The 115,343-nt window shown below is 41.5% G+C and carries 103 protein-coding genes, 1 tRNA gene and 1 pseudogene (1 of these 105 running past the window's edge); 53 read left to right on the plus strand and 52 right to left on the minus strand.

Going from position 1 to position 115,343, the window contains the following annotated elements; genetic code table 11:
* Nucleotides 1–3,628 (minus strand): annotated as a pseudogene (locus tag G4D82_RS07190) (hypothetical protein); the annotation flags it as partial.
* A gap of 155 nt (nt 3,629–3,783) precedes the next feature.
* Here G4D82_RS07190 and folE point away from each other — a divergent pair.
* The 6 genes from folE (at nt 3,784) to G4D82_RS07220 (ending at nt 9,363) form a co-directional block, all read left to right on the plus strand.
* Nucleotides 3,784–4,455, plus strand: coding sequence for a GTP cyclohydrolase I FolE (folE, locus tag G4D82_RS07195; RefSeq protein ID WP_166336080.1), 672 nt, complete (start codon nt 3,784–3,786; stop codon nt 4,453–4,455).
* Nucleotides 4,456–4,598: 143 nt separating this feature from the next.
* Nucleotides 4,599–6,077 carry a cysteine--tRNA ligase gene (cysS, locus tag G4D82_RS07200; RefSeq protein ID WP_166336082.1) on the plus strand — a complete coding sequence of 493 codons (1,479 nt, stop codon included), beginning with the start codon at nt 4,599–4,601 and terminating at the stop codon, nt 6,075–6,077.
* Nucleotides 6,078–6,420: 343 nt separating this feature from the next.
* Nucleotides 6,421–6,669 carry a membrane protein insertion efficiency factor YidD gene (gene yidD / locus G4D82_RS07205; protein ID WP_166336084.1) on the plus strand — a complete coding sequence of 83 codons (249 nt, stop codon included), beginning with the start codon at nt 6,421–6,423 and terminating at the stop codon, nt 6,667–6,669.
* Nucleotides 6,670–6,734: 65 nt separating this feature from the next.
* Nucleotides 6,735–7,664: a prolipoprotein diacylglyceryl transferase gene (lgt, locus tag G4D82_RS07210; RefSeq protein WP_166336086.1), complete on the plus strand. Its 930-nt coding sequence runs from the start codon at nt 6,735–6,737 to the stop codon at nt 7,662–7,664.
* 60 nt (nt 7,665–7,724) lie between these two features.
* Nucleotides 7,725–8,606, plus strand: coding sequence for an acyltransferase family protein (locus tag G4D82_RS07215; RefSeq protein ID WP_166336088.1), 882 nt, complete (start codon nt 7,725–7,727; stop codon nt 8,604–8,606).
* Between the two features lie 19 nt (nt 8,607–8,625).
* Nucleotides 8,626–9,363 (plus strand): class I SAM-dependent methyltransferase, encoded by a 738-nt coding sequence (locus G4D82_RS07220; protein ID WP_166336090.1) that lies wholly within the window; start codon nt 8,626–8,628, stop codon nt 9,361–9,363.
* Nucleotides 9,364–9,836: 473 nt separating this feature from the next.
* Here the strand turns inward: G4D82_RS07220 and secDF are convergent, their stop codons facing one another.
* From secDF to G4D82_RS07260, 8 genes are all read right to left on the minus strand, one after another.
* Nucleotides 9,837–12,824, minus strand: coding sequence for a protein translocase subunit SecDF (gene secDF / locus G4D82_RS07225; protein ID WP_166336092.1), 2,988 nt, complete (start codon nt 12,822–12,824; stop codon nt 9,837–9,839).
* 224 nt (nt 12,825–13,048) lie between these two features.
* Nucleotides 13,049–13,984: a malate dehydrogenase gene (locus tag G4D82_RS07230; protein WP_166336094.1), complete on the minus strand. Its 936-nt coding sequence runs from the start codon at nt 13,982–13,984 to the stop codon at nt 13,049–13,051.
* 308 nt (nt 13,985–14,292) lie between these two features.
* A complete protein-coding gene (gene gyrB, locus G4D82_RS07235; RefSeq protein ID WP_166336096.1) occupies nt 14,293–16,233 on the minus strand; it encodes a DNA topoisomerase (ATP-hydrolyzing) subunit B in 1,941 nt (646 codons plus the stop codon).
* Nucleotides 16,234–16,349: 116 nt separating this feature from the next.
* Nucleotides 16,350–17,372: a dipeptide epimerase gene (locus tag G4D82_RS07240; protein WP_166336098.1), complete on the minus strand. Its 1,023-nt coding sequence runs from the start codon at nt 17,370–17,372 to the stop codon at nt 16,350–16,352.
* A gap of 163 nt (nt 17,373–17,535) precedes the next feature.
* On the minus strand, nt 17,536–19,209 hold the full coding sequence (gene asnB / locus G4D82_RS07245) for an asparagine synthase B (protein ID WP_166336100.1): 1,674 nt from the start codon (nt 19,207–19,209) through the stop codon (nt 17,536–17,538).
* A gap of 218 nt (nt 19,210–19,427) precedes the next feature.
* Nucleotides 19,428–19,877: a hypothetical protein gene (locus tag G4D82_RS07250; protein WP_166336102.1), complete on the minus strand. Its 450-nt coding sequence runs from the start codon at nt 19,875–19,877 to the stop codon at nt 19,428–19,430.
* 139 nt (nt 19,878–20,016) lie between these two features.
* Nucleotides 20,017–21,765: a TonB-dependent receptor gene (locus G4D82_RS07255; RefSeq protein ID WP_166336104.1), complete on the minus strand. Its 1,749-nt coding sequence runs from the start codon at nt 21,763–21,765 to the stop codon at nt 20,017–20,019.
* Between the two features lie 69 nt (nt 21,766–21,834).
* Nucleotides 21,835–24,852: a tetratricopeptide repeat protein gene (locus tag G4D82_RS07260; protein ID WP_235924319.1), complete on the minus strand. Its 3,018-nt coding sequence runs from the start codon at nt 24,850–24,852 to the stop codon at nt 21,835–21,837.
* Nucleotides 24,853–25,029: 177 nt separating this feature from the next.
* Between G4D82_RS07260 and G4D82_RS07265 the strand changes: the two genes are divergently transcribed.
* From G4D82_RS07265 to G4D82_RS07275, 3 genes are read left to right on the plus strand one after another with little or no spacing between them, the layout of a single operon-like run.
* Entirely contained in the window at nt 25,030–25,713 is a 684-nt protein-coding gene (locus tag G4D82_RS07265) for a cell division ATP-binding protein FtsE (RefSeq protein WP_166336106.1), read from the plus strand.
* Nucleotides 25,713–26,609 carry a glycosyltransferase family 2 protein gene (locus G4D82_RS07270; RefSeq protein WP_166336108.1) on the plus strand — a complete coding sequence of 299 codons (897 nt, stop codon included), beginning with the start codon at nt 25,713–25,715 and terminating at the stop codon, nt 26,607–26,609. Before G4D82_RS07265 ends, G4D82_RS07270 begins: the two co-directional genes overlap by 1 nt.
* Nucleotides 26,610–27,536, plus strand: coding sequence for a glycosyltransferase family 2 protein (locus G4D82_RS07275; protein ID WP_166336110.1), 927 nt, complete (start codon nt 26,610–26,612; stop codon nt 27,534–27,536). It begins immediately after the preceding gene.
* Here the strand turns inward: G4D82_RS07275 and G4D82_RS07280 are convergent, their stop codons facing one another.
* Complete coding sequence (locus G4D82_RS07280) at nt 27,537–28,619, minus strand: glycosyltransferase (protein WP_166336112.1); 1,083 nt, start codon at nt 28,617–28,619, stop codon at nt 27,537–27,539.
* 40 nt (nt 28,620–28,659) lie between these two features.
* Between G4D82_RS07280 and G4D82_RS07285 the strand changes: the two genes are divergently transcribed.
* Together G4D82_RS07285 and G4D82_RS07290 are read left to right on the plus strand one after the other, a co-directional pair.
* Nucleotides 28,660–29,802 (plus strand): glycosyltransferase family protein, encoded by a 1,143-nt coding sequence (locus G4D82_RS07285; RefSeq protein WP_166336114.1) that lies wholly within the window; start codon nt 28,660–28,662, stop codon nt 29,800–29,802.
* A gap of 181 nt (nt 29,803–29,983) precedes the next feature.
* Nucleotides 29,984–30,553, plus strand: a complete 570-nt coding sequence (locus tag G4D82_RS07290; RefSeq protein WP_166336116.1) for a DUF892 family protein — start codon at nt 29,984–29,986, stop codon at nt 30,551–30,553.
* Here G4D82_RS07290 and G4D82_RS07295 read toward each other — a convergent pair whose 3' ends face one another.
* A complete protein-coding gene (locus G4D82_RS07295; protein ID WP_166336118.1) occupies nt 30,554–31,012 on the minus strand; it encodes a DUF1801 domain-containing protein in 459 nt (152 codons plus the stop codon).
* 304 nt (nt 31,013–31,316) lie between these two features.
* On the opposite strand from G4D82_RS07295, the gene G4D82_RS07300 reads away from it, so the two are divergent.
* Together G4D82_RS07300 and G4D82_RS07305 are read left to right on the plus strand one after the other, a co-directional pair.
* Nucleotides 31,317–32,387, plus strand: coding sequence for a DUF3667 domain-containing protein (locus G4D82_RS07300; protein WP_166336120.1), 1,071 nt, complete (start codon nt 31,317–31,319; stop codon nt 32,385–32,387).
* A 6-nt stretch (nt 32,388–32,393) separates the two neighbouring features.
* A complete protein-coding gene (locus tag G4D82_RS07305) occupies nt 32,394–33,407 on the plus strand; it encodes a M28 family metallopeptidase (protein WP_166336122.1) in 1,014 nt (337 codons plus the stop codon).
* Between the two features lie 104 nt (nt 33,408–33,511).
* On the opposite strand, the gene G4D82_RS07310 is transcribed toward G4D82_RS07305, so the two are convergent.
* The 4 genes from G4D82_RS07310 to G4D82_RS07325 form a co-directional block, all read right to left on the minus strand.
* Nucleotides 33,512–33,585 (minus strand) — tRNA-His (locus G4D82_RS07310).
* 61 nt (nt 33,586–33,646) lie between these two features.
* Nucleotides 33,647–34,363, minus strand: a complete 717-nt coding sequence (gene bshB1 / locus G4D82_RS07315) for a bacillithiol biosynthesis deacetylase BshB1 (RefSeq protein ID WP_166336123.1) — start codon at nt 34,361–34,363, stop codon at nt 33,647–33,649.
* A 30-nt stretch (nt 34,364–34,393) separates the two neighbouring features.
* Complete coding sequence (locus G4D82_RS07320) at nt 34,394–35,467, minus strand: chorismate-binding protein (RefSeq protein ID WP_166336125.1); 1,074 nt, start codon at nt 35,465–35,467, stop codon at nt 34,394–34,396.
* Nucleotides 35,464–35,895, minus strand: coding sequence for a PaaI family thioesterase (locus G4D82_RS07325; protein ID WP_166336127.1), 432 nt, complete (start codon nt 35,893–35,895; stop codon nt 35,464–35,466). The genes G4D82_RS07320 and G4D82_RS07325 overlap by 4 nt, the downstream gene beginning before the upstream one ends.
* A gap of 170 nt (nt 35,896–36,065) precedes the next feature.
* Between G4D82_RS07325 and G4D82_RS07330 the strand changes: the two genes are divergently transcribed.
* From G4D82_RS07330 to G4D82_RS07345, 4 genes are all read left to right on the plus strand, one after another.
* Nucleotides 36,066–37,661: a hypothetical protein gene (locus tag G4D82_RS07330; RefSeq protein ID WP_166336129.1), complete on the plus strand. Its 1,596-nt coding sequence runs from the start codon at nt 36,066–36,068 to the stop codon at nt 37,659–37,661.
* A gap of 84 nt (nt 37,662–37,745) precedes the next feature.
* Entirely contained in the window at nt 37,746–41,423 is a 3,678-nt protein-coding gene (gene purL / locus G4D82_RS07335; RefSeq protein WP_166336131.1) for a phosphoribosylformylglycinamidine synthase, read from the plus strand.
* A gap of 40 nt (nt 41,424–41,463) precedes the next feature.
* Nucleotides 41,464–43,842 (plus strand): M14 family zinc carboxypeptidase, encoded by a 2,379-nt coding sequence (locus G4D82_RS07340; RefSeq protein ID WP_166336133.1) that lies wholly within the window; start codon nt 41,464–41,466, stop codon nt 43,840–43,842.
* A 28-nt stretch (nt 43,843–43,870) separates the two neighbouring features.
* Entirely contained in the window at nt 43,871–44,635 is a 765-nt protein-coding gene (locus G4D82_RS07345; RefSeq protein ID WP_166336135.1) for a DUF3667 domain-containing protein, read from the plus strand.
* A gap of 54 nt (nt 44,636–44,689) precedes the next feature.
* Here the strand turns inward: G4D82_RS07345 and G4D82_RS07350 are convergent, their stop codons facing one another.
* Together G4D82_RS07350 and G4D82_RS07355 are read right to left on the minus strand one after the other, a co-directional pair.
* Complete coding sequence (locus tag G4D82_RS07350; RefSeq protein ID WP_166336137.1) at nt 44,690–45,280, minus strand: dual specificity protein phosphatase family protein; 591 nt, start codon at nt 45,278–45,280, stop codon at nt 44,690–44,692.
* Nucleotides 45,281–45,288: 8 nt separating this feature from the next.
* Nucleotides 45,289–47,220, minus strand: a complete 1,932-nt coding sequence (locus G4D82_RS07355) for an LTA synthase family protein (RefSeq protein WP_207788138.1) — start codon at nt 47,218–47,220, stop codon at nt 45,289–45,291.
* Nucleotides 47,221–47,327: 107 nt separating this feature from the next.
* Between G4D82_RS07355 and G4D82_RS07360 the strand changes: the two genes are divergently transcribed.
* The 11 genes from G4D82_RS07360 to G4D82_RS07410 all read left to right on the plus strand — a co-directional run bounded on the left by G4D82_RS07360 (nt 47,328) and on the right by G4D82_RS07410 (nt 59,251).
* Nucleotides 47,328–49,109: an AMP-dependent synthetase/ligase gene (locus G4D82_RS07360; protein WP_166336139.1), complete on the plus strand. Its 1,782-nt coding sequence runs from the start codon at nt 47,328–47,330 to the stop codon at nt 49,107–49,109.
* A gap of 110 nt (nt 49,110–49,219) precedes the next feature.
* Nucleotides 49,220–49,615, plus strand: coding sequence for a hypothetical protein (locus G4D82_RS07365; protein ID WP_166336141.1), 396 nt, complete (start codon nt 49,220–49,222; stop codon nt 49,613–49,615).
* A gap of 140 nt (nt 49,616–49,755) precedes the next feature.
* A complete protein-coding gene (locus G4D82_RS07370) occupies nt 49,756–50,199 on the plus strand; it encodes a MarR family winged helix-turn-helix transcriptional regulator (RefSeq protein ID WP_166336143.1) in 444 nt (147 codons plus the stop codon).
* Nucleotide 50,200: 1 nt separating this feature from the next.
* Nucleotides 50,201–52,591, plus strand: coding sequence for a 3-hydroxyacyl-CoA dehydrogenase/enoyl-CoA hydratase family protein (locus G4D82_RS07375; RefSeq protein WP_166336145.1), 2,391 nt, complete (start codon nt 50,201–50,203; stop codon nt 52,589–52,591).
* Nucleotides 52,592–52,593: 2 nt separating this feature from the next.
* Nucleotides 52,594–53,775, plus strand: coding sequence for an acetyl-CoA C-acyltransferase (locus G4D82_RS07380; RefSeq protein WP_166336147.1), 1,182 nt, complete (start codon nt 52,594–52,596; stop codon nt 53,773–53,775).
* 24 nt (nt 53,776–53,799) lie between these two features.
* The gene (locus G4D82_RS07385) at nt 53,800–55,587 is read left to right on the plus strand and encodes an acyl-CoA dehydrogenase family protein (RefSeq protein WP_166336149.1); all 1,788 of its coding nucleotides are present in this window, start codon (nt 53,800–53,802) and stop codon (nt 55,585–55,587) included.
* 170 nt (nt 55,588–55,757) lie between these two features.
* A complete protein-coding gene (locus tag G4D82_RS07390; RefSeq protein ID WP_166336151.1) occupies nt 55,758–56,282 on the plus strand; it encodes a hypothetical protein in 525 nt (174 codons plus the stop codon).
* 169 nt (nt 56,283–56,451) lie between these two features.
* The gene (locus G4D82_RS07395; protein ID WP_166336153.1) at nt 56,452–56,979 is read left to right on the plus strand and encodes a superoxide dismutase family protein; all 528 of its coding nucleotides are present in this window, start codon (nt 56,452–56,454) and stop codon (nt 56,977–56,979) included.
* An 11-nt stretch (nt 56,980–56,990) separates the two neighbouring features.
* Nucleotides 56,991–57,557: a YdeI/OmpD-associated family protein gene (locus tag G4D82_RS07400; RefSeq protein WP_207788139.1), complete on the plus strand. Its 567-nt coding sequence runs from the start codon at nt 56,991–56,993 to the stop codon at nt 57,555–57,557.
* Nucleotides 57,558–57,570: 13 nt separating this feature from the next.
* Nucleotides 57,571–57,969, plus strand: a complete 399-nt coding sequence (locus tag G4D82_RS07405) for a hypothetical protein (protein ID WP_166336155.1) — start codon at nt 57,571–57,573, stop codon at nt 57,967–57,969.
* A gap of 82 nt (nt 57,970–58,051) precedes the next feature.
* Entirely contained in the window at nt 58,052–59,251 is a 1,200-nt protein-coding gene (locus tag G4D82_RS07410; RefSeq protein ID WP_166336157.1) for an LETM1-related biofilm-associated protein, read from the plus strand.
* Between the two features lie 27 nt (nt 59,252–59,278).
* Here the strand turns inward: G4D82_RS07410 and can are convergent, their stop codons facing one another.
* From can to G4D82_RS07430, 4 genes are all read right to left on the minus strand, one after another.
* Nucleotides 59,279–59,917, minus strand: a complete 639-nt coding sequence (can, locus tag G4D82_RS07415) for a carbonate dehydratase (protein ID WP_166336159.1) — start codon at nt 59,915–59,917, stop codon at nt 59,279–59,281.
* A 34-nt stretch (nt 59,918–59,951) separates the two neighbouring features.
* A complete protein-coding gene (locus tag G4D82_RS07420; protein WP_166336161.1) occupies nt 59,952–61,625 on the minus strand; it encodes a SulP family inorganic anion transporter in 1,674 nt (557 codons plus the stop codon).
* A 78-nt stretch (nt 61,626–61,703) separates the two neighbouring features.
* Nucleotides 61,704–61,985 (minus strand): hypothetical protein, encoded by a 282-nt coding sequence (locus tag G4D82_RS07425; protein WP_166336163.1) that lies wholly within the window; start codon nt 61,983–61,985, stop codon nt 61,704–61,706.
* Between the two features lie 128 nt (nt 61,986–62,113).
* Nucleotides 62,114–62,587: a Dps family protein gene (locus G4D82_RS07430; protein ID WP_166336165.1), complete on the minus strand. Its 474-nt coding sequence runs from the start codon at nt 62,585–62,587 to the stop codon at nt 62,114–62,116.
* Nucleotides 62,588–62,682: 95 nt separating this feature from the next.
* Here G4D82_RS07430 and G4D82_RS07435 point away from each other — a divergent pair, with 95 nt between their 5' ends.
* Nucleotides 62,683–63,624 (plus strand): LysR substrate-binding domain-containing protein, encoded by a 942-nt coding sequence (locus tag G4D82_RS07435; protein ID WP_166336167.1) that lies wholly within the window; start codon nt 62,683–62,685, stop codon nt 63,622–63,624.
* A 44-nt stretch (nt 63,625–63,668) separates the two neighbouring features.
* Here the strand turns inward: G4D82_RS07435 and G4D82_RS07440 are convergent, their stop codons facing one another.
* The 5 genes from G4D82_RS07440 to G4D82_RS07460 all read right to left on the minus strand — a co-directional run bounded on the left by G4D82_RS07440 (nt 63,669) and on the right by G4D82_RS07460 (nt 65,995).
* Nucleotides 63,669–63,872: a hypothetical protein gene (locus G4D82_RS07440; protein WP_166336169.1), complete on the minus strand. Its 204-nt coding sequence runs from the start codon at nt 63,870–63,872 to the stop codon at nt 63,669–63,671.
* Between the two features lie 220 nt (nt 63,873–64,092).
* Nucleotides 64,093–64,290, minus strand: a complete 198-nt coding sequence (locus tag G4D82_RS07445) for a hypothetical protein (protein ID WP_166336171.1) — start codon at nt 64,288–64,290, stop codon at nt 64,093–64,095.
* Between the two features lie 117 nt (nt 64,291–64,407).
* On the minus strand, nt 64,408–65,073 hold the full coding sequence (gene mnmD, locus G4D82_RS07450; protein ID WP_166336173.1) for a tRNA (5-methylaminomethyl-2-thiouridine)(34)-methyltransferase MnmD: 666 nt from the start codon (nt 65,071–65,073) through the stop codon (nt 64,408–64,410).
* A 2-nt stretch (nt 65,074–65,075) separates the two neighbouring features.
* Nucleotides 65,076–65,522: a hypothetical protein gene (locus G4D82_RS07455; RefSeq protein WP_166336175.1), complete on the minus strand. Its 447-nt coding sequence runs from the start codon at nt 65,520–65,522 to the stop codon at nt 65,076–65,078.
* A complete protein-coding gene (locus G4D82_RS07460; protein WP_166336177.1) occupies nt 65,522–65,995 on the minus strand; it encodes a DUF4920 domain-containing protein in 474 nt (157 codons plus the stop codon). Before G4D82_RS07460 ends, G4D82_RS07455 begins: the two co-directional genes overlap by 1 nt.
* A 178-nt stretch (nt 65,996–66,173) precedes the next feature.
* Here G4D82_RS07460 and G4D82_RS07465 point away from each other — a divergent pair, with 178 nt between their 5' ends.
* Nucleotides 66,174–67,241 (plus strand): branched-chain amino acid aminotransferase, encoded by a 1,068-nt coding sequence (locus G4D82_RS07465; protein WP_166336179.1) that lies wholly within the window; start codon nt 66,174–66,176, stop codon nt 67,239–67,241.
* A gap of 59 nt (nt 67,242–67,300) precedes the next feature.
* Here G4D82_RS07465 and G4D82_RS07470 read toward each other — a convergent pair whose 3' ends face one another.
* Nucleotides 67,301–67,681: a pyrophosphohydrolase domain-containing protein gene (locus tag G4D82_RS07470; protein WP_166336181.1), complete on the minus strand. Its 381-nt coding sequence runs from the start codon at nt 67,679–67,681 to the stop codon at nt 67,301–67,303.
* Between the two features lie 78 nt (nt 67,682–67,759).
* Here G4D82_RS07470 and G4D82_RS07475 point away from each other — a divergent pair, with 78 nt between their 5' ends.
* A complete protein-coding gene (locus G4D82_RS07475) occupies nt 67,760–67,948 on the plus strand; it encodes a hypothetical protein (protein WP_166336183.1) in 189 nt (62 codons plus the stop codon).
* A 57-nt stretch (nt 67,949–68,005) separates the two neighbouring features.
* Here G4D82_RS07475 and G4D82_RS07480 read toward each other — a convergent pair whose 3' ends face one another.
* Nucleotides 68,006–70,024, minus strand: a complete 2,019-nt coding sequence (locus tag G4D82_RS07480) for a dipeptidyl-peptidase 3 family protein (RefSeq protein WP_166336185.1) — start codon at nt 70,022–70,024, stop codon at nt 68,006–68,008.
* A 151-nt stretch (nt 70,025–70,175) separates the two neighbouring features.
* Between G4D82_RS07480 and G4D82_RS07485 the strand changes: the two genes are divergently transcribed.
* The 9 genes from G4D82_RS07485 (at nt 70,176) to G4D82_RS07525 (ending at nt 79,911) form a co-directional block, all read left to right on the plus strand.
* A complete protein-coding gene (locus G4D82_RS07485; RefSeq protein ID WP_166336188.1) occupies nt 70,176–71,288 on the plus strand; it encodes an SRPBCC family protein in 1,113 nt (370 codons plus the stop codon).
* 57 nt (nt 71,289–71,345) lie between these two features.
* A complete protein-coding gene (locus G4D82_RS07490; protein WP_166336190.1) occupies nt 71,346–71,885 on the plus strand; it encodes an RNA polymerase sigma factor in 540 nt (179 codons plus the stop codon).
* Between the two features lie 30 nt (nt 71,886–71,915).
* Nucleotides 71,916–72,329, plus strand: a complete 414-nt coding sequence (locus G4D82_RS07495) for a hypothetical protein (protein ID WP_166336192.1) — start codon at nt 71,916–71,918, stop codon at nt 72,327–72,329.
* Between the two features lie 12 nt (nt 72,330–72,341).
* A complete protein-coding gene (locus G4D82_RS07500) occupies nt 72,342–72,794 on the plus strand; it encodes a sensor of ECF-type sigma factor (RefSeq protein WP_166336194.1) in 453 nt (150 codons plus the stop codon).
* Between the two features lie 185 nt (nt 72,795–72,979).
* Nucleotides 72,980–74,257 carry a hypothetical protein gene (locus G4D82_RS07505; RefSeq protein ID WP_207788140.1) on the plus strand — a complete coding sequence of 426 codons (1,278 nt, stop codon included), beginning with the start codon at nt 72,980–72,982 and terminating at the stop codon, nt 74,255–74,257.
* Between the two features lie 157 nt (nt 74,258–74,414).
* On the plus strand, nt 74,415–76,376 hold the full coding sequence (locus tag G4D82_RS07510; RefSeq protein ID WP_166336196.1) for a KUP/HAK/KT family potassium transporter: 1,962 nt from the start codon (nt 74,415–74,417) through the stop codon (nt 76,374–76,376).
* Between the two features lie 31 nt (nt 76,377–76,407).
* Nucleotides 76,408–77,625 (plus strand): RsmB/NOP family class I SAM-dependent RNA methyltransferase, encoded by a 1,218-nt coding sequence (locus tag G4D82_RS07515; RefSeq protein WP_166336198.1) that lies wholly within the window; start codon nt 76,408–76,410, stop codon nt 77,623–77,625.
* Between the two features lie 12 nt (nt 77,626–77,637).
* Nucleotides 77,638–78,717 carry an endonuclease gene (locus G4D82_RS07520; protein ID WP_166336200.1) on the plus strand — a complete coding sequence of 360 codons (1,080 nt, stop codon included), beginning with the start codon at nt 77,638–77,640 and terminating at the stop codon, nt 78,715–78,717.
* A gap of 108 nt (nt 78,718–78,825) precedes the next feature.
* Complete coding sequence (locus tag G4D82_RS07525; RefSeq protein ID WP_166336202.1) at nt 78,826–79,911, plus strand: endonuclease; 1,086 nt, start codon at nt 78,826–78,828, stop codon at nt 79,909–79,911.
* 67 nt (nt 79,912–79,978) lie between these two features.
* On the opposite strand, the gene rho is transcribed toward G4D82_RS07525, so the two are convergent.
* On the minus strand, nt 79,979–81,709 hold the full coding sequence (gene rho / locus G4D82_RS07530; protein ID WP_166336204.1) for a transcription termination factor Rho: 1,731 nt from the start codon (nt 81,707–81,709) through the stop codon (nt 79,979–79,981).
* A gap of 181 nt (nt 81,710–81,890) precedes the next feature.
* Here rho and G4D82_RS07535 point away from each other — a divergent pair, with 181 nt between their 5' ends.
* Nucleotides 81,891–82,304 carry a DUF4293 domain-containing protein gene (locus G4D82_RS07535; RefSeq protein ID WP_166336206.1) on the plus strand — a complete coding sequence of 138 codons (414 nt, stop codon included), beginning with the start codon at nt 81,891–81,893 and terminating at the stop codon, nt 82,302–82,304.
* A gap of 330 nt (nt 82,305–82,634) precedes the next feature.
* Here the strand turns inward: G4D82_RS07535 and G4D82_RS07540 are convergent, their stop codons facing one another.
* Nucleotides 82,635–83,129, minus strand: a complete 495-nt coding sequence (locus G4D82_RS07540; protein WP_166336208.1) for a metallophosphoesterase family protein — start codon at nt 83,127–83,129, stop codon at nt 82,635–82,637.
* Nucleotides 83,130–83,180: 51 nt separating this feature from the next.
* A complete protein-coding gene (locus G4D82_RS07545) occupies nt 83,181–84,476 on the minus strand; it encodes a TIGR00341 family protein (protein WP_166336210.1) in 1,296 nt (431 codons plus the stop codon).
* 173 nt (nt 84,477–84,649) lie between these two features.
* On the opposite strand from G4D82_RS07545, the gene G4D82_RS07550 reads away from it, so the two are divergent.
* Nucleotides 84,650–85,339, plus strand: coding sequence for a TMEM175 family protein (locus G4D82_RS07550; protein ID WP_166336212.1), 690 nt, complete (start codon nt 84,650–84,652; stop codon nt 85,337–85,339).
* Here the strand turns inward: G4D82_RS07550 and G4D82_RS07555 are convergent.
* Genes G4D82_RS07555 through G4D82_RS07565 form a run of 4 tightly spaced genes read right to left on the minus strand, consistent with a single transcriptional unit; the run spans nt 85,336 to nt 86,697 of the window.
* Nucleotides 85,336–85,749: an arsenate reductase ArsC gene (locus G4D82_RS07555; protein ID WP_166336214.1), complete on the minus strand. Its 414-nt coding sequence runs from the start codon at nt 85,747–85,749 to the stop codon at nt 85,336–85,338. The genes G4D82_RS07550 and G4D82_RS07555 overlap by 4 nt on opposite strands.
* A 10-nt stretch (nt 85,750–85,759) precedes the next feature.
* Entirely contained in the window at nt 85,760–85,885 is a 126-nt protein-coding gene (locus tag G4D82_RS14450; RefSeq protein ID WP_262886690.1) for a hypothetical protein, read from the minus strand.
* Nucleotides 85,886–85,888: 3 nt separating this feature from the next.
* Nucleotides 85,889–86,350, minus strand: coding sequence for a DUF6428 family protein (locus tag G4D82_RS07560; RefSeq protein WP_166336216.1), 462 nt, complete (start codon nt 86,348–86,350; stop codon nt 85,889–85,891).
* 17 nt (nt 86,351–86,367) lie between these two features.
* Complete coding sequence (locus G4D82_RS07565; protein ID WP_166336218.1) at nt 86,368–86,697, minus strand: ArsR/SmtB family transcription factor; 330 nt, start codon at nt 86,695–86,697, stop codon at nt 86,368–86,370.
* A gap of 144 nt (nt 86,698–86,841) precedes the next feature.
* On the opposite strand from G4D82_RS07565, the gene truA reads away from it, so the two are divergent.
* From truA to G4D82_RS07595, 6 genes are all read left to right on the plus strand, one after another.
* Nucleotides 86,842–87,597: a tRNA pseudouridine(38-40) synthase TruA gene (truA, locus tag G4D82_RS07570; RefSeq protein ID WP_166336220.1), complete on the plus strand. Its 756-nt coding sequence runs from the start codon at nt 86,842–86,844 to the stop codon at nt 87,595–87,597.
* Between the two features lie 5 nt (nt 87,598–87,602).
* Nucleotides 87,603–88,544, plus strand: coding sequence for an alpha/beta hydrolase (locus tag G4D82_RS07575; RefSeq protein WP_166336222.1), 942 nt, complete (start codon nt 87,603–87,605; stop codon nt 88,542–88,544).
* 406 nt (nt 88,545–88,950) lie between these two features.
* Nucleotides 88,951–90,723 carry an ABC transporter ATP-binding protein gene (locus G4D82_RS07580; RefSeq protein WP_166336224.1) on the plus strand — a complete coding sequence of 591 codons (1,773 nt, stop codon included), beginning with the start codon at nt 88,951–88,953 and terminating at the stop codon, nt 90,721–90,723.
* Between the two features lie 155 nt (nt 90,724–90,878).
* Nucleotides 90,879–92,267: a dihydrolipoyl dehydrogenase gene (lpdA, locus tag G4D82_RS07585; RefSeq protein WP_166336226.1), complete on the plus strand. Its 1,389-nt coding sequence runs from the start codon at nt 90,879–90,881 to the stop codon at nt 92,265–92,267.
* A gap of 94 nt (nt 92,268–92,361) precedes the next feature.
* Nucleotides 92,362–94,431 (plus strand): CotH kinase family protein, encoded by a 2,070-nt coding sequence (locus G4D82_RS07590; RefSeq protein ID WP_166336252.1) that lies wholly within the window; start codon nt 92,362–92,364, stop codon nt 94,429–94,431.
* 102 nt (nt 94,432–94,533) lie between these two features.
* A complete protein-coding gene (locus G4D82_RS07595; protein ID WP_166336263.1) occupies nt 94,534–95,031 on the plus strand; it encodes a YybH family protein in 498 nt (165 codons plus the stop codon).
* Between the two features lie 90 nt (nt 95,032–95,121).
* On the opposite strand, the gene G4D82_RS07600 is transcribed toward G4D82_RS07595, so the two are convergent.
* Complete coding sequence (locus G4D82_RS07600) at nt 95,122–95,982, minus strand: SDR family oxidoreductase (RefSeq protein WP_166336265.1); 861 nt, start codon at nt 95,980–95,982, stop codon at nt 95,122–95,124.
* Nucleotides 95,983–96,132: 150 nt separating this feature from the next.
* Here G4D82_RS07600 and G4D82_RS07605 point away from each other — a divergent pair, with 150 nt between their 5' ends.
* Nucleotides 96,133–96,540 carry a winged helix-turn-helix transcriptional regulator gene (locus G4D82_RS07605; RefSeq protein ID WP_166336267.1) on the plus strand — a complete coding sequence of 136 codons (408 nt, stop codon included), beginning with the start codon at nt 96,133–96,135 and terminating at the stop codon, nt 96,538–96,540.
* A gap of 105 nt (nt 96,541–96,645) precedes the next feature.
* Here G4D82_RS07605 and G4D82_RS07610 read toward each other — a convergent pair whose 3' ends face one another.
* The 3 genes from G4D82_RS07610 to G4D82_RS07620 are packed head-to-tail and all read right to left on the minus strand — an operon-like array spanning nt 96,646 to nt 99,420.
* The gene (locus tag G4D82_RS07610; protein WP_166336269.1) at nt 96,646–97,926 is read right to left on the minus strand and encodes a hypothetical protein; all 1,281 of its coding nucleotides are present in this window, start codon (nt 97,924–97,926) and stop codon (nt 96,646–96,648) included.
* A gap of 26 nt (nt 97,927–97,952) precedes the next feature.
* Entirely contained in the window at nt 97,953–99,077 is a 1,125-nt protein-coding gene (locus G4D82_RS07615; RefSeq protein ID WP_166336078.1) for a GldL-related protein, read from the minus strand.
* A 1-nt stretch (nt 99,078) separates the two neighbouring features.
* Nucleotides 99,079–99,420 (minus strand): PadR family transcriptional regulator, encoded by a 342-nt coding sequence (locus G4D82_RS07620; RefSeq protein WP_207788141.1) that lies wholly within the window; start codon nt 99,418–99,420, stop codon nt 99,079–99,081.
* Between the two features lie 240 nt (nt 99,421–99,660).
* Here G4D82_RS07620 and G4D82_RS07625 point away from each other — a divergent pair, with 240 nt between their 5' ends.
* A complete protein-coding gene (locus G4D82_RS07625; RefSeq protein WP_166336271.1) occupies nt 99,661–101,055 on the plus strand; it encodes an alpha-amylase family glycosyl hydrolase in 1,395 nt (464 codons plus the stop codon).
* On the opposite strand, the gene G4D82_RS07630 is transcribed toward G4D82_RS07625, so the two are convergent.
* Entirely contained in the window at nt 101,056–101,682 is a 627-nt protein-coding gene (locus G4D82_RS07630) for a porin family protein (RefSeq protein ID WP_166336273.1), read from the minus strand.
* Nucleotides 101,683–101,741: 59 nt separating this feature from the next.
* Nucleotides 101,742–102,866 carry a cysteine desulfurase family protein gene (locus G4D82_RS07635; RefSeq protein ID WP_166336275.1) on the minus strand — a complete coding sequence of 375 codons (1,125 nt, stop codon included), beginning with the start codon at nt 102,864–102,866 and terminating at the stop codon, nt 101,742–101,744.
* A gap of 146 nt (nt 102,867–103,012) precedes the next feature.
* On the opposite strand from G4D82_RS07635, the gene G4D82_RS07640 reads away from it, so the two are divergent.
* A complete protein-coding gene (locus tag G4D82_RS07640; protein WP_166336277.1) occupies nt 103,013–103,987 on the plus strand; it encodes a hypothetical protein in 975 nt (324 codons plus the stop codon).
* Between the two features lie 19 nt (nt 103,988–104,006).
* Here G4D82_RS07640 and G4D82_RS07645 read toward each other — a convergent pair whose 3' ends face one another.
* Nucleotides 104,007–104,564 carry a Smr/MutS family protein gene (locus G4D82_RS07645; RefSeq protein WP_166336279.1) on the minus strand — a complete coding sequence of 186 codons (558 nt, stop codon included), beginning with the start codon at nt 104,562–104,564 and terminating at the stop codon, nt 104,007–104,009.
* A complete protein-coding gene (locus tag G4D82_RS07650; protein WP_166336281.1) occupies nt 104,557–104,739 on the minus strand; it encodes a hypothetical protein in 183 nt (60 codons plus the stop codon). The genes G4D82_RS07645 and G4D82_RS07650 overlap by 8 nt, the downstream gene beginning before the upstream one ends.
* A gap of 90 nt (nt 104,740–104,829) precedes the next feature.
* On the opposite strand from G4D82_RS07650, the gene G4D82_RS07655 reads away from it, so the two are divergent.
* Nucleotides 104,830–105,126, plus strand: a complete 297-nt coding sequence (locus G4D82_RS07655; protein WP_166336283.1) for a DUF2752 domain-containing protein — start codon at nt 104,830–104,832, stop codon at nt 105,124–105,126.
* A gap of 10 nt (nt 105,127–105,136) precedes the next feature.
* Nucleotides 105,137–105,475 (plus strand): CCC motif membrane protein, encoded by a 339-nt coding sequence (locus tag G4D82_RS07660; RefSeq protein ID WP_166336285.1) that lies wholly within the window; start codon nt 105,137–105,139, stop codon nt 105,473–105,475.
* A gap of 32 nt (nt 105,476–105,507) precedes the next feature.
* Here the strand turns inward: G4D82_RS07660 and rocD are convergent, their stop codons facing one another.
* From rocD to moaCB, 9 genes are all read right to left on the minus strand, one after another.
* Nucleotides 105,508–106,752, minus strand: a complete 1,245-nt coding sequence (rocD, locus tag G4D82_RS07665) for an ornithine--oxo-acid transaminase (protein ID WP_166336287.1) — start codon at nt 106,750–106,752, stop codon at nt 105,508–105,510.
* Nucleotides 106,753–106,879: 127 nt separating this feature from the next.
* Nucleotides 106,880–107,923: a sensor histidine kinase gene (locus tag G4D82_RS07670; RefSeq protein WP_166336289.1), complete on the minus strand. Its 1,044-nt coding sequence runs from the start codon at nt 107,921–107,923 to the stop codon at nt 106,880–106,882.
* A gap of 174 nt (nt 107,924–108,097) precedes the next feature.
* On the minus strand, nt 108,098–109,432 hold the full coding sequence (locus G4D82_RS07675) for a DUF6986 family protein (protein WP_166336291.1): 1,335 nt from the start codon (nt 109,430–109,432) through the stop codon (nt 108,098–108,100).
* Between the two features lie 137 nt (nt 109,433–109,569).
* Entirely contained in the window at nt 109,570–110,418 is an 849-nt protein-coding gene (gene uraD / locus G4D82_RS14400; RefSeq protein ID WP_207788142.1) for a 2-oxo-4-hydroxy-4-carboxy-5-ureidoimidazoline decarboxylase, read from the minus strand.
* A 2-nt stretch (nt 110,419–110,420) separates the two neighbouring features.
* Nucleotides 110,421–111,836, minus strand: a complete 1,416-nt coding sequence (locus G4D82_RS07685) for a urate hydroxylase PuuD (protein WP_207788143.1) — start codon at nt 111,834–111,836, stop codon at nt 110,421–110,423.
* Nucleotides 111,836–112,852 (minus strand): allantoicase, encoded by a 1,017-nt coding sequence (alc, locus tag G4D82_RS07690; RefSeq protein WP_166336293.1) that lies wholly within the window; start codon nt 112,850–112,852, stop codon nt 111,836–111,838. The genes G4D82_RS07685 and alc overlap by 1 nt, the downstream gene beginning before the upstream one ends.
* Nucleotides 112,834–114,159 carry an allantoinase AllB gene (allB, locus tag G4D82_RS07695; protein ID WP_166336295.1) on the minus strand — a complete coding sequence of 442 codons (1,326 nt, stop codon included), beginning with the start codon at nt 114,157–114,159 and terminating at the stop codon, nt 112,834–112,836. The genes alc and allB overlap by 19 nt, the downstream gene beginning before the upstream one ends.
* Before the next feature lie 100 nt (nt 114,160–114,259).
* Nucleotides 114,260–115,264 carry a GTP 3',8-cyclase MoaA gene (gene moaA / locus G4D82_RS07700; protein ID WP_166336297.1) on the minus strand — a complete coding sequence of 335 codons (1,005 nt, stop codon included), beginning with the start codon at nt 115,262–115,264 and terminating at the stop codon, nt 114,260–114,262.
* Nucleotides 115,254–115,343, minus strand: partial view of a bifunctional molybdenum cofactor biosynthesis protein MoaC/MoaB gene (gene moaCB / locus G4D82_RS07705; RefSeq protein WP_166336299.1) — the end only. Its footprint extends 825 nt past the window's final position; only the last 90 of its 915 coding nucleotides appear in the window; its start codon lies beyond the right edge, outside the window; the stop codon is at nt 115,254–115,256. The genes moaA and moaCB overlap by 11 nt, the downstream gene beginning before the upstream one ends.

Raw genomic sequence — 115,343 nt, forward strand, 5'->3', positions numbered from 1 at the left:
ATGTTAATGGTAAAGTCGTAAAACTAGCTGTTCCTGCTCCGTCCAAAGTAATACTCTGAGCCGAACCGGTATTGTTTATCAAGTAAGTCACTGTAGCATTGGGCGTACCGGTAAAGGTTATCGTAGCGGTGTCTCCCGAGCAAATCGTCGCAGTGCCCGAGATGGCTACCGTAGGAAGGTTGGTAATGTTGATTGTCGAGGAACCCGTGAGTGTCTGGCTGCAGTTGGGCGTACCGTTAGAATCAATGCTGATTAAATTGTAGGTAGTGGCAGCCGTTAAATTCCCAGTGTTAATCGTCCCGTTACCAGCAGCATCCAAAGTCGTGGTCGTATTCGGGCCGCTTCCAACATTATAGGTCACCGTAGCACCAGCAGTGCCCGTAATAGTCAAGGTCGTACTCGTGCCTGAACAAATCGTAGTGCCTGATGATAGAGTTGCTGTGGGGAGTGCACTAACTTCGATAGTAGTAGTAGTTGTACAAGAATCTGTTGGACCTGAGAACATCGTCACTGGAAATGTAAAAACACCTGAAGCTGTTGGTGTTCCTGAAATAGTCAATGTTCCCCCTGAGAAACTAGCAGTTACCCCAGCAGGCAAATCAGTAGGATTGACAGATCCGGAAATCGCAGCTGGAGTTGAAGTGTAAGTAATAGAATTCATCAATGAACCCACACAAACTTTTTCTAAAGACGAAGAGGCAGTAACCGTACAGCTACAGGCAATGATTTCAACTGTGGCCTCTTCATGTAAAGCCGGACATAATGCTGTCGCAGGAATGTCATAACTAACAATATAGTTACCAACAAGGCTTGCTGCCCCATTGATTGCTCCAGTGGTAGGGTTAATTGATAAGTTCGGAGAAGATGCTGAGAAAGTTCCGCCTGAAGTTAAAGAATACAGAGTAGGCGCAATCGGAACCGCATCATTGTTACATAAAGGTGAGCCTGGATAAGCAAAAGTACCCGACGGGCTTGAAACCACATCAATCACAAAAGGCCTCACATTAAAACAACCCGTGGTGACCAAATCTTCGATTCTTACGTAGATTGTTTTGGGCAAAGTGGTCACTTGATAAGTAGATAAATCAGCAACAGAAGTAAAATCGATATTGGTCGGCGCCGCATTCTTAGCATCGTCAAAACGCTCATAATAAGTAATACTGTAGTTTCCTTGGTCGGCCACGGGCACTGTGCTTAACATTGCAGCATTTTGATTGATATCAACAGTGTATGGCGGCAATGCAGAGGAGCAAAAAGTAATATTCTGCGGATCGGCTACAGGCAATGGAGTAGCAACTCCTACAGTTACATCATCTCTAACCTCTACACTAGTTCCGTTGCATTTTTTATAAGTTACAACCGCACTGTAAGTATGGGTAGAGGTTGGGCAAACTGTGATCGGATTCTGATTTAATGAGCCTGGAATTGGGTTGCCATCTTCCTCCCAAGAAAGTTCTGTTGTAATCGCACTTGGTCTTCCTATTGGAGAAAAACGCCAAGCTTCATTGGTGGTGTTCCAAGTACCTGTATTTCTTCCAGGCGCTGGTAATGCAATATTTCCCGCAGCATTTTGAATTCCGATAAGACCACTACCATTATTCCAAGTGGTGCAAGAAGTTCTGCGGCTCACTAACACCTCAATAATGTTAGTAGCTTCATGAATCACAATCTGACTGGTCTGGAAACCCACACTGTTATTGCACTGAAATTGTGGCAATTCATTAAAATTTGCAACAAATACTCGATTGGGTTCAGCATTCACACCTGTATCGAGTATATAATAGTTTACATTTTGAAGTGCGACATTGGTCACGGGCGGCGCGGCAATGTTGGTATCCTGATAAACGCCGTAAATAGCATTTTTGATAGGAAAGCCAGCGTTAGGGATAGTTTGGTTGTACTGCCATGCACAACCTCCAAGTGGAGTCTGCCCAATTAAATCAAAAGTGATGACACCATTGGTTCCTACCAAAACATTATTATAGCAGTTTCCGTAAAAACTAAAATCAAATGGTAAAGTAACAATATTTGACCAACTATCATCTCCGGTTGCGTTGATCACTGTTCCTCCAGTAAAGGGAAAAGTAGGTGCATATGGAATCTGACAAACCGCATAGTCAGCTGTAACGGCATTACCATCATCAGTGCTGGCGATTTTAGTATACTCGGCTAGCAAATCGGTACAGTCACCCAAGTTACAAACTGCCTGAGGAGCCACAATACTTACCTCGGCCAAAGGTAAATCACCGGTACTTGCAATATCACAAATTGAACGAACCGTAATGGTAACACTTCCGGTTAGTGGAGTTACACAAGAACCTACTGTAGCATCAACCAATGAAAAAACTGTTGTAGTATCGATATAAGGAATATTATAATAACCAACACCTGAAGCATTCAAAACTACACTTGCTGGCCCTAACACCGAGGTAAAATTCACCGTAACGCCCGGTGTTCCAAAAAACGTAATCACAGCCGACTCACCAGGAGAAATGGTCGTGTTTCCGAAAATGGTCGAAGTCGGAACACTTAAAACAGCTGATCCTGTGATACTTTGACTACAAGTTGGAGTTCCGCTAGAAACCACAGTCACTAATTCATAAGTCGCGCTTGCAGTAATAGGCCCAGAATTAACGACAGCATTTCCCGCAGCATCCAAAACCACACTTTGTGGCGCACCATTATTGATTGTGTAATTTACAGTGGCATTCGGTGTTCCGGTAAAAGTAACGTTACCTGAAGCTCCGGAACAAACATAAGCACTACCCGAAATACTTGCAGTTGGCAATGGTAAAACTGTGATAGTAGCCGTACCGGTTTGGTTTTGTGTAAATACAGGAGTAGTTCCGTATGCTACGCTAATCAAGTTATAATTAAAAGTGCCTACAGTATTGGTAGGCACAGGTAATGTAATGCTATTTCCTAGAGTTGTTGTAATCGATTGATTCGTTCCTCCATTGACATTGTAGATGAAAGTATATGGAGCTATTCCGTCAGCACCGGTAAAGGTTACGAAGTTCCCAACACTGTTATTACAAACCGAATTGGTTCCGGTAATAGTAGCAGTAGGCAAAGCAGTGAAAACTATATCGTCTATGGCAAAAGCATTTCCTAGAGTACCGACATTGTGCTTAATTTCGACTACTGCAGAAGTGCTGGCCGCCGAACTCCAATTGACTACCACTCGCAACCAATTTCCACAAGCCGTAGTAGCTGGTGCATTACTAACCGTTCCAGCATTTACGCCATTAATCACCACTTGCAATGCCGCTGGACTAGTAGCCTGTAATGATTGCACCCAATAACTAAATTGATAATTTTTACCTGCAGTAACGGCAATGGTCTGCTTCCAAACTGTATTATTTAAATTGGCGCTGTTCAAAACCAACATATTACCAAACGAACCAGTGTGATCACCACAAGTTGGGTAACTGGCATCCCAACTGCTCGGGTTGCTTACCACGCCATACAATGGTGAACCCGGAGTCGTGTTGCTGGCCGCATTCACATAGTCTGAAACAAAGTCCGTGTTGCCACCGCTAAAATCTCCGTTAAGGGCTAGGTTTTGAGAATATATTTTAGTTATACTCATGAAAATGAGTACATAAAAAGGTAAAAACTTTTTCATTTTGGTTGGTTTTTTGGCTGCGAAATTTACAAATTTTTTACAATTATTTCTTTTCAAATTCAAATAAGTTTAAAATTTAACAGCCCTTGAAATTCTTAGTCTTTTATTATTTATCTTTGACGCTTAAAAAATTGCTACCCTAATTCCGTTATTTAATGACAACAAACGACGAATCTTTCGACGCGATCGGAGACGACCATATTGCCACCAACGCAACCAATCCGATCAGAAAAGATGCCTTCGAACTTTCAGACGAACAAAAAATCGAAGCCATCAAAAAAGACGTTCACAACATCCTGCAAACCCTCGGTATGGACCTCACCGACGACAGCCTCAAAGGCACTCCGAACCGCGTGGCTAAAATGTTTGTGAAAGAAATCTTCGGCGGGCTCAACCCCAACAAAAAACCCAACGGCTCTACCTTCGAGAACAATTACAAATACGGCGAAATGCTCGTGGAGAAGAACATCACGCTCTACTCTACCTGCGAGCACCATTTGTTGCCAATCATCGGCCGTGCTCATGTGGCTTACATTTCCAACGGCAAGGTCATCGGGCTTTCCAAAATGAACCGCATCGTTGATTATTATGCCAAGCGTCCTCAAGTACAGGAACGTCTCACCATGCAGATTGTTCAGGAATTGCAACGCGCTTTGGGCACCGAAGACGTGGCCTGCGTGATCGATGCCAAACACCTTTGCGTGAATTCCCGCGGCATCCGAGACATCGAAAGCAGCACTGTAACAGCTGAATACGGAGGCGCTTTCAAAAACGAGCAAAAACGTCGCGAATTTTTACAGTTCATCCAACTAGACACTAATTTTTAATATCTTCGTTTTCAGAAGCTGGTCCCGCTATACGTTGCAATCTTTTGCGCTGAACCCCAGCACAAAAGGATTTTCACTACTATCGGGGCTAGGGCTACTGGGCATTATCCAATAACGCAACCACTAATCACGAATCCAAAAAAATGCAGCTTTACAAAAACCAAACGCTCAAAATTTACAATTCGCTCAGCGGCGAAAAAGAACTGTTCCAACCCATCCATGAAGGCAGCGTCGGAATGTATGTTTGTGGGCCAACCGTATACAGCAATGTGCATTTGGGCAATGTCAGGACTTTCATGTCGTTCGATGTGATTTTCCGGTATTTGTTGCATTTGGGTTACAAAGTGCGTTATGTGCGTAACATTACCGATGTCGGTCATATCGTAGACGACGTGGATGAAGGCGAAGACAAAATCGCCAAAAAAGCACGCTTAGAAAAATTAGAGCCAATGGAAGTCGTGCAACAATATACTGTTGATTTCCACGAAATTCTGAATGCTTTCAACTTCTTGCCGCCGAGCATAGAGCCCACAGCAACCGGACACATTATCGAACAAATCGAGATCGTCAAAAAAATCATCGACACTGGCATAGGCTATGAATCTAACGGCTCGGTTTATTTTGATGTGGTGAAATTCAACCAGACGAATCATTACGGCATTCTCAGCGGCAGAAACATCGACGAAATGCTGGCCAACACCCGCGACACCGACGGCCAATCAGACAAACGCAATTTTCAGGATTTCGCACTCTGGAAAAAAGCCGAACCACAACACATCATGCGTTGGCCATCACCTTGGGGCGACGGTTTTCCGGGCTGGCACCTTGAATGTACCGCTATGAGCACCAAATATCTCGGCAATCATTTTGACATTCACGGCGGCGGCATGGATTTGAAATTCCCACACCACGAATGCGAAATCGCCCAGAACGAAGCTTGCACCGGCAACACACCAGTCAATTACTGGATGCACGCCAATATGCTTACGCTTAACGGGAAAAAAATGGCCAAATCCACGGGCAATAATATTCTACCACGCGAAATCTTAACTGGTGAAAGTCCGTTTTTGAGCAAAGCCTTCTCTCCTAGTGTCGCTAGATTTTTCATGTTGCAAGCGCATTACCGCAGCATACTCGATTTCTCTGACGATGCAATCATTGCCGCTGAAAAAGGCTACAATCGTCTTATGGAAGCCATGTCGCTTTTGAATGGAATCAAAGCTGGAAATTCATCAACTATAGATATTGCAGCCTGGAGACAATCTTGCTACGACGCCATGAACGACGATTTCAACAGCCCGATTCTGATTGCACAATTATTTGAAGGAGTGCGTTTCATCAATATCTTAAACGACCAAACCGCGACTGTCTCCGCATCAGATTTGGAATTATTGACGGCGACCATGAACGCATTCGTTTATGATGTTCTAGGGTTGACTAATGAAAAAGCTTCTGGCGAAAACACCCAAAAACTCGAAGGCGTGATTCAATTGCTAATCAATATGCGCAACCATGCGCGCGCCGATAAAAACTTTGCACTTTCAGACCAAATCCGTGACCAACTCTTGGCTTTGGATATTCAATTGAAAGACGGCAAAGACGGAACGACTTTTAGTTTGTAATATCAAGAATCTGAGTTGTGGTTTTGAGTGGTGAGTTTTGTATTCTGGAATTAACGGCTTATTCAGTTGTAGGTTGTGAGTTGTAGGTTTCGTATTGTGGAATTAACGATCAACAAGTACTTCATTCTAAGAAATTACTTTGAGAAACTTTAGTTCAACTTTCCGTAAACAAAACGTTCAAAAATCAAAAATCGTTAATCTTCAATCGTTAATCAATGGGTTGCCAGTTTTGAGTTCCAGAAATTTGATTTCGTGGAGGATTTTTAAAAAGCATCGAATTAACTGATACACCAACCAAATAAGGATAACGTACAACCGAAAACCGAGAACTGACAACTGAAAAATGCTCAGCAAAATCTTCCAATTACCGTTCATCCTATTAATCCGGTTCTACCAATCGGCAATTTCCCCATTTACGCCATCAAGCTGTCGTTTTAGTCCGACTTGCTCGCAATACGCCATCGAAGCCATTCAAACCCACGGCATTTTCTACGGAAATTACTTGGCTCTCAAACGAATTTTGAGTTGCCATCCTTGGGGAAAAACCGGCTACGATCCGGTGCCGCCCAGAAAAGCAACAACCAAAGATTAGGTTATTTTTAAGTAGTCTTTTATTTTTAATCTTTATTTTTACGGCAAATCAAAAATTCTCAACGCATGAGCGCACCTTTATCGATTATCTGGAACCCGACCGAAGGCATTGACCTTGGCTTTTTCGTGATTCGCTACTACAGTTTGATGTTTGTGATTGCTTTCGGATTGGGTTGGTATATCATGAAGCGCATTTTTGAGCGTGAAGGCGAGCCACTAGAAAAACTGGATTCCCTATTCATCTGGACGGTTTTAGCCACTTTGCTGGGCGCGCGCTTGGGGCATGTTTTCTTTTACGACTGGGAATATTACCGCAACCACCTTTCTGAAATTTTGTTGCCGTTCCGTTTTGACCCGCATTTTGAATTTACCGGTTTTCAAGGCTTGGCCAGCCACGGTGCTGCCATTGCGATTATTATTGCCATGTATTACTTCAGTAAAAAAGTGATGCAAAAACCGTTGCTTTGGGTACTCGACAGAGTAGTAATTCCGGTGGCCAGCGGTGCAATTTTCGTTAGAATAGGAAATTTTTTCAACTCCGAAATTATCGGCACCACGACCGATTCTGCTTTAGGTGTTCGGTTCGTTAAAGACCATTTCAGTGCGCGCGAAGCCATGAACAGAACCGGAATCTCGAACGTAAAAGATGCTTACAACGCCATTGTTACCGATTCTAAATACGCGAATTTATTACAAGAAGTTCCAGCCAAACACCCGGCACAATTGTATGAATCGGCTTGCTATGTATTGGTATTTGCTATCTTGTTTTACATGTATTGGAGAACCGACTTGAGGGAACGCCAAGGATTGCTCTTCGGCACTTTCCTAGTCTTGCTCTGGACCGTGCGCTTTGTAGTAGAATATGTTAAAGAAAGCCAAGGTGGTATAGAAGAATATCTGGGCTTATTTTCTACCGGGCAATGGCTCAGTATCCCGTTTGTGTTGATTGGGTTATACTTCATTTTCACTGCCGACAAACCCATTGACGAACTATAGTATTTGTTTCTATCGCATAACGACCGCACTATTATCGACTCTAAAGCAAGTGTTATTTAAATGAAGTCAAGCATTGAATTAATCCGGCTGATAGCGGTTATTCTAATTGTATTTACACATACGAGAAACGACTTGACTCAGGGCGTTACCTATTTTATCATCGAGAAAATACCTACTTTCGGAACGGCGATTCTTTCTATCGTATCCGGATATCTGTATTACGAAGTCTCGCGGCTGAAACCTAATTTATTTTTTAGCAAGGTCAAAAGTTTGTTGGTTCCTTATTTAATAGCCAATGGCTTGATTCTGTTTATTGTTTTATTTCTGAATTATGTGGTAGGATACAATGCACTGAATCGACTGACTTATGATTACCACTTAATTACTGAAGGTTTTTTTGCCCTACATTCGCCACCTATTAACCCGCCGACTTATTTTGTCAGGGATATTTTTGTGATTTTTTCTATAATTGCTTTGGCCACCCAAAGAGAATGGAAAACACTCTGGATCTTGATTCCTCTGTTGCTATTTGGTACATTAATTTTGAGAACCGATGTAGCTTTATTATTTGTATTGGGCATTTCATACGCCAGTTCAAAAAGCTACATCGACAAGAAATGGCTGACCTCAATAACAGCAATAGCAACGATTGTGATTGGCTTTTTCTTTATAGATTTATTGAAATTTCCCTTAGCCTTTTTGGTGTTTCTACTCTTGATCGATTGGCAGTTTGCGTTCTACAATACCAGCCGCTACAGTTATCTTTTACATTTGTATCATTCTCCAATTATTGTCATTTCGTATCCGATATTAAAAAGAATGATTAGCGATTCACTGGGACTGATTTTGATGCAAATTTTAGTAGCCTTGCTCGGAGCCTATTTGTTGTTTAGACTCTCTGGAAAATACAAATTCTTGAGCATACTTAGCGGCGGCAGATAAAAGTACAAAAGCAGTAATCATGAAAGACAACTTCTCTACCGCTTCAGACCAATACGCTAAATTCAGACCGGGCTATCCTGAGGCTTTATTTGCTTATCTCAAAAGCCAACTGCCGAGCTGTCAAACGGCTTGGGATTGCGGTACCGGAAACGGGCAAGTGGCCGTGAAATTGTCTGAGTTCATTCATAAGGTATATGCTACCGATATTAGTGCGGCGCAAATCGAGCAAGCAGAGAGATTACCCAACATTGAATACTCGGTGCAAGCCGCGGAGCAGACGAATTTTCCCGATGTTTTTTTTGATTTGATTGTAGTCGCTCAAGCCATTCATTGGTTTGATTTTGAGAAGTTCTATCGCGAAGTCAACCGCACCGCCAAGGACAATGCTCTAATGCTAGTGATTGGTTATGGCTTATTGAAAATCACACCGGAAATCGATGCGCTAATTCTGAACTTTTACCGCAACATTATTGGCCCATATTGGGATGCCGAGCGACGTTATATAGATGAGCGCTATCAAACGATTCCGTTTCCTTTCGAGGCAATTCAGGCGACGGATTTCAATAATACTTACCACTGGAATTTTGACCACTTGATGGGCTATCTGAACACCTGGTCGGCGGTGAAGCATTACCAAAAAGCGAATGGGCACAATCCGGTGGATTTGGTTGCCGAAAAACTCAAAACCGCTTACGGAACCCAAGCCCGAAAAGTGAATTTTCCTTTATTGCTCCGGATGGGGAAAGTTAGCAAATGAACTCCACAGCCGTAGCCCTGATGAGGACCGAGCGTCAAAAACCAATCCAGTGGATTGGTTTAGCGAAGGAGCCAGGTGGCGCGGTGGCCCATCATTTAAAGCAAAGTTGAATTATTGCACAAAAGCCTAGCCCTGATGGGAGCGGCATCCTTTTTTGAGAGGAACGAACAAAAAAGATACAGCGGACAGCAGGTTCCCGGCTCCTAAAATTTACACTCCAAAAAAACTTTGCGCCTTTGCGTCTTTGCGAGACAATAAAAAATATCTCACGCAAAGACGCAAAGGCGCAAATAAAAATGAGATTCCTCCTGCGTCAGACCCGAAGGTTTACCCGAAAGGCGCAGCAAGGACTACAGCGGAAAGCAGGTTCCCGGCTCCTAAAAGACCTTAGAACCTTAGTCACTCAGTTCCTCAGCACCTCCAAAAAAAAAGCCCGATATCACTACCGGGCTTTTTTTATATAGTTTGAAGAATTAGTCTCTGTTGTGCTCTTCTTCGATTCTTTTGTGTTCTGCATCTGAAATCGTGTCGCACAATACTGGCGTTGCGATGAACAGCGAAGAGTAAGTACCTACTACGATACCAATCAACATCGCGAAGATGAACCCGCGGATGGATTCACCACCGAAGATGAACATGATCAAGAGTACCAAAATCATCGTAAGTGAAGTGTTGATGGTTCTTGACATGGTTGAGTTAATCGACTGGTTAACGATTTGGTTAAAGTTTCCTTTTGCTCCTCTTCCGCCAAGGAATTCACGCACCCTGTCGAATACGATTACCGTATCGTTCATCGAATAACCGATAACAGTTAGGATAGCTGCGATGAAGTGTTGGTCGATTTCCATACCGAATGGCATGTATTTCCAAAGCAATGAGTAAGCTCCTAATACGAAGATTACGTCGTGTGCTACCGCAGCAAGCGCTCCGAGTGAATATTGCCATTTTCTGAACGAGATGACTAAGTACAAACACACAATAAGCATCGCACCAAGAACCGCCCAGTAAGAGTTGGTTTTGATATCGTCTGAAACCGCTGCTGATACTTTAGAACCTTGAAGGATACCCAATTTCTTGCCTTCGTAAATGTTCACGAATTTCTCGTAAGTCATTTCCGGACCGAAGTGCTTTTTCAAGTTGTCATACAAAACGCGGTTTACTGCGGCATCGGCTTCAGTTCCGGCTTCGTCTACTTTGTATTTGGTAGTAATTTTCAATTGGTTGTCGGCTCCGAATACTTTAGCTTCAGCGCTACCGTCGAACACTTTGAGCAATTCCTCACGAACTTCTTCTGCTGAAACCGGCTTTTCAAAACGCACTTGGAAAGTTCTTCCACCTTTGAAATCGACACCATAGTTCAAACCGTGAGTGTACAATGAAATCACGCTCACCACGCAAACTACCAAAGAGAACGCATAAGTGAATTTCTTAATCTTCAAGAAATCAAAGTGGAAATTAGTGAAGAAGTTTTTAGAGAATCCGGTAGTGAAGGTTAGTTTGTCGCCTTTGCTTAAACTCCAGTCTAATAAAATTCTTGAGATGAAAATAGAAGTGAACAATGAAGTCGCAATACCAATTAATAAGGTAGTAGCAAAACCTTGGATAGGCCCTGTACCGAAAATCAAAAGTACCGCACCTGTAAGTACGTGAGTAACGTTGGCATCGACGATAGAACGCATCGCACCTTTCCAACCGAATGACGCTTTAATGGCTTCGTCAATGGCTTTACCGGCGCGCAGTTCTTCTTTTGCCCTTTCATAGATAATGATGTTCGCGTCGACCGCCGTACCCATAGTAAGTACGATACCTGCGATACCTGGCAAGGTCAATACTGCGCCTAAGCTGGCAAGGATTCCGAATAGGAACAACAAGTTTACTATCAATGCAATGTTAGCGAACCAACCTGATTTTCCGTAGTAAACCAACATCCACAAGGCTACAATCAATAAACCTACAATCGCTGAAGTAGTACCGTTATCAATCGCTTCCTGACCCAATGATGGCCCAACAACTTCTGATTGAACAATCTCTGCGGCCGCTGGCAATTTACCGGCTCTTAAAACGTTGGCTAAATCTTTAGTTTCAGTAACATCAAACACGCCTGAAATTTCCGAACGTCCGCCTGAAATCGGGCCGCTGGTTACACCTGGAGCTGAATAAACTACATCATCAAGTACAATCGCAATGTAGCCTTTAGTGCTGTAGGCTTTTCCTGTAAGTTCTTCCCAAGCTTTGGCTCCGGCACCATTCATTTGCATCGTGACTGAAGGCTTACCTAACTGGTCAAACGAATCTTTAGCGTCAGTTACCACACCACCGCTCATAGCCGCTTGGTTGTCGCGGTTTCCTTTCAAGGCATATAAACCAACCGTAGTGACTGGCTTTTTGGTTTTTTCATCGATATCAACCGATGGTTTGCCCCAAACGAATTTCGCATAACGTTTGTCGGCTGGCAATAAAGCTTTGATGTCTTGTCTTTTCAAATAACCGTTGATTGCTGCGGTATCTTTAGGATCTACAACGGCTAAAATAGCGCCGCCACCTTGGGCCACCATTTTATCAATTAATGGATTTTGTCCTTTTTTAGTAGCAGTTGAATCTTTGGCTTTGTCGTCGGTCAAAAGTTTGTTGATCGAGTCGTTGGTTGCAGTAGCTGTTTCTGCAGCAGGAGCTACTTCTTTCTCGGTAGCTTTGAGCGCATTGTTGGCAGCCATTAAGAAGTTGCCCAACTCATCGATTTTATATGTTTCCCAAAACTCTAACTGAGCGGTACTTTGCAATAATTTCTTGATACGATCTACATCTTTTGCTCCCGGAAGCTCTACCAAGATTCTTCCCGACTGACCTAACTTTTGAATATTGGGTTGGGTTACACCGAATTTATCGATACGTTTTCTAAGTACTTCAAAAGCTGACTCGATTGATTCGTCTACTTTTTTACGAATGACTTTTTTCGCTTGATCATCGGTCATCTTGAAGTTGATTTCGTCACCCAAAGTTTTGTTGGCGAAAATATCAGGAGAAGCTAGTTTGGTTGAACCCGCAGCGGCTTTCTCAAATTCTCTGAAAAATACATCAAGATAGTCTTCGTTACCTTGGCGGTTTTTAGTGGCATTGTCTAATGCTTGGTTGAAGACCGGATTCTTTGAATTGTTTGCCAATCCTTTGATAATGTCCTTCACCGAGATTTGCAACTGTACGTTGATTCCTCCTTCAAGGTCAAGACCTTTATTGATTTTTTTGTCTTTCACTTCATTGTAAGTGAAATCGGTAAATCCTAGATTGAATACTTTTTCTTTCCCGATGGAATCCAGATATTTTACTTCTTTTTCTGAATTGCCTTTCGCAAAAGCCTTGGCATCATTTTCAACGCCTTGTGCAACGAAAGTGAAAGAAAGCTGGTAAATACTTACCAATGCAAATAAAATTGCAAAAAATTTAACGAGTCCTCTATTCTGCATTATTACTAATAATTAATTGATTTTTGTTTGTAATGTTCTTTCAAACCGTTAAAAACACATTGATTTTTAAAGATTTTTTCAAAGTTTTTAAAAACAGGAATTTGCCCAATTTTTAAAACCGAGCAAATATATAATTTAGGATAAGATTAACCAATTTATTTATTGATTTATATCAAAAAAAAGACTGCAAGATTGCAGCCTTCTCCTTAATATATATAAAACTCTTAAGCTAAAACCGTTTTCAAATCTGCGTTCATGCTTCTAACCGCATCGGCGCTCTTAGCAAAAGCGGCTTTTTCAGTATCGTTGAGTTGGATATCGACAATTTGCTCGATTCCGTTTTTGCCAATAATACATGGCACTCCAATACAAATATCGTTTTGTCCGTACTCGCCTTCGAGCATTACCGAACAAGCAATCATTTTACGTTGGTCGTTCAAGATGCTGTCCACCAAATAAGCGACAGAAGCGCCCGGAGCATACCAAGCAGAAGTTCCCAACAATCCGGTTAAGGTTGCACCGCCTACCATCGTGTCAGCTGCTACCTTATCCAACAGCTCCTGAGATAAAAATTCAGAAACCGGAATTCCGTTATATGCCGCCAATCTGGTCAAAGGAATCATTGTCGTATCGCCGTGTCCGCCAATAACCATCGCTGAGATGTCATTAATCGGCTTATCCAAAGCTTTTGACAAGTAGTATTTGAAACGCGAGCTATCCAAAGCACCGCCCATACCAATAATTCTGTTTTTCGGCAATCCGGTCGATTTCAAAGCCAAATAAGTCATTGTATCCATCGGGTTTGATACTACAACCATGATCGCATTTGGAGAATGTTGAAGCAAGTTTTCCGCTACGCCTTTTACGATTCCTGCGTTGATTCCGATCAATTCCTCACGAGTCATGCCCGGCTTTCTCGGAATCCCCGAAGTAATCACCACCACATCGCTGTTGGCTGTTTTGCTATAATCGTTGGTCACGCCGCTCACTCGGGTATTGAAACCGGTGTTGGCCGCACATTGCGAAATATCCATCGCCTTGCCTTCAGCAAAACCTTCTTTGATGTCGAGTACGACTACTTCGCTCGCAATTCCTCTGTAAGCGATCACATCCGCACAGGTCGCTCCTACGTTGCCTGCTCCTACTATGGTAACTTTCATTTTAAAATATTTATTTATGTTGTTTTATTTTTTTTAGAAGCTAATCCCGCTATTCGTTGCAATCTTTTATGGCGAACCCCGCCACAAAAGGATTTTCACTACTATCGGGGCTAGGGCTCTTACTATTGACAGAAGCCCTAAAAATACCTGAAGTCCACTGGACTTTTATTTCGCTATCGCTCCATACGATTCAACCTTTGGTTTCGGGTCTCCTCTTAATATCACCCGAGGCTTCAGCCGAACTGAGCGAAGCTAAATTATCGGGGCTAAGGCAATTATTAATTATTCACTATTAATTATTAATTGACTTAAGCGTCGATATTCGCATACACCGCATTCTTCTCAATAAATTCCCGGCGCGGCGGAACCTCATCACCCATCAGCATCGAGAAAATCCGGTCGGCTTCAGCCAAACTGTCGATATTTACTTGGCGTAAAGTTCTCGCGTTCGGATCCATCGTGGTTTCCCACAATTGCTCGGCGTTCATCTCACCCAAACCTTTGTAGCGTTGGATCGAAGCACTTCCGCCCATTCTTTCGTTGGCCAAATCGCGTTGGTCATCGTTCCAGGCGTACTCTTTTTTGTTTCCTTTTTTCACTAAATACAAAGGTGGTGCTGCAATATACACGTGGCCTTCCTCGATCAGTTCGCGCATGAAGCGGAAGAAAAACGTTAGAATCAAAGTAGCAATGTGACTACCATCGACATCGGCATCACACATGATGATGACTTTATGGTAACGCAATTTCTCTAAGTTGAGCGCCTTACTGTCTTCAGCGGTTCCGACCGTTACGCCTAAAGCGGTAAAAATATTCCTGATTTCTTCGTTCTCGAATACTTTGTGGTGCATGGCTTTCTCCACGTTGAGGATTTTACCACGCAAAGGTAAAATGGCTTGAAAGTTTCGGTCGCGGCCTTGTTTGGCTGTTCCGCCCGCCGAATCTCCCTCAACCAAATAAACCTCGCATCTTGCCGGATCTTGCTCGGAACAATCAGACAATTTTCCTGGCAAACCACCACCGCCTAAAACGGTTTTGCGCTGCACCATTTCACGAGCCTTTTTCGCTGCGTGACGGGCTTGTGCGGCCAAGATGACTTTCTGAACAATAATCTTCGCATCGTTCGGGTTTTCTTCCAGATAGTTTTCGACCATCTCGCTCACCGCCTGGCTTACCGGAGAAACTACCTCGCGGTTACCGAGTTTGGTTTTGGTTTGTCCTTCGAACTGTGGCTCGGCTACTTTTACCGAAACAATCGCGGTCAATCCTTCGCGGAAATCATCGCCCGAAATCTCGAACTTGAGCTTGTCGAGCATACCCGAAGCATCGGCGTATTTCTTTAGCGAGCGCGTAAGCCCAGATCGGAATCCTTGCAAATGCGTTCCACCTTCGTGTGTGTTGATGTTGTTAACGTAAGAAAAAATATTCTCAGAATAGCTGGAGTTGTATATCAAAGCTACCTCTACCGGCACTTCGCCTTTTTCGTTCTCCATCGAGATTACGTGCGAAATAATCGGCTCACGGTTGCCATCGAGATAACGGATATACTCTTTCAAACCTTCCTGAGAATGGAAAGTTTCAGAAATGAAATTGCCGTCTTTATCAACCTCGCGACGGTCTGTGAAGGTAATGGTGATTCCTTTGTTCAAGTATGACAATTCGCGCATACGGGCCGAAAGCGTATCATAAGAAAACTCAGTGGTTTGCTGAAAAATCAAATGGTCCGGATAAAACGTCTGCATCGTACCGCGTTTGGTAGTTTCTCCGATTTGCTTCACCGGATACATCGCCTTTCCGCGTTCGTATTCTTGTTCGTAGATTTTCCCTTCGCGAAACACTGTCGACTTCATTCTTTCCGAAAGTGCGTTCACTACCGAAACCCCAACACCGTGCAGACCACCAGAAACTTTATAGGAATCTTTGTCGAACTTTCCTCCGGCACCGATTTTCGTCATAACGACTTCAAGAGCAGAAACACCTTCTTTTTTGTGCATATCAACCGGAATACCACGGCCGTTGTCTTCTACGGTAACCGATCCGTCTTCATTGATAGTGACATTGATGGTATCGCAATGGCCGCCCATCGCCTCGTCGATTGAGTTATCTACTACTTCATAAACTAAATGGTGTAAACCTCTAACTCCTACATCTCCAATATACATCGAAGGACGCATTCTCACGTGCTCCATTCCTTCTAATGCCTGAATACTATCTGCCGAATAATTGTGCTTCTTGATTTCTTCGCTCATAAAAATTTTATCTAAATAGGTCTGTTTTTCTCGAACACGCAAATATATAAAAACACTCAGGATATCACAGCCCAAACGCCCGATTTAAGCGGGAAGTTATCAACATTTTTGACGATTTATTCACGATATAATTGCACGCCATTTCCAGAGGTTTCAGCATAGCAAATTTTACCATAATCGAAACGCACGCCATCGGCTATATCGCCAGCCAAAAGAAGTGCACCATCGGCATCAAGAAAATCTAAAAGTGATGCAATTTGGCACAAACCGGAAATACCGACAGTCGATTCGGTCATGCAACCAGCCATTAATAACAAGCCTTTTTTTCTTGCGTTTTCAATCATTCGCAACGCTGGTGTGATTCCGCCACATTTCATGAGTTTGATGTTGATGCCGTGAAAGTGTTCGGCACAAACACTAACATCTTCTTCGCGCTGACAGCTTTCATCAGCGATAATAGGCAAAACCGAGTGTTTGCGAACGAGTTTCATGCCTTCGATATCGTTGGCTTTCAAAGGTTGTTCGATGAATTCTACGTTGAGTGCTTTTAAGATTATAGCATTCTCGATAGTTTGCTCTGCCGTCCAAGCGCAATTGGCATCAATCCTGAAAACAGCATCGGTGATTTTGCGCAGGCTTTTGACAATCTCAATATCGTCGGGCATTCCTAATTTGATTTTATAAATCGGCCAAGGCTTTTCGAGAATTTTTTGCTGCATCATCTCAAGCGAATCGATAGCAATCGTGTATGAAGTTAAAGGTGCTGTTGCGTTTTCATCAGAAAAATAGCTGCGTAAATTCTTGTCATCCTTCCGTGCATAAAAATCCCAATAGGCCATATCGACGGCACACAAAGCGAAATAATCGTCGGGAACCACTTGCGCCAATTGCGGCCAAAGTGCTGTCGGATGCATGTCGGAAACTACATCAACAATCGGCTTGAGCTTCATTAAACTGGTCCTCAGACGTTCTTCGGTAGAATGGTAATAAGGATTCACCGTCGCTTCGCCATAACCTGAATAAATACCATCGGAAATACAAACAACAACTGTTTTTTGAACTGTCACGGTGTAACGGGAAATGGTAAAAGGATGCGCTAAGGGTAATTCGTAGAATTGAAAGGAAAGTGTGATTTTCATGGATGCAAGAAATAAAAAATCCAACACTAATTTCACTAATTAGCGCGAATTAAAATGCATAAATCAATTCGTGCAAAGTAGTGCAATCCGTGTTAAGCAAAAAAAAAGCGCCGATTAGCACCGACGCTTTAAAAATACAACAATAATTAACTAACCCTCAATTTTAAACTTTTATATAGGCATCATCATGAACGCTCGCCACTGCCCTGCCCGACGGATCGTTCAGGTTCTTGAAAGCCTCATCCCATTCTAAAGCGATTTTGGTGCTGCAAGCCACACTAGCTTCTTGCGGAACTGATAATGCCGCGGCATCGCTCGGGAAGTGTTCATGGAAAATGCTGCGGTAATAATATTCTTCCTTAGATGTAGGTGTTTGTAATGGGAATTTGAATTTCGCATTGGCCAACTGCTCGTCGGAAACTTCTTTCGCAACGACTTCCTTCAAAGTATCAATCCAACTGTAACCCACACCGTCGCTGAATTGCTCTTTTTGTCTCCAAGCCACACTTTCGGGTAACATATCTTCGAAAGCTTTACGCAAAACCCATTTCTCGATACGGCCGTTGCGAATCATTTTATCTTCGGGGTTGATGCGCATGGCAACATCTATGAATTCTTTATCTAAAAAAGGAACACGGCCTTCAATGCCCCAAGCTGCTAAACTTTTGTTGGCCCGCAAGCAATCGTACATATGAAGTTTACTCAACTTACGAACCGTTTCTTCGTGGAATTCTTTTGCGTTCGGAGCCTTGTGAAAGTATAGATAGCCACCAAAAAGTTCGTCTGAACCTTCACCGGAAAGCACCATTTTAATTCCCATTGATTTGATCACGCGCGCCATCAGATACATTGGTGTGGAAGCTCGGATAGTAGTTACATCATAAGTTTCTATATTGTAAATCACATCGCGAACGGCATCGAGACCTTCTTGAATGGTGAATTTGATTTCGTGGTGAATGGTTCCCAAATGATCGGCGACTTTCTTTGCGGCAGCCAAATCTGGTGAGCCTTCGAGCCCAACAGCAAAAGAGTGCAATTGCGGGTACCAAGCGGCTTGCGTATCGTCCGATTCAATTCTTTTCTGAGCATATTTCTTGGCAATGGCCGAAGTGATTGAAGAATCTAATCCGCCGGAAAGCAGCACACCATACGGCACATCGCTCATGAGTTGTCGGTGCACTGCGGCTTCCAATGCGGTTTTTATTGCTTCTATACTAGTTGTATTATCTTTAACTGCATCGTATTGGGTCCATTCCCTTTTGTACCATTGAACAAATTCGCCGTCTTTACTGGAGAGATAATGTCCTGGAGGAAACAGCTCGATTTTCGTACAATAACCTTCTAGTGCTTTAAGCTCAGAAGCGACGAAAAAAGTTCCGTTTTGGTCCCAACCGATATACAACGGAATAATGCCCATGTGATCGCGGGCGATGAAATACTCGTCACGCTGTACATCGTAAATCGCAAAGGCGAAAATACCGTTCATCTCGTCTAGGAAATGAACTCCTTTTTGTTGGTATAGTGCCAGAATTACTTCGCAATCGCTTTCAGTTTGAAACTGATAGTTGCCTTCAAATTGCTTTCTTAAAATTCTGTGGTTATAGATTTCACCGTTGGCAGCGAGAATGAGTTGTTTGTCGGGGCTGATTAAGGGCTGTTTCCCAGAAGCAGGGTCGACAATCGCCAAACGCTCGTGGGCTAAAATGGCTTTATCGTCTGAATAGATTCCGCTCCAGTCCGGGCCGCGGTGACGAATAATTTTGGCCATTTCCAAAACTTGTGGCCGCAGGGTTTCTGATTTTTGTTTGAGGTCAAAGGCGCATACGATTCCGCACATGTTGCAATGATTTTAAAAATTTGAAGCAAATATCAAAATGACATTACATTACGAAAACACAATTGAATTTATTAGTTATAATATGAAATTAAAAACACAATAATTTATAATTTAATAAAAGTAAAGAAAGAAAATAACTATCGACTTTATACAATTCGTAAGATGACTGCTAAAGACAATTACAACGACTACAGCTCTTGAGTTTTGGTCGTAAATTATTAATAAATAGTTTCAACCCTATAAGTAGATCTGTGAATTTCAAAAACGAAACCCACTTCATTCCCAAGTAACGCATTGCCTAATGGCGATTGTGGAGAAACGGCGATGACGGTTTTTTCATCTACATTAATTTTGGGCAAAGCTGCCGCGATAAAAAGTAACATACCGTTGGCCTGAACCAAACTTCCTAAACAGATTTTAGTGGATTCTGAAAGCGGATTGATTTTCTCTAAAACGGCTTTCTGAGCGAGATATTCCCGTAATTTATGATTGAGCTTTTCTTGCTCGAGATGCATCATTGAAAGCGTCGTTTCATGTTTGTCGCCGGCAGAACCTTTGGCGTCGTTTTTCGAATCTTCAGTCAAGGCCGCAATCATATCTTGAAAGACATCGATTTTGTCTTGAATCAATAACGAATAATGCGCGTGGATTTTTTGCTTGAAAGTCATTGGGAAGTGCCTGAGTGCCTTAGTACCTTAGTGCCTAAGTTAAATATTAATAAATACAATAACCTTATGACAAAATTATTGTTTCAAGTCGAAACCGGCTGAATAACAAGATTAAAAGTTCTAAGGCACTCAAAGAAAATTAAAAATCAAATTTGTAATTCGCGCCCAACATTACCTGAAACGACTGCACCGGGAAATTGAGCCAACGCTCATAATTTTGATTGGCTAAATTGTTCAATCTCAAAAAGGCAGTGAAGCGGTCGGTGTATTTGTAGCCCAGATGGGCATTCGCATCAAAATAGCTTTTTACGGTTTGGATATCGTTTGAAACTACGATTGGTAAAATATCAAGATTGGTTTGGCGGTCTTTGCGTTCACCTACAAAAAACACATTCGCTCCGGCATACCATTTTTCGGTAATCGTGACATCGAGGTTGGCACCGAATTCAATTTGCGGCAGGTTCCAAGCTTCTCTTTCGTTTTCGGTAGTATACTTGCTGAAAGTTCCGTTGATACCTACGGTAACGTTTTTACTAAAATCGGCTTTGAGTTCTCCGAACAATCTTGTCGTGCGCACTAGATCGTAAATTACCCCAAAAGAGTTGCCGTATTTGTATCGGTCTTGTCCCGGAGCTTCGCTGTAGTTGTTGGCTACAAATAAAGGCTTGTTCTTTTCATTGATTAACGAGCCGCGCAGGTTGTAGCTAATTTCATTCGACAATTTTCCTTTCAAACCTGCGTAAAAATCATACTGTTGGTCAGTCGTTGTAATGATTAATGTTGGCGAAACAAAAGGATTTTGATTGCTGAAATCTCGGTAAGAGTTTTGTTGCAAATCGCCATCGATGCCTAAATAAAACTGCATCAAATCGCCGACAACTTTTAAATTTGCCGTAGCGCGCGGATAAAAGAATACTTTATTCTCGTCGTTCTCGTTGTCGGCACCATAAAACAAACCAACTCCAATGTTGAACGACCAATCGTCTTTCTTCATTCCAAAACTCGGATAAACACCCAACTTGGTCACGCCGTAACTCTGGTTTCTGATACCATTATAATTTTTATAAAACGAACCACCAACATAATCGGCAATGATTTCGGTGGTAATTCTTTTCTCAAGAAAATCAAAAGCAAATTTCGGCTTGGCAAAAAATCGGCTTTCCTGAGAACCGAATGCATCCCAAAAGGCATTGTATTTCAAATCCATGTCGCTGAACGCACTCTCGTTGAATTTGAGCTTTCCACCCACATAGAAATTGTGGTAAGTCTGCACTTTGTTGATGTCTTCGATGATGTCTTCGCGAACCGCATTACTGAAACCGGCGCCAAAATCATCGGGCAAACCGTACCAGTAATATTTCTGTACCTGATAACCCATATCGGCATTCCAAGCCAACGATTTTCTACGACTTCCATAAGTCAAATCGAGTGAAGTATTCAGGAATTTGCTATCAACCTCAAGACCTTTGACGTTCGTGAAAGCCGACAGATGTTTCAAGTTGCCCGCCACGTAATCATAGTCGCCAATGTTTTCGGTCACGTAAAGTTCACCCATCAAATCGAGATAACTGCCAATACCGCCGGTCACGTAATTTTTGTAAATGCGCTCTTGGGCCGTCTTGTCTACATTGGCCGCTCTACCTTTAGATGGAGCAAAAGTTGAAGCCACCGGAAACGAATAAATCGAATACTTGATGGGCTCGCGTTTGGTGTTGTCTTCATCTTCTTGGGCCGGAGTTTCCTTTACTTTGAATGCATCGGAAATCGTCGGTGTGTAAGGTTTGACTACATTGACCACTTCGGTACCGATATTTTCGTCTTTCTTTTGGGCCGACAGTTGGGCTGAGACGAATAATGTAATAAGGAAATATTGCAGTTTGATTTTCATAATTTTTCTTTTGAGTGCCTGAGTGCCTGAGTTCCTTAGTGCCTGAGCGAGAAACCTTATTCTCAAGTATTAATTCTGGATAGATGAATTGGTTTGCGATTCTGTAGCTTTGATAGCATCCAGTTCGGTTTGCGCTTCCTCGACGATTTCCGGGAACATTTTGAAATTCTTGATCACGCTGTCTAGAATGTAAGTCGCTTGGAAACTGTCTTTGAGGCCATAAAAATTCTTGGCCATCACGACCAAGCCTTTGGCACCAAAATATTTGTAACCCGAATAGTCTTTTGATAGTTTCTGAACCACCGTGTTAGAAGCTTCGAACTTGCCATCTTTATTTTTGAAATAAGCATCGTAGTATAAAGCCTCGGCAGCCAATTCTCCTTTCGCGATAGTTTGCAATTTGGCATAAGCAGCTCGGGCTTTGGCTTCATCATGGTTCTGAATCGCCGAACGGGCAATAATAATCTGCGCATCCGATTTCACTTTATCATCCATTTTGGGGTTGGCCAAAACTTTTTCCGCATAAATTACAGCGTTCGGATAGTCTTTTTGCTCGTAGTAAGTTTTCATCAAATTCGATTGCGCAAAAGTGATATTCTGCGGGAAATCGGCTTCAGTTTCCAGACGTTTTAAAGTGGCGATGGTTTTTGCAGCCTCGTCTTTCTTGAGATAAATCTCGGCCAAACGCGCCAACGAAGGTTCAGAAAATTCGTTTCTAGGTTTTGAAGCCACATATTCGTAATGCGGAACCGAACTGGCCGATGCGCCATCAGCAAAATAAGATTGCGCCAAATAGAAATTGGCTTTCAGCGCATGAATTCCGTTGGGGAAATTCTTCAGATAACTGCTCAAATTTGAAATGGCTTGCTTGGTGTTGTTTTGCAAATACTGTTTCTCGGCTGCTTCGTAAGAATCATTGTCGAGTTCGGCATCGGTCACGGCAACGAAGTCGAGGGTTTTGACCCAAGTGGCGTATTCATCTACTTTTCCGTTATCGACATAAATCAAACGCGCGGTCGCAACACCTTCAACAGCTTCAGGGCTTTTCGGATATTCGGCGGCCAGCTTCTTGAATTTCGCCAAAGCCAGATTGTCGTTCTCAGCATTGTAATACACCAAACCTTGGCGCAAAATGGCTTTCGAAGCATACGAACCATTCTTAAATTCGTTCAACAATTGATCGTAGGTTTTAATCGCGGCATCGTTTTTCTTTTCGGTGACATAAGTATTTCCGAGTTCGAACAAAGCATCATCTCTGTATTGCGATTTCGGAAAAGCAGTCAGAAATTTGTTCAAATCTTCAATCTTGCGGTCGTTCTTCGACACAAAACCATAACTGATGGCTTTCTGGAATGCGGCATAATCGGCATCGACACTTTTGAGCTCGACTACCTTATTATAAGCATCCATCGCCGGCCAATATTTCGCCATCACAAAACGGCAATCGGCTAGTCTTAAATAAGCATCATTCAGTCGCACTTTGTCGTCTTTTACGGCATCGATGTGCGCTTGAAATGCGTTACCGGCTTGGTCATATTGCTTGAGTTTGAAATAGGCGTAAGCGATATTGTAATTGATGTTCTTCTGCTCCGGAGTCGACTTCGATTCTGGTATGGCCGTAAAAGCTTTGAAACTGTCTAATGCCTCGCTGAAATTATCTAAAACGTAATCCGTTTCTCCTTTCCAGAACGTAGCTCTTGCCGTAAACTTAGCGTCTCGCGGTTCGGCAATCGATTTTTTGAACATCGAATAGGCTTCTTTGTAATTGCCGTCGGTGTACAATTCTAAACCTCGGTAAAACGCTACTTTCTGATAAGCTGCGCGGTTCGAGTTTTTGTTTTTCTCTAGTAAATCTAAAGCGCCTTTGTAATTTTTAGCGGTAATGAACGAATTGATGAGCAGCGTTTCTATCTCTGTTTTGGCAGGCGAATTCGGGTATTTTTCGATAAACGCATTCAGAACATCCGGAACGGGCTGGTAGGAATTTCCGATTTCGTAGCTCAGTTTGGCGTAATTCAGGTTGGCATCTTCTTGGATTTTAAGGTCAAAATTCATCTCCGAAGCATTCTTGAACGCATTGAGCGCTTGCTGCTTTTTATCGGTTTTGAAATAGCTTTCTCCTAAATGATAGTAGGCATTCTGGGCTACAGCGTCGTTTCCATCGATGATTTTGTTGAACTGCGCGATGGCGTTTTCATAATCTTTTTTCTGGTAATAAGCGTAACCGAGTTGGTAAAAATCGGTGTTGTTCCATTTGCCCTTTTTGCCTTTGTATTGCGTAAGGTAAGCAATAGATTCGTCGTATTTTTTGAGATTGAACAAACTCTCGCCAATGATTTTATTGAGTTCGGATTTTTCCTGAGCGTTTGATTTCGGCAAAGCTTTCTGCCCGAGTTCGATAGCTTTCTGGAAATTGCCGTCTTTGAAGGCCATATCGGCTTTGAAATAAGAGAGTTTTTCTTGGTATTTTTCTTCTCCGGAAACTTCCTCAAAATACTTGGTCGCGTTCTTGTAATCATCGCCTTCATAAGCCATGAAACCCATGTAATAATTGGCTTGCGAACCATAAGTCTTCGAGTTAATGACTTTATTGAAGTAAGATGCAGCCTCCTTTTTCTGGCCCGCGCTAAAATAAGCGTAACCTTTCTGGAAATTGAACTTATCCAACTGCTGGTAACTCAAGGCATTTTCATCGACTTTGTTGAACCAATCGAGCGATTGCGGAAACTTTCCCTGCTCAAAATAGTAGTGCCCCACTTCAAGAAAAGCTTGGTTTTGCTTCGGACTGGTCGGGTAATCTTTAACAAAATCTTCCATGAGTTCATCGGCTCCGGGCTGGTTCAGCCGAATCGCACAATTGGCGATATAATAAGCACAATCAGCTTGTTCGTCGATGTTTTTGGTTTCAGACTTGACTCTTTCGAATAAAATCTGGGCCGATTGGTATTGGCTTTCTTTGTAAAGCCCGACGGCACGGTCAAAGTCTTTGGCTTGGTGCGTATAAATGGCCGATTGCTGAGCCGTTAAAACCGAACCCGAACCGATTAAAAGCAAACCGATCCAAAGCCGCATTTGTTGCTGATTCATAGCAGAGTGTTTAGATTCTCAAAAGTATTCCTTTATGCAAGGTATAACGGACTGCTTTTGGCTTTTATTATGAACATCTTTTTTAACACCGCCTTCGAAAAAGCCAATAAACACCGAGAAAATATATTTTGTTTCCGAGCGTTATCTTTCTATTTTTACGGCATCAAACCAAAGCTTATGTCTACACCTGTTGTGTCTTTAAAAAACGCCTCGATTTACCAAGGCAATAAAGTGATTTTCTCTAGTATCGATCTCGAAGTCAATCACGGAGATTTCATTTATATCATCGGGAAAACAGGTTCCGGAAAAAGTAGTTTCATGCGTACACTCTACGCCGATTTACCGCTCACACAAGGCGAAGGCAGCGTCGTAGATTTTGATTTAGCTACACTCAAAGACGATAAAATTCCGTACCTCAGAAGAAAACTGGGCATCGTTTTTCAGGATTTTCAATTGCTTTCAGACCGCACCGTAAGAGAAAATATGCTTTTTGTTTTAAAAGCTACCGGCTGGTCTGTAGAAGCAGAAATGCAACAAAAAATTGAAGAAGTTTTACAAAAAGTAGATTTGTCTACCATAGCCGATAAAATGCCGCACCAACTCTCTGGCGGCGAACAACAACGAGTAGCCATCGCACGGGCTTTATTAAACGACCCTGAACTCATTCTAGCCGATGAACCGACAGGAAACCTCGACCCGCAAACTAGCGTTGAAGTGATGGAAGTTTTGCGTAAAATCAACGCGAACGGCAAAACAGTCATCATGGCCACACATGATTACGCCTTACTGATGAAATATCCTTCGAAAACCCTAAAATGCGAGAACAATAAAGTATTTGAAGTGGTTCAGCGTTCTGTATAATGCTTTCAATTTTAATCCCAACATATCACTACAACGCTTTTCCGCTAGTAGAAATGCTGCAAAAACAAGCCACTGCACTTGGGATTATTTACGAAATCATTGTTTCAGACGACGCTTCGACCGACAATGAAATTCTTGAGCGAAACAAACTAATCGCTTCACTCGAATATTGTCAATTCTACCATCAAAAAAACAATTTAGGACGCGGGGAAAATCGCAACCGTTTGTGTCAAATGGCGCAATATGACTGGTTGTTGTTTTTAGATTGCGATACGATTCCTGTTCGGGAAAACTTCTTGAAAAACTACGTCAATTCTATCGAGAAAAATCAATTTCAAGCTGTTTTTGGAGGCATTGCCTATCAAGAGAACCCACCTGAAAAGCAAGCCATGCTCCGATGGATTTACGGCAGAAACCGAGAAGCCGTTCCACTAGAGAAAAGAAAAAGAAAACCTTATGAATCTTCTTTGGTGTCGAACCTCTTGATTCGCAAAAATTTGTTGCTTTCGTATCCGTTTCATCCGAAGATTTACGATTATGGCTTTGAGGATTTTGTTTTCATCGCCGATCTCAAGAAAAATAAAATCCAGATTGAACAGATGGACAATGCGGTGTATCATTTGAACCTTGAAAGTTCGAGTGTCTTTTTAGAGAAACATTTACGCGCACTAAGCAACCTAAACCAACTCATCAACCAAGGAATCATTCCTGCCGATGCAACTACTATCGGAAAAACTAGAGCCATTTTAAAACGATTTTGGTTAGACCGCTTAATGGTCAAGTTATTTCATCGATTGGAGCCTAGCCTTAAGAAAAACTTACTTTCAGATGTGCCTTCGTTACAACAATTCTATTTGTATAAATTGGGTTACTTTTGTGCTTTAAAATCGTTGTAAATGCCGCAATTTTCTGTTATCATTCCGGTTTACAATAAGGAACGTTTTATCGAAAACACGATTCATAGTGTCTTGCAGCAAAGCTTCACCGATTTCGAGCTCATCTTAATCAACGATGGTTCTACCGATCAAAGTGAAGCCAAAATCAAAACTTTTACCGATAGCCGAATTCGTTACTTTTCGACTCCAAATCAAGGCGTTTCCTTGGCTCGAAATCTCGGCGTGGAAAAATCGACAGCTTCTTATATAACCTTTCTCGATGCCGATGATTATTGGTTTACAGACTTTCTTCAAGAAATGAAACTGATGATCAGCCAACATCCGGACGAGAAAATCTTTGCTGCAGCGATTGAGGTGGAAACGCCAGAAGGTGTTGTTGCGGCGCCATATTCGATTTCAAAAAACGACGGGTATCATGTTTTGAACTATTTTCAAGCGAGCATGAAAACCACAATTATTTGTACTTCTTGCGCGGTTTTCGATAAAGATTTTTTCAATCAAACCGGTGGCTTCGATGCTAAAATCAGAAGTGGGCAAGATACGGATCTCTGGATTCGTATGGGTTTGCGCCAAAAAGTAGTTTTTATACAAAAGATTCTAGCGCGTTATGTTTACGACCAGAACAGCCTTTCGAAAAAGAAAGAATTTCACGCCCAAAGAATGGATTTTCAGAAGTTTGCCGAAGCTGAAAAGACCAACCTAGCGCTCCGGAAATTCCTCGATTTGAATCGTTATGCGCTAGCGATTCGGTCTAGACTATACGGTGATGAGATAAATTTCAATCAGCTCAAAAAAGACCTTGCCCTTGAGAATCTCACTTTTCGTAAAAGGATTCTATTATCACTTCCGGGTTTTGCCTTGCGCTTTTTACTGAGTGTGAATCAGGTTTTAAGAAAATTGGGCTGGAGCCAATCGGTGTTTAAATAACTATTCTCGAAGTATTTTTTCCCAAGATTTAGCAATTTCACCAGGATGCAAATGCGCCACACTTTGCGCTGCATTGTCCCGACAAGTTTGGTATAAAGTTGCGTCGGTAACCATTCGGTTCAGGGCTTCGGCCAGCGCTTTTACATTGTGGTTCTCAATGAGTAAGCCGTTTTTTTCGTTGATAACAATCTCATTCGGACCCGATTGACAATCTACAGCAACTACCGGAACACCCAGCGATAAGGATTCAATAATCGACATAGGAAAGCCCTCATAGCGGCTAGTGAGCAGTGTAAACTTGGCCTTGCGCACAACGGAAAACGGATTTTTCAAAAACGGAAGGAGCTTCACATGAAGGCCTAAATTAAGTTTCTGAATCTTATCTTCAATCAAAGCTTTGGAAGGCCCATTTCCTAGAATCACTAACTGATAACCATATTGGAAAATCCCTGATTTCAAAAAAGCCTCGAGCAGCAAAGTAAAGTTCTTGACTTTTTCGTCTAACCTTCCATAAAACAAAACATACTTTTCGGGAAGTGTTTCGGTTGTCAAAGGAATCGCAATCGGTTCTATAGGATTATAAATCGTGACCGTATTCTGTAATCCGTATTTCTGTATGACTTGGGCTTCAATCGCTTTTGACACACAAATGATTTTCTGTGCATCGCTATAAAGCCATTTGGCAAAAAAAACAGATTCGGGCAAATAGTTTTTCAAATGAAAACTGTGAGTGATAAAGTACTTTTTGCGGCGGGCATAAATCCAGCGGGTGAAGATTTCTCGGGGCAAAGTATTGCGTGAACGATTGTCAATCAAGATATCAATTTGATGCTGCTTGAGGTATTGGCGCAACAAAAATCCTTTCTTTAGCTTCTTGAAAATACCTGAATCACTAGGACAGAATGCGCCCAAATTGTATAGTTGACCGGCAAACTCATAATCTATAACATCGTTTACAATAATATGATGGACTTCATAGTTTAAGTCTTCGAGCATGAAACTCAATTTTCCCGCAAAACGTTCAGCACCGCCTTCTCCCAAAGAATGGGAAATGATCGCGATTTTAGTTTTGGCATTGTCCATTAATGCAAATTGTAGATATATTTGTCAAATATAACAATATATGAACATTCTACTGGTAGGCGAATACAGCCGGCTTCACAACTCACTCAAAGAAGGACTTCAAAAGCTGGGGCATCATGTGGTGATTCTGGGCTTTCAGGATGGTTTCAAAAAATATCCGGTCGATTTGCCACTCTACCACCGATGGAATTCTTCAATTTTGAAAAAAATCCGCGTGGGCCTTTTTAAGCTCACTGGTTTTGACATTAATTCGTATTTTATTTACCGGCAATTCAAACGTTACCAAAAACAACTTCAAGGTTTCGATGTGGTGCAACTCATCAACGAACACTGCTTTTACAGCAACCATCGTTATGAAAAGAAAATGCTGCAATACCTATTCGATCACAACAAGAAAACGTTTTTGCTTTGTTGTGGCACTGATTATCTAACAGTTGATTTCTACTTCAAACATCCGAATTTCAAATCGCTGATGTGGCCTTATTTCGAGAAGAAAGTCAATGATCGAGAGTTTGAAAGTGTACTGAAATTCCGTAAGCCGCAGTTTAGAGAATTGCACAATTTCATCCAACAAAACATTCAAGGCATGATCGCTTCAGATCTGGATTACGATTTGCCGCTGCAAGGTCATCCGAAATATTTGGGTATGGTGCCAAATCCGGTGAACACTGAGAAGTTGCCTTATATTGAAATGAAAATCGATGACAAAATTGTGATTTTCCACGGCATCAATTCGCAGAGTTATTTTAAAAAAGGAAACGATTTTTTTGACCAAGCTCTGGAAATTATCGCCCAAAAATATGCTGACCAAGTTGAAATCGTCACCACGCGAGATATTCCTTACCAGCAATATATAGAAATCTACAACCGCGCCCATATTCTACTCGATATGGCTTATTCTTTCGATCAAGGTTATCATGCGTTAGAAGCCATGGCTAAAGGAAAGGTAGTTTTTACCGGAGCCGAAACCGAGTTTTACCAGCACTATCATTTAAGCGAAAAAGTAAACATCAATGCCAAACCTGATGTGGATTATTTGGTACAACAACTTTCCTTTCTAATTGAAAACCCGCAAGAAATTATAACCATCAGCCACAATGCCAGAATGTTTGTAGAAAGGGAACACCATTACTTAAAAAGTGCCCAACGCTACCTTGAATTTTGGAACACTAAACTTGCCTGAACTTAATAAAAAGCCAAAAAATTAACGCCATTGGTCGGGTTTGCCGCCTGTAATGTTAAATTTAGATGTCATACGTCGGGTATTTTTTTTATTCAACAACAGATAGGCTACCTTGCGCGTTATTCTTTTTGCTGCCCCGCGAAAGAATAGCCCAGCCCAATTCAACCTTAACCTACTGACCATGGAAAATGCCAAAAAAAACTCCGAAAATCTTGCGCCACAAGAACATGAAATCCGTGCCGGAAAACCCAAATATGACGGCCCGGAAGGTTTGCGCGACTTGCTCTTGCATGAGTTAAAATCAATGTATTATGTAGAAAAATTGCTCGTGAAATCGTTTCCGAAGATGATCAAACACGCCTGCAACTACGAACTCATAGAAGCCATTACGTTACATTCAGCTGATACCAAAAAACAAATCATCCGAATTGAAGACACTTTTTCGGCACTAGAACACCGCCCGATTTTTGACCGCAATAAAGCGGTGGAATGTTTGCTCGATGAAATTGATGAAATTGTAGAACTGACCAAATTCGGAATCGTCCGCGATGCTGGTATTATCTTGGCTTTGCACAAAATCGAACACTATGAAGTGGCGACTTATACGATTTTATCGACCTACGCTGAAAATTTAAAAAATTACTCCATCCAAGCTTTGATGGAAGCCTCGCTCAACGAAGAAAAAGTAGCCCAAATGCGCTTGGCAAAAATTGCCCAAACCATTCAGTTTTACGATGCGCAAATGTTGTGATTACTTTTTTACGAACGCACTTTCATATGCTTCAATCCATTGCTGTGGCGTAATTTTAGAAGCTAGAATACCGATCAATTCATACGGAATGTCATTCATTTTTTTGAACCGGATACAGCTTTTGCCCATATCTAGTTTGGATTTGGAATGCTTCGGAAACTCATCGGTGAACCACTGAAGCAATTGCGAATCGGCGTAAATGCCCATATGATAAAGCGCCACAAAATTCTTTTGCGAAGCCAAACTAATAAACGGCAGAGGAATTTTCGGATCGCAGTGATACCCTTTCGGATACAGCGAATGCGGCACCGAATAACACAACATGCCATAATTCATATTTTCAGTAAAGCCTTCAGGTAAAGCCTTCAAAATGGTTTCACGGATTTTTTGAATGACATCCTTACGATCTTCAGGTAATTCAGCGATATAGGCTTGTGGCGTTTGAGCAGTTGATTGCATAATTTTCGTTTAGGTTGATAAAATGCGGGTTAAAGATAGTGAATTCAAAATCAGAGACAAATGGCTCCGAAACCTATTTTTCCATTTCATTGGAGGAAGAAATTTCGATTTTCGGATTTCTAAATGGCGAAATAAAACTATAAATTCTTTCCCTACATTTAATTTTGTCAGCCTTACTCTTCAACAATCTACAAACATTCTATGTAATAAAACAGATAAGAAACGTACTTGAGAACATTCATAAATTTTCCTGAAAGAATTGCTTTAATGATATTTTATATACTTTTAGGCTTTCTATACATCGATGAGCCATAACCCAATACGCAAAGACAAAACCTGTTTGAATTGCCGGCATGTTGTCGAGCAGCGCTTTTGCCCTAATTGTGGGCAGGAAAATACTGAAAGCCGCAAAACGTTCTATCATTTGTTCGTTCATTTTTTTGAAGATCTGACGCACTACGAAAATGCCTTTTGGCGGACAATTCGCAATTTAATTTTAAAACCTTCCGCCTTAACCAAGGAATATCTTTCAGGAAAAAGATTGTCTTATTTGGCGCCGGTCAGGTTGTATATTTTTATCAGTTTTATCACTTTTTTTCTGCTAACGGTGGTTCCCGACACTGATTACAATTTGCTCGGTGCCAAAAAAACGACTACTGTTAAAAAAGGAAATACTCCAGTAGAAAAAGTTGAAAGGGTAAAGATTGACGATTTACTAAAAGACGAATCGCTCAAAACCCAGATTAAAGATTCAATCCGGCAAGAACTAGAAAAAGACAGTACGGATAAGAAGAAAACCTTTAAAGAAGTATTCCGATTCGGGTATAAATCAGTCGAAGAACTAGACTCAATACAGCGTTATGCAAGCGAAGAGGATCGTTTAGGCAGTTTTGAATATTGGGTCGTCAAGAAAGGATTACAAGTCCAGCACAACTACACCAATGAAGAACTCATTCAGAAGTTCAAAGAATCATTTATTCACAACCTGCCCAAAGCTTTGTTTATTTACATGCCGATTTTTGCCTTTTTCTTGTGGCTTTTTCACGGTAAGAAACGTTGGTATTACTTTGATCACGGTATTTTTACCCTGCATTATTTCTCGTTTTTGCTGCTAATGGTACTGCTCGTTTTCTTATTCAGCAAGTTCTTGTCGCTTTTTGGAAACTCAAGCGTGGCCGACTTTGCTAAGACTATTTTTGATTTAGTGGCTTTTCTCTGGATGTTCTACTATTTCTTTCCAGCCCACCACCGATTTTATGGCGAAACCCGTTTCATATCTGGGCTAAAAAGTATTCTATTATTCTTTATCAATATGTTCTTAATTGTAATCATATTGGTGTTTTTTGCGATTTATACATTTATCAATATTCATTAAAATATTATGAAAAAAATCATTCTTGCCTTATCGTTGCTACTGCTCGTGAGTTGTGGTGCTAAAAAACAAAATACTTCGAAAAGCCTCACCGATTACATGGGTTTGATTACCGAAACCAACCTTAAAACCAATCTCAGTGTGATTGCCTCCGATGAAATGGAAGGTCGAGAAACCGGAAGCGAAGGACAAAAGAAAGCCGGACGTTACCTCATCGAACAATATAAAAATAGTGGCATTCCGTTTCCCAAAGGTGCCAAAAGCTATTACCAACCGATTCCTGCAGCCTACCTGAACGCGAAATACAAAGAAAACTTATCCGATTCCGAAAACATCTGGGCTTTTATTGAAGGCTCTGAAAAACCAGAAGAAATAGTAGTAGTTTCAGCACATTATGATCACGTCGGAGTCAAAGACGGTAAAGTCTACAATGGTGCCGACGACGATGGTTCGGGAACGGTGGCACTAGTTGAAATCGCTAAGGCATTTCAGAAAGCAAAAAAAGAAGGTCACGGCCCTAAACGCTCGATTTTGATTTTGCACGTTACCGGCGAAGAACACGGCTTGCATGGTTCGCGTTATTACTCAGAAAATCCGTTGTTTCCGCTAGCCAATACGGTAGCCGATGTGAATATCGACATGATTGGCCGCCACGATGAATTCCACAAAGATTCCAGCAAATACATTTATCTGATTGGCTCGGATTACCTGTCTTCAGATTTACACCAAATCTGCGAAGAAACCAACCAGAAATATGCGAAACTTTCTATTGATTACAAATACAACGACCGTAATGACCCGAACCGTTTTTACTATCGTTCCGACCATTATAACTTTGCCAAGAACGGAATTCCATCGGTGTTTTTATTCTCAGGAACCCATGAAGATTACCACCAACCGGGCGACGACGTAGAAAAAATAGAATTTGACGCTTTGGCCCAAAGAACCAAACTAGCATTTTCAATTGCTTGGGAAATTGCCAACCGCGACAAACGACTAATAGTAGACAAAGACGGGAAGTAAAAAACTGATATCCTAATAAAGCCGCAGTCACCTGATTGCGGTTTTTTTATACACAGCAATTGACACAAAAAAAGCCCCGAGTTTCCTCGAAGCTTTGGATTCTGGGTGGCTGACCGGGTTCGAACCGGCGACCCGCGGCACCACAAACCGCTACTCTAACCAGCTGAGCTACAACCACCATTTAGACGAGCGCAAATGTATTGCAAAAGTTTGATTATACAAACAAAAATTCTTAAAAATTATTTTAAATCTGCTAAGCTATTGACGGCCAAATATCTTTCGGTAGTAAAGCCTTCAGCATACTCCACTCCGGTAAGTCTGCCCAGTTCGCGCGGACGATTGTTGAGGCTTTCCAAAAAGTTTTTGGTTGCAATCGGCGTTTCGGGTTCATTGCTTTTCGGATCATAAAATTGAGAACTGTAAGCCATAATTGCCTCAATTCTTTTTTCATTGTATCCGGTGATATCGACCACAAAATCAGGTTCGATGTTCTTCCATTGTAAATAATGATAAACCACTTTCGGACGCCAAGCTTTCTGTACTTCGCCTTGCCAGGTGGTTTCGATTCTCGTCAGTCCGGAAAGAAAACAAGCATCAGACACCAATTGACTGCCTTTCGGATGGTCAATATGGCGGTCGTCAATCGCGTTAGAGAGTACAATTTCAGGTTGGTATTTGCGAATCATTCGGATAACGGCAAGTTGGTGCGACTCATCATTTACAAAAAAACCGTCGCGCATATTCAAGTTTTCACGCACGGCAACACCAAGTATTTTCGCCGCAGCAGCCGACTCAAGGTCTCTAATTTCAGCCGAACCGCGCGTGCCAAGCTCACCACGGGTCAAGTCTATAATACCGATTTTCTTTCCCAAAGCCACTTCTTTGGCTATAGTGCCGGCACAACCCAATTCAACATCGTCCGGGTGTGCACCAATGGCTAGTATGTCTAATTTCATTATAATTGATTATTGATTTTACAATATACTTTACTCAAAAATTTTCTTGATTGTCATCGATTTGTTGACCGTTTCGATCCATTCTTTTTCCGGATTACTGTCTTTGGTAATGCCGCAACCCACGTAAACATTGACCTTGTTCTCTTCCACTTTCATACACCGCAGATTTACATACAAATCGGTAAGGCTTTCGTTTTGTTCTAAATCGAGGTTGAGTTCGCCGAGAAATCCGGAATAAAACTCACGATCATAACCTTCATTTTTTTGGATGAACTGCATCGCGTTATCCTTTGGAAATCCGCAAACCGCGGGTGTTGGATGCAAAACTTTAACTACTTCGCTCAAAGCACTCTCTTTCAAATGCGCTTCAATATCGGTCTTAATGTGCAGCAAATTGCCGGCTTTCATCGTGTAAGGTTCAGAAGTCTTAGTATCATCCGCCAAATTTACTAGGCTTTCAGTAATAAAATCAGTGACAAAAAGTTGTTCGGCAACTTCTTTTTCTGGCCAAACTATAGGTTCGTTTCCGGTATTGAGTTGCGTTCCGGCTACGGCCATGGTTTGCAGTTTTCGGTTTTTCACTCGAATAAATTGCTCGGCAAAAGCGCCCAACCAAAGCCCTGTTTTTGGATGATAAAAGCAATACGCAAAGGCCGTCGGATAAGCGTTGAGCAATTTCTGAAAAGCGGTTTGTAAGGCAAAATCCGAGACTTCAAAACTTTCTTTGCGAGAGAGAACGGCTTTACCAAATGCTCCGTTTTGAATCGCCTCGATGCCTTTTTTGACTAATGCTTTGAAGTTGTTTTTCGCTTCCGCAGATGTTGTACTGCTTGCCCATCGCGTTGGTTCAGTAACCTGAAAACCTTCTAAATTAGCCTGCTTTACTTCGGATGCTGAGGCAGGAATGACTATTTTTTGCCGTCCGTCGAACGAAACCAAAACAAAACCTTTCTCGGTAAAATCTGTTATTTGATGCAACTCAGCTCCTTTTTGAAAAATACCAAAAACCTTTTCTGCATTGGGTTTATGATAGACCGCAAAAGGCAACTTCGCTTGATAGTGCCGATTGAGTTGATGAAATAAATCGGTTAACGCCGGGCTCATTGCAATTTTCGTTTGGGCAACACCATGTTGGTGAGTTTACAAAGCGATACGAGTTGACCTGCTTCGTCAGTAATTCGGATTTCCCACAAATGAATGCTACGGCCTTTGTGCACAATGCGTGCAGTACCGGTCACGATACCTTCTTTTTTCGCTTTGAGGTGATTCGCTGCAATTTCAATCCCACGGATTTCGCTGAGCTCGTTATTCACAAACAACATCGAGGCCGCGCTACCAACACTTTCTGCCAGTGCCACGTTAGCGCCGCCATGTAACAAGCCCATTGGTTGGTGAACACGCGGATTGACCGGCATGGTCGCTACTAAGAAATCTTCGCCAGCGTCAGTGAATACAATTTCTAAAGTTTCCATGAGCGTGTTTTTGCAAAAATTATTGCACATGGAAATCATCTCTTCTTTATCAAAAGCCATTTTTTTTATCGCAAAATTAACGATATTGAGCACACAAAAACACGAAATCCGAATTTTGTCCGTTCTCTACTGGATTTATAATTCACAAGATTTTCACAGTTTCAAATTAAAACCTATTTTTACCAGCCGAGACCTTAGGGTCAAATGGTATTTAAATAAAAATCTCCTCCATGCGCCACCTGATTTCCCTTTTTTTTATTGCGTTAATTGTTTCTTTAAGTTCTTGCCGTAAAGACTTTGAAACGGTTCCGAGTTCAGCAAACTTAGGCTTTTCTAAAGATACGGTTTACCTCGACACGGTTTTCTCAACCATTGGTTCAAGCACTTATACTTTAAAAGTTTACAATCGCAGTAGTGACGATATCCGAATTCCGAAAATCCGTCTGGCCGACCCGAATTCCAAATACCGCATTATGGTCGATGGGCTTACCGGCGAAGACAGTGACGGTAACGGTTTCGGCGATGGAAGGGTTTTTAACGATGTCGAACTTTTAGCCGAAGACAGCCTTTATATTTTTATTGAAACCACAGCCAGAATTACCGAATTGGCGCAAAACAACCCAACAGAATTTCTTTACACCGACGACATCATTTTCGATTCGAGCAACGGTTCACAAAAAGTCAATCTCGTGACGCTGATAAAAGATGCCTACTTCCTGTTTCCAAAGAGAAATGCAGAAGGTGTCAAAGAAACGCTCGACGTTGGCACTGAAGCCGATCCTTTGAACATCAATGGTTTTGAACTCGACCACAACGATCCGGCCAATGGAGACGAGTACCATTTCAACAACACCAAACCTTATGTAATTTATGGTTATGCCGGTGTAAAAAGCGGTGAAACTTTGAATATTGATGCCGGCGCTCGCGTTTATTTTCATGCAGAATCCGGCATTGTTGTACAACCCGGAGCTACTTTGAATATCGCCGGAACCGCCTCACCTGACAGCAATCCATTACAAAATGAAGTTACCTTTGAAGGCGATCGTCTCGAACCGCTTTACGAAGATGTGCCGGGGCAATGGGGAACAATTTGGCTGCGACAAGGCAGTATCAACAATAGCGTCAAGCACCTGACTTTAAAAAATGCGATGGTCGGTTTTTTGGTCGAGAATTGCAAGCTGGATATTGAAGACTCGCAAATTTACAACTCGGCCAACTACGGTATTTTGGCCCGTGGCGCGCAAATGGAAAACTGTAAAAACTTGGTTATCAATCTCGCCGGACAACGGGCATTGGCTTGTAGTTTGGGCGGCAGTTACGAGTTCAAGCATTGCACGTTCAACAACAATTGGTCAAGCTCGAACCAATTAGCCGTTTCTTTGAGCAACTATGAAACTTACACCGATGAGAATGGCGCCGAGCAAGAAGTGAAAAACAACCTGACCAAAGCCAACTTCTACAACTGCATCATTTACGGAAGTAACAACATCGAATTCTTTTTGGATGATATTGAAGATGGAACGACACTGTTCAACCACGATCTGAAATACTGTTTGTTCAAGTTTCGCGATTCGGGCACTTCGTTGCAGTTCAATCATCCGGAATATGATTTCATCAGAAACGGCGAGAACGGAAATACCCGAAATAAAAATCCTGAATTCTTCGACGTGAATCTCAACAAGCTCAATATCAGCGATGATCCCGAAGGTGGCGCTTACCAAAAAGGCAGTATTGATTACATAGTTGCCACTGATGTTTTAGGCCATCCGAGAACTTCTAATCCGCCGGATTTGGGTGCTTATCAAAGTGCTGCGTTTCCTGAGTAATTGTTTAAAAGTCGTGAAAAATGTTGATTGCAGGTTGCGGATATTTAGCCTAAATTTGCGCCAACAACTACAACATCAACTACAATGATTCATTTCTTCGGAAACGAAAGCACGACTGTTTTTGCCGTCCAAACGCAAGACACACTTTCGGCAGAAACCATCTCAAAACTCAACTGGCTTTTTGGCCATACCGAAAAAATAGAAAAATCCGTACTCGCGGATTTTTTTGTTGGTCCACGCGCCACGATGATTACGCCTTGGAGCACCAACGCAGTAGAAATTACGCAAAACATGGGCATCGAAGGTATTCTTAGAATAGAGGAATTCCACAAATCCGATGCGAATGCAACGAACTTCGACCCAATGCTGTCGCAAAAATACAACGGCCTGAACCAAGATATTTTTACAATCAACATTCAACCTGAACCGATTCTGGCCATCGACGATATCGCGGCATACAACCAAAAAGAAGGTTTGGCTTTGAGCGATGAAGAAATCGACTACCTCAACGATTTATCAAAAAAGCTCAATCGAAAACTAACCGATTCCGAAGTATTTGGTTTCTCTCAAGTGAATTCTGAGCATTGCCGTCACAAGATTTTCAATGGCACTTTTGTAATCGATGGCAATGAAAAACCCACTTCACTATTCAAACTCATCAAAAAAACTTCTGCCGAAAACCCGAATGATATTGTTTCGGCTTATAAAGACAATGTAGCGTTTATCAAAGGCCCAAGAGTAGAGCAGTTTGCTCCGAAATCGGCAGACCAACCCGATTTTTACCAAGTCAAAACATTCGATTCGGTGATTTCTCTAAAGGCCGAAACCCATAATTTCCCTACAACTGTAGAGCCTTTCAACGGTGCGGCTACCGGTTCTGGTGGTGAAATCCGCGATCGATTGGCGGGCGGACAAGGTTCGTTACCATTGGCGGGAACTGCAATTTACATGACGGCCTATTCGCGCCTCAATGAAAATCGCCCATGGGAAAAAGGAATGAAAGAGAGAAAATGGCTCTATCAAACACCGCTCGATATTCTAATTAAGGCTTCCAACGGAGCGTCTGATTTCGGTAACAAATTCGGTCAACCGCTCATTACTGGTTCAGTACTCACTTTTGAACACGATGAAAACCAGCGCCAACTCGGCTACGACAAAGTCATTATGCAGGCGGGCGGTATTGGCTACGGCAAATTAGACCAATCTATCAAACACCAACCAAAAACAGGCGATAAAGTAGTGATTTTGGGTGGCGAGAACTACCGCATCGGCATGGGCGGAGCGGCTGTTTCCTCGGCAGATACTGGTGCTTTTAGCTCAGGAATTGAACTCAATGCCATTCAACGTTCCAATCCGGAGATGCAAAAACGGGCAGCCAATGCCATCCGCGGTTTGGTGGAAAGCGATCACAATCCGATTGTTTCGATTCACGATCACGGCGCGGGCGGGCATTTAAACTGTTTATCCGAACTAGTTGAAGAAACCGGTGGCTTAATCAATTTGGACCAATTACCTGTGGGCGACCCCACTTTATCGGCCAAAGAAATCATCGGCAACGAATCGCAGGAACGCATGGGCTTGGTCATTGGCGAAAAAGACCTCAATTTACTCAACAGAATTGCCGAGCGTGAACGGTCGCCTATGTATGAAGTGGGTGCAATTACCGGTTCGCATCGTTTTACATTCGAGTCGAAAACCACCGGTGCCAAACCTATGGATTTCGCCTTAGAAGACATGTTCGGCAGTTCGCCCAAAATCGTCATGAACGATGTTAGTATCGAGAGAAAATACGAACCGCTTACTTATTCTCAAGAACATTTACCTCAATATCTCCAGCAAGTATTAAGGCTCGAAGCTGTGGCCTGCAAAGATTGGCTGACCAATAAAGTCGACCGTTGCGTGGGCGGAAAAGTAGCCAAACAACAATGCGCCGGGCCGTTGCAATTGCCGCTAAACAATGTTGGTGTTATGGCTTTGGATTTCAATGGAAAAGAAGGTGTCGCGACTTCGGTTGGGCATGCTCCTGTGGCGGCTTTGATTAATCCGGTGGCCGGTAGTAGAAACGCCATCGGTGAAGCCTTATCGAATATCATATGGGCGCCGATTAAAGATCAAATTAAAGGAATTTCGCTTTCGGCAAACTGGATGTGGCCCTGCAAAAACCAAGGTGAAGATGCGCGTTTATACCAGGCAGTTCAAGGTTGTTCGGATTTCGCAATTGAGTTAGGAATCAACATCCCGACAGGTAAAGATTCACTATCGATGAAACAGAAATATCCCGACGGTGAAGTGATTGCTCCGGGAACCGTGATTATTTCGGCAGCCGGAAATTGTACCGACATCCATCGGGTAGTTGAACCTGTTTTGCAAAAAAACGGAGGCTCGATTTATTATATCAATTTGTCGCAAGATGATTTTAAACTCGGCGGCAGTTCGTTTGCCCAAACCTTAAACAAAATTGGAACTGAGGCGCCAACAATCAAAGAGGCAGCGTTTTTCAAGAAGGCGTTCAACACGATTCAGCAGTTGATTCTCGATGACCAAATTTTGGCCGGCCACGATATTGGAAGCGGCGGCTTGATTACCACTTTACTCGAAATGTGCTTTGCCGATACTCATTTGGGAGCAAATATCGATTTGAATGTTTTTGAGGAAAAAGACGTCATAAAAATTTTGTTCTCAGAAAACATCGGCATCGTGATCCAACCAAAAAGTGACGAGATTTTCGAAAACGCGCTTAACAAACAAAGCGTCGGATACTACAAACTCGGAACCGCAACCAAAACAGAAACCCTACATCTTACTACCAACAAACAGCAACTACCAACCACCAATTTATCAATCGCTGAATACCGCGACATTTGGTTTGAAACTTCTTTCCTACTCGACCAACATCAAACGCAGCAGAACTTAGCCAAAGCAAGGTTCGAGAATTATAAAAACCAGCCATTACAATATCAATTTCCGTTACATTTTACGGGCAAGCGACCGCAGATAGACCAAAATAAACCAAGGCCAAAAGCCGCCATTATTCGAGAAAAAGGCAGTAATTCAGAGCGCGAAATGGCCAACGCGATGTATTTGGCAGGCTTTGATGTCAAAGATGTACACATGACCGATTTGATTTCCGGACGCGAAGATTTGAAAGACATTCAATTCATCGGAGCCGTCGGCGGATTCTCAAATTCAGATGTGTTGGGCAGCGCCAAAGGTTGGGCCGGCGCGTTTTTATACAATGAGAAAGCGAAGAAAGCCCTAGAAGATTTTTTCAACCGAGAAGACACTTTATCGGTCGGAATTTGCAATGGTTGTCAGTTGTTTATGGAACTCGGCATTATTTATCCGGACCACCAACAACATGGCAAAATGAAGCACAACGATTCGCGCAAACACGAGAGCATTTTCACATCGGTTAAAATCCAAGACAATCATTCGGTAATGCTGTCAACGCTCGCCGGAAGTACTTTAGGCGTTTGGGTGTCGCACGGTGAAGGAAAATTCGAATTGCCGCACGAGGAAAATTTATACGAAGTAGTAGCAAAATACGGTTACTCAGAATATCCGGCCAATCCGAACGGTTCGCATTACAACGTGGCGATGCTTTGTGACAAAACCGGACGCCACTTGGTAACGATGCCACACATTGAACGCTCAACCTTTACCTGGAATTGGGCCCATTACCCGAAAGACCGAAACGACGAAGTTTCGCCTTGGGTAGAAGCCTTTGTGAATGCCCGCCAATGGATTGAAAATAAACAGTAATTATTAAGTTGATTATTGTATTTTTGGGCAAAAATCTGCCATGAAAAAGTTGCTAATCGTGTTATTATTGAGCCAGTTATCGTTATTGGCCCAAAATCCTGCTCCGAAATACCACCGCGCGAAAATTATCTACAATACCGTAGAAAACTTCAAGAAATTGCAAGCTGCCGGAATTCCGATGGATCATGGTTTGCACAAAAAAGGATATTCACTCACGTCTGATTTCTCAGATTCGGAAATTGCAATTGCTAAAAACTTAGGTTTAAAAGTCGAGATTGAAATAAACGATGTACAACGCCATTACGTCGAGCAAAATAAAAAAAAAGAGCAAAGAAACAGCCTCAACGTGGGCTTCGACTGCAACGCGCCCAGCATTGAATATGCCACGCCGACCAACTTCAACCTCGGTAGCATGGGCGGTTATTTGACCTATGAGGAAATGCTGCAAGAGCTCGACGACATGCGCGCTCAATTTCCTGAACTGATTTCAGCCAGAGAAAATGTAGGTGATTTTCTTACTTCTGAAGGTCGGGCTTTGCAATGGGTGAAAATCACTAAAGAGCCCGCTTCAATCAACACACGACCTCAGGTTTTATATACGGCAATACATCATGCGCGCGAACCGATTTCACTATCGGAAACTATTTACTACATGTGGTATTTGCTGGAAAACTACGCTACTAATGAGGAAATAAAAGACATCGTTGACCATACCGAATTGTATTTTATTCCCGTGGTAAATCCAGACGGTTATATTTACAACCACACTACCAATCCGGATGGCGGCGGCATGTGGCGCAAAAACCGACGCGATTTCAACGACGGTACTTTCGGTGTCGACAACAACCGCAATTACGACTATTGGATCAATGGCGATGAAAGCCAAAGCATCTGGAATACCACCGGAATTTCTATTGAAACTACTGGTGAAACCTATCCTGGATCTGCCCCATTTTCGGAACCGGAAACCCAAGCTGTGAGGTATTTTGTAGAGCAACACCAATTTAAATTGGCACTCAATGCGCATACTTTTTCAGATTTGTTGCTTTATCCGTATGGCTATGATTTGAACGTATTTAGCCCAGACCACGATTATTTTGGCAAGATTTCTTCGGTGATGGTTGCCAATAATGACTTAAATAACATCATTGCTTCAGAATTGTATGCGGCTTCAGGCGATTCGGATGATTTTATGTACGGACAAACGATGAACCACGGGAAGATTTTTGCGTTCACCCCAGAAATTGGACAATCTTTTTGGCCTGCTTCAGATGAAATTCTCCCGCTATGCAAAAAAATGATGTTTACCAATATCACCACGGCCAAACTCGCGCGTGATTTTGCTTCGTTAAAAGACAATACGCCAAGTTTTGTAGGCAATACTGCCGTTTTTCAGGCGCAATTTGAGCTGACCAAACTGGGCTTGGGCGGCAACGGCAATTTCACGGTGAGCATTCAACCTATTTCCTCAAATATTGTCTCGGTCGGGCCTGCGTATAGTGTTTCGGGGCTTCAGCTTTCTCAAAGCGTCAACGACCAAATTGCCATTGGCTTGGCTAGCGGAACTGCCAGCAATGACGATATCGTTTTTGAATATGTGATTGATAACGGTCAGCACATCGAACGCCAGCTTATCACTAAAAAATTTGGGCAGCTGCAGAACATCGTTTCAGACAATGGTTCGGCGCTTTCACCAACTTGGAACACGACCAATTGGGGCATTTCCAACACCACGTTCGTTTCGCCATCATCATCTATTACCGATTCTCCGAACGGCAACTATTCCAACAGCCAGAACAAGCGAATTACTTTGACCAACCCGATTGATCTGACTTTGGTCAACAACGCCACAGTTTCGTTCGCCGCCAAATGGGAACTTGAAAACAACTATGATTACGTCGCTTTTGAAGTGTCTACCGATAATGGCGTTACTTTTACTCCACAATGCGGCAAGTATACCAAAACTTTTACTCAAAATTTGGGCGATCCGAGCCTTACAGCGTTTACCGGTAGTCAATCCGATTGGATCAATGAAGAAATCAGCTTGAGCGATTACGCCGGTCAAATTGTAAAAGTGAGATTCCGCTTATCGACCGATGTCGGAACCAATCTCGACGGATTTTATTTCGATGATTTCAAAGTCAACTTGTTAGAAAACTCGGTGTTGTTGGCTACAGAAAATAATATCGTTTCGCCTTTCAGGATTTACCCCAACCCAGCTAAAGAGGTACTGAACATTCAAACCTCAAGAAATGATTACGACATTCGGATTTTTAATTTATTGGGGCAATTGGTGTATGCCAGCCGAAACAATAACGGTTTGCAAAGCATCAGCCTGAAATCATTGAATAGCGGCCTGTATCTTATTGAGCTCAAAGCCGCGGACTTCGTGGAAACGCAGAAGTTTTACAAAAATTGACGCAATTACCCTTCAATGCCCAGTAATTATGAAAAAAGAAATTTGTTTGAATTGTAATGCCCAAACTGACAAAAACTATTGTTCGACTTGCGGGCAAAAAACCCAAACGCATCGCATTACGCTGAAACACTTTTTTTTGCATGACCTTTTGCACGGGATTTGGCATCTGGAAAAAGGCATACTATTTACCATTAAGGAAACTCTTGTTCGCCCGGGCCAAGCAGCACTTGATTATATTTCAGGCAAACGCATTCGGTACTACAATGTATTTTATTTGGCTTTATTGGTAATTGGTTTGAACTTATTATTGTCTCATTTTTATGAAAGTCTCCACCCAATCAAGGAAGAAACCAATGACGACACCTTGCAAGTGACCCAATTTTTCAAAGACCATATCAAGCTAATTTTGTTGAGTATTGTGCCCATTTTAGGCGGAGTCGCTTTTTTGGTTTTCAAAAGAATGAAGCTCAATATTGCCGAACATTTTATCATTGGCGGCATCAGTTTACTGGGAATTCTGATGCTCAGTGTGGTTTTTTCATTTATCAATTTTATATTAACCTTCGACGTTCCGAACTGGATTGGTTACTTGGAAATTCTTTCCTTTTTATTGCTGTTGCTCTTTCCGGCTTGGGTATATTATAACGCGATGAGACAACATTATTCGTTTTGGGGCTTTCTATGGCGGATAATTGTATTTTACTTTTTGGTACTACTGATTCTTTTCACCATCCTAAGTATCATCGTTTACCAACTCACACAAGGAGGCCGCCAGTTTTACATCAACCTGTAATAAAAAAAGCCCTGAAATTCCGGGCCTGTTTTTTATGTTTTCTTTAGCGAGGACTTACTTTTCCTGCTGCAGTTGCTTTCTGCTTTTGTAAGCTTTAAGATATTCTCCTTTAGGCGTTCCGTTATCAAACGAACTCCACTTAATTATCGGTCGAACACCTTGCCTTGCCTGCTCATTGGTGAAGTTTTCATATTCAATCCGATAAAGCGCCGAGTACATTTCTGCGCGTCCAACACCGTGATAACAATGAATCAACACTGGGTAATTTGCCGGGTTGTCCATGATTTTGAAAAAAGTATCCAAGTTCTGTTGGTTGGGCACTTGGTCTGAACCGTTATTGAAATAAGTTACTCCGGGAATCTTCGCTACTGCTTGCTGTTCGGCAATAAGTTCGGCCGGAACCTCCGGATTGTTGACCAAATCGGCAGTTCCGGGAAAACGCAAATCGACGATAGATTTGATGTGGTATTTCTGCACATAATCTTTGATTTTATCGGGCGGAATCACTCCGGATTTGTATACTTTGCCTTCTGAAATCGTTTCAAAATTGTGGTTGATATGCATCTGATAAACATACTTCCCGACAAAAAAGAGCACCACTGCTAATAGCGTAAACCCGATGATTTTAATATTTTTCTTTTTCATAAGCTAAATTAATGAGTGGCTAATTTTTGGTCGATGACACGCTCCATATAATCTTGAATAAACGCCTTACAACGCAACTCCAAATCATCCATTTCGTCATTGCGTTTTGCAATTAAGTTGTTTGCCAGTGCTTTGTCGTTCTTGTCGTAGAATCCCAACGATTTCTGTCCGTCAAAAATGCAGATGTAATTTCCTTTGGCAAATTGGTACAAACTTCCGGTATTGTTAATAACGAAAGGTTCTTGGGTTTTCTTGTCGAGCAAACTTCTTCCCCAACTTCTGAACGGTTTCTGATAACCAATCATGTCGAGAATTGTCGGATAGATGTCGATTTGTTGGGCCCAATCATCATCCACGCCCACAAATTCACTATTGGGTTTATAAATGATAATCGGAATAGCAAAACGCTCATAGGTGCGTCGGTATTCTTTGTAAAAAGTCGAATTCCCGTGATCGGCCACCATTACGAAAATTGTATTATTAAACCATGGCGACTTCTTGGCTTCGGCGAAAAATCGCTTCAAGGAATAATCGGTATAAGCGATACATTTGTGAATCGGAATGTCGCCTTTCGGGAATTTATGCTTGTATTTTTCCGGAATATTGTAGGGCTCATGCGATGAAACCGTAAAAACTGTAGACAAAAACGGTTGCTTTTCTTGATCGAGTTTCTGCTTCATGAACTGCAAAAAAGGCTCGTCCCAAATGCCCCAGAAACCATCGAACTCACTATCGTCATTGAACTCGCTACGTCCGTAATAATTATCGATACCAAGAATATTGCTGAAGCCCAAAAAACCCATCGAGCCATTAGCAGCACCATGAAAAAATGAGCTGCGATAACCTTCTCCTTCAAGGGTGGAAACAATCGACTCAATTTTCTGTTTCGGAAAAGGAGAAGAAGTAAAGGCATCTTTGAACGATGGAATTCCCGCCAAAACCGACGACATGCCATGAATAGACTGCCTTCCGTTGGTATATGCATTGGTGTAAATCAAGCTGTGCTGCGCCAATGAATCCAAAAATGGCGTGTAGGATTTAAAATCCTTGATGTTGGATTTTTTGTTGAACGAACCGTAATATTCGCGCCCATTGCTCTCTAGAATCATAATCACAACGTTGGGCTTTGTTGGCGCATGACTGCGATATTGCTTGATGGGCATCACTTTTTGAAGAATCACTTCAGGCGTTACTTCTGGGTAATCCGTTTTTACAAACCCATTTTTGGTCAGTGTTCTAATGATGGCAAAAGGCGTATTGAGCACAATATCGGCATGCGCAATCTGCTTGACATGTCGGCTGGCATCGAGCAAATTGATTGGCCTTGTGGATTTTTTGAAATCGCCACCACGCACACCGCCAACAATCATTGCAGCAACAAACAAAAATCCTACGGTCGAAAATCCGAAGTAAGCCAAATTGGTTGTAGGTTGATAAGTAGCTACTTTAATTCTCTTGTAGGCAAAAATCCATAGCGCAGCAAAAACAAAAAAAAGCAGAAATACATACCAAAAATCTACAATAAAACTCATGAATAATTTGGTCAGATTGGTTTCATGCTCGATAACGCCTTTCACTGCCATGGTAGTGCGTGCATAGGTAAATCGATAGTAGATTAAGTCGACGAAATTGGTAGCATACGCGATTAAATTCATCCCAAAATAAAGATAGAACAGAAACCGCTGATAAGCTTTGGAAGTATTATTTTTAAAAGGCAAAACCGAGAGTACAATGAACAACATATTCACGTACAGAATCGCCGAAGTATCGAACGCCAAACCATAATAGCACAACCGAAAAAACTCGCCCAACGAATCTACCTTTAGCAAGCCGGCATTAAAAACATAAAACAAAACCCGAGCAAAAAAGTAAAAAAGATAAGCCAGGAAAACCCTGTAGAGCAAAACCTTATATTCGTTTAAACGCCAATGTTTAAGCATAATAGAATTTTAAGCGCCAAAATTATCAAATAAAATAACACCGCCTCGGAGCTCAGGAGTTAAATTAAATAAAAATTGTTTAATTTGCGGTAACTAATACGCCCAAGATGAACAGCATTACACGCTTATTCGACTTTCCCTACTATCAGCTCCAGAAAAACAACTTGGCCACTGCGCTGGTCACCAAGCAAAATGGTGTTTGGGTCAAAACCTCAACGCAGCAGTATATCGATCAGGCTTGTATGATTTCAAGGGCTTTGCTTCGGATGGACATTGCCAAAGACGATAAAATCGCTGTAATTTCCTCTACCAACCGAACCGAATGGAACATCATGGACATTGGTGTATTGCAAGTTGGCGCACAGAATGTTCCGGTTTACCCAACGATTTCCGAAGACGATTATCTGTACATCTTGAACCATTGCGAAGCCAAGTATTGTTTTGTTTCTGACACCGAAGTACTACGTAAGGTGAATGCTATAAAAGACAAGCTTACACATCTAAAAGATGTTTATTCGTTCGATGAAATTCCGGGTTGCAAAAACTGGAAAGAATTGCTTGAATTGGGTAAAGATCCCTCAAACCAACCCGACGTAGAGCAGCGCAAAGACGAAGTAAAACCTGATGATTTAGCCACGATAATCTACACCTCTGGCACTACCGGAAGCCCGAAAGGCACCATGCTTTCGCACCGCAATATTGTTTCGAACGTGATTGATTCATCGCCGCGCATTCCGTTTGAGGAAGGCTCTAGTGTGGCATTGAGTTTTCTACCGATTTGCCATATTTTCGAGCGCGTGATTTTATACATCTACCAATATTATTCAGTATCGATTTATTTCGCCGAATCGATTGAGAAATTATCAGACAATATCAAAGAAGTGCGACCGACGGTATTTTCGGTGGTCCCAAGACTGCTTGAAAAAGTTTACGATAAAATTTACTCCAAAGGTGCCGAACTTACCGGAATTAAAAAGAAATTGTTTTTCTGGGCAATTGAACTCGGCTTGCGTTACGAGCCTTATGAAGCCAATGGTTTTTGGTATGAACTCCAGTTATCCATAGCACGCAAACTCATTTTCAGCAAATGGAAAGAAGGCTTGGGCGGCAATTTAAATGTAATGGTTTCCGGAAGTGCCGCTTTGCAACCACGATTAATCCGAATTTTCGCTGCGGCTGAAATGCCAGTCATGGAAGGCTATGGATTGACCGAAACTTCACCTGTAATCTCTGTGAATTGCTACAAAGACCGAGGTTTCAAAATCGGAAGCGTGGGCAAACCCATTCAAAATGTAGTAGTGAAAATTGCAGAAGATGGCGAAATCCTATGCAAAGGCCCAAACGTGATGTTGGGTTATTACAAAGATGCCGAAAAAACTGCCGAAGTGTTGCAAAATGGTTATTTCCATACTGGCGATATTGGCGAAATTGATGCAGAAGGTTTCCTGAAAATCACCGATCGGAAAAAGGAAATGTTCAAGACTTCGGGCGGAAAATACATCGCACCACAGCTTATTGAAAATGCCATGAAACAATCGCGATTCATTGAACAAATCATGGTGATTGGCGATGGCGAGAAAATGCCTGCTGCTTTGATTCAACCAAATTTTGAATTTGTTAAGGAATGGGCCAAAATTCATCATATCGAAGTAGGAAATACTAATGCCGAAATTATAACCAACAATAAGGTAATAGCCCGAATTGCTGAAGAAATAGAAACACTCAACGAAAAATTCGGCAATTGGGAAAAAATCAAAAAGTTCGAACTCACGCCCGATGTTTGGTCTATTGACAGTGGACATTTGACACCAACACTCAAACTCAAAAGAAAAATCGTGCTCGAAAAATACCGCACACTTTATAAACAGATTTACGGTGAAACTTCATAAATCGCTGGTTTTCAACAATCTTTCATAATGTTTATAACTGGTTGAACTACTGTTAAAATTAGGCCTACAAAAGCGATAATTTTACTCAAACCAACTAAAATCAAACAATTATGAATGTCAAAAACTTTTTACTGGCTGGAATTCTCGGCGGAATCACAGACTTCTTACTAGGCTGGATTTTTTACGGAATGCTGTTCTATCAATTCTTTGGATCACAAGAACCCAACCTGACTTACACTTTTGCTGGTTGTATGTCTTTCGGATTTCTGATGTCTTACATTTATGTCGGCTTGACCAACATCAACACGCTTGCTTCAGGAGCAAAAGCCGGGGCTGGAATCGGATTGATTATGGGATTGATGAATAACTTTTTCAGAATTTCGATGGACAAAGGCACCATCGACCAAATGTTTGCAGTAGATGTATTGATTTGCGTACTGATGGGTGTTGGTGTAAGCGCTGTGGTCGCAGCCATTAACGGCAAACTCTCTCCAAAAGCAGCATAAACAAACGTAATTCCCTTTTAATAAAGCTCCTCGATTTATCGGGGAGTTTTTTTATTGAAAAAAATAACACAAAAAAAAACAATTATTTATTATGCGTGCATAGTATTTTTGTATATCTTTGGTTTCCTTACTTCAAATTCATGAAAGACAAAACCATCGATTATGTACTTCGGGCCACTTGGCAAGCAGTCGCAAGAATGTATAACGAAGAAGCCACCAAATACGATGGCACCATGGCTACTGGTTTCGCCTTGCTTAGTTTGGACAAAGAAGATGGAACGCCATCAACCACCTTGGGTCCAAAAATGGGAATGGAAGCCACCAGCCTCACCCGTACTTTAAAATCAATGGAAGAAAAAGGATTGATTATCCGCAAGAAAAACCCAAACGATGGTCGAGGCGTATTGATTTATCTGACCGAATTTGGTAAAGAAAAAAGAGAACTCTCAAGAAGCACGGTTTTAAAATTCAACGACACTATCAAAGCCAATATATCCGAAGAAAAGCTCTACCATTTTATGGAAGTAGCCGAAACCATCAACCAACTCATTCAAGAAAAAAACATTTTTAATTCAGAGAAATAAAATGAAAAGAACCATCAAAAAAGTGGCGGTAATCGGTTCAGGAATCATGGGTTCCGGAATTGCTTGTCATTTTGCCAACATTGGTCTTGAAGTATTGCTTCTGGACATTCTTCCACGCGAACTCACCGAAGCCGAAGCCAAAAAAGGTTTGACTTTAGAGAGCAAAGCCGTTCGCAATCGCATCGTCAACGAACATTTGGCGAACGCTTTAAAATCGAAACCGTCACCTATCTATCACCAGAAGTTTGCTAGCCGAATTACAACGGGCAACACCACTGACGATTTACCGCAAATCGGTTCTGTAGACTGGATTATTGAGGTAGTGGTAGAAAGGCTCGATATCAAAAAAAGCGTTTTCGAACAAATTGAAAAATACCGCAAACCGGGTACTTTAATCACTTCAAACACCTCAGGAATTCCTATTCACTTCATGAGCGAAGGCCGTAGCGAAGATTTTCAGCAGCATTTCTGCGGCACGCATTTCTTTAATCCGGCGCGTTACCTGAAATTGTTCGAGATTATTCCTGGGCCAAAAACTTCAAAGGAAGTCCTCGATTTTCTGAACAATTATGGTTCACAATATCTTGGAAAAACTTCTGTCGTAGCGAAAGACACACCTGCATTTATTGGAAACCGAATTGGTATTTTCGGTATTCAGAGTTTGTTTCACTTAGTCAAAGAAATGGGTTTGACCATCGAAGAAGTGGATAAGTTAACCGGTCCGGTTATCGGTAGACCAAAATCTGCTACTTTTAGAACTGTTGACGTAGTTGGTTTAGACACTTTGGTGCATGTCGCCAACGGATTGTATGAAAATGTACCCAATGACGAAGCTCGGGAACTGTTCAAATTACCGGCTTTTATCAACAAAATGATGGAAAACAATTGGCTCGGCAGCAAAACCGGCCAAGGATTTTACAAGAAAGTGGACCGCGAAATCTTGTCGCTAGATTTAGATACTTTAGAATATCGGGCTGCCAAAAAAGCGTCATTTGCCACGTTAGAATTGACCAAAACCATCGACAAACCTATCGATCGCTTCAAAGTTCTGATTACCGGAAAAGACAAAGCCGGAGAATTTTACCGCAAAAACTTCGCAGGAATGTTCGCCTACGTTGCCAACAGAATTCCCGAAATCACCGACGATCTCTACAAAATTGACGATGCAATGAAAGCCGGATTTGGATGGGAAAATGGCCCGTTCGAAATTTGGGACGCCATTGGAGTTTCCACCGGAATTGGCTTGATGAATGCCGAGGGAATCGAAGTAGCTGATTGGGTAAAAGAAATGCTTGATTCAGGAATTTCCAGCTTCTATCATGTTAAAGATGGAGCGACTTACTACTACGATATTCCTTCTAAATCACAAATTAAAGTTCCCGGACAAGATTCATTTATCCTGCTCAATAACATCCGAACCACCAAGAAAGTTTGGAGCAATTCAGGTGCGGTTATAGAAGATTTGGGCGATGGCATTCTGAATTTGGAATTCCAGTCAAAAATGAACACCATTGGCGGCGATGTTTTACAAGGCATCAACAAAGCCATTGACTTAGCTGAAAAAGAACACCAAGGTTTGGTTATCGGGAACCAAGGCGCAAACTTCTCGGTCGGGGCCAACATCGGAATGATTTTCATGATGGCAGTAGAACAAGAATACGACGAACTCAACATGGCCATCAAAATGTTCCAAGATACTATGATGCGCGTTCGTTATTCTTCGATTCCGGTTGTTGTGGCGCCACACGGAATGACTTTAGGCGGCGGTTGCGAAATGAGTATGCATGCCGATAAAATCGTTGCCGCGGCAGAAACTTATATTGGTTTGGTAGAGTTTGGTGTCGGGGTAATTCCCGGCGGTGGTGGTTCGAAGGAAATGGCGTTGCGCGCTGCAGACCAATTCCACAAAAACGATGTCGAACTCAATGTGCTTCAGGAATATTTCTTAGCCGTAGCGATGGCCAAGGTATCGACCTCTGCTTATGAAGCCTTTGACACCGGCATTTTGCAACACGGAAAAGACATCATCGTAGTCAACAAAGACCGTCAAATTGCTGAAGCGAAAAAACACGCCTTACTAATGGCTGAAGCCGGATACACACAACCCATCCGAAGAAAAGACATTAAAGTTCTCGGGAAATCCGCACTCGGAATGTTCTTGGTGGGAACCGATCAAATGATGGCCGGAAACTTCATTTCAGACCACGACAAAAAAATCGCCAATAAACTCGCTTACGTGATGGCTGGCGGCGATTTATCAGAACCAACACTGGTTTCTGAACAATATCTGTTAGACCTAGAACGCGAGGCCTTTTTATCGCTCTGCACGGAAAGGAAAACGCTCGAGAGAATCCAATACATGCTAACCAAAGGGAAACCGTTAAGAAACTAGAAATGAAAACAGCCTATATAGTCAAAGCATACAGAACCGCCGTAGGCAAAGCGCCCAAAGGTGTTTTCCGTTTTAAGCGCCCAGATGAACTAGCGGCAGAAACCATCGAATACATGATGGCTCAATTGCCTGATTTCGACAAAAAACGAATAGATGACGTAATGGTCGGAAACGCAATGCCGGAAGCCGAGCAAGGCTTGAATGTCGGCCGGTTGATCTCGCTCATGGGATTGAATATTGTCGATGTGCCAGGCGTAACGGTAAACCGATATTGTGCATCAGGTCTTGAAACTATCGGAATGGCTACAGCTAAAATCCAATCCGGAATGGCAGATTGCATCATTGCCGGCGGTGCTGAAAGTATGAGTTTTATTCCGATGGGCGGCTACAAACCCACGCCGGATTACCAAATCACTAAAGAAGGCCATGAAGATTACTACTGGGGCATGGGCCTTACGGCGGAAGCTGTGGCCAAACAATACAATATTTCACGTGCTGACCAAGATGAGTTTGCCTTCCAATCGCACCAAAAAGCATTGAAAGCTCAGGCCGAAAACAAGTTTGACCAACAGATTGTACCCATCACGGTAGAACAAACATTCATCAATGAGCAGGGTAAAAAGGAAACCAAAACTTATACTGTAAGCAAAGATGAAGGGCCAAGAGCGGATACGAATTTAGCCGCTTTAGGAAATTTAAAACCGGTTTTTGCCGCCGACGGTAGTGTCACCGCAGGAAATTCTTCGCAAATGAGCGACGGTGCGGCTTTCGTGCTAGTCATGTCGGAAGAAATGGTCAAAGAATTCAACCTCACTCCTATTGCACGTTTGGTCAATTTTGCCTCGGCTGGAGTTGAACCTAGAATCATGGGAATCGGGCCGGTAAAAGCCATTCCGAAAGCACTTAAACAGGCTGGTTTACAGTTAAAAGACATCGACCTGATTGAACTCAACGAAGCTTTTGCCTCACAATCTTTAGCCGTAATTCGCGAGTTGGGCTTGAACCCTGAAATCGTCAACGTTAACGGAGGCGCTATTGCCTTAGGACATCCGCTGGGTTGTACCGGCGCCAAATTGTCGGTGCAATTGTTTGATGAAATGAAACGCCGCAGCAGCAAATACGGCATGGTTTCGATGTGCGTCGGAACCGGGCAAGGAAGCGCAGGAATTTATGAGTTACTTTAATCTACAAATTAAAAAAATAGCAAAATGGAAATCACAAGAGGCGGCCAATTCCTAGTCAAGGAAACCCCATGCGAGAATGTATTTACACCTGAAGATTTTTCAGAAGAACAAAAAATGATGCGCGATTCGGTCAAGGAATTTGTCGATAAGGAAATCTGGCCGAACAAAAACCGGTTCGAAAACAAAGATTACGCTTTTACAGTAGAATGCATGAAAAAAGCAGGCGAAATGGGTTTTTTGAGTGTAGCTGTCCCAGAAGCCTACGGCGGAATGGGAATGGGTTTCGTCGATACTTGTTTGGTTTGCGATTATATCTCGGGAGCCACCGGGTCTTTCTCGACTGCTTTCGGTGCGCACACCGGAATTGGAACCATGCCAATTACACTTTACGGCACTGAAGAACAAAAACAAAAATACGTTCCCAAGCTGGCTTCGGGCGAATGGTTTGGCGCTTATTGTTTGACCGAACCGGGCGCAGGCTCAGACGCAAATTCAGGAAAAACCAAAGCCGTGTTGAGCGAAGACGGCAAATATTACAGTATCACCGGGCAAAAAATGTGGATTTCCAACGCCGGATTCTGCTCGCTTTTTATTGTTTTTGCTCGAATCGAAGACGATAAAAACATCACCGGATTCATCGTTGAGAACGAGCCAAACAATGGTATTTCGATGAACGAAGAAGAACACAAACTAGGCATTCGCGCTTCTTCGACACGCCAGGTTTTCTTTAATGAAACCAAGGTTCCGGTTGAGAATATGCTTTCCGAAAGAGGCAACGGTTTCAAGATTGCGATGAATGCCTTGAACGTAGGAAGAATTAAACTCGCTGCGGCTTGCCTCGATGCACAACGTCGCGTAACCACCAATGCGATTCATTATGCCAACGAACGAGTACAGTTCAACACTGCAATTTCCCAATTCGGGGCGATTCGTTATAAACTTGCTGAAATGGCAACCTCAGCTTATGCAGGTGAAAGTGCTACCTATCGCGCCGCAAAAGATATTGAAACCCGAATTCAATTGCGTGAACAAGAAGGCGCATCCCATCAGGAAGCTGAGCTCAAAGGCGTCGAAGAATTTGCTATTGAGTGTTCTATCTTGAAAGTAGCAGTTTCAGAAGATGTACAGAATTGTGCCGACGAAGGTATTCAAATCCTTGGTGGTATGGGATTCTCGGAAGATACACCGATGGAAAGTGCTTGGCGTGACGCCCGTATCTCTAGAATCTACGAAGGAACCAACGAAATCAACCGCATGTTATCTGTCGGAATGTTAATCAAAAAAGCATTCAAAGGCCACGTGGATTTGCTCGGACCGGCCACAAAAGTGCAGGAAGAATTAATGGGGATTCCTTCATTCGATACGCCGGATTACTCGGAGTTGTTTTCCGAAGAAAAAGAAATGATTGGCAAATTGAAAAAAGCGTTCCTGATGGTAGCCGGTGGAGCCGTACAAAAGTATGGTCCTGATCTCGATGCACATCAGCAATTACTTACCGCGGCGGCCGATATCTTGATTGAAATTTACATGGCCGAGTCGACTATTTTACGCACCGAGAAACTCGCTAAAAAAGAAGGTGAAGAAACCGTAAAAGAACAAATAGCCATGGCCAAATTATACCTTTACAAGGCTGTGGATATCATCACCCAAAAAGGCAAAGAAAGCATTATTTCATTTGCTGAAGGCGACGAACAACGCATGATGCTGATGGGTTTAAGACGGTTTACAAAGTATACCAACATGCCCAATATTGTAGCGTTGCGGGAAGTGATTACCACCAAACTCGTGGCCGAAAACCAATACTGTTTTTAATCTTTATTTAGTTATTTAATTTGTTGAAAGGCCGGTCAATTTCGATCGGCTTTTTGTTTTGATTAATCAGCGAACTAGCGAGATAAAAAGACAATAAGTGTTTCCCTGCATTTTTTTATTTTCAAAAAACCGCTATTTTCGTGGCAGCTAATTACGAAAAATCCATTCACATGAAATTACTAGGCATCGGCTCGAGAATCCAACATCCTGAATACGGAAAAGGTGTTGTTACTAATGTTTCTACAAAAGAATATTGGGTCACTTTTATTGAAAACGGACTAGAAACCATAGCCATTGACAGCGAATTCGAAGTCATTGACGCAGCCGAAAACGAGGTGGATACCGTGAGCTTTTACGACGTTGAACAAAGTCTTTTGTCTATTCTCAAAAAATGGAACGGCCTCGGCGAACCAGTGCCTATTGATGACAAATGGAAAGGCGGTAAAATGATTCTTGAGCCGGGAAGAGCAGGTTTGGCTTCCAAAGATGTTCCAATCGATACGTTTTTCCACAAAATCGTCATGCTGCGCGACCGTTTGCGCGTGATGGAACAAAAAATCAACGCGAGCAATCTCGAGGAAATTGAAAAAGTCGAATTGCAGCAATACATCACCAGAATTTACGGAAGCTTGACTACATTTAACGTGCTTTTCAAATCGCAAAATGATTATTTCGTGGGCGAGAAATCTAAATAATAAATGACCGCAGTTGGTATTGTATTGAAGTTTTCCTACTACACCAGCGTTTGGCAGATACGGTAGCCTAAATTTCACCGTGAATCGCTAGATTTAGTTTTGTCTATGAGAAATTAAATTAAAAACTTGACAAGAGCGATTTTGCTTATCTTTGAAAGAAACACTAACCATGAAAAAAATACTGCTCTTTTGTGCGGTTTGTGCTGCCTTAATTTTCGGTTGTAAAACCAACAGCAATTCGGCTGATACCAAAAAACTCATTCTTACTTTTGAATCTAAAAGCAACAGCCAAGTAACCGGAACAGCTTCATTCGTTGAAAAAAAAGGATCAGTCACTTTTTCGGCCACTGTTTCTGGGCTACAACCCGGACCGCATGCCATTCACATCCACGAGAAATCAGATTGTTCTGCTGCTGATGGTAGTTCTGCCGGCGGCCATTGGAATCCTACTTTCAAAAAACACGGCAAATGGGACATGGGCGAATACCATAAAGGCGATATCGGGAATTTCACTGCTGATGCCAGCGGAAAAGGCACAATTTCATTAACCACTGACCAATGGTGTATTGGCTGCGGCGACCCCGCTAAAGACATCCTCGGAAAAGGGCTAATCGTGCACCAAGGCAGCGACGATTTTACCACGCAACCTACCGGAAATGCAGGCGCAAGATTGGCTTGTTCTGCTATTATTCAATAAATTTTATCGGTTTGGAAAAGGAACTCCATTACTTTAAAAACGCCCAACAATGGCGCGAATGGTTGCATGAAAATCACCATAAATCTAATGGTGTTGAGCTGGTTTTTTATCGTGTAGAAAGTGAATTTGAAAGTATGCGTTGGGAAGAAGCCGTGCAAGTAGCCATTTGTTACGGCTGGATTGATTCGACGGTGCGCAAATTAGATGCACATCGCCGCAAACAAACCTTCACCCCAAGAAAAGACAAAAGTGTCTGGAGTAAACTCAACAAAACTTACATCGAGAAACTCATCGCCGAGAACCTGATGCACGAAAGTGGTTTGCGAAAAATCGAAATCGCAAAGGAAAATGGCTCTTGGGAAACACTCGATCAGGTGGAAGCACTTGTCGTTCCTGAAGATTTGCAAAAAGCCTTCAACGCCAATGCAAAAGCGTCCGAGCATTTTCATCATTTCAGCAAAACCTATCGGAAAAGTTATCTGTATTGGCTCAACCAAGCCAAAAGACCAGAAACCAGAGCCAATAGAATTGCAGAAATCATAAAGTATTGCGAGCAAAATATCAAGTCTAGACCTTAGTGGTTAACTTAATATGAAAAATAAATGGCCTGATATTCTGGTGATTTTGACTTCGTTCATGGTATATTTAGAATGGGGAACCAACCAACATTGCTTTCTATTTCAAGCCGAGAAAGAAATTCTGAATAAGTTGTTTATCAATCCTATGGCTGTTTTGCATCCGCTAACCATTATTCCGATGCTGAGCCAATTATCATTACTTATCAATCTGACGCTAGAAAAAACCAATAAAGTACTAGTAATTATAGGGATTTCTGGTTTAGCTATTTTGATTTACTTTATATTTCTTGTGGGCATTTTGGCTGTTAACATCAAAATCGTTCTCTCGACCCTTCCATTTCTTATCGCTTCAACCATCGCTATTGGCCATTATAAAAGGCGATTTAGAAAGGCGATTTCCATAGAGAAATGATGAATCGTTTGAACGTTAAAATAAATGGTATTTGGGTTCCAAATGTCTAAAAAAGTATAGCTTTGCAGCGTAAAACCAAGCGATGATTAACCCCTCGGCACACGGCTGGATTGAGAAATTTTTTGTAGAGCAAAAGGCTGCAAAACCGTCTGAAACAGATACGGTCGAGCGGTTCTACGAGAAAATTCGGCAAACAGGTTTTATTTACGGACACATTATTTCTTATTCAACGCAAAGCAAAACCAATCATACCGGTTGGCTCAATGATGAAGTTTCTAAAGCCGCTCTGCTCAATGCTTTGTATCAGATTTTTAAAATTACTTCCAGTGATAATACCGCAGATATTTTTTTGAATCGTGCAGTAGCTTTTTACAACGAAATGAATCCGCAAGGTTTTAACTTCTTTAAGAAAGTGTTACCGAGTAGTTCAACAGCATTGAATTTAGAAAACATCATCGACGATCGCGTTCAAACCAACGACAATATCATCAGTAAAAACTTTTCGCATATCGTAACCAATGCGCTGCTGTTTGTAGATGTTTTGGCTTTTCAGCATTATCTACTCGAAGGAAAAATTCCGGAGAAATACCTGAAGAAACTTGAAGAAACAATTGTGAGTATTGTGGCTTTGGCACTGCGAACGAAATCCAATAAATCGCAACACGATGATTTGCTGGTCAAACTTTTTGAAGCTTCGGTGCGCTATAGTAAATTCTCGACGGTGAATATTCGCAACCTCGATACCTTGGAATTACAGTATTTTGAGAATCCGCTCGAACGGTATTATTTAATTGATATGGCCGGACTAGCCATGTGGAGCGATGGAAAAGTTGAAAACGACGAAGCCTATTTCTTGTATTCGCTCGCAGAAAAAATGCGCGTTCCCGATGATTTTGTAAACCAAAGTATCGCCGACACCAATGAATTCATCACCAAATACCAAAAAGAAATTCCATATTTCAACTATTCTAATCCGGTCAAGCATTTCTACGACCAAACCACACAACTGGTCATCACACTAATCAAACGCAACCAAAAAAGGCTGGCCAAAGAAATATCGCAAAGTCGTGAATTGATGGTATTACTGGCCCACTCTACCCAACGCGATTTAGACAAAGAAGAAAAAAAGAAAGTCAAGAAACAGTTGCTCGACATTTGTAAAACAGTGCCGTCTTTGACTATATTTTTAATTCCCGGCGGAAGTTTGCTCTTGCCGATTCTAATTAAGTTTATTCCGCAATTGCTACCTTCTTCATTTAATGAGAATTTGGAAGACCAATAAAAAAGCCACCCGAGAGCGACTATTTTTTTAGAATTTCAATTGGTATACTTCATCCAGATCTTTTTCCGAACTAATATTTACTTCAAGATCGGTAACAAAACCTGAATTCAGACCGTAAGCCCAACCGTGTAAGGTTAAGTCTTGACCGGTTCTCCAGGCGCCTTGAACAATAGAAGTTTTGGCCAAATCGAATACTTGTTCTTTGACATTGATTTCAACGAATTTATTGAAGCGTTCTTCCTCGTTTTGAATCGTATCCAAATAGTCTTGATGCAAACGATAAACATCTTTAATGTGGCGAATCCAGTTGTCAATCAAACCAATAGAATCATTACCCATTGCTGCTTTCACACCACCACAACCATAATGCCCGCAAACAATAACGTGTTTTACTTTGAGTACATTCACCGCATAATCCAGTACGCTGAGCATATTCATATCGGAATGAATCACCATGTTGGCGATATTTCTGTGCACAAAAACCTCACCCGGTTTAGCTCCAATAATTTCGTTGGCCGGAACGCGACTGTCTGAACAACCAATCCAAAGTAATGGCGGAGTTTGCCCTTTGGCTAAATGCTGAAAATAATTCGGATCTTGAGACAACGATTTCTCGACCCATTCTTTATTATTGTCTAGTATTTTTTTATAGAAATCACTGCTCATGCTATAAGTTTTTAGAGTTACTAAATGTAATTAATTAATTCTTGTTTTGTGATGGATTTGAAATCTCATCAGGGAAAATCTCTTTGGTCACCATTTTTCTTTTGGCTACGTCATAAACGTGTTCGATAGTTACTTTGTTCAATGATTCGTCGGTGTTTTGCAACTGATAGGCCTTTTTGAATCCTTTGAGTTTGACTTTGATATTTTCGTCAATGGCACGTGTGGTTTTGAATTCGCGGATCAAATCGAGAATATCATGGGCAATATAAACCGTATCTTGGGCATTGATAATCACTTTAGAATTCTCAGGAATGGCCTTCAAGGTCGATTTAATAGCGGCTTTGTTCAGAAATGAAACTTCTTGCGCTAAATCGATGTGGATAATATCGCCATCAGCATAAGCTTCTTTTCGGAAACTGTAAGCGCGTTTAAGATTCCCTTTCAAAACGAAGATAATACTGATAACAATTCCCAAGGCAACACCTTTTAAAAGATCGGTAAAGACAACACCTACCAATGTAGCGATAAATGGCACAAACTGGTATTTCCCTTTTTCCCAAAAATGCTTGAAAGTAGCGGGTTTAGCGAGCTTATACCCCACCATCAACAACACAGCAGCCAAAGTAGCTAAAGGGATTTTATTTAAGATGGTTGGAATCAAAATCACGCTCAGTAAAAGCAAAAATCCGTGAATTATGGTAGACATTTTAGATTTTGCTCCGGCATTATTATTGGCCGAAGTACGAACCACTACAGAGGTCATGGGCAATCCGCCTAAGAGTGAACTTACCATATTTCCGATGCCTTGCGCTCTGAGTTCGACGTTGGTATCGGTGTAACGCTTCATGGCATCCATCCGGTCGGCCGCTTCAATGCAAAGCAAAGTTTCGATAGAAGCCACAATCGCAATAGTTAGCGCGGTTACCCATACCTTTGGATTGGTTATCGCAGTAAAATCCGGAAAAACCAAAATCGCTTTGAATTCTTCTACTGAAGTAGGCACCGGAAGCGCCACCAAATGCTGTTTTTGAATCTCAAATATACTTCCAGTGGCAATAAAAATTTCATTTAAAATCACACCGAGTATAACTGCAACTAAAGCCCCTGGGACTACTTTGAGTTTTTTGAGTGCTGGTATTTTGTCCCAAGCAATGAGGATAATCAGTGAAATAGCAGTGATTAAAATAGAACCCAATTGAACATGATCGAGCAAAGCAGCCAATGCAGAAAAGGTATTGCTACCATCTTCCTGCATAAAGGATTCGTCTCCTTCGAAGTCACTGTCATAACCAAAAGCATGAGGCAATTGCTTTAAGATAATAATGATGCCAATACCGGCAAGCATTCCTTCAATAACATTGGTCGGGAAATAATTCGAGATACTTCCAGCCTTAATCAAACCTAACAAAAGTTGAATAATTCCTGCGAAAAATACAGCAGTTAAGAAGATGTTGAAAGCACCAAAGTCTGTAATTGCCGTGAGCACAATTGCGGTTAGCCCAGCAGCCGGTCCGCTTACACTGAGTTGTGACTGACTTAGATAACCCACAACGATTCCGCCAATTACACCGGAAATAATGCCTGAAAATAAAGGTGCTCCCGAAGCCATTGCAATACCCAAACACAAAGGAAGCGCCACTAAAAAAACCACCAAACCTGAAGCAAAATCAGATTTAAGGTTCGAGAAAATATTAATTTTTTTTGTCATGATACCTGATTAAGTTGAATACAAGAATTGAATCCTACTGCAAAATAAGACTTCAATTTTACGAGAAAATTCGCGGTATTAAACTTCTTCAGGTGGCGGAATGAAAATGGCAGAAGCAATTTTGTCGTGCCTTGTATTGTGTTCTGCGTGAATTGAGATGGATTTGGTTTCAGGAAATAGAATCAAAGTATAAAAAAAACCATCTTGCAAATCGGCTTTAACTTCTTTGTGCGGCTGCTCTTCTTCGGCTGTGCTGTAAAAGTAGGAAGTATCAGTACTATTTTCGATTAAACTCACAACAGTTGGTGTCGCCAAAAAAGCAACAAAAACCATCAAAAACAATTGAGCAATCCACTTCATGGCGCAAATGTAAAATTATAGGTGAGCCAATTGACAAGCCGAGCCAAATTTAAACAAAAATTAACAACCATAAAAAACCATTCCCTGCTTTTATAGAGAATGGTTGATTTATGTTGAACTTATGTGAATTATTCCTGTAACCAAGCCTGCATCATCCATATCAGTTTTTCTTGTTCGGCTATAAAATCACTCATCATAGCATTAGTGCCTTCATCATTGATTTTGCCAGATTGCTCCAAAATGACACGTTCAATTTTTAACAAACTTGACAGCGAACCAACTATTAAATGAATTGCTTCGGTATCGGTGTGGATGTTTTTACCAACTTGGAGTTGGCTGTTTTTGATGTAATCCTCAAAAGTATGAAGTGGAATTCCGCCTAAAGTAAGTACCCGTTCTGCAATAAGATCAATTTTGAGTTGGCTGTCGTTGTAGAGTTCTTCGAATTTCAGATGCAAATTGAAGAAATTTTTTCCGCGAATGTTCCAATGCAATCCGCGTAGGTTTTGATAATACACTTGAAAATTGGCCAAAAGTAAGTTCAACTCGGCTACCATGATTTCAGTTTCTTTCAATGGAAGCCCTAAAATATTTGTTTTCATTGGATTGGATTTTACTTCAAAAGTAAAGATATTCTTCGAACAAGACTCTGCTGCAAATTGATAGTGTTTATATTTGCATCAAATCAGATTATAAAATGACCATCACCCAACTTCAATATGTTTTGGCTGTGGCTGAACATAAAAATTTCACTCTGGCTGCCGAAAAATGTTTTGTCACCCAACCTACCCTAAGTATGCAAATTCAAAAGGTAGAAGAAGAACTCAATATTTTGATATTTGACCGCAGTAAAAAACCTATCCAACTCACTGAAATTGGGCAGAAAATCGTTAATCAAGCTAAGAATATTGTCAATGAAGCTGACCGGATAAAAGATATCGTCGAGCAGCAGAAAGGATTTATCGGCGGCGAATTTCGTTTGGGAATTATCCCGACTATTATGCCCACTCTACTTCCGATGTTTTTAAACAACTTTATCAAAAAATATCCGAAAGTAAAACTCATTATTGAAGAGCTCAATACTGATGAAATTATTACCAAACTCAACAACGGACATCTTGATGCCGCTATTGCCGCGACCCCGCTTATGGAGGAAAAAATAAAGGAAGTAGTGCTGTATTTTGAACCGTTCATGGCTTATATTCCACAGTCACACCATAATTACAGTAAGTCTGAAATCGAAGTAAGCGATTTGAATCTGGATGAAATTTTATTACTGCAAGACGGGCATTGTTTCCGAGATGGTATTTTAAATTTATGCAAAAATACTGTCAAACCCGAAGGCAATCATTTTCAACTGCAAAGCGGTAGTTTTGAAACTCTTATTAAATTGGCAGATGAAGGTTTAGGAATTACTTTATTGCCTTACTTGCATACGCTAGATTTAAAAGAAGCCGACAAACTCAAACTAAAGCATTTCAAAGAGCCAAAACCGGCTCGTGAAGTCAGTCTAATTTTTCCAAAAACAGAACTCAAAATCCATATTATTGATGCTTTGCGGAGTACCATTTCCGGAGTTGTAAAAGGCGCTATTGTTTTCCACAATGTTGAAATCATTAGTCCGATTACCAAAAAATAAAGGAACCCGAAAGTTCCTTTTTAATGTTTTTGCGTCAAATGGATTTAACCCGCCACGTTGACGATACTTATGTATGGTTGTAATTCTGGTTTTTCACTGGTAAAATTAGTCAACCATTTCTTCAGCTGTTCTAACTCGTAAGGCAATAAATTTTTGATTGCTTTTCTGAGCTCTTTACAAAAAAGAACCGGATCGAAGCTCACTCTTTCGAGCACCGATTTGGTGTAGTCGTAGATCATTCTAGGCATAATGGTAAGATTTAGGGGTTATCTTAATAAGAACGTGGGGTAAAAGTAAAAGAAAAAAACATAAGCTGCAAGACAAACGGTAAAAAAACAACGATTAAATACCTAAAAAATCGACGAAATGCACTTTATCGAAATTTATTAAGGATTAAATCTTACAGAATTCACACTACTATAACGATATCGTTCCATAAAAAAAGAGCCGTTTAAGCTCTTTTAGTTGTTATCGGTTAACGTAAATCAGACACTGCCTTAACTCAGGCTTCTCGGCGGTGTAGCTCAATAGCCATTCTGTGAGTTGTTCAATCTCGTATGGTAAAAGCACTTTTAAAGCTTTGTCAAGTTCCTTACAGAAAAGTGTTGGGTCGAAACTCACTCTTTCGAGAATGTTTTTGGTGTATACATACATCGATTTTCTCATAACCTGAAGTGCATTGGGTTGGTTGGTGTAATAGATTTATTTGCTCTGTCAGAATCAAATTTAATTAAAAAAAATAAAAGTGTTTTCCCAGAAAAATGTTAATTCACACAAGCAAAATCATAATTTTTTAGTGGCACGCAACATTTCTCTTTTTCCTGGCGGGCCGGGCAGTTTCTCAACCGAAAAACCAACTTCAATCATACTTCTTCTTACCTCGCCCCTAGCGGCATAAGTAACTAAAACACCATTGTTTTTCATGGCTTTGAACATCTTGCAAAAAATTTCAGTGCGCCACAATTCTGGTTGGACACGAAATCCGAAAGCATCAAAATAAATCAAATCGAACGCTAATACATCATCAATCTGATCAATGAATTGTTTTCTTTTGGTCAGCGAAAAAGTATCGGTCAATGACCATTTTTCATTCCAAGGCGATGCGTGCATTTTCTCAAAAACAACCGATTGCTGACTGGCATTCAATTCGTTAACGTAATTCATTGAAGCTATTTCGGCTTCAGAAACCGGATAAGCTTCCACGCCAATATAATCGACTTGGATTTGAAGTTTAGCAGCTTCTAAAAAAGTAATAAAAGCGTTTAGACCAGTACCAAAGCCAATTTCAAGAATACTAATCGGCTTTCCTGCAAATAAAACCAATCCGTTTTGAATGAAAACATGATTGGCTTCTTGAATCGCACCGTGTTTGGAATGGTAATTTTCGTTCCAGTCGGGTAAATATATCGTGGTAGAACCATCGGCTGTCTGGATGATTTCCCGCTTCATGATTATTGAATATACAACTTTTTGATTCTTGCAATAGGCCCACCACATTTGCCTTCATGACAAGTAATGCAAGCTTTTACTCCATCGTTGAAATGCTGCTTCACATTTTCCGAATCGCTGTAAATCAATTGCTGCGCCTTGATATAGGCTTCAGCTTTTTCTTTAAAAAAGTCGTCGTTATCAGCCTCATCAGTCATTTTAGCCGTATGTATTTTCAGAAAATGCTTCGGGAACTTACCGATAGTATCGCTTTTAATGATTCGCTCTTTCAAGCGCTGGTTATCGACATACATTTGTTCCATCAAGGCGGCCATTTCTGACATTTCATACATCTTAAAACGGCTCTTAGGCTTTTCACATGCCGGCTTTACTTTGGGTTCCAGTTTTGGTTCCTTTTTATGACAGCTCAATACCACCAAGCAAATCAATAACAACGAAACTTTTTTCATTATTCTTTAATTAAAACCCCGTCTGCAAGGAACGAATAAGAAGTTTTAGGCTTGGTGATTTTCTCGATTTCGGCTTTGGATTTTCCCGCATCTTGCGCATAATGGCGTAATTCGGCTACACTTTCCACTTCTACAAATGCTTTACCGCTTATAATAACTTCGCTTCCTGCAGCATTCAGTGGCATGAAGAAAGCATAGTCCTTGAATTTAACAAAAGCGGTTTTCCCGTTGCCTAGTTCGAGGTTCATCCAGCAACCTTTTTTCGAACAAACATCGACAATTTTAGAAGTGAATTTCACATTGAGCGAGTCGCCTTTTTTTAGCTTGCCGTATTTGGCTGCCATTTTTTCCTTGGAAATAGCGCCTTCTTTAGAAATTTTTGCTCCGAAAGAAGCATACTGATTGTTAGTCGATTTGTTTTGAGCGTATGCCGTTGAAACTGTAATCAAAAGCAATAAAATGATTTTTTTCATGTATTGAGTTTTTTGGATTTTGCTAGAATTTTCGAAACAAAAATAAACGGATTATTGATAGTATTGAACACTTTAATTTTATTATTTTAGCCAAAATTAAAACCGAGGATTTTATTCTGTAAAATATCGATTTTTATGCGTTCATATCCAATTACTTACCTCAAAAAACAAGCAGTAAATGAGTTCAAATCTTACTCACGAAATCGATATAGTTACCGTTCCTGTTTCTAAAATTGACAGTGTGGATTTTGAAAACCTAGCTTTCGGAAGCGTATTTACCGACCACATGCTAGTTTGCGATTTCCGTGAAGGCCAATGGCACAAACCTCAAATTAAACCTTACGAGCCTTTTATGATTGATCCTTCGGCCAAAGTTTTCCATTACGGACAAGCTATTTTTGAAGGAATGAAAGCTTATAAAACTGAGCAAGATGAAGTTTGGTTGTTTCGTCCGGATCAGAATTTAAATCGTTTGAATAAATCGGCGGTGCGGATGGCAATGCCGGAAATTCCGGAAGATATTTTCATGAGCGGTTTACACCAACTCATCAATTTAGAACGCAATTGGGTCAAAAAAGGAAAAGGCAACACCTTGTATATTCGTCCATTTATGATTGCCATTGGTAGTGGTGTGATTGCAGCGCCTTCTACACAATACCGCTTTATGATTATACTATCACCGGCGAAAAGTTATTATTCTGGCGAAGTGAAAGTACTGATAGCCGACCATTACAGCCGCGCAGCCAACGGTGGAATTGGTGCCGCAAAAGCAGCTGGTAATTATTCGGCGCAGTTTTATCCGACCAAGCTGGCTAATGATAAAGGTTTTCAACAAGTCATCTGGACCGATGATGCCACACATACCAAACTAGAAGAAGCCGGAACAATGAACGTGTTTTTCCGAATCAATGATACTTTGTACACCGCACCGATTAGCGAAAGAATCCTCGATGGCGTGACGCGCAAAAGCTTGATTGCCCTAGCACAACGCGACGGAATCAAAGTGGAAGAACGATCCGTATTAGTTTCTGAACTTATAGAAGCAGCTCAAAACGGTAGCCTCAAAGAAATCTTTGGAGCCGGAACCGCTGCGGTGGTCAACCCGATTTCTGGTTTTTCTTACGAGGAAAAATTTTATGAAGTGCCCAAACAAGAAAATTCAATCGCATTAGAGCTCAAGGAAAAACTAACTAATATTCAGTATAAATTGGCAGAAGATACTTTTGGCTGGACTGTCAAAGTATAAATTTCATACACCTAAATAAAAAACCGAGAACAAAATTCTCGGTTTTTTTATGCAGTAGTTTAAATGATTTTAGAAAAATCGGGTTTGAAATAATTCGGGCCTTTCATCACTTTGCCGTCTTCGCGATAAATAGGTTTGCCGTCTTCGCCGAGTTTGCTCATATTGCTGCGCTGGATTTCATCAAAAACAGCTTCAATCTTGTGTTGCAATCCGTGTTCGATGATGGTGCCGCAGAGAATGTAAAGCATATCGCCCAAAGCGTCGGCAATTTCTACCAAATCGTTATTTTGAACGGCTTCGAGATATTCTTCGTTTTCTTCTTTCATCAAATTGAACCGCAATAGGTTTTTGACTTCGCCCAAATCGGCTCTAGGAATTTCGCTGTGACCTATCTCGAAAGCTGTATGAAATTCGGTAACGGCCTGAAGTTGTTTTTGCATATTTAAAGGAATTAATTCTCTTGCAAAATACCAACTTTAAAGCACCGATTGACTACATTTGTCACAAAAATTATCATCATGTTTTCAACCGGACAATTGGTTTTTGCCGTCTTGTTTTTCATTGCCTTTGTTATAGTAATTACCTTTTCTTACCGAAAAGACGTCGCTATTCACAACCGATTCTACAAAGGAAACTATAAAGTACTAATCGCTTTTCTGCTTTTTGTTGTCTTACTTTTTGTGATTAAAGTAGTGATGAAACGCTAACACTATCCAAAAAAAAACGCCTTCAAGAAGAAAGCGCTTTTTAAAGGAATATGCGGATTAATTCTCGTCGGGCAAGAAATTATAATTTTCGGAATACTGTAGCATTTGATCGGCAAAATACATGGGTTGCTTCACCTTGATATCAATGATATTTCCTTTGATGTCTTTTTGTGGCTCCAAAATCGGATTGACAAAACCATTATAAGGCGGCGTGGTGAATTGCTTGTTTCTTTGTAGCACTTCTGCGTGCAATTGCTGATTGACTTTCACACCATAATTTTCAACTAGGTTTTTTCCGGCCTTGTAATCGCCTTCAGATTTGATGCGCTGCACTTCACGCAATAAATCTCCGAACAAAACATGTAATTTCTCGTAATCGTTGATATTAAAATAGGTTTTCCCGTTGCGCGAAACTTGCTCAATCACGTTGTCTTTTTTGCCTTTTTCGAAAACCCAAGCGCTCACCCATTGGCGGTTTCTCATGTGTGCTTCTTCTAGGTCAGCTCCTAATTCTAAACGAACCAACTGGGTCATCAAACCATTTCTGATGTAACTGTCATAGGCTTCCTTTCCGAGATTTTGCCAATTATCGACCAAGCCCAACTCTTGCAATTTTGGATTGTATAAATAGTAAAGTCCGACCAAATCTGCGCGACCTTCTTCTAAAGTAGAAGCATAACTTTTCAAAGTTTCCTTAGGCGTACCCACACCTGGATTGATTTGCCCTGAAGCGTGACCAACTACTTCATGTAAAGCAGTGTGCAATTTATCGCCAAGTTCACCATACTTCTCTGCTAGTGCAATTTCTTCTGAATCATTGGCGAATTCAAGTAATTTTCCTTTACCTCCTGATTTCGCATAGGAATCGATGATGTTCCCCAATGAAACTGACTTTGAACCATAGGCTGCACGAATCCAATCTGCGTTGGGAAGATTTACACCTATGGGCGTACTTGGAGAAGAATCGCCTGATTCGCCAGCAACGGTAACTGTTTTATAGGAAACACCAACCACATTTTTCTTTTTATGTTGAGGCATCAGCGGAGAATGATCTTCAAACCACTGGGCATTTTTAGATACAACTTCCATCTTGGCCGACATATCGAAATCTTTGATCTGAACAACGCCTTCATAAGAACCACGGTATCCGAGCGGATCGTTATATACTTCGATAAAGCCATTGATGTAATCGATATTGCCCTCAGTGGCTTGCAACCAAGCAATATTGTAATCGTCCCACGTTTTGAGATCGCCAGTTTTGTAATACTGGATGAGTAACCCAAGGGCATCAGCTTGATTTTGATTTTCAGCCACTTCTTTAGCTTTTTCTAGCCAATAAATGATTTTGTCGATGGCAGGCCCATACATACCACCACTTCTCCATACTTTTTCTTCGAGTTGGCCATTCGCATTGCGTACAAGCTTAGAATTCAATCCGAAAGAATAAGGTTGGTCCGGATTCGGACTTTTCTTTTTGGCATAGAAATCTTCAACCTCTTTTACCGAAATACCTTTGTCGTAAAAATTAATCGCCGAACCAGACAACAACCCTTTCGATTCATCTAGGTTGACTTTTTTAGCATCTTCATCATTAAACAAGATATCAACAATTTTTGCATCGAGTGAAGTATTGGTCGCCTTGAGCAAACCTTTAAAATAATCTTTTGAAAAAGTAGGTTTGATTTTATCGCTGGCGTAATGGTGGTGAATCCCGTTGGAAAACCATACGCGCTTGAGGTAAATCTGAAACTCTTTCCATTGGTCGTCTTTTTCACCTTTATAATTGGTGTAGATTTTTTCTAAGGCTTTTCTTATTTTGAGGTTGTGTTTGTAATGCTGATCCCACATGATGTCACGTCCGGAATTGCCTGCCTCGGTAAGATAGTAAACCAAGAGCTTTTCTTTCAGCGTAAGTTTGTCCCAGCCTGGAATCTGGTAACGCAAAACACGGATATCAGCAAATTGCTCAACGATGTAATCAAAATCATCTTGTGAAGTAGATTTTCCTGATTGTGCCTGTGAAAACAGCGAAAAACAAACTGTAGTGGCCCAACAGGTGAAGTGTGATAGTTTCATTATAGTTGTATTTTAGTTTCGATTTAAAAATGCAAAACAAATATAATATAGTTTCACCTACTTGACAGCTAAATAATATCGGCACATTGATAAAATGGTCTTATTTTGAATATTAATTTCTAACTTTACGAAGTTCACCAAACCTAGATTTATGACCATTCTAAAGTATCTTTTCCTGCTTTTATTGCTCGCACTTTTTGCTACAACAGTTTATGTAGCCACACTCGACGGGAATTTTGAAGTCACGACTTCGGCAGTAATAAAATCTCCAAGAGCCACCCTTTTCAATTTCGTGAACGATTATCGCAATTGGGAAACCTTTGTTTCATGGAAGAAAGAAGATCCAAGTGCTCAATTTTTCTATCCGGGAAATACCGTTGGTAAAGGTGGTTCTTATTCTTGGAAAAGTAACGAAGGTGATGGTGATATGACGACTACAGCCATTCAAGATGGCCAATCGATTAGTCAAAAAGTACACTTAAGTGGCGCTGAATCTAGTTCAACTTGGGTGTTTAAAGATACCGTTGGCGGCACCAAAATTATATGGCGTTCAAAAGGAAAGATGAGCTTTAAGTATAAAATGTATGCGTTGTTCAAAGGCGGTGCATCAGAAACTTATGAGAGCAATCAACAAAAAACTTTGGCCCAACTAGAAAAAACTTTGGCCTATGAAATTAACACATACAAAATAAAAGTTAATGGTTTGGTCAAGAAAACAGGAACTTTTTATCTGAAGCAATCTATTAACAGTAAAATTGAAAAAATTGCTTCCAATCTTCGGATTATGATTCCGAGGATGATTCGCTTTACTGAAAAAAACAAAATTACTACCACAGGCCACCCGTTTGTGATATATCACACCTATGATACCGTAAATGGTGTCAGTAATTTGTCGGTTTGTATTCCCGTGAAAGAGGAAATTCATATTAGTGAAGGTAGTGATATGAGTTCGGGATTACTTTATCCGTTTCAAGCGGTAAAAACTACGCTCATAGGCGATTATTCTCATACCCGTGAGGCTTGGAGCAAAACTAGAGATTATCTTAAAAAAAACTACTTAACCGAAAATCTTGGAGGCACTGCATTGGAAATATACAGCACCAATATGGTTCAGGTGGCCAATCCATCGAAATGGGTTACTGAAATTTACGTTCCGATTAAAGCGCAAGCTCCGGCAGCACTTGTTAACACTGCAGCAACATCGGTTCCTCTCCCGACAACCGCACCTGTTGAAACGACAAGCCCGGAAACCAATACGCCTTAAATTTTCTCGCCCGATTAAACCATTGGTGAAAAATCGACTCCAATCGAAAAAATTGACTTGGAAGAACAGGAATTCATAGCACAATTGCTCGATCCGAAAACGCAAAATGCCGCGTTTGCGAAACTCCTGAACGACTATCAGAAGCCATTATACCGTCACATCCGCAATATTGTAATCGATCACGACGATGCTGACGATGTTCTACAAAACACTTTTGTAAAAGTTTTCCGTCACCTTCAAAACTTCAAAGGTGAAAGCAAACTATTTTCTTGGGTATATCGGATTGCAACAAATGAAGCGATTACTTTCATCAACAGGAAAAACAAACAAACCAAAATTACAAGCCAGGATTTGCAAAGCAGATTGGTTGAAAACCTTAAAGCAGATCAGTATTTTGACGGTAACGACATCCAGATCAAATTACAAAAAGCCATAGCCACGCTGCCGCAGAAACAACAACTCGTTTTCAAGATGCGGTATTACGAAGAAATTAAATACGAAGATATGTCGGAGATATTAGGCACTTCTACCGGAGCATTAAAAGCGTCTTACCACCATGCGGTAAAGAAGATTGAAAATTATATAACCGGACATTAAACCCAACTATGCTAAATTTGTCATACGACCATGAAAACATTTAAACTTGATGAGCATCCCAAAATAACCTCGGGTTTTAAAATTCCTGATGGTTACTTTGACGGTCTGCAAGAGAAAATCCAGCAAAAAATTGATCATGAGCCTACTCCGGTGATTGCTTTGCATTCGAACAAAAAAACTTGGATTTGGGCCGCAGCCGCAGTACTGATAATTGCCACCGGGATTCCGTTGGCGAATTACCTCAGTCAACCGAATGTAGAAATCGATTCAACCACCTTAGAAAATTACTTGGTACGCCATACTGAAATTAGTAATGAAGATATCGTCGAGCTCATGGACGATGAAGAAATAGCCAAAATCCGCGTTGATATGAAACTTGAAGACCGCGAACTTGAGGAAGCATTGAGTGGTGTAAATACCATAGAAGATTGTTTAATTAACTAAAGAAACAACCCGATGAAAACCTATAAAATCATATTACCTTTTTTACTTTTAATCAGCACTTTCGGATTTTCGCAAGGGCATATGAAACAACAAAAAGAAAAAATCAAAGCGCTTAAGGTGGCGTATATCACCGAAGAATTACAACTCACTTCAGAAGAAGCTGCTAAATTTTGGCCACTTTACAACGCATTCGACGACAAGCAAAAAGAATTCAAACAAGAAAAAAGACGGGCCTATCTAGACAGAATGGACGGCACGGAAATTAACAAACTAACCGACAAAGAAGCTACCGCCATGTTGAGCCAAATAGAAAATAATGAAGAAGAACTTTACCAGCTCAGAAAAAGATTCGTCGCCAGCCTCAAAGGCGTGATTCCGGCCATTAAAATCATCAAACTCAAAAAAGCTGAAGAAGGCTTTAATCGGAAACTACTGCAACAGTATCGCAACAAATTTAAAGACTAATTAAACTAAAAGACCGCAATCAACAGCGGTTTTTTTTCTGGCTAACGCAAGTATATTCAAGCAATTCTGACTATTAACATAAAATTATAACCTCACAAAAAAAGCGCTGGCACAGTAATTGGAATTCCGAACAAAACAATCATCTCAACTACGATTGTTGCAGTATTAATCAAAACCTCACCGTCATGAAAACCAAAACTATTTTTCTCGCTTGCACTTTGTTTCTGACCTGCGGAATCTTCGCCCAAGATCGCACCACAGTCAATGCCATGAGTTCAGAAATCAGCGATAATCTTGACCTTCGCGCCATTGCCTCTATTTTTGGTCAGGCCAAGAATCTCGAAGATTTTGAAAGACAACTCAACGATCCGCAAACCCAGCTTTCGAATCTCGACCTTAATGATGATAATCAGGTAGATTATCTTAGAGTCATTGAATCTGCTGAAAAAAATACACACCTGATTATTGTTCAAGCGGTTTTAGGAAAAGATCTTTTTCAGGATGTAGCTACCATCGAAGTAGAGAAAGACCGTAACAATAAAGTACGAGTTCAAGTAGTGGGTGATGTTTATATGTACGGAGACAATTATATTTACGAACCCGTTTATGTAACTGTTCCTGTGATATACAATACTTTTTGGGTGCCGCGCTATCGTCCGTATTGTTCGGCTTGGTATTGGGGATATTACCCAACTTATTATTACGCTTGGACTCCGTTTCCGGTTTTTAGATACCGCCACCACATTAATATCCACATCAATTTTCACAACCATTACAATTACGTAACTACACGAAGCTGCACTAGGGCTTATGCCTTACACCGGCCATTAAGAGCCAACTATTGTGAGAGAACTTATCCAACCAGAGCTTTCGCTTACCGCAACAATACTGTCAAGAACAGTTATGAGTTGAATCAGACCAGACAAATTAAGAACGTGCGTTATCCTAACGACGTAGCTTATACCAATACAACGAAAGGAAGAAATCCTGACCCGATCAAACAAAGTACAAGAACTGAGAATCATTCTGGCACAAGAACCAATTCTGCGAATTTTGACCCTATCAGACAAAGTCCTAGAAATGAAGGTTCTTATCAAAATACAAGAACCAACGAGCCTGTAAAACTAAGCACCAGAAATGAGGGTTCTTATCAAAGCACGAGAACCAACGAACCTATAAAACTAAGCACCAGAACAGAAGTATACGGAACTCGAAATCAAGAACCAATCAAACAAAATACAAGATATGAAACTAGTCAAATCGGAAGGCAAAAACCTGATCGCGACACCAGAACCAATAACCAAACTAATAACGGCGAGCGTACCAGAGGAATTTCAACTCCGAAGTTCGAAACAGGAAATTCCACAAGCCACACCTCAAGAGTTTACAACTCTGGAAACATCGGTAGAGAAAATTCACCACGCGGCGAAAGAACTTCAAACAACGAACGAAGAAGCCGTTAGATAATCCAAGATTCTAATTCTAAAACACTGCTCAATGCGGTGTTTTTTTATTTCAGAAAAATACTGTTACTGTGACCTTGCTAAAAATAAATGCCGTTTTGTAAAAAATATGTATTTATAATAGTAAATTTGTCCTCTTTTTTTAAAAGCTTTTTATATGAGCGCGCAACATCACGGTCTTCACAGTAAACTCACCTTTGCAGGTTTATTGATTACACTAGGGATTATTTACGGCGATATTGGTACTTCCCCGCTCTACGTAATGAAGGCCATCATTGGAACACATGCCATTAGTTCCGATGTTGTACTCGGCGGAATTTCCTGTATTTTTTGGACGCTTACTTTACAAACCACCATCAAATACGTACTAATTACCTTAAGTGCTGACAACCACGGCGAAGGCGGAATTTTTGCCTTATATGCACTGGTCAAAAGAACTAAAGTAAGATGGCTCATTATTCCGGCAATTATTGGCGGTAGCGCACTTTTAGCCGATGGAATTATTACACCGCCGATTTCAGTTTCTTCAGCAGTAGAAGGAATTCGTACCTTTTATCCGGATATCAATACAGTACCGATTGTTATCGGAATTTTATTTGCCTTGTTTTACATTCAGCAATTTGGCACCAAACTCGTTGGAAAGTTTTTTGCTCCGTTGATGTTACTTTGGTTTGGCATGTTAGGCGTACTAGGAATACTTCAAATAGCTGATCATCCTGAGGTATTCAAAGCCATCAACCCTTATTATGCTTATCATTTGCTAACAATTCACCCGGAAGGGTTTTATGTGTTGGGTTTTGTCTTTCTCTGTACAACCGGAGCCGAAGCTCTGTACTCAGATATGGGGCATTGCGGTAGAAAAAACATTCGTATCAGTTGGATTTTTGTCAAAACCACGCTCGTTTTGAATTACTTCGGACAAGCCGCTTACCTAATCCAACACGAAGGTCAAACTTTATTAGGGTTGGGTGGCAAGAATGGCAATCCATTTTACCTGATTATGGCTGATTGGTTCCAACCAATTGGAATCGTCATCGCGACTATTGCAGCAATTATAGCATCTCAAGCCCTAATTAGTGGCTCGTTTACTTTAATTAACGAAGCCATGCGATTGAATTTCTGGCCGAAAGTTAAAATCAAATACCCCACTGAATTGAAAGGTCAGCTTTATATTCCGTCAATCAATTGGTTATTATTGGCTGGTTGTATCATGGTTGTTTTACATTTCGAGGAATCAAGCAACATGGAAGCCGCTTATGGCTTAGCTATCGTGCTGTGCATGATTATGACTACTTTGCTGCTGAACTATTACATGATTATCAAAAGGGTTTCTTGGTATTTTATCGCGCCTATTATCCTAGTTTATGTCGTTCTTGAATTTAGCTTTTTGGTCGCCAACTTGAAGAAATTCACCCATGGCGGATATGTCACTTTGTTCATTGCCTGTATCCTTATCGGTATTATGGCTACTTGGTTCCGCGCCAAGAAAATCAGCAAGATGTACACTAAAATCGTCAAAATCGATGACTATAAAAAAGTACTTGCCGAACTTAGCGTCGATTTATCTATCCCAAAATATGCCACCCATTTGGTTTATATGACTAATGCAGGCCGGATTGACGAGATCGAAGAAAAGGTCATGTATTCGATTTTGCAGAAAAGACCCAAACGTGCCGATATTTATTGGTTTGTGCATGTGAATATTCTCAGCGAGCCATACAAAACCGAATATAAAGTCACCGAAATTGTTAAAGACGACGTGTTCCGAATCGATTTCAACTTAGGTTTCCGCGAACCAACGAAAATCAATCTGATGTTCAAAGAAGTCTTGCGCGATATGGTAAAAAAAGGCGAAGTAGATGTAACCAGCCGTTACGAATCGCTCAGTAAAAACAATATCATTGGCGACTTTAAATTTGTGCTTTCCGAAAAATTCCTGTCCAATGACAGTGATATGCGTTGGGACGAGAAAATCATCATGAACACTTACTTCTTCATCAAAAAACTGAGTTTGTCTGAAGAAAAAGCGTTTGGCCTTGACAGCAGTTCGGTGAAAATTGAAAAATTCCCGATGGTACTGCATCCGCCAGAAAAAATGTGCCTCACTCGCATCAATTAAAAAATATGACCCGTTGCGGTTATAAATTCCCATGAGATTACACCGAAATTTAGTTTATACCACGATTGATTCGCTGCATGCGATTTTCAACGAAGGTGAATATGCCGACAAAGTCGTAGCGCGCGCCTTGAAAAAAGACAAACGCTGGGGCAGTTCCGACCGTAAATTCGTAGCTGAAACCATCTATGAAATCGTACGTTGGAAACGACTCTATGCTGAAATTGCTGAAGTTAAAGAACCCTATGACCGCGATGATTTATGGCGGATGTTTGCTGTTTGGGCCGTACTTCGAGGTTACCCGATTCCCGATTGGCGTCAACTTGAAGGCACTCCGCAACGCAAAATTAAAGGTCGTTTTGACGAGTTGTCGAAAATCCGCACATTCCGCGAATCGATTCCGGATTGGATGGACGCTTTGGGAGTAAAAGAACTCGGTGAAGCCGTCTGGACTAAAGAAATTGCGGCCCAGAATCAGCCAGCCAAAGTAATCCTGCGCGTGAATACTTTAAAGACCACCAAAGAAAAACTTCGGGCCATTTTGATGGATTTGAATATTGAAACCGAATTCCTTAAAGAACAACCCGATGCGCTGGTGTTAAAAGAGCGCGCTAACGTGTTTTTAACAGAAGCTTTCAAAGAAGGATTGTTCGAAGTGCAGGATGCGAATTCACAATTGGTGGCGGCTTATCTCGATGTAAAACCTGGCATGCGAGTCGTTGATACTTGCGCCGGAGCAGGCGGAAAAACCTTGCACATTGCCTCGCTCATGCAAAACAAAGGGCAACTTATCGCAATGGATTTGTATGAGAGTAAGCTCAAGCAATTGAAACTTCGGGCGAAAAGAAACGGCGCTTTCAACATCGAATACCGCATTATCGACTCCACCAAAGTCATCAAGAAACTGCATGAAAAAGCAGATCGGGTGCTTATTGACGCACCTTGTAGCGGCCTGGGCGTACTGAAAAGAAACCCTGATGCCAAATGGAAACTGCAGCCTGAGTTTATTGATAACATCCGCAAAGTACAATCAGAAGTGCTGGAAAGCTACTCTAGAATTGTAAAGCCCGGCGGAAAGCTGGTTTACGCCACATGTTCAGTCTTACCTTCTGAAAATCAGGAGCAAATTATGCGTTTCTTAACAACCGAAACCGGCAAAAAATTTACCTTTGTCAAAGATTCTAAAATACTCGCCTCAGACTCTGGATTTGACGGGTTTTACATGGCCCTTCTAGAAAGAAATACCATTTAACATTTACCTACTATGAAAAAAATCTATTTTTTACTGACCCTTTTGTGCGCTACTGTGGCCTTGGCCCAACCTCCAGCAGGTTATTACAATACAGCTACCGGAACTGGTTACACACTAAAAACGCAATTGTTCAACATCATCAATGACCATAACGATCGAGGTTACTCTGGGCTTTATACCACTTATCTGACTTCGGATAAGGATTTTTTCTATGAGAATGACGGAACGATGCTCGATTTATACACTGAAAATCCAACTGGGTCGGAATGCGCTTTTACTTACGGCACCGGTCAAGACGATGGCACGCTCGGCAACAACGAATGCGAAAGATATAACCGCGAACACTTGGTTCCGCAATCTGTTTTCTCTGCTGCCACACCGATGTATTCGGATGCCCATTTCGTATTGCCGTCAGACAAACATGTCAATGCCCAAAGAGGTGATTTGCCTTTCGGTAAAGTGAACAACGCCAACTGGACTTCTGTTAATGGAAGCAAACGCGGTTCAAACCTTAATTCAGGTTATTCTGAAGGATATTCGGCTACGGTTTTTGAACCAATTGATGAATTCAAGGGTGATATCGCCCGTTGCTTATTGTATTTTGCCACACGTTATGAAGACGTGGTTGCCGGCTATTCATACGTAATGTTCAACGGAACAAGCAACCAAGTTTTTTCGCAACCTTTCTTAAATATTTTGCTTACTTGGAACGCGATTGACCCCGTGAGCCAAAGAGAAATTACGCGAAACAATGCAATTTACGCCCGACAAGGCAACCGAAATCCATTTATTGACAACAACACTTATGTAACTCGAATCTGGGGTGCGCCTTTAGCCACCGACAATTTTGAAGCTTTGACTGCAGTAAGTGTTTTCCCTAATCCGACGAACAATCATCAAGTGACCATTAGCGGAGTTTCTGAAATCGAGAACCTTGAATTGTATGCGGTCAGTGGCCAATTGGTTCGCAAAATAGAACATCCAGAATTTCAAAACAATGCCTATACGCTGGAGAATTTGCCCTCTGGTTTCTATTTGTTGAAGATCACTACTGCCAATAAATCGGTTGTGAAAAAGTTGATGGTGAATTAAAAAGACAACCATTTTTATCATAGATGCTTCCCGCAACGGAGGCATTTTTTTTATCTCAAGTTCATGATATCTACTAAACTGACTACTTTTACCAATAAAAGACTGACTATGAAAATAAATTACCTGTTCCTTTTTCTCTTAACGCTAACGTCCGTATTGGCCCAGAATGGTGCTCCTGCAGCTTATTATAACGGCTTTGATTTCAATCTCAACGGAATGGCTCTAAAAGACGCATTGGCCACAAAAATCACACAAACCCATACCCATTTACTAAGTTATCAAGACGCTGAAGACGCCATCAAAATCATCGACGTCGACCCTACAGATTCAGAGAATTTATTTTTGGTATACGGTTTCAGCAACACCATTTGCCCGACCGATGTTTCAGGTCATAAAGACCACCGCAAACGCAACAAAAATGATGACGGCACCGGCGCTTGCCAATGGAACCGCGAACATACATTTGCGAAATCTTTAGGTAATCCTTCATTAGGCGATGACGGTCCGGGTTCAGACGCACACCACATTCGTCCGTCAGATGTAGACCGTAACTCTGACCGAGCCAGTAGAAAATTTACTGCCGGTTCAGGCAATTCAAACTTTGTGGGTTCCTTCTGGTATCCGGGTGATGAATGGAAAGGCGATATCGCGCGCATGATGATGTACATGTATTTGCGCTATGGCGACCAATGTAAGCCGAATTATGTTTGTGTGGGCGCGACCAACAGCGTTGATGCGAATATGATTGACACTTTATTACTATGGAACGCTGAAGATCCGGTAACCGAAATGGAAGATTTCCGCAATACTTATTTGGGTGATGCCAACAACACTTATGGGCAAGGCAATCGCAATCCGTTTATTGACAATCCTTATTTGGCCACAGTGATTTGGGGCGGACCAATAGCCGAAAATCGTTGGCCAACTGTTTTCTTAAGCAATGAGACTTTCGATTGGTCGGGCAGTATTGCCGTTTTTCCAAACCCTACTCGCGACGGCCGAGTCCAGATTATCAGTAATAATATCATCGAAACCATTGAAATCATTAACCTCAACGGGCAATTGATTCAGAAAATTCTAAATCCAACGAGCATTGACAAGACTTATACTGTAGAGAATTTACCCAAAGGCTTTTACTTCCTCAAAGTGGAGGCAAATCAACAAACCACGACAAAGAAAATCGTAGTGAACTAGCAAAAAAAAACTCCAATCAAAAGATCAGAGTTCCTCATTATTAATTATTCCTTATTAATTAATTTCCCTAGTCGTTCATCGAGATCAAGAATTCTTCGTTGTTTCTGGTTTTCTTGAATCGGTCGTTGATGAAATCCATCGCTTCCACCGGATTCATATCTGATAAGTATTTGCGCATGATCCACATTCTCTGTAGCGTTGAAGCTTCGAGTAATAAATCGTCGCGCCGGGTACTCGATGAAGTCAAGTCGATCGCAGGGAAAATACGCTTGTTGGCAATCTTACGGTCGAGTTGTAATTCCATATTTCCGGTTCCTTTGAATTCCTCGAAAATCACTTCGTCCATCTTAGAACCAGTTTCAGTAAGCGCTGTGGCGATAATACTGAGCGAACCACCGTTTTCGACATTTCTCGCCGCACCAAAAAAACGTTTCGGCTTCTGCAAGGCGTTGGCATCGACACCACCACTAAGTACTTTTCCGGAAGCGGGTTGCACCGTATTATAGGCTCTAGCCAAACGCGTAATCGAATCGAGCAAAATCACTACATCATGACCACATTCCACCAAACGCTTGGCTTTTTCTAGTACGATATTGGCAATTTTTACGTGTTCTTGCGGTTCGCGGTCAAAAGTCGATGCAATCACTTCACCTCTTACCGAACGTTGCATATCTGTCACCTCTTCGGGGCGTTCGTCGATGAGCAATACCAACAGATAAACTTCCGGATGGTTCGCGGCAATCGCATTGGCAATATCCTTCAACAACATCGTTTTACCGGTCTTGGGCTGCGCGACAATCATTCCGCGTTGGCCTTTACCAATGGGTGAGAACAAATCGATGATTCTAGTAGAAATTGAGCTTCCTTTCTCTGCCATTTTGAATTTTTCCATCGGGAAAATCGGCGTCAAATGCTCGAACGAAACCCGGTCGCGCACAATTTGCGGATCGTGCCCATTAATTTTTAAAACGCGTACCAACGGGAAAAACTTTTCTCCCTCTTTCGGCGGACGCACCACACCTTTCACCGTATCCCCAGTTTTCAAACCAAATAACCTGATTTGTGAGGTCGACAAATAAATATCATCAGGAGAAGCGAGGTAATTGTAATCTGAAGAACGCAAGAAACCATAACCATCAGGCATCATTTCTAGTACACCTTCACTTTCAATAATCCCATCGAATTCGAAATCGGCATCGCGGAAATTAACGTTTTTCTTATTTTTAAAATTAGGATTCTGGTTGGGGTTGTTCCCATTGCCGTTCCCATTACCATTGAAATTTCCGTTACCGTTCTGATTTTGGTTTTGGTGCTTGTGGTGCTGGTTCGGATTCACTTTTTTCTCCTGAACAACTTCTTCTTGTTGTGAAGTTTCTGCCACTACAGGCTGATTTTCTTCTGGAACTACTGGTTCAACGGCTGCCGCTTTTTCAGCTTTGCTTGCCATCTTTTTCTCGTACTCCGCTTTACTGAACTTGCCCTTTTCTTTTTTAGGTCGGCCTCTACCGGGTTTTTCGGTCTCCGTTGGCTTTTCGGTTTCGGCATTAGGCTCAACTGCCGAGAACAATGTAGCTTCAGTAGCTGCCGGCGCAGATTGGTCAGACGAAATTCTCTGCCTTTTTGGCCTTCCGGGGCTTTTGGCTTTCGTTGTCGGCATTTCAGAGGCGGCCTGTTGATCGAGAATCATCTGGATCAAGGTTTCTTTTTTAACGCCGTGGTATTTGATCGATTTGGATAATTTGGCAATTTCCTGTAGCTCAGGAAGCTTCATTTCTTTTAATACAGAAATATCAAACATGTATGTGCTTTGAATTTGAGGTTGATTTGGAATATACTATAAAATGAGAAGTGTGATAGCAGTAGAAAAGCTCGTATAATGAAGTGGTTACGAATTTCTTCTGCAATAATACGAATAAATATTAATCATACAATAGCAATTATAAAAAAGAAAATATATTTTTGTGCCACAATCCAACAAAATGATCCAAAGAATTCAAACGGTTTATTTAGCATTAGCATTTATAGTCACTGGCGTACTTCCGTTCGTTTTCCCGTTATGGACGCTAAGCAACAACCAACCTGAATTTTTCATGGCACACCAAGTGTATTCGGTACTTTTCGGGCTGAGCACTTCTTTATCGCTTTTGAGCATTTTGTTCTATAAAAAAAGACAACATCAATTTGTCTTGGGCAGATTGAACATGATATTAAATTTAATTTTATTAGGCTTATTTGTTTATCGATCGCTAAATTTATCTGGAGAAGCCATCGCGGTTTCTGAGAAGGGTATTGGGATGTTTCTTCCTATAGTTGCTATCGTTTTTCTAGTTTTGGCCAACAAAGCCATTAAAAAGGACGAAGATCTCGTAAAATCAGTCGACCGATTGAGATAAACCTATAAACTTAGTTTATTTAGTGCGAAGAAAAACCTGGATTAGCGTCCGGGTTTTTTTTCTTTAGAGTACCTTAGTGCCTTAGCAGCTGAGGTTAAATTGACAACAAATAAAAATCCTATTTGCACTTTAGGCGCTGGACTCCATACTTTACAATAACGAACTCAGGAACTAAAAAACCTAATAGTCCATCCGACAAACCAATCCTATTGCTGCCTGTAAATGAACTCAGGCACTAAGGAACTAAGGCACTCAGGCACTTAAAAAAACTAATGCCCATCCGACAAACCAAACTTCTTGCTGCCTGTAAATGAACTCAGGCACTCAGCCCTACTTCTTCCCCAACTCCACAATTTCCAAGTCGCGGATATTTTCGCCGTCAATCACAAAGCGCAACATCGTTCTCACCTGATGAAAACCGCTTTTGCCCGCAGCGCCCGGGTTCATATGTAGCAAATTGAGTTTCTTGTCGAACATCACTTTCAGAATATGCGAATGCCCGCAAATGAACAACTTCGGTGGATTGGCATTGATTTCCGCCCTGATTCCTTGAGAATATTTCCCCGGATAACCGCCAATATGCGTGATCCAAACATCTATGCCTTCACAGAAAAAACGGTTGTTTAGCGGAAATTCCATTCGTGCCTTATCATCGTCAATGTTGCCGTAAACCGCGCGCAGAGGTTTGTGTTTTTTCAGGGTGTCGGTCACTTCCAAATTGCCAATATCGCCAGCATGCCAAACCTCATCAGCTTGGGCTACATATTTCAGAATCACATCATCTATATGGCTGTGCGTGTCGGAAAGCAGTAGGATTTTCTTCATTTAAAGATGCATCAAAAAAGGCTTCTGGCAGAAACTATGACCTGTTCCTTACTATTCTTTGACCAGTTTTATGTTGTTAGTTTTCAATTGCTGCTTCAACCATGAATTAATCTTTTCCGAATCAATTTTACGATTGGGCTGGTCAGTTTGGTAGAGCAACACAGTCACGGTTTTTGTTTTCTTTGGATCCGAATTAACGAAATGTTTCCCAATAGAGACATTTTTCAATTCAGGAAACAAAATTGCCATTTCTTTGATTGTTTGCGTATCATCAATCTTGTATTGTTTTAACTCATTTTGAAGATCACTGATTAAAATATCTTTTTCCGAGGCGATTTTGTTTTGATTTCCCAATTCGTTTAAAATTTCTCCTTTTAAATCTTTTGAGTCTTGCTTGATTTCAAGTTTTGTATTTGTGATTCCGTATTGCAATAATTTTTTATTTAACGACTTCACTTCAGCATAAGTAAACTTTTTAGCCAGAAACGCGAGTTGGATTTTCTTAGGGCTTGCATTAAATTTTGTTTGCTTGTAAATTAAGATGTCACCATTACCCGTCAATTCATTTGCAATGAACTGTTCTACATTTTGATGGTACTTTTTCTCTTGAAACAGATTGTACGCCAAGTAAAAACTGGGAACAATCATCACGATTATTAAAACTGTTATTCCGTATCTGATTCGCTTTTCAATTTTTGTATTTAAGGTTTTAATGGGCTTATAGTTTAAATACTTAACGATAAAAAAAGTAGCGATACAAATAAAAAAACAGTTAATTGTGTAGAGATAAAACGCCCCGAAAAAAAAAGAAAAATTAGACGTAGCCAAGCCATATCCCGCCGTACAAAGTGGTGGCATCAACGCCGTTGCAATGGCAACCCCAGGAATTGGATTGCCTTTTTCTGTTCTTGTCAACGCTATAATCCCAACCAAACCTCCAAAAAAAGCAATCAACACATCATAAATATTGGGTGCTGTTCTGGCCAATAATTCGGACTGTGTTTCTTTAAACGGACTAACCAAAAAATAAATCGAGGCTACACTCAAACTCACCACAGTAGCAATGATCAAATTTTTGGCGGATCTTTTTAACAAATCAAAATCGAAAATCGCTAGTGCAAAACCGGCCCCTACAATTGGACCCATCAGGGGTGAAATAAGCATTGCACCAATAATAACTGCGGTCGAGTTTACATTCAATCCGACCGACGCGATGACAATAGCGCAAGCCAAAATCCAAAGATTAGAGCCGCGAAAAGAAATGTTCGATTTAATATTTTCTAAAACCTTTTCTTTTTTCTCTTCGCCCTGATTTAGATTTATAAAATCAAAAAAAACATTTTTCATCTTTTTATTTCGATTAAGTTAAGATTTGTACTAAAGTAACCAATCTAATTTAGAATATGGTTCATTGCAATTATCGAACTAAAAAAAGAGCTTTAGCAATCAACTCCATTCAGAATTTGCTGAACGAATATTTTTTTTCTTTAGATTTGAAATCGAACACAAATACTAAATTCATGAACGAGCAACAAAACGAAGAAATCCGCGAAGAAATCAAGAAAGAATTCCAACTTGAACGCATGGTATTGTTTAGCGATGCGGTTTTTGCGATTGTCATTACGCTCATGGCCATCGAAATTAAAATTCCGGAAGCGGAACTTGAAAGCGGTAAAAATCTAGGCCACGCCTTGATTCACTTGTTGCCGACTATACTGGCCTATATTGTCAGTTTCGGGTTTATCGGCATGATTTGGTATCAGCACTTAAACATGTTTGCGATGCTGAAAGACTATGACAAAGGGCTGATTTTCCGCAATTTGCTGCTGCTTTTTTTCATCGGTTTGTTCCCGTTCAGCGCCACCTTGATTTCGCATTCCAAAGGGCAAATGGTACCGTTCTTTATCTACCTCGGAATTATCTTGCTTTGCACGGTAGCGCAATACCTACTCTATCATTACATCATTTTCAAAAAACCACTGATTCGCTTAAACATTGATACCTCAGTACACGAACTTGAGCTATACAAAAGAAAAGTCTCCTTAATCGGTTTGTCCGTTGGTGGCGTGCTGATTTTCATTACCTACCAACTGATTCCAGATCCGAACATGAAATCCTTATCTACATTGTGGATGGCCGGATTCGCCTTAATCTTTAGTATCATCATGAAACGAAAGAAAGCCAAAAATCAAAAACTGAATGCTAATTAAAGCTGGTCTTTTACAAAATCTTCACAATAGATTTTAATTTGATCTCTTACTTTTCGGAAAGCTTCAAAAATTTCTGAGGCGGTTCCTGTAGCTTTTGCCGGATCGGGAAAATTATAATGGAATCGCTGCGCCTGTCCGGGAATGAATGGGCAATTTTCCTGCGCATGATCGCAAACGGTAATAATGTAATCGAAAGCTATATCTACGTATTCATCCACGTGATTTGAAGTGTGGCCCGAAATATCAATGCCATCTTCAGCCATAATCGAAATCGCCTTCGGATTCACGCCGTGTGTTTGAATACCGGCGCTGTATATTTGAGCTTTGTTTTTAGCGAAGTGCCGCAGATAACCTTCTGCTATTTGGCTGCGGCAACTGTTTCCGGTGCAGAGTACTAGAATTTTTTTCATTGGATCGATTTTAGACAAAAAGCCAAATTAAATTAATGATGCAAAACTTCGGATCGAAACCAAAAATCAATTGCAAAATAATCACCGAAGTCACGATAATCAAAGGCTTTTTGTGTTGGATAATTTTCTCTTTCATCGCTTAACAACAACCGCCGCCCGGAGTGCAGCATGACACTTCTTTTTTAGATTGACTATTCAATTGCTCTTTAGGAATGCCACAATGATCACTCGCCAAACAAGCCGTATTTTTTGAAAGCAGAATAAAACGTTCACCATTAAAGCCTAAATCATATTTGCCAATGGTGTCGGTTTGATACTCTACTTCGATGGCTAAATCTTCCAAAGCCAAAGTTCTCTCTGAAAGATCAATGATTTTTAACAATTTCTGTGGCGCTAAGCGGTGATCCAAGTCATTCGCGTTCCAAAGCTGAAAATTGATTGCTTTCTCAGTTCTAACCGTGCCACCACAATCGATGAAATGTTTGGTAATCGCTCCAATTTCGGTAATGTGGAAATGTTCCGGTACAGGAATTCCGCTTTCTAATTCAAATTTTACGACCTCTAGGGTTTGCAGTATGTTTTTGACTTCTGATAATTTCATGATGTGAATATTTTAGATTAACAACAACTATTTTTCTTTTCAAGATGAGCCGAAACCTGCTCGGAAAAACTTTTAATTTTCTCGAAACCCGATTCGTTAATGCAATAACAAATTGAATTGCCTTCAATACTGCCTTTGATTAAACCGGCACTTTTGAGTTCTTTTAAATGCTGTGAAACCGTAGGCTGCGACAAGGGCAATTCATTAACAATATCGCCGCAAATACAAGCATTCACTTTCAACAAATGCTCGATGATGGCAATACGCGCCGGATGACCTAAGGCTTTGGCCAACATAGAAAGTTCGTTCTGTGTTTCGGTGAAATGATCGGTTTTAGTGGCTCCCATTTTATCGTTATATTTTTATATTGCAATATTACGATAAACATTTTTAAACCACCAAAACTTTTTTGATTTTTTTTAGCGAATACTAATTAAGCTGCTATGGCAGAACTTTGTAACTTTGACGCGCTATTCAAGAGAAACTGAGCTTTGAGATATTTCATCCAATTCGCATACAACGGAACGCATTACCACGGTTGGCAATACCAGCCCAACGCTGTTTCTGTTCAGGAAACTTTAACAAAAGCCCTGCAAACGATTTTGGGTAAAAATCTGGAGCTAATGGGCGCAGGCCGCACTGATACCGGCGTGCACGCTAAAATGATGTATGCGCATTTTGACCTTGAAAAAAATTTTGACGCTGCCAGTATCGTGCACAAGCTCAACTCTTTTTTACCAAAAGACATCGCGGTGTTTGAAATTATTCCCGTAGCTGATACCGCGCACGCCAGATTTGATGCGAAAAAACGAACTTATCAATACCACATTCATACGTTTAAAGACGTGTTTCAAAACGATTTGAGCTGGTACAATCCGCAAAAACTCGATGTCGAATTGATGAATGAAGCAGCGAAGATTTTACTCAAACACACCGATTTTGAATGTTTCTCGAAAGTGCATACCGATGTCAACACGTTCAATTGCAAAGTGTTCGAAGCTTATTGGAGGCAAGAAAACCACCAACTGATTTTCACCATTTCAGCCGACCGTTTTTTAAGGAATATGGTGCGCGCGATTGTCGGAACACTCATCAATGTAGGCACTAAAAAGATTACATTAGTTGATTTTGAAAACATCATTCTCAGCAAAAAACGCAGCGAGGCCGGATTTTCGGTACCCGCCCACGGTTTATATTTAACAGAAATTGAATACGATTATTTAGCAGTAAGTTACCTGCAAGCTTAAAGAAAATGACAAAAAATATCCAACAATTTAAACTGCTTATCATCGCGCTTTTCGTTTCTCATATTTTATGTGGTCAGAAAATTGAAACCGTTTATTTGGACGAGAATGACAAAACAAAAAATATGTTTATCACTGTTTTTCCTGAAAATGGACAAATAAAATCATTCATGGTTTTGCTAGACGGATTCGGAAACAATCCAACAAATGTGTTGTCGCAAACTGAAATTCCTAAAATTGCTTCACAAAACGGAACCTTAACGATTATTCCACTTTTAAAAACCGGCCCTTCGTATTTTGGAAGCGATTTAACTTCTCAGCAATCTTTGAAAGAAATCATCGAATTTGCTATGAACAAGTATCAATTAAAAAACAAAGAATTTTATATCGGTGGGTTTTCTATTGGCGGAACTTGCGCCATAAAATTCTCCGAACTATCTATTCAAGAAAATTACTCAATAAAGCCTAAGGCTGTTTTTGCCATTAATCCACCACTCGACTGGGAACGCTATTATAATGCAGCAAAAAGAGTTGTTAGGTTGTCAAATCCTACTGAGGTAAATCAGGAAGTTTTTTACATGATTGAAAGAATTGAAAAGGAAATGAATGGAACTCCGAAAAATGCTTTGGAAAATTATTATGTTCAATCGCCTTATTCATTTTCTGACATTACACAAAAGGCAGTAAAAAACTTGATAAAAACTCCAATTATGATAATATCGGAACCTGATATTCAGTGGTGGCTTAATGAACGTAATTATGATTGTTCATATAATAACATTACAGATCAGTCAGCCATGATTAATGAATTACAAAGGTTAGGAAACAAAAACGCCGTTTTAGTGACTACAATAGACAAAGGATATCGAAAACCAAATAATATGAAGCATCCAAGTTCCTGGAGTATTGCAGATGCTGGTCAAATAATAAAATGGTTACAATCACAGTAAATAAAAAGCCTGCAGGTAACCCTACCTACGCGAGCACCGCTGGTTTTTCCTAACCTCTCGCCTATTTTTCACGAAGAAATTCTATCTTAGCAGAGAATACTCGGTTCGCTAATTCCGCGCCGTCGCGTAGCTAGCAACCGCTATAAACGGTAAGCTATATGCTGTCAGCTGTTAGAAATAGGAAACATTGCCCAGCAGCCCTAGCCCTGATGATTTGATATTAAGAGGAGGAAGCCCGGTGGGCTTCAGGTATAAGAAAAAGTCAACTTGAAAATAAATATTCAAGATTTTCGAAAAGCCCTAGCCCTGATGGTAGTGTAAATCCTTTTGTTCTGGGGTTCAGAACAAAAGATTGCAACGCACAGCAGGTTCCCGGCTCCTAAAAAACTAAGGCACTCAGCAACTCATGAAAGCAAAAGCATTCGACACCAACGTTTTCAAACGCATCCTGAAATATGCCGCACCTTACCGTTGGCGGTTCAACAGCGTGATTGCCTTTGCCGTTTTCTTGTCGGTATTTGCAGCGTTGCGGCCGTACTTGCTCAAACAAACCGTCGATGATTACCTCAAAGTACACGATGCGCGCGGGCTTTTGTTCTACATTACACTCATGGGCGTGGTGCTGCTGGCTGAAGTGCTCTCACAATTTTATTTCGTGCTTTGGGCGAACTGGCTCGGGCAAGATATTGTGAAAGACATTCGCATCAAACTCTTCCGGCATATGCTGAGTTTTAAGATGCAGTATTACGATCATTCGCCGGTTGGGCAACTGGTAACGCGCACGGTTTCTGACATTGAGCAAATTGCGAAAATCTTCAGCCAAGGTTTGTTTATGATTATCAGCGATTTGATGAAGATGCTTGTGATCTTGGTTTTTATGTTCTACATGAATTGGGAACTGACTTGGATTGTGATTGTTGCGATGCCGATTTTGCTGTTCTTCACCCGGATTTTCCAACGTAAGATGCAAGTGGCTTTTGAGGAAGTACGAACACAAGTAGCAGCCATGAACACTTTCGTGCAAGAACGCGTGACCGGAATGAAAATCGTGCAATTGTTCAACCGCGAGGAAATCGAGGCCGAAAAATTTAGTCAAATTAATGATAAACACCGAAAAGCTTGGATCAAGACGATTCTTTACAACTCGATTTTTTTCCCGATTGCCGATATTATTTCGTCTTTGACTTTAGGCTTTGTAGTACTTTACGGCGGATTCAAGATTCTCGGCGGCCACCATTTCACGACTTTCGGCGATTTGTTTTCCTATACGATGTTCATCGGAATGTTGTTCAACCCGTTACGGCAAATTGCCGATAAGTTCAACGAGATGCAGATGGGCATGATTTCGGCCAATCGCGTGTTCGACATCATTGATACCGAAGACCACATTCAAGACAACGGAACTATTGAAGCACCGAAATTTTCAGGCAATATTGAATTCAACGACGTGCATTTCAGTTATGTCAAAGGCGAGGAAATCATTAAAGGAATCGATCTGAAGGTAAAAGCTGGCGAAACTGTAGCGATTGTTGGGTCAACTGGCGCCGGAAAATCAACGATCATCAATTTGCTGAACCGTTTTTACGAACTCGACAAAGGCTCGATTTATATAGACGGTATCGATTTGAAAGCTTACCAACTGGATTCCATCCGACGACAGATTGCGGTAGTTTTGCAAGATGTTTTCCTGTTTGCCGATACCATTCTGAACAACATTACGCTCAACAATCCGGAGATTTCACGCGAAGCTGTAACGGAAGCTGCAAAGAAGATTGGTGTACACGATTTTATCATGAGCCTGCCGCAAGGTTACGATTACAATGTGAAAGAACGCGGTGTGATGCTTTCCTCGGGCCAGCGCCAATTGATTGCGTTTTTGCGCGCTTACGTGAGCCAGCCGAGTATTTTGATTCTGGATGAAGCGACTTCTTCGGTCGATACGTATTCTGAGGAATTGATTCAAAATGCCACTGCGAAAATTACCGAAGGCCGCACTTCGATTGTAATTGCACACCGTTTGGCTACAATTGTCAACGCCGATAAAATCGTAGTCATGGACAAAGGGCTCATTGTAGAGCAAGGCAATCATATCGAACTACTGAATATTGCCGACGGTTATTATAGAAATCTTTACTACTCGCAATTTTTGGTCGAAACCGATTCGTCAATTGACAATTGATATTGGGTAACGGATAATTAAAAAAATCTGGAAATAATGTTTAATTTCGCACTGGATTTTTTCCGATTAAAAAAAGAAGAAATAAAATACATATTATACGGCACGAGCGTCAGCGACTGCATTTTTTACCTTAATAACAAATAAAACTTTAAAAAATGAAATACGATGTTATTGTTTTAGGAAGTGGCCCGGGCGGTTATGTAACGGCGATTAGGGCTTCCCAACTGGGCTTTAAGACAGCCGTGGTTGAAAAGGAAAACTTAGGCGGTGTTTGTCTCAATTGGGGATGCATCCCGACCAAAGCCTTGCTCAAATCAGCACAGGTTTTTGATTACCTAAAACACGCATCAGACTACGGATTGTCTGTTTCTGCTTATGATAAAGACTTCAACGCTGTCGTGGCCAGAAGCCGCTCGGTTGCCGACGGAATGAGCAAAGGCGTGCAATTCCTGATGAAGAAAAACAAAATCGACGTGATCGAAGGTTTCGGAAAACTCAAGCCAGGAAAAAAACTTGACGTAACTGCCGCCGACGGAAAAGTCACCGAATATTCGGCCGATCATATTATCATTGCCACCGGAGCCCGTTCGCGCGAGTTGCCAAATTTGCCGCAAGACGGTAAAAAAGTAATCGGTTACCGCCAAGCGATGACTTTACCTAATCAGCCAAAATCTATGATTATTGTAGGTTCGGGTGCTATTGGTGTTGAGTTCGCTCATTTCTATAACTCCATGGGAACCGATGTCACGATTGTAGAATTCATGCCGAATATCGTTCCGGTTGAAGACGAAGATATCTCTAAACAAATGGAACGCTCGATGAAAAAAGCCGGCGTAAAAATCATGACGAGTTCGTCGGTCGAAAAAATCGATACGTCGGGTTCAGGTGTGAAAGCAACGGTTAAAACAGCTAAAGGCGAAGAAATTCTTGAAGCCGAAATTTTGCTTTCTGCCGTCGGAATTAAAACCAACATTGAAAACATTGGCCTAGAAGAAGTAGGCATCGCGGTAGACAAAGACAAAATCCTTGTGAACGCCTATAACCAAACAAATATTCCGGGTTATTATGCCATTGGCGATGTTACGCCCGGACAAGCTTTGGCACACGTAGCTTCTGCTGAAGGAATTAACTGTGTAGAAAAAATTGCGGGCATGCACGTGCAACCAATCGATTACGGAAACATTCCGGGTTGTACTTATGCCACGCCAGAAATTGCTTCAGTCGGTCTGACCGAAAAACAAGCCAAAGAAAAAGGTTACGAACTCAAAATCGGTAAATTCCCATTTACTGCTTCCGGAAAAGCCAAAGCTGCTGGAACACCAGACGGTTTCGTGAAAGTAATCTTCGATGCCAAATACGGAGAATGGTTGGGTTGTCACATGATTGGCGCCGGCGTGACCGACATGATTGCCGAAGCTGTGGTAGCCAGAAAATTGGAAACTACTGGACACGATATCCTAAAAGCCGTGCATCCGCACCCAACGATGAGCGAAGCAGTGATGGAAGCTGTGGCCGATGCCTATGGAGAAGTGATTCATTTGTAACACTCACTCCAACATAATATCCAAAATCCGTCTGTTCAACCAAGGCGGATTTTTTTATTCTATATTTGAACCTACAAAACCGACACTATCTTTCATGAAAACCAAGTTAACCGTTCTATTTTTTCTTTTAGTCAGCTCTTTCTCCTACTCACAAACTTTTTCAGGAACAACCGGAACAGTGAGCGACGACGGACAGCCCAATGATTTTATTGCAACGGTTTCAGGGCTCGCAGTCAACCAGTTAGGCAACTCGTTAGGTTTGGTTCAGGTCTGTCTCAATATTACACATACTTACGATTCCGATTTAAATGTATTCCTGATTGCGCCCGACGGAACCACCATTAACCTTTTCTCGGGCATCGGTGGCAGCGATGACAATTTCAACAATACTTGCCTAAATCAAAGTGCCGCCAATTCGATCAATACTGCCAGTGCGCCGTTCACCGGAATTTTCAAACCACAAGAAACGTTGGGCAATTGCAATAACGGTCAAAACGGAAATGGCAACTGGACGCTTCGCATTGTAGATACTTACGCGCAAGACGAAGGTATCGTCAATCATTGGAGTTTAACTTTTGGCGACAATGCAGCCACGCCTTTTGTTTTTACTTCATCGAATTTGCCGATTGTGATTATCAACACCGGTGGCGTTCCTATTGCTGATGAGCCTTCGATTGCCGCCACTATGCAAATCATCGATAACGGTCAGGGAAATACCAATTATGTCACCGATACGCCGAATGATTATAACGGACAAATTGCCATAGAATACCGCGGTGCCTACTCGCAATCTTTGCCTCAAAAGCCTTTTAAGATAGAAACTCAGGATATTGAAGGCGCAGAACTGAATGTTTCACTGCTCGGAATGCCCGAAGAACACGATTGGAATTTGATTGCCAATTACAACGACAAAGTTTTCATGCGCAATAGTTTGGCCTATCAACTTTTTACCGATATGGGCCATTATGCAGCCAGAAACCGCTACTGTGAAGTGGTGGTCAACGGGGTTTATCAAGGAATTTATTTGCTCATGGAAAGCCTCAAAAGAGACAACAATCGCATCGACATTGCCAAACTCGAAGCCACCGAAAATTCAGGCATCGACCTTACCGGCGGCTATATTCTGAAAAACGATTATTGGGATGATTCCAATAGCTGGCAAACGCAATTTCACCCTATTGACCATCCGGAACTCGACGTGCATTTGGTGTATGATTATCCGAAGCCCGATAATATCACCATAGAACAAAAAACCTACATCCAAGATTTCATCAACGATTTCGAAACAGCGCTATATAGCACCAACTTTGCCGATCCGGTGACTGGTTACGCGAAATATATCGACACAGATTCTTTCATTGATTACTTGATTTTAAACGAACTCACCCGCAATAACGACGGTTTCAAGAAAAGCAGTTATTTCCACAAAGACAAGGATGCTGCATCGGAAATGGCAAAACTTAAAGCCGGCCCGGTTTGGGATTTCGATTGGGCGTGGAAAAACATCAACGAATGCCCAATACTTTCCGTTACCGACGGCTCGGGTTGGGCGCATCACATTAACGATTGCCAGCCCGATATCAATTCGCCAGGTTGGTATGTGAGATTGCTACAAGATCCGCATTTTCAGGATTTATTTCGCTGCCGTTGGGAAAACCTGCGCACCACAATTTTAAGTATACCGGCGTTAAACACAGCCATCGATGCCCGCGCCAATTACCTAGATCAAGCCCAAGTACGGCACTTTGAAAAATGGGGCAATTTGGGGGTAAATTCCGGAGCACCTGAACTTGATAACGATCCGGCTACTTTTGCCGGGCAAATCACGAAGTTCAAAAACTGGATTGCCACCAGAATTGCTTGGCTTGACAACAACATTCCGGGGAATTCGGACAGTTGTAACCTCAGCACGAATGTTCCTCTAAATCCGGATTTTCAGATTTATCCTAATCCCGCCAAAGACCAACTTCATTTGATTAATAAAACCAGCGCGAGTGTCACGGTAGAGATTTTTGATCTTTGGGGGAAATTGGTGCTGAAAACGATTGTCGATTCGCACAATCAAATACTCAATGTATCACAACTAATCGACGGGATTTACTGCTGCAAAATAGCGCACGATAACAACAATAGCTCGGTGCTGAAACTGGCGATACTGCATTAAACAAAGCGGCAAAAACAAAATTATCTGTTTAAAAAACAGCTTGTTATACAAATTTGATTAAATTTACTTGAATTGAATCTTAACAAACTAATATTGAACAAGATGAAAAAAACTGCATTTCTTATCGTATTGACCACGTTGGGTTTACTTTTAAATACAAGTTGTAAAAAGAAAGACCTCATGTTATCAGACAGTGAAACCTTTGATTTAGCTGCTGCCAAAGCTGCTGTTGAAGATGTTTACACCGATTTCGAAACGGCTTTCAACGCCAAAGACGCCATGTCATTGGCGAATTGTTATACCATCGATGGAAAATTTATGGGACCGAACATGAAAGCGGTTCAAGGCCGGGCCAATATCTCGCAAACTTTTAAAGAATGGTTCAAAGAAGACACTTCCAGAATCGATTTGACTTTGGTAGATATTTGGGGCAATGAAAACAACTTAACGGTAGAGAACACTTGGAAAATTTCAGACAAAGACGGCAAAGTACTCGATGAAGGCAAATCCATTGAAGTCTACAAAATGGAAGACGATAAATGGAAAATGGTTCGCGATTGCTACAATTCGGATATGCCACCCATGCCGATGGGCAAATAACCCGCACACAAGAATTCAAAGAAAATCCGCCTGCCGAACTGACAAGCGGATTTTTTTATTGCTTAAAATAATCGCAAACGGACTTTGCCATTAATGGAGTAAGTCGCCCAAGCCAAAAGCGGATACAAACTTCTGATAATCGCCCGCTGCCTTATCGTTGGTCTCTTTTACGAAATTTCCGGTAAGCGAATCAACAACGGTGCGAAGTGGCCGCTTGCTTTGCGGAAGTGAAACCAGATGCAGTACGGCATCGGCTACATCCTGTGGGTTTGGCTTAGCATTTTCAAACAACTGTGAAATGCCGTGCCCGATTTGCTCCGGTAGGCCTGCAAGATTTCCATATTCAGCTGCCAGAGTAGTATCGGAACCGTAGCTTGATTTGGAGAATATTTCTGTAGGATACGCGCCAGGCTCAATGATCGCCACATCAATACCCAACGGCCTAACTTCATAATGCAGTCCTTCGCTGATGCCTTCAACAGCAAATTTCGCTGCATTGTAAAAGGCCATGAACGGTGAAGAAAAGCGTCCCAAAACACTCGAGGTGTTGATAATGAGGCCATCCTTTTGTTTTCTCATCTGTGGCAATACCGCTTTGATGGTACGCCAGGTTGCTTTGACGTGAATGTTGAAGAGTGCGTCGATGTCTTCATCAGAAAAAGTTTCGGCAATACCACTGATAAAATTCCCGGCATTATTGACTAAGACGTCGAGTCGGCCCTCTTTTTTGATAATCTGGTTGACTGTAGCAGCGACCGATTCGTGGCTCGAAAGATCGGTTTCGATAACCGTTACGTTGGGAAGCTTGGAGAGTTGCTCCGCACTTTCTCTGTTACTGGTCGTACTGTTGCGCATCGTAGCATATACGATATGACCCGCTTTTGAAAGTGTATGGGTGTGCAAATAGCCAAAGCCGCTGTTGGTTCCTGTGATCAGAATTACTTTTTTCATTTTGTTTTTTAGTTTACTGTTACAATTGATGAAAGGATTATTAAAAAAATATTGGTTTATAAAAGTGTATTAGTTACTTTTAGCGACCGTAAAATAACAGCAATTAAAATTACCCTACAAGAAGGCACTAAGCCGAAACCCAGTTACCAAATGGAAACGATTACAGCAATTGCAGCACAAGAGAACCAAAAAAAAATTTCAGTTTTTTTCGAATCACAGCAAAAAACCTGCGGCAGTCTATGCCCAGTAAAAGATATACTACATGCGGTATCCGACAAATGGTCGATTCTGATTATGGTGCAGTTGGGCTATCATAAAACCATGCGGTTCAACACGCTGAAGAAGTCTATTGGCAGTGTATCACAAAAAATGCTTACCGTAAAGGTGCGGCAACTGGAATCTTTTGGTTTGGTCAATAGACAGATTTTTCCTGAGATACCACCCAAAGTAGAATATACCATTACGCCGTTGGGTGAGGAATTCTTGAGTCATCTGATGCAGTTGCTCGATTGGACCTGCAGCAATATCGAGCAGATCAAGCGCGCCAAAAACAACTGATGATTGCCTATTGACAGCGGTGTACCGATGGAAATGACCAAGGCTATGGTTTCAATGACACCACAAAAAAAATCCGCCTGTAGAACTGACAAGCGGATTTTTTGTTTAATGAAATACATCGTACAATCCCCAATAAAAGAACAGTACTATCAGCATGAGATAAAACAAATTATTTAAAACTAAAAAACTCCTTGAAATTTTGGTCCATACTTGTTCCCTAAACAGCTTTCTACAAAAAACCAGTAGCGGAACTATCAAAATCAGCAGCAAAAACGGAAGATAAGATGCAATATCAATCAACCCAAACTTGTAATGCTGATAAGGTGCCGGAAAATAATAAATCCCGATTTCAGTCGATAGTGCAAACATATAATACATCAGGCTAAAATCCAACACCGAAAGCCCAAGTTTAAACAGTCTGTAAGGCGATTTTACTCTGATAAAACCAATCAAGAAATACAAGCCCGAGCCAAAGAAAAATACCAAGCAAAACTTCAAAAGTAAATCCATGGTAGCATTATTCAGCGGCGTTTTGAAATCCTGAAGTTTCTGGAATTCGGCATTCGGCGGAAATAACTTCGTCACATCTATAATGTGGTCGCCTTTGGCCAGTTCTTCCTTTAAGTTGAAAATCTGCTGCTTTGTATAATCGTGGTAAAAATACAAACGCACAAACCCGTCGTTCAAATCCCAGATGGTTGTAAGCAGCGTACCATCGCCGATTTTCTCGCGACAAACATGCATCGTATCAGACAGCGCGCGACAGAAATCAATGTCAGTACCGATTTTATCTTTCAGGAAAGCCACTCCGTTCACATAACGTTCCTGCTTGATTTCGCTGAAATCCTCAATCTGCGACGGACAAAAATTAGCCAGTACATATTTCGGATCATTGCCAATGGTAGTGCTGTAAGGTTCGACGACCAAATATTTCCCACTTCGGTCAATGTAAATCAGGACATCTTTGTTGAAAATACTATGATCGAACTGATCGATGTAAGCTTTGGCCTCATCTACCGTTTTACAGCTATGCAGCACGGTTTTGAGAAACACGGTTTGGCTTTCGATGGCTTTGACTCCTAAGGATGCTTTGCCCACCACACCGGGCGCGGCCAATCTGGAAAATGCAAGCCCGAATTCATTCATCCCCGACTGCGGCGCGAAACCGTGCGAACCATCAAAACGAGCCCCAGTGAAACAGCAACCTAAACCTTGGGTCTCAAACCAAATCCTTGGCGTGAAAAGCCAGGTGTCGTGGTTGCAACCTACCATGGTTTTGCCATTCGCAGTGACTTTGTACATACTGCAAGCCTTGGCCGAGTCATAAAAAAAGAGCATCAGTATAGTGGCCAATATGACTACCAGCAATCTTAAAAATGATATCATGTTTTTTGATTTTGGTTGAAAAGTGTTTACTCCAACAGTATTTTCTGATTTTGCAACACCAGCATCTGCACCTGCACCAAATTGTTCAAAGCGTCTTTCACTTTAGCTTGACTCCAAAAATCTACGGCATTTTCCGGAATTGGCTCAAAACCGGATTTTGAACCATTGGCCTGATTGAACGCCAGTATTTTCTGTTGCAATTCTTTGAGATTTTTCTCTGTGCCACCAGAAAGGTAGGCATTCACCCAAGTCTCGCCAATTAGAGCTTCTTTGGTTTCAAAATCTGCGGTGATTGCTTTTTGTCCGGTTTCTTTCATCAGCAATTGTGATTTGATGCTCTCGCACAAAGTGTAGATTTCCTTTGCATTTAAATCTTGCGGTTCAACTGAAAGTAGTTGCTGCTCGTTCTTCAAGATTTGCTCATTCCTGAAAAAATAAGCCGTATCTTCTAGACGCTGAAAATGCGTTGTTTGCGGAATCCTGACCAAAGTCAAAATCAATCCGCAACCACAAAGCAACAAAATCGAGGAAACGGTAGTGTTCACCTTAGTCTGCGGATTCCTGATTCCAGTAAAAAAATACACCGGCAAAAACACAAACAGCATAATCATCAGCGAAGCCGTAGTCATCATATTCGCCAAAGGCCAATGCATGATTTTGAACAACACGCCAACAGAAATCAAAACTGCTGAGATAGCGCCAACCACCAAAATCGCTTTGTCTGTATTTTGCTGCTTTTCCTTGATCTTCAAAGTAAACAGCAAAGGCAGGAAAATAAAACTCAGGGCAAACAAGCCCAGTACGATGCAAACCGCCGCTCCGGGCCAATGCATGAATTTCAAAATGATACCGAAACTTAAAACTGCTGCAGCAAAAGTGCCACTGTATAACATGATTTTTTTCATCACATAATAATTTTTGTGGGTTAATAAATGCTGGGTCTCTACTTCTATCTCGCGCAATTCGGATTTGTAAAAACTACCGACCGTTGCCAAATAAAAGCGCTCAAAGTCCCCATTTTCTTCAAGCTCATGCTCGATGATACAACAAATATGATCCAACAGGTCTTGCTGCAGGCTAACCGACTCAATGCCACGTGCACTAATGTCATTGAGGATGAAATCAATTTGCGAATCGCTCAGGCAATACATTCTATATCGTTTGGGGTTGTATGTCTAACAAGAATTTCATCGTGTTCATGAAATCGGCCAATTCGCTGATTTTCTCATCAATCGTCGATTTTCCTTTCGGGCTCAGGCTATAGTATTTGCGCACGCGTTTGCCGATATACTCAGTTTCAGTCGTGACTAGTCCGTCGGCTTCGAGCGCATGCAAAGTCGGGTACAGCGCGCCTTCAGTAATCTGGATTTTGTCCGAAGTGAGCTCTTTCACCTTTTGGGTAATCTCGTAACCGTACATGCGTTTGTTATTTTCGAGCTGCTTCAAAACAATCGTTTTCAAAGTGCCTTTAATGAGTTCAGAAGAATAAATCATTTGGTTTTTATTTTTTGGGCGTTGCCGCGCATTGCACATCATCTTGTCTGTTCCGCTAATTCGCGCGGCCGGGCTGTCCGCAGTACGCGGTACTGCTTCCCATCCCTAACGCAGGCCATCCGGAAACAACAACGCAAAAATACATAAGAATATTATGCATACAACAATTGGGCATCTATTTTTTTTCAATTCAATCAAAAAAAGCCTATTTTTAGAAACTGCTTTTAAACCCGTAGCTTTATGAAAACCCTTTACTGTCAAGCCTTAGCATTGGTTTCCACTTTGTGTATCGTGAGTTGTAATTCGCCTAAAAAAAATGAGAGCGATTCGGCAAAAAACCGCTACCAACCCCACGAATATGTCGAACTCAAACATCCGGATTGGGCCAAAAACGCCACAATCTACGAAGTCAATGTGCGGCAATTTACCCCTGAAGGCACTTTCAAAGCATTCGAAAAACACTTGCCCAGAATTAAAGCGATGGGCATCGACATTATCTGGCTCATGCCGATCCACCCGATTGGGGTTGAAAAAAGAAAAGGCACTCTAGGCAGTTATTATTCGGTCAAGGATTATTATGGCGTCAACCCTGAATTCGGCACCAAAGAAGATTTCAAAGCACTCGTCGATAAAATCCACAGCATGGGCATGCACGTAATCATTGATTGGGTCGCGAACCATTCTTCCTGGGACAATGCGCTCGCCAAAGAACATCCGGATTGGTATTCCAAAACACCAGAAGGCCATTTCCAGCCAACACCTTGGTACGATTGGGACGATGTGATTGATTTCGATTACGAAAAACCCGGATTGCGCCAATACATGACCAAAGCTTTGGTGTATTGGGTAAAAGAACTCGACATCGACGGTTACCGTTGCGACACGGCTGGTTTCGTCCCGACCGATTTCTGGGACAACGCCCGCGCCGAAATGGATGCCGTAAAACCAGTTTTTATGCTTGGCGAATGGGAATCGCGCGACTTGCACAAGAAAGCTTTCGACATGACTTATTCTTGGACGCTTTTTGAAAAAATGACTGCAGTAACCAAAGACCACAAACCGCTGGGCGGCCTGATTGAATATATGGCGCACGACGTCAGCACTTTTCCGCGCAATGGTTATCGCATGGTGTTCACAGACAATCACGACATGAATTCCTGGAATGGCAATCAGTTCGCGAACTTCGGCGAAGGTTTGGAAGCTTCAATGGTTTTGTGTGGCACCATCAACGGAATGCCGCTGGTGTATGGCGGACAAGAAGCCGGACTGGATCGTTCGCTTAAATTTTTCGACAAAGACCAAATTGATTGGAGCAAGCTGCCTTACGAAAGTTTGTTCAAGAAGCTCTTCGAACTCAAACACCAAAACCAGGCTTTATGGAATGGAAATGCCGGTGGCGAAATGATCCGCATTTACAATGACAAACCTTTGCAAGTGATTTCTTTTTCCAGAGCAAAAGCCAGCCAACAAGTTATTTCCATCATCAATTACAGCGAGCAAGCAGCCGAAGTAACCTTGAATTCAAAATACCAAAAAGGAAATTATACCGAATGGTTCTCCGGCGCTAAAATCGAACTCAAAGGCGACGATAAATTTAAACTAGAACCTTGGAAATATCTGGTGTTGGTGAAGTAATTATTTCATCAGGAAATTCACCCCAAAATTGAAACTGGAACGCACATTTCGGGTGGCGGAATACGCTTCTTTAAAAACTTCCGAAAAGCCATAATTTTCTTCGTATTCAAAGAATATTTTTAGTTTATTGCTCACCGGAATTTTAACTCCAACGCCTAATGCAACTCCAAAGTCTGTGGTGTTGAAACCTTCTTTGACGTCGGTTGAGAAACGGGTTTCTTCTGCATTCAATAAAAATCCAGCATAAGGACCAAAGTTCAGGTACCAGTTCTTAGTGCGTCCGAAATGCCAGTTGGCCATCACGGGAATGGTCAGGTAATTCAAGTTAAAATCTGTTTTATAGCTGCTGTCTATTACATTTGGGTCAAAACTGTAAAACTCAATAAAGCCATTGTCCCAACCTTTCTGATCATAAATCAATTTGGTTTTGATACTCCAGGTGCGCGAAAAATAATAATCGGCTGAAACCCCAATATTAAAACCTGATCCAGCATCTGTGCTACCTTCAGAGGAATTTATGGCCGATCTGTTGAATCCGATATTCGAACCAAACTCGACAGTACCTTTTTGTTGGGCATTAATGACTACTGAAAACAAGACAACCAGAACAAATAATGATTTTTTCATGAGACGATTTAAATTTCGATAAACGTATTACATTTTTTTGATTGAGCCAATAAAATCTTCTAAATCGATTGGAGTTGTTCCACTAGATAATCAATATCTTCATTCGCATTGAAATGGCTAAAAGAAATTCTCAGCGATGGCTTTTGAGCTGCGGCTTCATCAAGGATTTCAGCCAATACATGCGAAGGTTTAGCACTACCCGATTGGCAGGCACTACCACGGGAAACCGCAATACCTTTCATGTCAAGATGGAACAACAACATCGCAGTCTTGTCTTGAGAAAAAGGAAGTTGAACATTCAGAATATTATAAAACCCGTCTGGATTTCCATTGATTTTGTAACCAGGAAAATGTTGTTCAAACTGAGAAACTGCATAGGCTTTGAGTGAAGAAATGTATTCTTGATGCACTTCGAGCTGGCTCATACTCAGTTCCAAAGCTTTGGTTAATCCGGCAATATTGTGCAAAGATTCAGTGCCCGGGCGCAGTCCTTTTTCTTGTTCACCGCCGTAAAGCATCGGCTGCATTTCTATGCCTTTTCGAACAAATAGCAACCCAACTCCTTTCGGACCGTGAAATTTGTGCGCGCTGGCGACGATAAAATCAACCGGTAATTCTTGTAAATTAAGTAGTGTTTTACCCACTGATTGTACGGTATCGGAATGAAAATACGCGCCATGTTGTTTACAAATCCTACCGACCAAAGCCAAATCAAGCACGGTTCCTATTTCGTTATTGACGTGCATCAACGATACTAGTGTTTTCTTGTTTTCTGAAAGCAACTGCACCAAATGATTCACGTCGATTTCGCCATTAGGCTGAACCTTTACATAATCCACTTTGATTTTAAATTCGGCTTGCAAAGCTTCAAGTACATGCAACACAGCATGGTGCTCAATTCGGCTCGAAATAATCCGTTCTACTTTTAACTGAACGACCACGTTTCGGAGCACCCAATTGTTAGATTCTGTTCCGCCCGAAGTAAAAATAATTTCTTGCGACAGCGCTCCAATGGCTTTAGCTACAGACTTTCTGGCAAGTTCCAAAACGCCTTTGCCTTGTCGTCCGAAACTGTGTGTCGATGAAGGATTTCCGAAATCTTCTTGCATTACACGAGTCATTTCAGCAATGACTTCCGGAGCAATGGGCGTAGTGGCTGCGTTGTCTAAATACACCTTTTTCATGCCGCCAAAGGTAATGATTTTGACCGTCGCATCGTATTGAATTTAGATTGTCTGTTCTTAATTCATCTCTCTTGATACAATTCGTATTTTAAAACTTGTTCGGGCGAATTAAAATCCTACTTTTGCGATAATAAAATAGCTTAGGCATGAAAAAAATTCTCGGATTACTGGCCCTGATTCTCGTTTTCAGCAATTGCGATGACGGCGATATGACAATTGAAACTATCGATTTTCAAGATGTACAGGCTGCTAGTTGTGGAGAAATTATTTACAAACTCAATGGTAACGAAGCTTTGTACATGAAAATTCCAACCGCTGCCAATGCATTTGCCAATGAAATCACACCCACTGACGAACCAAGAATAATTACAATTGGAAGTTCTGTAAACGTGACTTATCGTGCTTACAACGGAAATGTTACTGCCGCCAATTTGTGCAATTCTCCTGCTCCGATTTCACCAACGGCTACTACTGAATGGACAGCTAGTGCTGGAACTATCGAAATCTCAACTATTGCCGTTTACTCAACACCTGATGCAGTTACCGGAGCTACTAAAATTCTGAAGTATTTGCACAATATCGTGTTTAAAAATATAGTGTTTAACAAACCCGAAGGCACACAGGTATACGAAACTTTCCCGTTTGGCGAATATGCCACCACAGCCACAACTTTGCCTTTGACTTTTAATCCGGACAACGTAGCCGTTTGCCCATCGAACCAATTACTTTACAACGCTGGCAGCAACGACATCGAAGCGATTTACATTCAGAATTTTGATTCGAATCTGTTGAACACTTCTAATTTGGGAACGCCAAAAACAGCACTGATTTCAGCTACCAGCAACAAATTGGTTTATCGCTTATTTGAAACCGCTTTAACCACCACTAATCAAGAATATTTCTGCGGTAGTTCATTACCGAGCACACCAACAGTAACCCAAGAGTGGACAGCCCAAAATGGTGTCGCCGATACAAGCGGTATTATTGAAGTAGTCACTACGACAAACGGTTCTGGATTTTTGCACACCATTACCCTAAAAGCGGTAACCTTCCAAAAAGGCAACAGCACCTTTTATTTAGGCAATTCGATTGTCATAGGAAACTTGTTGACCACAAATTAGATTCTAACAAACAAAAAATTCAACTAAGTTTTGAATTCTGTTTAAAATAAACTTCAGTCGCGCCCATACCGTATTTCTGATAATTAGCATCGCGGAACGAAATGTTCTCGTAGCGACCCAACATAAAGTCGAGTTCGGCTTTCAAAATTCCTTCTCCTACACCGTGTATAAAAATGATTTTTGGAATGCGGTTTCTGATCGCGAATTCTATATGCCGTTTTGCCGTTTCTGATTGCAAAGTGAGAATTTCGTGATGGCTCATCGACCGGAAATTTTTGACGAGCTTTTCGATATGAAGATCAAATTCTGGCGGCGGAATTTCACCTTTTACTTTAAGTTCAGGCACGGGATTCTTCCTTTTAGCAGTTTCTTTTTCTAGTTTAATTTTTTCTGAATTGAAACTTTCGATATTTTTACTTAAACTGCTGGTTTTAAAATTTTTAATCAACTGATTGACAAAATACGTCATCGTAAAACCTTCATCGGTTTCAATGGTAATTTCGTTATTTTTGATTGAAATCACTGTGCCATCGATAGCATCGTCAAGCACTGAAACTTGGTCGCCAATTTTAAACATCGCCTTCCTCCTTTTCTTGATTTTTGCTAGGCGTTTTCGCGCTGAGTTTCATCATCCCAAACATAAAAACCACCACCGCTAAAATGACAATATAAATGTTTTTTTTAGGCTGCCCTACTTCATAAAAAGCAACAATTATTGCCACAATCATTATCGGAATTAGTAATTTTTTCATCTGGAATTGATTTAAGAATCGGTTCAAAAATAGCAACTTTAAATTTGCACTACTGATTTTACAATCATATTTTTTCGTAAAATTGTAAAGATGAAAACGCTGATTTTAGACTTACAAAGGTATATGATTCCGTGCCTGAACAAAAAACTTTTTGGAATCGATTGTCCGGGTTGTGGCACACAAAGAGCCATATTGCAATTGATCAACGGCAATTTCTCGGCTGCATTTCATCAATTTCCGGCCATATATACTACCATTTTACTGTTCGGTTTTCTTGCCTTGCATTATATCGACAAAAGCCGCAATTACCACAAAATTATTATTAGTCTTGCAGTGATTAATGCTATGATTATGATAGTTGCCTATATTTACAAAATGACGCTTTAAAACAAACATCATGGAAAAACAAAAATTACCCAATTCCACAGTCGTTCTTATTTTAGGAATTTTATCAATTTTAACTTGTTGCTGTTGGGGCATCATCGGTTTAGTACTCGGAATCGTTGCCCTGAATTTAGCCAAAAAAGACATTGCTCTTTACACAGAAAACCCCGAGCACTATGATGGCTACTCAAATGTGATTACCGGCCGCGTTTTAGCAATTATCGGAATTGTATTGAGTTCGATTTACTTGCTCATCAATATATATATGTATACGGTTCTCGGTGAAGAAGGCATCAAGGATTTCCAACAAAACCTCATCGAAAAAATCAAACACCAACAAGAAATGGAATAAAACAAAAATCCTCCTGAATCGGAGGATTTTTTTTATGCTTCAAACTGTTTCAGGGTTCGGATTATAATCGATACGCAATCGAGCAGTTGTTCTTCGTTCATGACCAATGGCGGTGCAAATCGGATGATGTTGCCGTGCGTTGGCTTGGCTAATAAGCCGTTGTCGCGTAAAGCCATGCAAATATTCCAGGCTGTATCGCTTTCTTCGGTATCGTTGATGACAATCGCATTGAGCAAACCTTTCCCTCGAACTATGGTTGCGATATTTGAGGTTTGAATGTACTTGCCAAGTTCCTGACGGAAAATTTTACCTAATCGTTCTGCATTTTCAGCCAGATGTTCTTCTTTAACAACTTCTAGTGCCGCAACCGCAACCGCAGCAGCAATTGGGTTTCCTCCAAAAGTTGAACCATGTTGCCCGGGTTTAATGACATTCATGATCGGATTATTGGCCAATACAGCTGAAACCGGATAAACTCCGCCTGACAATGCTTTACCCAAAATCAAAATATCCGGCTGCACGTTTTCGTGGTGAACTGCCAACAATTTTCCGGTTCGTGCAATTCCGGTTTGTACTTCATCTGCAATGAATAGCACGTTATATTTTTCGCAAAGTGCTTTTGCTTGGGCAAGATATCCTTCGTGCGGCACATAAACACCGGCTTCACCTTGAATGGGTTCTACCAGAAAACCAGCGATATTTGCCGAAGATTGTAATGCCTGCTCTAAAGCTTCAATTGAATCATAAGGCACTTTAATAAATCCTTCGGTATAAGGTCCAAAACTTTTGCGCGCGTTTTCGTCGTTAGAGAACGAAATAATGGTGGTCGTTCTTCCGTGAAAATTGCCTTCACAAACAATGATCTGTGCTTGCTGCGGCGCCACTCCTTTGACTTCATAAGCCCATTTCCGGCAAATTTTCAAAGCCGTTTCAACAGCTTCAGCACCAGTGTTCATCGGTAATACTTTATCAAACCCGAAGTAATTTGTAAGGTACTGCTCGTAAGGCCCTAGTTGGTCGTTGTAAAAAGCTCGTGAAGTAAGGGTAAGTGTTTGTGCCTGACGCATCATGGCGCCAACAATCTTCGGATGGCAATGCCCTTGGTTGACTGCGGAATAAGCCGATAAGAAATCGTAGTATTGTTTTCCTTCAACATCCCAAACATAAACGCCGTCGCCTTTGCTGAGTACCACCGGAAGCGGATGGTAATTGTGAGCACCGTATTGGTTCTCGAGCTCCATTAATGCAGCAGAACTTGTTTTTTCTAAAACTGACATGGATAGTATTTTTTAAATAAATGATAACAATTCCTACTTATGGAGAGAAATCATCCAATGCTGTTACAAATCTAGGCAAAAAACTGAGCTTTTGACAATTTTCAGCTATAAATTACTCTTAAGCCAATCAGAAACGAATCGTAAAAGTTGCGCCTTTGTTCGCGCCTTCGCTCGCGGCCATCAATCGGCCTTTGTATCTTTCTACAATGGTTTTACACAAATACAAACCAATCCCTGTGGAAGGTTCGTTGGCCGTACCTTTCTTTTTGTGACTGGTAAATTTTTGAAACAGCGCATCGCTTTGTTCTAAATCGAAGCCCATGCCTTGGTCGTTAATTGTGATAACCAACCGTTCTTTCTTCAGATAATACCGCACCATAATCTCGCTGTCTGGGAAAGAGAATTTAATGGCATTGTCTATTAGGTTGACCAAAACCCGAACGAGAAGTTCCGGGCTAATCAACAACTGCTTTTCGATCACTTCCACCTCAGAAACTAAGCTGATATTTTTTAAAACCAACTGTTGTTTCACCTGCTGTTCCACACTGGCTTGGATGTTTTGAAAATTAATCGAATGCCATTCCGGAACTCCTTTGGTAATCTCATCTTGCGCTTTGAGTAATCGGATAAAATTCTCAATGAAATGCAACTGTTGCGAAGTCGATTGGTAAATGAGTTCAGCAAACTGCTTGATACTCGGAGAAGCGTCTTCTTTTAAGATAAGTTCTGCCAACGATTTTGAATTGCCCGTAAAGGTTCTCAAATCGTGCGACAACAAATAAGTCAAATCTTGTTTTTCGTTGATGTATTTCTCGTTGTCTTGAATCGTTTCCAGAATGTTGCGCATGAGCAAGCCAGCTTCATCTTTATATTCTATCGGAAGCAGCGGCATGGTGCGGTAATTTCTGTAATTATTGAGTGCATCTGATGCCAACTCGATTGGTGTAATCAAACGTTTCAATACCAACAGCGTAATTCCCGTTGCTACCAAGGTCATCAGCAAAGTGAAAATTAACATCGTGACCGGCGAAGTCGAATGGGGCGCAAACAGCACAAAAAACAAAATCCCGATTAGCGGTATATGAATACCCAAAAAGGCAATGAAAAGAAATTTAAAGGCGTAACTATTTTGAAGAAACCCTACTCGGGACAATCTTTTGTATAACTGCATCAGCGTTAATTTGGTTAAGAAATCATACTCACCGCTCCAATTGGGGTGGTTAAAACTACAAAAGATTTTTTTTCAAATCGCAGTCAATCAACAAAATATCGACGTAATGCATGAAAAAAGCCACAACTACCCAAAAGCAATTGTGGCTCGAAACGATTTATAGCTAAGCTTGCGTTATTTCGCCATTCTGTTTTCAAGGATTTTCTTGAACGATCGGCCTCGGATTTCTTCCAGTGTCAAACCGGTAGCCAAAACTTCTTCTTCGGTAATTGCCCCACTATTCAGTGCTCGCAAGAAGTAATTCAACAAACCTTGTCCGGTCGCCGCATCGTCAAACACATCGCCAATCAAAGTCGCACGTGCTGCCTTGTCTACAAAAGTTTTCAAACGCTCTACCGCATCATCGTAGCTTTCTAAAAAGAACGCGTAAACGGCCGCATAACGCATCGGGAACTGCGCCGGGTTCAAATCCCAACCTTGGTAATAACCGTTCCAGAGCGAATGGCGGATATGATCATAACCTTTCTTCCACGCGCGGTGCACCACTTGGCGGTTTTCTTCTTCTTGCTCCGGAGTCAAATCGCCTCGATGCGGGCCAATCGGCATCGTGTTAGTCGCTCCGTCGCTGAGCCAAATTCCGGTATGCGCCAAAGCCACTTTGGTCATGTGGTGCGCAAAATCGCAAACCGGATGGTCCATTTCCTGATATTTGGCTGTAATGCTGCAACTCGCGGTATAGTCATAAGTTCCGAAATGCATCGCCACACACCTGCCCTGCGCCGCCTTGATAAAACGGTATAACGGATTGGTGCCGTTGATGTCCATGATAGCCTGTGTCGTTTCGACCATCATTTCCATTTTCAGGATTCCTTTAGTAAGTTTTAGTTCTTCTTCCAAGATTGTAAAGAAATTCGCCAAAGCTTCCGGTTGCTCGGGAATCGTGACTTTGGGCAACATCACCACAAAATTATCGGGCAACTTTCCACCGGTTTCGCCCACCAAAGTTGTCAGGAAAATATCCAACGTGCGCAAACCGCGCTCTTTCATTTCTTCAGTAAAAGGCTTGATGCGGATGCCGATAAAAGGCGAAAGTGTCTTATCCTGCATGCCTTTAGCAACTTCTTTGGCCGCCGTGACTGCCGTGGCATCTTCTTCCTCGTTGCTGCGGTTGCCGTAACCGTCTTCAAAATCGATCCGGAAATCCTCAATCGCCTCCGATTTCAATTTCGCCACGACCTTATCGTAAATGCGCTTGCTGAAATCATTACCGCCAGTGAGCCCGAATGCTTTCCCAAAAACCTCATGGTTGGGCGCATAAGTTTCCAGAATTTCTAAGGCACGCTGGCCCAAAGCAATCGGCGCATCCGATTTGAAAAGGTTCGCCCCGCCATATAAAGTATGTACAGGCTGGCGCTCGCTGCGGTCTCCGGGATAAATCTCGTTAAAAGCCGTATTGGCGGCACGCAAATTCCCGAAAAGCTGTTCTTTTTTATTTTGTGGAATGGTCATTTTTTTATGTTGAATGTTAAATGTTGAATTTTAAATGTATTAAGAAGCTGGAACCTGCTTTCCACTGTATCTTTTCCCGTCTGAAAAGCCGGAAAAAGGATGCCGTTCCAATCAGGGCTAGGGCATCCGGGTCGTGATTAACTTCCGCGGTAAGTGCTGTAACCGAATGGGTTCACCAATAACGGAACATGGTAATGCGTCTGATCGAAAGTCGTGAACTGGATTTCTACTTCGGGGTAAAACGTTTGCGTGTGTGTTTTGCCGTAGTACATACCTGTATCGAAAACCATTCGATACACATCCGGTTTCAGGTTTCTGTTCTGTGGCAACAAATCCGGAATTCTGCCGTCGGCGTTGGTAATGCCTTGCGCAATGGTTTGCCAATGGTGCCCCACTTTTTTCTGCAAACGAATGGAAATGTCTTTTCCAGGTTTTCCAACTGCTGTATCTAAAACGTGCGTCGTAATCTGGCTTACTTTCAAAAACGAAAAATCCGCTTCGGTCAGCAACTTTTTAAAACGGATAATTGTAATCTTAGCCTGCTCGCCCATCGCAATCTCGCGTTCTTCCTCGGGTGAATTCTTCAAACGATCGTGCAGCAATTGCAACATCTCCGTAGCCGATTTACCGGTCGCGCAAACAATAAAGATAAACCCAAATTTCGTCTCGTAATGCATATTCGCCTCGGCCAAAGCTTCGATAGTTTCGGTAGTCGCCACAGCCACGCTGGCCTGCTCTTTTCCGGCGAACTTTTCTGCTAGGCTTTTCACATCGCCAATTTTCGGATGGTGCGTAAACGATTCTAGCCAATCTTCCTTATCGCACTGGTTATACCAGATTTCGGTTGCGGTTTCCACCAATTGCTTCTCATCAGCAAAAGGAAAATGCTGCATCATCGAATCTGCCCATCGTGTCGAACCACAACAAGCAAACAAATGCTCTCGTGCCGTCGTTTTATCTAAAGTATTAAATGCTGCTAATGTCATATTTATTTGGTACTGGCGCCTTGTTCAATCCAACAACGGATCAGTTGGCGCTCTTCTTCAGTCATATTGGTTTTGTTGTTCTGAGGCATCGTTTTGGTCACGACCACTCGCTGCATAATCAAGTCCTTTTTCTTCAAAATGTCTTCGGGCGTGTCATACATGACGCCGTTCGGAGCTACTTTGTATACGTCATCCGTCGGATTAGACGAGTGGCATTGCACGCATCTTTTCTGGATAATTTCATTTACTTCACTGAAAGATACTTCTTTTTTGCAAGCATAAGGATCGGTGCTCGGAGCCGAAATAAAACAAGCCGCCAACAAAATCACCACCGACACCGGCAGGATCCAAACATTCAACTGTCTTTTTTCTTTTAAGTTCAGATAATGCTTCACGCCGGCTGTTCCGAGCGAAATGATTCCGAGCATCAACCAAGGATATTCATAACCGAAAGTAGACGGAAAGTGGTTGCTGACCATCACAAACAAAACCGGCAAAGTGAAATAATTGTTGTGCAGCGACCGCGCCAAGGCATTTTTCCCCAAAGTCGGATCAAGCGGCAAGCCTTTCTTAGCAGCTGCAACCATCGCTTTTTGTGACGGAATGATCACGAAAAATACATTGGCCACCATAATACCACCAATCATCGCCCCAAAATGGATGTATGCCGCGCGCGCGCTGAACACATGGCAGTAAAAAATCGCAAACAAAATCAGTAAGGCAAACCCTATCAAAGCAAACAATTGTTGGTTTTTGATCAGCCTTGATTTGCACATTTGGTCATAAATCAGCCAAGCCACCACAAACGAACCTACGCCGATAGAAATGCCTTGAGCCGCCGAAATATCGAGTACGTTTTTATCGATCAGCAAAGCCGAGGCGTTGAAATAATACACCACGAACAACAGGCAGAATCCGGTCAGCCAAGTAAAATAAGCTTCATATTTGAACCAATGTAAATGTTTCGGAATTTCTTTCGGGGCCACTTTGTACTTTTCCAAATAATAAAATCCGCCGCCGTGCACCGCCCATAGGTTTCCGGCCAATTCATCGCGCACATTCTCAGTTCGGTTAAGCGCATTTTCCAGAAATACGAAATAGAACGAAGCGCCAATCCACGCTATTCCAAAAGTAATATGCATTAATCGAATCACGATATTGAGCCATTCCATCATGTGGCTTTCGAGCGCTGTGTCTTGCACCAAAAGATAAGTATTTACGAGTATTCCGAGAATGGCCAGCAGCATTCCGGTGTACATATAATTCAAACTCGTGGTTTGAATCGGCTCGCCGTCTTCGTTTTCTTTGCCCTTCCCGAAAATGAAATTCGGCATTTTATACGAAAGGTAGCCCAGCGTAATCAGTACGCCAAAATACACTACGTATAAAACCAGCAATATGAAAATATTGACCTTCACTATCGAACGATTTTACCAAAAATTCTAAGTCGGCTCACGCCACCATCGGGAAAAATATTCAATCTAACGTGCGTAATCACTTGACCTTTCTGCACTTCATTGCCAAACTCGTGGATGAAATCGGCATTGAGTTTTTGCTGCGGTAGTAAGATTTGCCAATTGGCATTTTCCAAATTATCAGTATCAGAACAGCACGCTTCAATCGAACAACTATCAGGATAATTCCCTTTGAAATGGCAAGTATCTACAATGATTCGGTCGACGATTCCTTTATGCGCCAATCTCAAAATTACCCAATCGCGGTTGTTTGGCGTACGGTTGCGCTTGGTTTCCCAGCCATCGCCCATGTTTACGCCACGGCCGGGCATGATTAAATTGCCCATCGCGCTGAAAAACATATCGTTGCAGGCCATGGCTTGTCCGCCGTTGATGGCTGCTGCCAAATCGATTTCTTCTGTGGTCGAAACGCTGTTCCAATCTTTGAAAACTTCGCCGTAAACGCGGAACCTCGCCACACCCCCATCAGGATAAATATGCAATCTGAGATGCGTATAAATTTCGTCACTGCTACACTCATAAAAGTTCTGCGAACCCGGATCTAAGTGCGATTTCGGCAAAATCTCTTTCCAAGCTACAGTTTCCCAATTTGTATCTTCGGGCGCATCGGGTAAATAAGCGGCTTCTACAGAGGCATGTGGCGGATGGTTGCCCAAAAAGAAATTCGTATCGATGTCAAAACCGATAATTTTTCCTGAAGTCGCCAATTGGATAATGGCCCAATCGTGACCGGGCGTGCGTTTGCGACGGCTTTCCCAACCGTCCATCCATTTGCCGCGGTCGGTGTATTTGTCGGCTATGAAAATGCCTCGCGTCGGGGCAATCAGGTTTTCTTTTTCTGCGAAGAAATCGTCGGTAGCATACAATACTTTTCCGCCCAATCTGGCTGCTGCCAAGTCAGTAAGCTGTGCAAATGCCGGTGATTCCTTAATGATTTCGGTTACTTTTGTAAAAGCCATTGTCCTTTATTTTTATTTTTTATCAATTGATTCTGATAGACGGTTTCGCCATTCACGATGGTTTGCAACACCACGCCGCTCAAGCTTTCTGCAATATAGGGACTTATTTTATGCCGGAAAAAGATATCGCTTTCCACAATAACCTGACTTTCCTCTGGATTCCAGATCACTAAATCAGCGTCGTTGCCGATAACAATGGTTCCTTTTTTATCGGTTTTAAGAAACTCAGCCGGTTTTGAGGTCAATAGCGGAATAAACTTTTCCAAAGCCATCGTTCCTTTCAAAGCCGTCCAGGAAGCGCTCAGCAAAAACTGAATTCCGGCAATACCACCCCAAGCTTTTTTGAGATTACCTATAGTGATTTCCTTAATATCGGCAGGCGCTGGCGAATGATCGGTGGTGATGAAATCGAGCACTCCGGTTTGAAAAGCTGCTTTCAGATGTTCGTTATTGGCTCGTTCCCGAATCGGTGGTGCACATTTATAAATGGTTTTCCCATCGGGAATTTCTTCAGCGTTGAAGTAAATGTATTGGGAACAAGTTTCAGCAGTAATAGGCAATCCTTCTTTTTTAGCAGCTTCAATCAATGCCAAAGCTTCATCCGAGGCCACGTGAACAATATGCACCGGACAATGATACTTTCTACACATTCGAATCATCAAATCGACCGCATCGTTTTCCCATTTTTTCGGACGGCTGGCCAGATAATGCTGATAACTCGTAGGATGATTTTCGAAATTAGAATCTACTTCAGTGTCGTATAATTCGCAATGCGCCAATAACGGCAAATTGTATTTCGCGATAATCGGCATTGCTTCGTCTAAGTCTTTTTCGGTAACGTTCGGAAACTCATCAATCCCGGAATGTGTCAAAAAACACTTCACGCCTACAACTCCGGCTTTGATTAATGATTCCAAATGGCTTGCATTTCCGGGAATCAGTCCGGCGTAAAAACCTACGTTTACATTGAGTTTACCTTTGGAAGCTTCCAGTTTTTCCTCAAAAGCCGCTAAGGTTGTGGTAACTGGGCTCGCATTGAGTGGCATATCGACAATGGTGGTGGTTCCGCCGGCTGCTGCGGCTTGGGTAGCGGTTTCGAATCCTTCCCACTCGGTGCGCCCAGGCTCATTGATATGCACGTGAACATCAATCACACCAGGCATAATCACAGAATTGAAAAAATCTTCCGCCTCTGGCGATTGTTCAAAAAGGATGTTTGTAATGGTTCCGTTAGCAAAAATTACAGTGGCGGGCTGCAGTTTCCCATCAACCCAAACCCGTCGGCTATAAATGCTTCGTTGCTGCAAAGTGTTCGTTTTAAAAATTCCAACCTACAAATATAGATTTTAATCGAAATAATGCAACTAGACCAGAAATTTTGTTATCAAAATAGTATTGCTCGAACGGCTATCCACCAATGGCAATCATGCTTCGGTTTTGGGAAAATAATTCGGGATTCTGGAACTGCGCGTCGTCTTCCATGCCGCCTCGAACCGGTTTTTTTGAGCGTAGGTTTTGTTGGATTAAAGGAAGAATGGATTCGCCGCGGCGTAAAGTTTCCAGCAAAGGCGTTTCAGAATTTGAGAAAAGACAATTCTTGAGCTTACCATCAGCGGTCAATCGAATGCGGTTACAAGTGCTGCAAAACGGATTGGTGACCGAAGAGATAATCGCAAAACTACCTAAGTAAGAAGCGATTTTGAAATTTTTAGCCGTATCGTTCGGCGCATCTTCAAGGCGTTGGATTTCGTTTACTGCAAACTCAGTTTCCATTTGATGAAGGATTTCCGCATAGGTAACCAATTTTGATTTGTCCCAATCGTTGCCGTTGAAAGGCATGAATTCGATGAAACGAACCTGCACTTTTTTGAATTCCGTCAAAGCGATGAAGTCTAGGATTTCGTTGTCATTAAAATGCTTCATCAAAACCACGTTCAGTTTCACTTGAAAACCTTCGCCAAGCAACAAATTGATGTTTTCAAAGACGGCTTCGAAATAATCCCGGCGCGTGATGCGGTTGAATTTGGCTTTGTCTAGGCTGTCGATGCTGATGTTGACCGTTTTGATTCCGGCTGCTTTAAAAGTATCTATGAAATTCGGAACGAGAATTCCGTTGGTGGTTATGGTTAAATTCACACCTAGTTTCCCCAAACGCAATAAAATATCTTTCGCGTCTTTCCTAACCAAAGGTTCGCCACCGGTGACGCGGATTTTCTTCACACCCAATTGCACGAAAGTTTCAGCTATTTGGAGGATTTCATCGGCGGTCATCAATTGCGGTTTGGGCGTTAAATGAATTCCGTCTTCCGGCATACAATAAGTACAGCGCAAGTTGCAATGTTCCGAGATGGAAATGCGCAGATAATCGTGACCGCGCCCAAAAGCATCCTGCAACGCCGCTTTATTTTCCATGCTGCGAACCGTTGATAATGTCGAACAAATGCAACACCGAAGGAAAAACCGCATCCATCGATTCTGCCGCGCCAGAGGT

The sequence above is a fragment of the Flavobacterium lotistagni genome, assembly GCF_011392125.1.
In the GTDB taxonomy this organism is placed as follows: domain Bacteria; phylum Bacteroidota; class Bacteroidia; order Flavobacteriales; family Flavobacteriaceae; genus Flavobacterium; species Flavobacterium lotistagni.

Excerpts from the sequence above, each read along its gene's own strand:
- G4D82_RS07250 (WP_166336102.1), bottom strand. The coding sequence starts at position 19,877 with ATGACTTTCAAGCAAAAAATCCACGCGCATTATTCGTTATTGATTCAA.
- G4D82_RS07350 (WP_166336137.1), bottom strand. The coding sequence starts at position 45,280 with ATGAAAAAGAAAAATATTAAAATCATCGGGTTTACGCTATTAGCAGTG.
- uraD (WP_207788142.1), bottom strand. The coding sequence starts at position 110,418 with ATGACATTAGCAGCATTTAATACTTTAGATAAAACGACGGCACGAGAG.
- G4D82_RS07500 (WP_166336194.1), top strand. The coding sequence starts at position 72,342 with ATGAAAACCTATAAAATCATATTACCTTTTTTACTTTTAATCAGCACT.
- G4D82_RS07255 (WP_166336104.1), bottom strand. The coding sequence starts at position 21,765 with ATGAAAATCAAACTGCAATATTTCCTTATTACATTATTCGTCTCAGCC.
- G4D82_RS07290 (WP_166336116.1), top strand. The coding sequence starts at position 29,984 with ATGGAAAATGCCAAAAAAAACTCCGAAAATCTTGCGCCACAAGAACAT.
- G4D82_RS07610 (WP_166336269.1), bottom strand. The coding sequence starts at position 97,926 with ATGATATCATTTTTAAGATTGCTGGTAGTCATATTGGCCACTATACTG.
- G4D82_RS07275 (WP_166336110.1), top strand. The coding sequence starts at position 26,610 with ATGCCGCAATTTTCTGTTATCATTCCGGTTTACAATAAGGAACGTTTT.
- G4D82_RS07445 (WP_166336171.1), bottom strand. The coding sequence starts at position 64,290 with ATGAGAAAATCGATGTATGTATACACCAAAAACATTCTCGAAAGAGTG.
- G4D82_RS07650 (WP_166336281.1), bottom strand. The coding sequence starts at position 104,739 with ATGAAAAAATTACTAATTCCGATAATGATTGTGGCAATAATTGTTGCT.
- bshB1 (WP_166336123.1), bottom strand. The coding sequence starts at position 34,363 with ATGAAATTAGACATACTAGCCATTGGTGCACACCCGGACGATGTTGAA.
- G4D82_RS07640 (WP_166336277.1), top strand. The coding sequence starts at position 103,013 with ATGAAAAAAATTCTCGGATTACTGGCCCTGATTCTCGTTTTCAGCAAT.
- G4D82_RS07220 (WP_166336090.1), top strand. The coding sequence starts at position 8,626 with ATGAAAGACAACTTCTCTACCGCTTCAGACCAATACGCTAAATTCAGA.
- G4D82_RS07590 (WP_166336252.1), top strand. The coding sequence starts at position 92,362 with ATGAAAACCAAGTTAACCGTTCTATTTTTTCTTTTAGTCAGCTCTTTC.
- G4D82_RS07270 (WP_166336108.1), top strand. The coding sequence starts at position 25,713 with ATGCTTTCAATTTTAATCCCAACATATCACTACAACGCTTTTCCGCTA.
- G4D82_RS07425 (WP_166336163.1), bottom strand. The coding sequence starts at position 61,985 with ATGAAGTGGATTGCTCAATTGTTTTTGATGGTTTTTGTTGCTTTTTTG.
- G4D82_RS07595 (WP_166336263.1), top strand. The coding sequence starts at position 94,534 with ATGAAAAAAACTGCATTTCTTATCGTATTGACCACGTTGGGTTTACTT.
- cysS (WP_166336082.1), top strand. The coding sequence starts at position 4,599 with ATGCAGCTTTACAAAAACCAAACGCTCAAAATTTACAATTCGCTCAGC.
- G4D82_RS07265 (WP_166336106.1), top strand. The coding sequence starts at position 25,030 with ATGTCTACACCTGTTGTGTCTTTAAAAAACGCCTCGATTTACCAAGGC.
- G4D82_RS07555 (WP_166336214.1), bottom strand. The coding sequence starts at position 85,749 with ATGAAAAAAATTCTAGTACTCTGCACCGGAAACAGTTGCCGCAGCCAA.
- G4D82_RS07385 (WP_166336149.1), top strand. The coding sequence starts at position 53,800 with ATGGAAATCACAAGAGGCGGCCAATTCCTAGTCAAGGAAACCCCATGC.
- purL (WP_166336131.1), top strand. The coding sequence starts at position 37,746 with ATGATTCATTTCTTCGGAAACGAAAGCACGACTGTTTTTGCCGTCCAA.
- G4D82_RS07345 (WP_166336135.1), top strand. The coding sequence starts at position 43,871 with ATGAAAAAAGAAATTTGTTTGAATTGTAATGCCCAAACTGACAAAAAC.
- G4D82_RS07515 (WP_166336198.1), top strand. The coding sequence starts at position 76,408 with ATGAGATTACACCGAAATTTAGTTTATACCACGATTGATTCGCTGCAT.
- G4D82_RS07615 (WP_166336078.1), bottom strand. The coding sequence starts at position 99,077 with ATGTATTGCCTGAGCGATTCGCAAATTGATTTCATCCTCAATGACATT.
- mnmD (WP_166336173.1), bottom strand. The coding sequence starts at position 65,073 with ATGAAGCGGGAAATCATCCAGACAGCCGATGGTTCTACCACGATATAT.
- G4D82_RS07440 (WP_166336169.1), bottom strand. The coding sequence starts at position 63,872 with ATGCCTAGAATGATCTACGACTACACCAAATCGGTGCTCGAAAGAGTG.
- G4D82_RS07390 (WP_166336151.1), top strand. The coding sequence starts at position 55,758 with ATGAAATTACTAGGCATCGGCTCGAGAATCCAACATCCTGAATACGGA.
- G4D82_RS07485 (WP_166336188.1), top strand. The coding sequence starts at position 70,176 with ATGACCATTCTAAAGTATCTTTTCCTGCTTTTATTGCTCGCACTTTTT.
- G4D82_RS07550 (WP_166336212.1), top strand. The coding sequence starts at position 84,650 with ATGAACGAGCAACAAAACGAAGAAATCCGCGAAGAAATCAAGAAAGAA.
- G4D82_RS07620 (WP_207788141.1), bottom strand. The coding sequence starts at position 99,420 with ATGATTTATTCTTCTGAACTCATTAAAGGCACTTTGAAAACGATTGTT.
- lpdA (WP_166336226.1), top strand. The coding sequence starts at position 90,879 with ATGAAATACGATGTTATTGTTTTAGGAAGTGGCCCGGGCGGTTATGTA.
- G4D82_RS07675 (WP_166336291.1), bottom strand. The coding sequence starts at position 109,432 with ATGACCATTCCACAAAATAAAAAAGAACAGCTTTTCGGGAATTTGCGT.
- G4D82_RS07495 (WP_166336192.1), top strand. The coding sequence starts at position 71,916 with ATGAAAACATTTAAACTTGATGAGCATCCCAAAATAACCTCGGGTTTT.
- G4D82_RS07295 (WP_166336118.1), bottom strand. The coding sequence starts at position 31,012 with ATGCAATCAACTGCTCAAACGCCACAAGCCTATATCGCTGAATTACCT.
- G4D82_RS07405 (WP_166336155.1), top strand. The coding sequence starts at position 57,571 with ATGAAAAATAAATGGCCTGATATTCTGGTGATTTTGACTTCGTTCATG.
- G4D82_RS07365 (WP_166336141.1), top strand. The coding sequence starts at position 49,220 with ATGAATGTCAAAAACTTTTTACTGGCTGGAATTCTCGGCGGAATCACA.
- G4D82_RS07430 (WP_166336165.1), bottom strand. The coding sequence starts at position 62,587 with ATGAAAACAAATATTTTAGGGCTTCCATTGAAAGAAACTGAAATCATG.
- G4D82_RS07320 (WP_166336125.1), bottom strand. The coding sequence starts at position 35,467 with ATGAGCCCGGCGTTAACCGATTTATTTCATCAACTCAATCGGCACTAT.
- G4D82_RS07240 (WP_166336098.1), bottom strand. The coding sequence starts at position 17,372 with ATGAAAATCACACTTTCCTTTCAATTCTACGAATTACCCTTAGCGCAT.
- G4D82_RS07660 (WP_166336285.1), top strand. The coding sequence starts at position 105,137 with ATGGAAAAACAAAAATTACCCAATTCCACAGTCGTTCTTATTTTAGGA.
- rocD (WP_166336287.1), bottom strand. The coding sequence starts at position 106,752 with ATGTCAGTTTTAGAAAAAACAAGTTCTGCTGCATTAATGGAGCTCGAG.
- moaA (WP_166336297.1), bottom strand. The coding sequence starts at position 115,264 with ATGGAAAATAAAGCGGCGTTGCAGGATGCTTTTGGGCGCGGTCACGAT.
- can (WP_166336159.1), bottom strand. The coding sequence starts at position 59,917 with ATGAGCAGTGATTTCTATAAAAAAATACTAGACAATAATAAAGAATGG.
- G4D82_RS07410 (WP_166336157.1), top strand. The coding sequence starts at position 58,052 with ATGATTAACCCCTCGGCACACGGCTGGATTGAGAAATTTTTTGTAGAG.
- G4D82_RS07280 (WP_166336112.1), bottom strand. The coding sequence starts at position 28,619 with ATGGACAATGCCAAAACTAAAATCGCGATCATTTCCCATTCTTTGGGA.
- G4D82_RS07580 (WP_166336224.1), top strand. The coding sequence starts at position 88,951 with ATGAAAGCAAAAGCATTCGACACCAACGTTTTCAAACGCATCCTGAAA.
- lgt (WP_166336086.1), top strand. The coding sequence starts at position 6,735 with ATGAGCGCACCTTTATCGATTATCTGGAACCCGACCGAAGGCATTGAC.
- G4D82_RS07560 (WP_166336216.1), bottom strand. The coding sequence starts at position 86,350 with ATGAAATTATCAGAAGTCAAAAACATACTGCAAACCCTAGAGGTCGTA.
- G4D82_RS07645 (WP_166336279.1), bottom strand. The coding sequence starts at position 104,564 with ATGTTTAAAATTGGCGACCAAGTTTCAGTGCTTGACGATGCTATCGAT.
- G4D82_RS07605 (WP_166336267.1), top strand. The coding sequence starts at position 96,133 with ATGGAAACGATTACAGCAATTGCAGCACAAGAGAACCAAAAAAAAATT.
- G4D82_RS07435 (WP_166336167.1), top strand. The coding sequence starts at position 62,683 with ATGACCATCACCCAACTTCAATATGTTTTGGCTGTGGCTGAACATAAA.
- G4D82_RS07565 (WP_166336218.1), bottom strand. The coding sequence starts at position 86,697 with ATGGGAGCCACTAAAACCGATCATTTCACCGAAACACAGAACGAACTT.
- G4D82_RS07300 (WP_166336120.1), top strand. The coding sequence starts at position 31,317 with ATGAGCCATAACCCAATACGCAAAGACAAAACCTGTTTGAATTGCCGG.
- alc (WP_166336293.1), bottom strand. The coding sequence starts at position 112,852 with ATGGCTTTTACAAAAGTAACCGAAATCATTAAGGAATCACCGGCATTT.
- G4D82_RS07420 (WP_166336161.1), bottom strand. The coding sequence starts at position 61,625 with ATGACAAAAAAAATTAATATTTTCTCGAACCTTAAATCTGATTTTGCT.
- G4D82_RS07655 (WP_166336283.1), top strand. The coding sequence starts at position 104,830 with ATGAAAACGCTGATTTTAGACTTACAAAGGTATATGATTCCGTGCCTG.
- G4D82_RS07470 (WP_166336181.1), bottom strand. The coding sequence starts at position 67,681 with ATGCAAAAACAACTTCAGGCCGTTACCGAATTTCATACAGCTTTCGAG.
- G4D82_RS07360 (WP_166336139.1), top strand. The coding sequence starts at position 47,328 with ATGAACAGCATTACACGCTTATTCGACTTTCCCTACTATCAGCTCCAG.
- G4D82_RS07545 (WP_166336210.1), bottom strand. The coding sequence starts at position 84,476 with ATGAAAAATGTTTTTTTTGATTTTATAAATCTAAATCAGGGCGAAGAG.
- G4D82_RS07465 (WP_166336179.1), top strand. The coding sequence starts at position 66,174 with ATGAGTTCAAATCTTACTCACGAAATCGATATAGTTACCGTTCCTGTT.
- G4D82_RS07380 (WP_166336147.1), top strand. The coding sequence starts at position 52,594 with ATGAAAACAGCCTATATAGTCAAAGCATACAGAACCGCCGTAGGCAAA.
- G4D82_RS07260 (WP_235924319.1), bottom strand. The coding sequence starts at position 24,852 with ATGAATCAGCAACAAATGCGGCTTTGGATCGGTTTGCTTTTAATCGGT.
- G4D82_RS07355 (WP_207788138.1), bottom strand. The coding sequence starts at position 47,220 with ATGCTTAAACATTGGCGTTTAAACGAATATAAGGTTTTGCTCTACAGG.
- G4D82_RS07510 (WP_166336196.1), top strand. The coding sequence starts at position 74,415 with ATGAGCGCGCAACATCACGGTCTTCACAGTAAACTCACCTTTGCAGGT.
- G4D82_RS07625 (WP_166336271.1), top strand. The coding sequence starts at position 99,661 with ATGAAAACCCTTTACTGTCAAGCCTTAGCATTGGTTTCCACTTTGTGT.
- G4D82_RS07475 (WP_166336183.1), top strand. The coding sequence starts at position 67,760 with ATGTTTTCAACCGGACAATTGGTTTTTGCCGTCTTGTTTTTCATTGCC.
- G4D82_RS07670 (WP_166336289.1), bottom strand. The coding sequence starts at position 107,923 with ATGCAGTTATACAAAAGATTGTCCCGAGTAGGGTTTCTTCAAAATAGT.
- G4D82_RS07535 (WP_166336206.1), top strand. The coding sequence starts at position 81,891 with ATGATCCAAAGAATTCAAACGGTTTATTTAGCATTAGCATTTATAGTC.
- G4D82_RS07455 (WP_166336175.1), bottom strand. The coding sequence starts at position 65,522 with ATGAAAAAAGTTTCGTTGTTATTGATTTGCTTGGTGGTATTGAGCTGT.
- G4D82_RS07330 (WP_166336129.1), top strand. The coding sequence starts at position 36,066 with ATGCGCCACCTGATTTCCCTTTTTTTTATTGCGTTAATTGTTTCTTTA.
- G4D82_RS07215 (WP_166336088.1), top strand. The coding sequence starts at position 7,725 with ATGAAGTCAAGCATTGAATTAATCCGGCTGATAGCGGTTATTCTAATT.
- G4D82_RS07285 (WP_166336114.1), top strand. The coding sequence starts at position 28,660 with ATGAACATTCTACTGGTAGGCGAATACAGCCGGCTTCACAACTCACTC.
- G4D82_RS07600 (WP_166336265.1), bottom strand. The coding sequence starts at position 95,982 with ATGAAAAAAGTAATTCTGATCACAGGAACCAACAGCGGCTTTGGCTAT.
- G4D82_RS07305 (WP_166336122.1), top strand. The coding sequence starts at position 32,394 with ATGAAAAAAATCATTCTTGCCTTATCGTTGCTACTGCTCGTGAGTTGT.
- G4D82_RS14450 (WP_262886690.1), bottom strand. The coding sequence starts at position 85,885 with ATGAAAGAGAAAATTATCCAACACAAAAAGCCTTTGATTATCGTGACT.
- G4D82_RS07520 (WP_166336200.1), top strand. The coding sequence starts at position 77,638 with ATGAAAAAAATCTATTTTTTACTGACCCTTTTGTGCGCTACTGTGGCC.
- yidD (WP_166336084.1), top strand. The coding sequence starts at position 6,421 with ATGCTCAGCAAAATCTTCCAATTACCGTTCATCCTATTAATCCGGTTC.
- G4D82_RS07325 (WP_166336127.1), bottom strand. The coding sequence starts at position 35,895 with ATGGCTTTTGATAAAGAAGAGATGATTTCCATGTGCAATAATTTTTGC.
- G4D82_RS07230 (WP_166336094.1), bottom strand. The coding sequence starts at position 13,984 with ATGAAAGTTACCATAGTAGGAGCAGGCAACGTAGGAGCGACCTGTGCG.
- G4D82_RS07525 (WP_166336202.1), top strand. The coding sequence starts at position 78,826 with ATGAAAATAAATTACCTGTTCCTTTTTCTCTTAACGCTAACGTCCGTA.
- G4D82_RS07630 (WP_166336273.1), bottom strand. The coding sequence starts at position 101,682 with ATGAAAAAATCATTATTTGTTCTGGTTGTCTTGTTTTCAGTAGTCATT.
- G4D82_RS07370 (WP_166336143.1), top strand. The coding sequence starts at position 49,756 with ATGAAAGACAAAACCATCGATTATGTACTTCGGGCCACTTGGCAAGCA.
- G4D82_RS07505 (WP_207788140.1), top strand. The coding sequence starts at position 72,980 with ATGAAAACCAAAACTATTTTTCTCGCTTGCACTTTGTTTCTGACCTGC.
- rho (WP_166336204.1), bottom strand. The coding sequence starts at position 81,709 with ATGTTTGATATTTCTGTATTAAAAGAAATGAAGCTTCCTGAGCTACAG.
- G4D82_RS07375 (WP_166336145.1), top strand. The coding sequence starts at position 50,201 with ATGAAAAGAACCATCAAAAAAGTGGCGGTAATCGGTTCAGGAATCATG.
- G4D82_RS07395 (WP_166336153.1), top strand. The coding sequence starts at position 56,452 with ATGAAAAAAATACTGCTCTTTTGTGCGGTTTGTGCTGCCTTAATTTTC.
- asnB (WP_166336100.1), bottom strand. The coding sequence starts at position 19,209 with ATGTGCGGAATCGTATGCGCCTTTGACCTCAAACAAAAATCAGAAACC.
- secDF (WP_166336092.1), bottom strand. The coding sequence starts at position 12,824 with ATGCAGAATAGAGGACTCGTTAAATTTTTTGCAATTTTATTTGCATTG.
- folE (WP_166336080.1), top strand. The coding sequence starts at position 3,784 with ATGACAACAAACGACGAATCTTTCGACGCGATCGGAGACGACCATATT.
- gyrB (WP_166336096.1), bottom strand. The coding sequence starts at position 16,233 with ATGAGCGAAGAAATCAAGAAGCACAATTATTCGGCAGATAGTATTCAG.
- G4D82_RS07635 (WP_166336275.1), bottom strand. The coding sequence starts at position 102,866 with ATGAAAAAGGTGTATTTAGACAACGCAGCCACTACGCCCATTGCTCCG.
- G4D82_RS07460 (WP_166336177.1), bottom strand. The coding sequence starts at position 65,995 with ATGAAAAAAATCATTTTATTGCTTTTGATTACAGTTTCAACGGCATAC.
- G4D82_RS07540 (WP_166336208.1), bottom strand. The coding sequence starts at position 83,129 with ATGAAGAAAATCCTACTGCTTTCCGACACGCACAGCCATATAGATGAT.
- G4D82_RS07480 (WP_166336185.1), bottom strand. The coding sequence starts at position 70,024 with ATGAAACTATCACACTTCACCTGTTGGGCCACTACAGTTTGTTTTTCG.
- G4D82_RS07575 (WP_166336222.1), top strand. The coding sequence starts at position 87,603 with ATGACAAAAAATATCCAACAATTTAAACTGCTTATCATCGCGCTTTTC.
- G4D82_RS07340 (WP_166336133.1), top strand. The coding sequence starts at position 41,464 with ATGAAAAAGTTGCTAATCGTGTTATTATTGAGCCAGTTATCGTTATTG.